Raw genomic sequence first — 115,343 nt, 5'->3', positions numbered from 1 at the left:
GTGGGTAAGCGTGCGTGCTAAAGTGAATCAACAACGTTAAAAATTTTTCTCCATGACCGATAACGAACAGGTCGGCGATGCATCAGAACCATCTGGTTCATCCCGACGATTTTTTTTAAAGCAGTCGTCCGCCCTGGCGGCCTGGGCCATGACGCCCCCGGCCGCCCTAGCAGCGGTTGATCAGGGCCTCCACGAGAAAGTGGCCGTTGCCGTCGAACAAATGCCGTTGCGGGTGACTATCAACGGGCAGAGCCAACAACTCAGCATCGAACCCCGCGTTACACTCCTCGATTTGCTGCGCGAACAACTCCACCTGACCGGCACCAAGAAAGGCTGCGACCACGGCCAATGTGGTGCCTGCACGGTCCATATCGATGGGCAGCGGGTCAACTCGTGCCTAACGCTGGCGATGACAACCGAAGGCAGTCAGGTAACAACGATTGAAGGCTTGAGCAACGGCGCAACGGGTCAACTGCACCCCATGCAGGAAGCCTTTATTAAACACGACGGTTTCCAGTGCGGTTACTGCACGCCGGGGCAGATCATGTCGGCGGTGGCCTGCATTCGTGAGGGCCACGCCGACACACCGGAGCAGATTCGGGAGTACATGAGCGGCAACATCTGCCGTTGTGGTGCTTATGCCAACATTGTCGATGCGATCGTAGACGTTAAAAAAGGAGGAAAGAAGGTATGAATCCGTTTCAATACACGCGGGTGACAACCCCCAAAGCGGCTATAACCGCCCTTTCCAGCGAAAGCGGAACCTACTTTCTGGCCGGTGGCACCAACCTGATCGATCTGGTTAAGCGGGAAGTCATCCTGCCCGAAAAGCTGATCGACGTCAACAAGCTCCCGCTGGCTACCCTTGAAAAAACAGCCTCCGGCCTGCGAATCGGGGCTATGGCTAAAAATTCGGCGGTGGCTGACCATGAGTTGGTGAAAAAGCATTTCCCGCTGTTGTCGCAGGCCCTCAACGCAGGAGCATCGGCCCAGCTTCGCAACATGGCAACCGTTGGTGGCAACATGATGCAACGTACCCGGTGCAGCTACTTCTACGATACGTCGATGCCCTGCAACAAGCGCAGCCCCGTGCAGGCTGGTCCCGACAAAGGCAGCCCGAACGGACCGACGGGTTGTGGAGCCATTGGCGGCTTTAACCGGATGCACGCCATTTTTGGTGGTTCCAGCAAGTGTATTGCCGTGCATCCCAGCGATATGTGCATTGCCCTTGCAGCCCTGGATGCACGGGTGAACGTGTCGGGCCCGAGGGGGGATCGCAGCATTCCCTTTGCCGAGTTCCACCGATTACCCGGCGACACGCCCCAGAAAGACAATACGCTGCAACCCGGCGAACTGATTATGTCGGTTGATCTGCCAACGAATCAATTTGCCGACAACTCCTACTACCTCAAGGTGCGGGACCGGGCCTCGTATGCCTTCGCACTGGTGTCGGTGGGTGTTGGTCTCGACCTGAAACGCAGCCGTGCGACGGACCGCACCATTCAGGACGTTCGGCTGGCGATGGGTGGCGTGGCCCACAAACCCTGGCGACTGATTGAGGCCGAACAATTCCTGAAAGGTAAAGAAGCCACCGAAGCCAATTTCAAACAGGCGGCAGCCCTGGCCATGCAGGGAGCGAAAGGCTACGGCGAGAATGATTTTAAACTGACACTGGCCCCCAACTCGATTGTCGACGCGCTGAAAACCGCCGCTAAACTCGCCTGATCATGATGAAAGACACAAAAAATCCGCCTATCGACCGGGTCGATGGACGGCTCAAAGTGACCGGCGGGGCAAATTACTTCGCTGATTTTGAGCTACCCAACATGGCCTATTGCGTCCTCGTCGGCAGCGAAATTGCCAAGGGTACCCTCACCAGCCTGGACACGAAACGCGCAAAGGCAGCACCCGGTGTGCTGGGTGTGTTCACGCATCAGAACATGCCACCCATTCCGGGATGGGATGCCCCCGTTGGCGGTGAAGCTGATGGGCCTGCCCCCAAACCCAAGACAGAAGAAACCTACCGCATCCTGAGCAGCCCTAAAATTCTGTTCGATGGGCAGCCAATTGCCATCGTAGTGGCCGACACCTTCGAGCGAGCGACCTACGCGGCTTCGCTGGTGAAAGCCACGTATAGCAAACAGGTCGCTCAAACCGATTTGGCCAAACACATTGCAGCGGGTATTGCCCCCAAAGGCGAAGAAGGCGGAAATTATTCGCGGGGAAAAGCCGACGCTTACCAAACGGCACCCGTTACGCTCGAAGCCAACTACACCATTCCCATTGAGGTGCATAACCCAATGGAGCTGCATGGTATTCTGGCCCACTGGACGGGCGATAAGCAGTTGATGATCTACGCCAAAACGCAGGGCGTCAACGCGACGCAGCAGGCCATGGCACAGGCGTTCAAAATAGACCCGAAGAACGTTCATGTACACACCGAGTTTATGGGGGGCGGTTTTGGCATGGGGCTACGTACCTGGCCGCAGGAGACGGCCGTTGTCGCGATTGCGCGCCAGCTTGGCCGACCCTTGAAGCTGGTGGTGCACCGCAGTCAGATGTTTACGCTGGTTGGTCACCGGCCTTATACCGTGCAGACCATCAACATGGGTGCCGATACGGATGGTAAACTGATCGGCATTGCCCACGCAGCCACGGCAGAAACGGCCAGTTACGAAGACTTCACCGAAGCCACCGTCAACATGACCAAGTTCATGTATGCCTGCCCCAACGTGAGCACGCGCTACCGCCTTGTCCGGCTCGACCGGAGTGTACCCATCTGGATGCGCGGACCGGGTGAAGCAACGGGCGCCTTTGCGCTCGAATCGGCTATGGATGAAATGGCCCACAAGCTCAATCTCGACCCGATCGAGTTTCGGTTGCGCAACTACACCGAGACCGACCCCGAACACAACCGCCCCTATTCGAGCAAGCACCTGAAAGAAGCCTATGAGAAAGGGGCCGAAGCTATTGGCTGGCGCAACCGCAAATCGCAGCCAGGGAGCCAGCGCGACGGGGAATGGCTGGTTGGTTATGGCATGAGCACCGGTGTCTTTAGTGCTTTCCGGTGGGAAGCCACAGCCCGCGCGTTGCTCAAAGCCGACGGCTCACTGACGATTCAGAGCGCTGTAACCGACATTGGCCCAGGAACGGGAACAGCCCTGACCATGATTGCGCACAACGTGCTGGGTGTACCGATTGATCGGATCAAGGTTGAGTACGGCGACACATCGCTCCCCAAAGCACCCACGCAGGGCGGCTCGGCCATTGTCTCGGCCGTAGGCTCAGCGGTATTCGATGCCTGTACGGCCATTAAGGAGACGCTGACCGACCTGGCCAGTAAAAACGGAAGCCCCCTGGCTGGCCGCGGGGCCGACGAGCTGACACTGGCCGATGGTGTGCTTTCGGTAGATAAAGAGCCGGGCAAAAAAGTAGCCGTTGCCGACCTGATGCGGGCGAATAACCTGCCCGTGATCGACAAAACGAAAGACTCGAAAGGCGGGCCGGAACAGGCGAAGTACTCGATGTATTCGTTCTCGGTGCATTTCGTGCAGGTACGTGTCAATCCCTTAACGGGCGTGGTACGTGTAGCCAAAGCGGTGAGCGTAGCTGATTCAGGCCGGATCGTCAGCCCCAAAACGGCGGCCAGCCAGATGATCGGTGGGGTGACGGGCGGTATCGGCATGGCCCTGACGGAGGAAGCCGTGATCGACCATCGCTTCGGCCGGTTCGTCAACAATAACCTGGGTGATTACCATGTGGCTGTCCACGCCGACGTACCGGCGATTGAAACGATTTTCATTGATAAGCCCGATCCTGTTATCAACCCGATGGGGGCCAAAGGCATGGGCGAAATTGCCTTGATCGGCTTTGCCGGGGCCGTTGCCAATGCGGTGTTCAACGCCACCGGCCAGCGCGTCCGCGACCTGCCCATCACCCCGGATAAAGTCATGCAAAAACGCGTCTAACAGGGCCAGACAACAAGAACAACCGAACGTATGGAAATTACTAGAAACGGAACCCAGCCATCGGCGAAAGGGCCCGAAGCCTGGTTCACAGGCGCTGTGCGAATAGACCCCTTATTCGCCAAGAAAGACGTTACGAAAGGGGCTGGCGCGCTCGTCACCTTCGAGCCCGGTGCCCGAACCGCATGGCATACGCACCCTGCGGGCCAAACCTTGATCGTTGTTTCTGGCCTAGGCTGGGTGCAGCGCGAAGGTGGCCCTGTTGACGAAATCCACCCTGGTGATGTCGTTTGGTTTGCCCCGGGCGAAAAGCACTGGCATGGCGCTTCGCCAACCAAAGCCATGAGCCACATCGCCATTCAGGAAGACGTAAACGGCGAGGTGGTAACCTGGCTGGAAAAGGTAAGCGACAGCGACTATTCGGACTAGAGCCAACCGGTATTAACGAAGTAATGAACGGACTGCGAACGGTTGATGCTGTCGCCGGCCGATAGCGAATAAGCTCATGTCGACCAGATGCAGTATCGAACGTCCGCAGTCCTGACCAGTAACGAACAATGAGTGAGACCGATAACAGACCGGATATTTTTGATCGCTTGCGGGCAGGCGGGCTTTTACGAAAGGATGATCCAGACTACTACAAATTCGCAGACGTGGTTGCCCGTACCATCCGGCTATGCGTGGAGATGAACGCCACCGCCACCAGTGTTGATCAGGTACGTAAGCAGCTGAGCACTATCATTGGGACCGAGATCGACGAATCGACGGCGATCTTCCCACCCTTTCACACCAATTTCGGCCGATTTACGAAGCTGGGCAAAAACGTGTTTATCAACCACGCCTGCTCCTTCCTGGACATTGGGGGTATTGCCATCGAAGACGACGTGCAGATGGGGCCACGCGTCAACCTCACCTCCGAAAATCACCCGTTAGATCCGACTGACCGTCAGACGCTGATTCCCCGGCCGATTGTCGTCAAACGCAACGCCTGGATAGGGGCTGGAGCCACCATTCTGCCCGGCGTCACGATTGGGGAGAATGCGGTTGTAGCCGCTGGTGCGGTCGTGAGTCGGGACGTACCGCCCAACACGGTCGTGGCCGGTATTCCCGCCAAAGTGGTTAAAACGTTATAACCAGTTCGAAGAAGCGAAAGCTACCTATAAACTATTCACTACTGATACCCACGCGCCTGTAGGGCGAATAACTCCGCGTATCGGCCGTTTTGCGCCAGCAATTGTTCGTGCGAGCCTATCTCGAGCAGCTTCCCGCCTTCCAGCACCAGAATCCGGTCGGCCATACGCACGGTACTGAACCGGTGCGAAATGATGACCGATGCTTTTCCGCGCGTCAGTTCGGCAAAGCGTTGAAAGACATCATATTCGGCACGGGCGTCGAGGGCGGCGGTGGGTTCGTCGAGAATGATCAGCTGGGCATCGCGCATGTAGGCCCGACCCAGCGCCACTTTCTGCCACTCCCCACCCGACAGCTCGACGCCTTTGTTGAAGCTCTTGCCCAACTGCTGCTGATACCCGCCCGACAACTTGGCAATGACCGTATCGGCCAGGCTCCGTTGCGCCGACGTTTCAATGCGCGGCTGATTGGTTCGCTCGTCAATGTCGCCCACGGCAATGTTCGTTCCCGCCGACATCTTGAAGCGGATATAGTCCTGAAAAATGACCCCGATGTTGCGCCGCAGGTCCGTCAGATCGTAGTCGCGGAGGTCGTGCCCATCGAGCAGGATGCGGCCTTCGGCGGGGTCATACAGGCGGGCCAGCAGTTTGACCAGCGTGGTTTTTCCGGCCCCGTTTTCACCAACCAGCGCCAGTTTTTCGCCCATAGTCAGCGTAAACGATAAGCCCCGTAAGGCCCAGCGGTCTGAATTGGTATACTTGAAGCCAACGTTCTCGAAGGTAAATCCGCGGCGTATCGGGTTCGGAAACGGCAGCGGTGTTCGGGGCGAATGAATGGCCGGCTCAATGGCAAAATAATCGAACAGATCCTGGAGGTAGATGGCCTCCTGCGTCAGGCTGCTGAACTGCAACAGAATACCTTCGAGCGACCCACGTACCTGCCGGAATGAACCCGCCAGAAAGGTCAGGTCACCGAGCGAAATTTGGCCCGTAACGGCCCGCTGCACAATCCAGACGTAGGCGCCGTAATACCCCGCCGTGCCCAGCGCCGTCAGCAACGTACCCCAGCCCGCCCGACTGATGGCAATGGCCTGGTTCTTTTTCAGGTATTCGTTCGACAGCGTTCGGAACCGATCGACCAGGAAGCCCGACAGGTTGAAAATCTTAACTTCCTTGGCCGTTTCGTCGCTCGCACCAACGTACCTGAGGTAATCCAGCTCGCGGCGTTCGGGCGTCCAGCTTCGGGATAATGAATAGCTCTTCCGGTTAAAATAATTATCGCCGATGAACGAAGGCGTCACGGCCACGGCGATCAGCAGCAACAGCCACGGGTTGTACACGGCCAGCCCGACCGCCAGAAAGCCGATGGAAATCACCTGCTGCACCTGTCCGAAAACGCCCGATAGCAGCACCGTGCGGCCGGTAGTCTGGCGGCGGGCGCGTTCGAGTTTATCATAAAAGGTGGCGTCTTCAAACTGCTCCAGATCCAGTTCGGCGGCGTGTTCCATAATCCGGACCGAGGTAGCATTGGCGAACTGATCACCCAGCAATCCGTCCATGAGCGACACCGCCCGACCAATGGCCGTTGAGATCACCGCCAACCCAAACTCCGCTGCTACCAGTTCCCACAGGTACGTTGTGTCGCCGCTGCTCCCCGCTTTGGTCAGCCCCACCACCTGATCGATAATCAGCTTGCCGACGTAAAGCGACAAGGCCGGGATCGACGCCTGGATGAGCCGCAGAAAGGCGTTGCCCACAAAGAGCGCGGGCGACGTTGCCCAGACCAGCCTGAAAAAGGCAGGTAGGTTACCCAGCGCAGCAAACCGTTCGCGCCACGAAATATCTTCTTTTTTCTCCGTTGGCACCACGCCCGCAGGCGGGCCAGAGGGAGGTGTATTTGTTGGTATCATTCCTAAAAAAGACAAGGCCTGTTCGCGATTGGTTCATCATGCGCTGCCGTGTCAACTGGCGAGTTGGTGGAGGACCTGCCAGGCCCCTTCAATCCATCGCGAACCAGTGATTATGGAGCTGATGGTCTGTTGATTCACCGCTCGACCAGGTATGAAACTAGCAAAGGCCTGCTGGCCGACGCTGACAAAGCAATAGACGCTGGACCATTGTGAAAGAAGCCGACCGCATCTTTCAGGCGGAACTCGACCAGGCGAAAACAGAGGCCGACCTCGATTGGCTGGTTAGCCTGCGACGACGCAGTAACAATCTTGTTTCTGACGGGAAAATCACCGCTGATAACGAGGCTTATCTGATCAGTCAACTGCGCATGAAGTGCTACGAGCGCACCAGAAACCAGGCCGGTTACCGTCCGTTGGCTTTGGCTGCTGGCAACCGGCGAAAACACCGCCGAGTACGAGAAGACGTTGGCACGCCTAAGCCAGTAGTTATAGGTACCGCTTAAAAAAATCGCCGATCAACTACATCATTAGTTAATCCATAACCGTTACATTGCCAACAGCTTATTCACGTCTAACCCTGTTGCCTCTATGAAACCTCTGCTCCGCCCCTTCGCCATCAGGCTGTCTTTACTGCTGGCTTTTGCCTTCGCTACCGGCCTAACCCGCGCCGACGTTCCCGGCAACGATGATCCAGTAGGCATCAACTTCTTCACCGGCTCCTGGAAAGACGTGCTGGCCGAAGCCAAAAAGCGGAACAAGCCTGTTTTCGTCGACATTTACACGACCTGGTGCGGCCCCTGCAAGCTCATGGCCAGGCAGGCGTTTCCCGACGCGAAAGTGGGCGAGAAGTTCAACACCAACTTCATCAGTTACCAGATCGACGCGGAGAAAGGCGAAGGCATCGACGTGGCCAGGAAATATGCGGTTACGGCCTACCCAACGTCGCTCTACGTGTCGGCCAGCGGCGATCTGATTCACCGGGCAATTGGCTACGGAGGCATCAAAGGCTTTCTGGATGAAGCCGATAAAGCCATCAGTGCGGCCAGCGACCCCAACCCGCTGTCGGTGATGGAAAAGCAGTACGAAGGCGGCCAGCGTGAGGCCGAGTTCCTGCGAACGTACCTGGCCAAACGAGCTAAAATTGGCATGCCCAACGCCGAAGCACTCGATGCTTTCCTGAAGGCGGCTCCGCAAAGCGAGTGGTTCTCGAACGATAACCTCGAGGCTATAACCGGTAACCTGACCACGGCCAAGTCACCGGCTTTTGAGCCGTTGCTGAACGAGATCAAAAGCATGCGCCTCAATCCGTCGCGGATGAAAGGTATGCAGAGCGCCATGCAGGCGGTGAGTCAGGCTGTTGGGCGCGACGAACGGCAGGCCAAAACAGAAGCTGAACTGGATCAGGCTATTGCCAATTCGCTAAAGATGCGTACCGCCTTGTCGATGAAAGCCGTGCCGGAAGCCGATCAGAAGACGGCCGCCAATGAGAGCCGGATGGCTTTTTACCGACGGACCAAGAACCTGACTAAATACGGGGAATACGCTACAGAATCGGCGTCGAGATTAATGGCCATCACCCCTGAAGAATTGGCTACAAAGGATAATGCGACCTACCAGAGCTTCCTGACAATGACTAGGTCTATGCCCGATTCGATTAAAGCAAGGCCACAATTCAAGCGCGATGAGCAACTGTTTAAAACGATGGAAACCCAACAGATAGGCACGAAACTGAACAGTCTTGCCTGGGCCTATTTCGAAACCATGACCAGTTCGGCCGACTTAAATAAGGCCCTATCCTGGTCGGCCCGGTCGCTCGAACTACAGCGCAACCCGGCTTATCTGGATACCTACGCACAGCTGCTGGGCAAGCTGGGCCGAAAGGCCGAGGCGGTAGCCGTTGAGCAGGAAGCCTTGGAAAAAGCGAAAGAAACAGGCGAAGACACCGCCGACTACGAGAAAACGCTGGCGACCCTGAAAAAGTAGCCTTGTCGTTGGCCGCGCCAACCCCGCCAACTGCCGCTTACACAATCTGTGCAACAGCAATGAACCGTTTAGCGTAGTGAATAGTTAACCGAGTTGACTATTCACTACGCTAAATGATTTCAATTCTACGGCACACTGCTTACTGGCTTGTCGTATCCACGCTGACAGCAGCGCCCATACGCGCTCAATCCCCCTCCGATAACGCTACCTCTTCCGAACAGGTCGACGCCTACGATCTGGCCAAGAAATGGGTTGGCCTATCAATCGCTCCGCGATCTGATTCAGGCCTGGGCACCAAACCACAATGGGCCATATTGCCTTCGTTGAATTACCAGCCTGCCACGGGCATTGCTGCCGGGGCCATTCTTACTTCCTCGTTTTATCCGAAACATACACCCCGTACCCGCCTGTCGACCGTACATCTGTATGCGGGTTATTCACAGTTCAATCAGGTACTGGCAACTGCCCTTAGTAACTTCTGGACGCCGGGGCACCGGTTCAACATTCAGGTCGACTGGCGATTCTATAATTTCCCGACAACGACTTATGGCCTGGGGGCTTACTCGCAACTAGCCAACGCCAGCGACGTCGACTATAACCATTTCCGGTTTCACCAGACGGTTTATAAAGCCCTTACCAACGATTACATGGTTGGAATCGGCTACATGATCGACCGCCATTTCGACATTATCAACGTAGCCCCCACTGGCCAAACTACGGATTTCGTCCGTTACGGGCTGAACCGGCAGTCGACCTCATCGGGTGTGGTGGTTGGTCTGTTGCGCGACCGGCGGGGCAATCCGAATAATCCGGAAGGCGGCTCGTATTTGCTGGCGCAGTACCGGGTTTATCTCAATGAGCTGGGAAGCACCACCAACTACCAGGCACTTTATTTCGACTATCGAAAATACATCCCACTCGGCGGGCGGCTGGAGAAACAGTTGGCCCTCTGGAGTTTCAACTGGGTCACCTTCGGCGGAACGGCCCCCTATCTTGACCTCCCTGCCACGGGTTGGGATACCTATAATAACACGGGCCGGGGCTATGCCATGGGGCGGTTACGCGGTCCGTCGCTTTATTATACCGAAGTGGAATACCGTACGCAACTCACCGCCAATGGCCTATTGGGTGGTGTTCTCTTTGCCAATGCGCAGACCATTGGCCTCTGGCATGGCAGCAACGTCCCTGCCGGATTCGAGACAGCGTCTCAGCCGCATACATTGCACGTCTGGCCCGGTTTCGGCGGTGGCCTTCGGGTAAAGGTCAATAAAAGCGCCCGCACCAATCTAGCCATTGACTACGGCTTCGGTGCGGGCGGGTCAAAAGGCCTTTATTTTAACCTGAACGAAGTTTTCTAGCAATTATTTACTGCGAACACGTGCCTGGGCTTCGTCTTTTTCACCCTGTGAATAGCCGTTGCCGGGAATAAAGCCGGTAGCAGGTTCGGCCACATCGAAGACCTGTGCCTTTAAGTCACCATCGGCCGAAGGGCGCCAGAACAGCTGAAGCGTGGCCGAGCCACCCGCTGGAATTGAGCTCAGAAACCCGTCGATTGTTTGCGTGTCTACCACCTGCCAGCCCGGCGTAACCTGAGCCGCCCCGTTTGGCAATTGTACCCGCACCACAACACCCGTTGCCGTGATGGCGCTCCGGTTACGAACCGTTAACGTAGCTGTAACGACCTCCTGCTGCGCTACTGATACCAGCAATTTGTTCAGGTTCATTTGCAGACTTAACTCAACCGACGACGAACTGGCTGCGGGCTGGTTACTGATCACCCGTGGCAATACGGCCGGATTCGGATTGGCCGACGTCATGATTGGCCCCTCCTCAGTGGTGCGTAAATCTACCTGCGCTTCATCATCCTGCCCGGCTCCAATGCCTGAATTTGGCTGGCTATCCGGGTCAGGGGTCTGTGAGCCAATGATTTGAGCATTGGTTAACATGACGCCGGGAATGGAAATAATTGTCTGGAACACAAACGTTGTAGGTATGCCGACAGGCAACGCACCTACCGCCACGTTCACAACCCCACTCCCACTCGTAATGGCTGGCGACTCGCTGCTGAGGAACGAAACACCCTGCGGTAACATACTCTGCACCTGCACCCCATTGGCTACTTCCGGACCAGCATTAGTCAGGATCAGCGAGTAGCTAACCATCTGACCCACCCGCGGCGTGCGTGAACTGACAATCATATCGAGCGATACATCGGCACTGCCCGATCCAACCGTAACCACGGCACTTCCTGACGACGTACCTGTGGCACAGGCATTTGCCACCTTGCCAATGGTGTAGGTAGTGGTTGCGCCGGGTGCTACCGGCATCAGGTATGGGTTCTGCGTAACGCCCGTGGCCGACTGCCCGTTGCTGAGCGTAACTGACCAGGGCGCAGGCCCGCTAAAGACAATAGGCAGGTACGTTGTTTGCCCCGCGCCAATCACCGCATCGCCTGCAATCGTAGCCGCCGTAGGTTCACCAATTTTCACATCCACGGGGTCGGATTCAGGCGATGTACAGTTTGAGTTAGTATATGAAAACGTGTATCGACCTGTCTGTGTAGCACTATATTCGTTGCGACTCGTAGTGGAAACAACTATCCCGTCGCGCTTCCAAATAGTTGTACCATACGAACCGGAACTAGCTGTCAGCTTAACGGCATTGTTGATGCATTTTTGCGAAGGCGCGTAATCGATAACAGGTTTAGGAGGTGATGGATGACTGTAGTACTCAGTTTTAGACACTCCACTACAGGTTCCTTTTGTCATGCGGAGCCTGTACAGTCCGGTAGAATTAGCATAGGTAGATGATAGCGTTTGGCCAGCTATATCCACACCATCCCGTTGCCATTGGTACGAAAAGCCTACTGGTTCGTTGCTATAGTCATTAGCTCGCTCGTACGTACTTATGTATAGGTTACCACACGATGTAACAGAGGTCCTGTCAGCTACGATTTTAGGCACAATTGTATTACCAAACGAGAACAAGCGACTATCCGACGAGCCAGAACAAGCATTCCCTCCAGCTGACACTCGCACGGTGTAGACGCCGCCCGCGCTCACGCTGTAAACAGACGATGTCTCACCAGCAATATCAACTCCATCTTTTTGCCATTGATAACTGACGTTCGACATTGCCTGCGTTCGCAGATAACGTGAGTCACCAATACACAAGCTTGTTGCCCCATTATAAGTGATCGTGACTGGAAGTTGCGAAGTTGCTTTTCGGATGAGTGTGTTCGTTGTTGTCTGGCAATTCCCCTGCCGGGCAACAACATGGTATGTACCCGGTTCCGAAGCATAGTAATAGCCGTTCGTTGCCCCTGAAATGAGCGTACCATTTTTATACCATTGCAAGGCACTGAACTTGCTATTGTTCTCGATGTACATGTAAGCCGACGAGTAATAGTTGGCATAATTAGCGCAAATCAATGTATCGGCTGCCCGGTCAAACCGAATTGTAGCACCGATAGCGGTACCAAATTCATAGGTAACACTACTTGTACTTGCTGAACAGTTAGCATCCTTTACCTGTACCGAATACCGACCAGATTGAGTAGCTGGAAAGGTTGAGCCGGTAACGCCATCTATAAGTACATCATTCTTATACCATTGATACGTTGCATTATCACCTGGGTAAGAGGCCGTCAGTGTAATCGTTTGACCTGTACATTGTGGTGTTTCAGCGCTGGGGTAACTTAATTGAGGGAATATAGAGTTGCTAACATTGAAAAAATGCGTCGTAGCTGCCTGCTTACAGCCTGCTTGAACAAGACTTCCTGAATATACTCCAGATTGAGTGACCACATATGATTGGCTGGTCGCACCGCTTATGGGCACACCATCTCTGGTCCATTGGTACCGGTCGATTGCGGTAGTGAAGCCAGAATTAGTTGACCCCTGAAACGACAATGTCGCACTGCCCCCGACACAGACTTGAGTATTACCAGTATATCCCAGCCGATTAAGGGTGTACGCATTGCTTAAATTACCAATGGCCAATGGCTCACTTACCGCACTTTCAACCTCCGGGGATAAAGCGACCACCTTCACTAAATAATTGGTGCCATATGGTAACACATCGATGCTGCTAGGCAAGGTTACAGCTATCGGATTACTCGTGCCAGTCCCAATTCGTCGTTGGCTGGAAAAGCTGCCTGAGGCGTCGGATATCCAGACCTCAAACCGATTCGAGAGATCGAACGTACCTGATGTGCTAAACGAAACAGTCATAGTGCTTCCAGCGCACAGTGTTTTATTGTCAATACCCGTCAGCGTCACGGTTGGCAGGGTATACGGTATGGCAAAGGCGTCAGTTGTCCAGATACCGCGTCCTACGGTGGTCGCAGCGACCTTTCCATCAGCAGCCCGGTAGCGCAGTTGATTGACGCGCAACAGCGGCAGCCCGCCATCCGATACTGTCCAGCCGGGGTTTGGAGCTGTGATGTTCGACGTAGTCCAGAGGCCCAGATCGGTACCTAACAATACCTGTTGCCGGTTTTGCGGATTGAACATACCCGTCCAGACAGGTATGTCGGGAAGGCCATAGTTTAACTGGTCTTTTGCCATCCACAACGCGCCCCCATCGGCTGTGTACCACACCGACTGTGAACCGTAATTGGAAAAGGTAACGAGCAACTCATTATCGGTAGCCCCCACGTCAATGCTGGAAAAGGCTACCTGACCAAACGCTCCGTTATCTATCCGGGTGAAGGTTGGCGTAGGCTGATTCAAGCCGGTAATCTTGTAAAGTTTACCATTATATCCACCCGCGAACAGCGTAGCCTGGTCGGCACTCAGCTTCAGGTACGTTAGTTGATCGCCAATAGCCGTGAGTGAGATCACCGTTGTTGTCAACGTACCTGAACCAATACCAGCGGTGCGGCGAATGACAGGTGCAGTAGTACTATACTCATAGATATACAGCGTATTCGACTGGCTATCGTAATCGCTTGGTATTGGCGCCACATAATTAGTGGAATAGATCGTTTGGTAGCTAGCTCCATCAAAGACATTCACTGCCGTGGCGCCCATAAACACTTGAATGTTTGATTCGTTGGTATCAATGTGGACATTATTTGTCGACGAGGTTCCCCATATGGATGAGTTGATCTTGCCAATACCGGGTGAGTTCATAGTAACGACGCCAGTGGGCTGCACATTTGCCAGAAAATAGTTGCTGCCAGGGCTGTTTTTCATCGCTATGGAGTAGACTGCCCCTGTTCGCAGGCCGTTGGTACGGGCCACTGCCGTTGGGCTAGCAACAGCATCACTAGCGGCATCGGCCAGCCAGTAGATTCCCTGTAGAGCCGCATTGACCATTCCGTCTGTACCCGGCACAACCTGTAGGGCTATCTGATAAGTCAATGGATTAGCGGTCGACGCCTCGGTGATGGCTGTCCAGGTAGCCCCACCATTCACGCTTCGGAACAGGCCAAGCCCACCCGCGAAGATGATGTTTGCATTGGTTGGGTGCGCAGTCAAGCTCATGTACCGATACCCATTACCACGCGTAAAGTGATCGCTGCCTATTAACGGAATAACTACGTCGGTCCAGGTTATCCCGGCGTCGGTACTCTTCTTAAACCACTTTATATCCTGGCTATAGACTGTATTATTATAAAACCTGGACACCGCATACAGAACCTGCCCGCTGCCACTAGTCGACTGCGCTACGGCAATTTCAGTACGATCACCCGTTACGCCTACCGGTGTAATTTCAGCCCACGACGTAGCCGCTGCGTTTGTTGATTTAAACACGCGACCAGGCGCAAAACTGACGAATACAACTCCGTCTGATGCAACCTCCAGATCATATACAGCGTCGTTACCGTAATTACCAGTCGACGTACCAAAACCAATTCCCTGATTGGGTGCCAGCACATTCTGCCAGCTTACTCCGCCATCTGCGGACTTTAGTACACCATATCGAGAGGCGACAAATACCTGCCCACTGCCGTTCACTACAATCCGCTGAATGTACTCAAATCCCCGCCCTATGGATGGATAACTACCACTGGGGATGGTACTACTTAGCCGCGTCCAGGTTGTCCCACCATTGGTCGTCTTCCAGATACCACGTCCAGTGGTATAACTTAACTCACCCGTTCCGGCATACATGATCTGGGCATTCGACGGGTCAGCAGCAAGCGCCGTAACTAATTGGCTTTCCCAGTTTTCACTGACTGGCGACCAGACAGGCGTCGAGTTGGTGATGTCGTTTGTGTACCACACACCGCCCGAAGCAGTGCCTACCCACACTTTCTTTTTAGCCGCGTCATTTGGGTCAACCAGTACTGATCGTACGTCAGCAAAATTGTTGGGGCCCCTCTCCTGCCAGGTAATACCCGGTATCCCACTTTGGGTAGCACTTGCGTTCTGCTGACTCTTTCCGTTGAGTATTTGCTGCCGTGCCTGGTCTAGCCGCTCATAGGGGATAACACCTGTTTGTGGATCAACCAGTCGGCGGCGTTCTTCGTCTACTTGTTGCCGGAGTGTATCGTGGGGATCAATGAATGTGCCGGGATCGGGTACATGCTGGGCTAAAGCAGATAACGAGATAAAACAAACCAGCAGGCTTATAAGGAGCCGGAAAGAGTCAGGAAAACGCATTAAAACAAGGGAAGGAGTGACAGTAATAATTTGCGGCGACAAAATAGTGTCATTATCCCAAAAAACAACTATGTATATATAAGCAAAGCTACCTAATATTTATACGCGAATACATATAAATACAGGTGGCTTCGACAGACCCTATGCAGCAGACTCATCCCTAGGCCATCACGTTCCAGAGGCGGGCGGGCTCCTGCTTGTTCTTGAGCTTGTACTCACCTACGCTCTCGCACTGAAACGACTCTTTCACTTTTTCGTAACATACCTCCGAGATCAAAATCTGACCAGCCTGGGCGGTTGATTGCAGGCGCGAGGCGGTATTGACCACATCGCCAATAACGGTGTAATCGAGGCGGCGCAGGGCTACGGAGCCAATGTTTCCCGATACCACTTCGCCGCTATTGATGCCGATTGAGACTTCGGGCTGGTAGGGCTTACCCGATAATTCTTCCTGGATGTTCTGGATCTGGTTCCGGATAGCCAGGCTGGTCTCAATGGCCCTGTCCAGGTGGTATTCGCCCTGAAAGACGGCCATCACGGCATCGCCCATGAATTTATCGACGTACCCCCCCTGCCCCAGAATTTCTTTTACCATTACATCGAAATACTTGTTGATCAGCGCAACTACAGTGGCCGGCGTTTCCCGTTCAGCGATTGCCGTGAAACTAACAATATCTACGAAAAGGATGGTAGCTGTTGTCGTTTCAGAAGCAGTCAGCGACTGCTCGAAGCCCGATTTGGTCATGAACTTCAGCACGCTCTCGTCGACGTACATGCGGAGAATATTGTTCTCTTTCACCGCCTGCACCGTCTGCCGCAGATCATGTACGTGCTGAATCGTCTTGAGCATCGTTAGCTCGAGGTCCTCAAAATTGACGGGTTTGCAAACGAAATCGTAGGCACCCCGGTTCATGGCCATCCGAATGTTCTCCATATCGCCATAAGCCGATACCATCACCGCTTTTAGGATCGGATTGAATTCGGCCATTTTGACCAGCAGCGTCAGCCCATCCATTTCGGGCATGTTAATATCGGCCAGCACCACGTCGATATCGGGTTCGCGCTGCAACACGGCAAGGGCTTCAACACCGTTATGGGCGAACGAAAACTCGTATTTCTGTTCGCGGATCTGCTTCCGAAATTTCTGCTTAATCAGCAACTCAAGATCCGGCTCATCATCAACGACAAGGATTTTTGCTTTCATGCAACGGGTGTATTCGTTTCGTTGATAAAGATAACGAGAAAAGGAGGAAAGGGAGAACGGAGAAAAGGAGAAAAGGGGGGTAAGAAGGAGGAAAGGGAGGAAAGGAGGAAGGGGAGAAGGGAGGAAAGGAAGAACGGGAGCATCCGCCAGTATATTCATGCGGCACCTTCCCTTCCCCCTTTCCTCCCTTCTCCCCTTTCTCCTTTCCTCCCCTTTCTCCTTTCCTCCCCTTCTTCTCTACAATCCTGCTACAGTGCGTTTCACGAAGGCAGTCAGGCTCGGGCCAGTCAGGCGGTTCTGCGCCAGCAGGGCCAGATCATACAGTTGCTTCGCCAAATTCTGCTGCGCTTCACCCTCCAGGCTCAACACTTTCTGCGCCAGGGCGTGGTTCGCGTTAACCACCACGTTGTATCCACCCGGCAGGTTACCAAACATATTGGCTTCGCCCGACAGTGCCGACATATCTTTCATCCGGCGCATGAACTCGGGCATCGTGATCGACACGGGCAACTCATCTGTTGGCAATGATTCCACGCTAACGGCCAATGTTTTATCGGCCAGTACCTGCTCGAACGTCTCTTTAAGCCTGGTCTTTTCGTCGTCAGACAACACGCTTTCACTGGCGACCCCGGTGTCGATCAGTTTATCGAGCGTATCGGCATCAACCCGCTTGAAGGTCGTTTTCTCGAGCTTCGACTCCAGGGTATTAATGAAGTGCGCGTCGATGATCGTGTCCATCAGCAGCACATCGTATCCCCGGCGTTTAGCCGATTCAACGTAGGCGTCCTGCTGGTTGCGGTCGGTCGTGTACAGCATCACTACCTGATCGCCCTTGTCGGTCTGGTTCGCCTGGACGTGCTCGCGATATTCGTTCAGTGTGAAATACTTGCCTTCGGTATTCTTCACCAGCGCAAAGTCTTTCGCCTTTTCGTAAAACTTCTCGTCGCTCAGGATACCGTATTTGACGAAAAGGCCAATATCGTCGAATTTGGCTTCAAAACCGGCCCGGTCTGCCTGGAACAGCTCGTTCAGCTTGTCGGCTACTTTCCGGGTAATATATCCGTTAATTTTCTTCACGTTGCCATCGGCCTGCAGGAAGCTCCGCGACACGTTCAACGGAATATCCGGCGAGTCGATTACACCGTGAAGCATCATCAGAAAGTCGGGCACCACGTCTTTCACCTCGTCGGTAATGAACACCTGCCGGCTATACAGCTGAATTTTCTCCCGCTTCATCTGGAACTTGTCGTTGTCCAGCTTGGGGAAATACAACACGCCCGTCAGGTTGAACGGATAGTCGACGTTGAGATGAATCCAGAACAGCGGTTCGGCCGACATCGGGTACAGCTCCCGGTAGAACGTTTTATAGTCCTCTTCGGTAAGGTCATTCGGCGATTTTGTCCAGATCGGCGTGGCGCTGTTGACCACACTGCCATCAAACTCTACCGGAATTGGCAGGAACCGGCCATATTTTTCCAGAATACCCCGCAGGCGGTACTTATCGAGAAACTCTTCTGAGTCGGCTGCGATATGCAGGATGATATCGGTACCCCGATCTTCTTTTTCGGCTTCGGTCAGTTCATAGTCGGTCGAGCCATCACAAAGCCAGCGAACGGCCTGAGCACCTTCCCGATACGATTTGGTGATGATCTCAACATTTTCGGCCACCATAAAGGCCGAGTAGAAGCCCAAGCCAAAATGACCGATAATGTTGGTTTCTTCGCCTGCTTTGTCTTTGTACTTCTCAATGAATTCAGTAGCGCCCGAGAAGGCAATCTGATTAATGTATTTCTTCACTTCATCGGCGGTCATACCAATACCCCGATCGCTGATGGTGATGGTTTTGGCGTCTGGATCAACCGAAACAGTGATTTTTAAGTCACCGATCTCCTGTCCGAATTCACCATAAGCAGCCAGCTTTTGAAGCTTCTGGCTGGCATCGACGGCATTGCTGACCAGTTCCCGCAGGAAAATCTCGTGATCGGAATACAGGAATTTTTTAATGATCGGAAAGATATTCTCGGTGTGAATCGAGATCTGCCCTTTTTCGTTTTGTACGGCTTCCATAAGCGAACAAGTGAAAGAGATAAAGAGTGATTAGTTGCTGGGTACGTTGTCTCCAAATGCCGTTCCAGTCAGACCGGGACTGTCAGATTGACAGACCCGGTCTGACTGTTAAAACGCCAAAAGCCGCAGCCAGTTTTCCTTGACGGGGCTGGCTGCGGCTTCTATAAAAAATAAGCTACCGACGGCTACTCTTTCGATGAGAGCGGAATGATCAGCTTCTCGCCACGGGTGGCAATGTCTTTGGTTTTGTGGTTAGCTTTCATCAGGGCTTCTTTGCTGACACCATACTTCTCGGCTACCACACGCAGCACATCACCAGCCCCAACGGTATGAATGGCTTTGACTTTGACCTTCAACTTAGTAACCCCTGATTTCACGCTGTTCTCGTCAACGCCAGGGTTCAAGGCTTTCAGGGTGCTCACCTTCATATTCAACCGGTTGGCCACCCCGTAAAACGTTTCACCGTTGCCCACGGTGTAGGTCGAACTCGCTCCGTTTACTTTAGGTACGTCCGGCTTTTTTTCCGGCTTCTCCGCCGGCTTTTCTTCTTCTTTTACCGGCTTGTCTGTCTCTTCGGCCACCTCACTCCTATCACTCGGTTTGGCGGCCGACTCATCCACTACATCTTCGTCGGGTGGGGCCGGTGCCTGCGACAAATCGACCGGGGCGGGCGTACTGCTGGAATCGGGCAGCAGGTTTTCGGGATCGTCGGTCTGCCCGGCCAATGCCTGATCGGTGGTATCGAGTGGTACGCTGGTCAGCTCACGGGCATTACCGGTATCATCGGCCAGACTATCGTAGCCGATATACAGCAGCGCTGCAATGAGGCCTACCAGCACCAGCAATGTAATCATCGGCAGCGAGGCATTCACCTTCTGGCGTTCATTATTGGTCGTTTCGGGCATAGTCGTATAATCAGATCATTTCAACTGCTCACTCATCTGAGCCACTTTCTCTTTCAATTCTTCTTTGTACTCGGCCAAACGCCGGGCCACCGCTTCGTCGGCCGTGGCAATGATTTGGGCCGCCAGGATGCCCGCATTTTTGGCTCCATTGAGGGCTACTGTTGCCACAGGTACGCCACCTGGCATCTGTAGGATAGACAACACAGAATCCCATCCGTCAATAGAGTTGCTCGATTTAACCGGAACGCCGATAACCGGTAGCACGGTGAGCGAGGCCACCATGCCAGGCAGGTGGGCAGCCCCACCAGCACCTGCCACAATCACGCGTAAACCCCGCTCGCGGGCCGATTTGGCGTAGTCGAGCATTTTTTCCGGTGTGCGGTGGGCCGAGACAATGTCCATCTCCCAGGCAACGCCTAATTCCGTCAGTGCATCGGCGGCTTCCTGCATTACCGGACGGTCGGAAATGCTACCCATGATAATTCCTACTTTCATTTACTGCGAAATAACGGACTTTACAGGCATGTAGGGTGTTGGTGCCTAAGTTTTTACTCAACGATCGGCGATCGATGACGAATTACCAGCAGACAGTGAACTGATAATTGCTCATCGTAAAAACCGCAAGGCTAAAACTGTGGTTTAGTTTGGCATGACAACAACTGAGTGGGGCTGGCTGCTCTATGGACTGCTGATCACAGTTCTTTCCTTTATTCATCTGCTACGAATCGAATACTGGTGGGTACGTATCTGGGATTTCCCGCACACACAACTGGCGGCGCTGGCGGCCATCGGCCTGGTTGGCTGGGCCGTTTTTGTGCAGGCATACAGTTGGCCCCACTGGCTGGCTCCAGCCGGACTAACGGCCGCACTTCTATACCAGAGCTGGCTTTTCTGGCCATACACCTACCTGCATCCGAGGCAGGTCATTCGCCAACGCTACCCGAAAGGCAGGAAAGGGCAGAAACAGGCCGACCCAAACACGATAACCTTACTGACCGCCAACGTGCTGATGACCAACACGCAATGCCCGAAGGTGCTTAGCCTGGTCCAGAAACATCAGCCCGACCTGATTATGGTGCTTGAGGCAAATGCTCGCTGGAAACAGCAACTGGCCGCCCTCGAGACCGAGTATCCACACCGGATCCTGTATCCGCAGGAGAACACATACGGTATGTTGTTTTACTCAAGGCTGCCATTCAAGCACCAGGAACTGCGTTTTCTGGTCGAAGACGATATCCCATCAATTTATGTTCAACTGGTCATGCAATCGGGCAAAACGCTCCATTTTTATGGTGTCCATCCGCAACCACCCAGCCCAACAGAACACTACCGCTCCACTGAACGCGACGCCGAGCTGGTGCTGATTGGCCGGGAAGCCCGCCAGCAAACAGGGCCAGTGATGGTAGCCGGTGACCTGAACGATGTGGCCTGGTCGCACACCACACGTTTATTCCAGCGAATCAGTGGTTTATTCGACCCCCGCATTGGCCGGGGCTTATACAGCACATTCCATGCGGGCTATTTCTTTCTTCGCTGGCCACTCGACCATGTCTTTGTCTCGCACCATTTCCGGCTTCGTACCTTACGCCGACTGCCCGCCTGCGGCTCCGATCATTTCCCGATCCTGGTATCGTTGACCTATAATCCCGACCCCAAGCGCATTGAGCATACCCCCCAGCCAGAGGGAGATGACTTGGAAGAAGCCCGGGAAATTGTAGCGAAAAGCCGGGAAGGGCAGGGATAAAAAATGGTTGTCGCGTTGAATTGCCTTAGGCAACGTACCTGACCAGTCTGGCTAATCCAATCGGCTATTGGCTATTTTTTAGCTCATTCAGGGCAGCGCGGGCTTTATTGTCGACACTGTTTTTGTATTCATGGTGCCTGTAGCTGATGGCCTTCTCGAACGCCTGCGTAGCCTTGGGTACGTTGTGCTGTTGCTGATACAGATAACCAAGCTGTAGCGCCGATGTAGCCCCAAACGACAGTTGCGCTGGATCGCTTAGTAGAACGGCTCGCTCAAACGCTCGAATAGCCGCAGGTACGTTGGCCTGCTTCTGACAGATCCGTCCCAGCCGATACTGGTATTCGGCCCGCTCAGGGATGGTCGGGAACGTATTTTCTGCATACGGCTTCAGTATGGCCAGTGCTTCATCCAGAAAACCACCGTCAGATGCCAGCCGTGCCTGCATCAGTACCCGCTGCCGTTGAGAGGGAAACGCGTTCAGGTACGTGCTGGCCGCTTTCTGGGCGGCTTTGTCGGCCTCTACGGTGGTGCGCCCCGTGCGAAGCACTTGGGGCAACTCGGCGCGGGCGTGCGCGTCATCATCGGCCAGCCAATAACACAGAAAGCGTTTATAGTGGGTATCTTTTACCAGGTTCTGACCACGGTAAGTCTTTAGAAACTGTTCATAATGGGCCAGCGCGGTTGTGTAGGCGCCTTTCTGAATATAGATGTCGCCCAGTAGGTTTTCGATCACCGGTAGCGAGACGTAGGCTGGCCCGTTGGGGCGTGTTATCAGCCAGGTTAGCGCCTGTTCCGAATGCGCGTTTTTCATGGCCGTTGTAGCAGCAAAGAAGCGAACCAGCAGGTTATCAGGCGAATCGGCCACAAACTGATTCAGATTGCGCTCGTCGATTGTGGTAAAACGCAGCACGTAGGCACGAATCAGTAAGTCGGCCAGGCGGGCTTCTGTGCCGAAAATCGGATCATGGCCAGCCCGTTGCAAATCTGACAGGCCTTCGCGAATGTTGCCGCGTAGCCCCAGCAATCGAGGCACCCAGGCGTAGCTGTCGGGCACTGACCCGATCATGACCCGCAGCACGCCCAGCGACTTATAGGTTGGCAAAAAATCGGGAAAGCGCCGTTGATTCTCGGCCAGCAGTTTATAGGCTTTGATAACATCCCAGCTGGCAGCCGCTTCTTTTCCGAACTTGAGTTTCACAAAGGCCCAATGCAGCCGCACTTCAGCCAGAAGCAACCGTTGATACGGCGATGTATCGTCGAGGTCATCCAGCTGGTCTAACCGTTCTGACTCACGGTCGGCTAACTGACCCAGCAGGCGGTCATCGTCTGAACTAAGCAGAGCCAGCATATCGGCATAGTCGGCCACGTAGATATGCAGCCCGTTCATGCCGGCAGGCTCAGCCGCCAGCAACTGCCGGGCCGTTTGAAGGCGGCCTTTGGTCAGGTCGGCGTAGGCGCGTTGCAGGCCTGATGTCCAGGTAAATCCCTGGGTATGGCCAGCCGTAGCCTGTGTCAGTAATAGTACAACCAGCAGATAGCGCATCATCGCACAAAGCTACACGCTTATCCGGCCCGGCGCGACGGAGCACTCCGCCATCGAAAAGCCTGGAAGGCGCATTGATGTGGAAAGTATGGTCATTGAACGAATCAATCTGTTTATTTAACATAACCGTAACCTGCAATCAATGTCGGCGTTTGACTGGGCTCTATATTCGTGCCCTGAATACACCGTAACCGTATCAGTTAGTCACTTATGAGTTTTTACCTGCTCTTCTACGGGTCTTTACTTTTTTTTTACGATTTCCTCGCGTTCATCGACTACTCGTCACTGGTTGGGCTTGACCAATTTAAGCGTATTCAGCAGCAGATAGGCGCCCGAAAAGCGCATTGGGCGCTTCGGGTTGTTGCTTTCTCGTTAGTCATTGCTGGTCTCAGCGTCCGGTAGATAGCGCGATCCGCCGGGGTTTATTTTCGCTCGTAGGTCATCCCCAGCGTCACCCGGAGATCGTTATTGACCCGGCCGGGTACCACAATACTTTCATACGAATTGGCCAGCGTACTTCTGAAACTCAGGTACGTGCTGAACTTATACTGCACACTGACACTACCGTTCCAGCGAACATTGCGCGGCTGCCCCCCCTGCCGACCAAGCGCAGGCTGATAATAAACGGTGTGCGAGATACTCCACCGATCATCGCCGAAGGTATATTCCCCAAACAGGCGCGCTGAATTACGCCAGAGGTTCACATCACTCAATTCAACGTAATCAGTGTATTCGCGAATCAGCACGTCGGTGATCGACATGTAGGCGCGTTTATGGGTCAATAGTTTAAACCCCAGGCCCGCCGCCGCCGTGTACCGGTTCAGAATCTGTCGCAGGTTGCTTCGCTCATACGAACCAAACGCCAGGTAATACAATCTATTTTCATAGAACATGGTCAGTCGTGCATCCCCGAAATATTCGCGTTCGGCCAGTAGTCCGCTCTGCCGGCCAAACACAAACGAGGGTGTTGTAGATAGCTTGGCGACCCTGCTCACCTCCACATCGACTGCGCTGACAAGCTGCAACAACGACCGGTTGACGTTACCGCTGGTGAACGTGCCGTCGGCCGTTAGCCGGCATCGATAGGCTGGCTTGAAAACCAGCCTGGCCGACTTCTTACCCTGTAATGAGTCCGTAACAGTTTTGACTGAATCAGCGGCGATCTGCGAACTGTCGCGCACCGATGGGCGTAGCGGGTCAGGTTGCTCTGTATTCTGTGCGTCGGTAGAGAAAGCGATCAGCAGGCACCCGAAAAGAAGGAGAAAGCGCATAACGTTGTATTTACTTAAGCGATAAATAACTTTCGCAAAAGTCGCTTCATTGCGCTAAAAATAGAATTATGTCAACCAAAACCCGTTGGGCCATTCTGGGCCTGGGCCGTATCGCCCACAAATTTGCGACCGATCTGATGACGCTGCCCGACGCTGATCTTGTAGCCGTTGCCTCGACCGACCAGGCACGCGCCGAGGCGTTTGCAGCGCATTACCCCCGCCCCGATGGTTCGTTGCCCCGTGCGTTGGGTACGTATGAAGCCCTGCTCCCACTGGCCGACGACATTGATGTGGTTTACATCGCCACCCGCCACGTATACCACCGCGCCAACACACTGCTTTGCCTGAATGGCGGGTTGGCCGTTCTTTGCGAGAAACCATTTGGTATGGACATTGGCGATGTCAACCAGATGCTCGATGTAGCCGAAGCCCGGCAGACATTCCTGATGGAAGCCTTATGGAGCCGGTTTATGCCGACAATCATCCAGGCCAAAAAATGGATCGATGAAGGGGCTATCGGGAAGGTGTTGACCATTAAAGCTGATTTTGGCTTCAAGGCTGACTATGACCCCGACAAACGACTATTTAACAAGGAGTTAGGCGGCGGTTCACTGCTCGACATCGGCATTTATCCACTCTTCATCAGCTACCTGATCAACGGGATGCCCGCAACCATCATCGCATCGGCAACGCTGGCCCCTACGGGTGCCGACGAGCAATGCGGTATGGTGTTGACCTATTCCAGTGGGGCCATGGCGGTTTTGAACAGCACGTTTATGGCCAATACCGAGAATCTGGCCCTCATTTATGGCACTGAAGGTACCATTCGTATTCAGGGTCGTTTCCACGAATCGACCGTAGTCACGCTCGAAAAACCCGATGCAGGACCTGTAACGAACACCTACGACCGAAGCACGCACGGCTACGACTATGAAGCCCAGCACGTGATGAATTGCCTCAACGAAGGGTTCACCGAAAGTCCGCTCTGGCGCCATGTCGATAGTCGCAACCTGATGACGCTGCTCGATGATGTGCGTAAGGCCGCTGGCATCAGTTACGAATAACCAGTCTTCTGTTTGCTGTTTGCTGTTGCTCCGCTAATCAGCAACTTGTGTTATTAGCGGAGCAACAGCAAGTAAACTGAGGATTGAGGATTGAGCGGGAAAGACATCGTAGTCAATGACAAACAGATTGGTCAACGACAGCCCTAATCGTATCCTGCGCGTAAGCTCAGGTACGTTAACAGGCGCCTGCCGTAACGACAGACCGTAGCTTCCCTTATCTTTGCGGGCATGACTGACCGCTATGCCCAACGGGGCGTTTCTGCCGACAAAGAAGACGTTCATAACGCCATTGCCCGCCTCGACAAAGGCCTGTTTCCCAAGGCTTTCTGCAAAATTGTACCTGATTCGCTAGCCGGTGATCCTGCTTACTGCACCATTATGCACGCCGACGGCGCGGGTACTAAATCGTCGCTGGCGTATCTGTATTGGCGCGAAACCGGCGACATGAGCGTCTGGAAAGGCATTGCGCAGGATGCCGTTGTCATGAATACCGACGATTTGTTGTGTGTGGGCGCCACTGGCCCCATGCTGCTCTCATCGACGATTGGGCGGAACAAAAACCTGATTCCTGGTGAGGTCATTGCTGCCCTGATCAACGGCACCGAAGAGGTACTTCAGCTGCTGCGCGACCACGGTATTGACATTCACAGTACCGGTGGCGAAACGGCCGACGTAGGCGACCTGGTGCGCACACTGATCGTGGATAGTACCGTGATTGCCCGCATGCCCCGCGCCGATGTCATCAGCAATGATCAGATCCGCCCCGGCGATGTAGTGGTTGGGCTGGCTTCTTACGGGCAGGCCAGCTACGAAACGGAGTACAACGGCGGCATGGGTAGTAACGGCCTCACCTCGGCGCGTCATGATGTGCTGGCCCACGGGCTGGCCGACCGTTACCCCGAGAGCTTCGACCCCGCCGTTGACCGCCGCCTGATTTATAGTGGAAGCCTGGATCTGCAATCACCAGTTGAGGTAGGGCCAGGGCAAACCGTTCCAACAGGCAAGCTGATCTTGTCGCCGACACGTACCTACGCCCCCGTAGTAAAAACATTGCTCGATCAACTACGCGGCCAGATTCACGGTATGGTTCACTGCTCGGGCGGCGCCCAGACCAAAGTGCTGCATTTTATTGATAACCTGCACATAATCAAAGATAACCTGTTGCCCATACCGCCACTCTTCACCCTGATTCAGCAGGAAAGCGGCACGTCGTGGCAGGAGATGTTCAAGGTATTCAATATGGGTCACCGGCTGGAAGTATACCTCGCGCCTGAACACGCACAAACTGTAATCGATGTTTCGCGCTCATTTGGTATTGATGCTCAAATTATTGGCCATGTAGAGGCTTTTTCTGGCAAGCGAGTCACGATTCAGCACAATTCGGAGACTTTTACCTACTGATCTATTTGTCAGTCTTCTGAAATTCAGTAGCTTGGCCACGAATTACCCCGCCGTGTGCCATGAAACTTACTATGCTTTTGTCTGTGCTTCTATCGAGTTCGTACGGCTTGTATGCACAAACTACCCTTTTTCAACAGAACTTTTCGGCAGGTGGAACACCAGCGAATTATGTAAGCAGCACGCCGGGCACAGGGCAATTCAACGCTATAAGCGGGGCAACAATCACGAACAACACCATTCAGTTCGACCGGTCGTCGGGCACGGGATCAGGGCATTTTTCACGCAGCACCGACCTGTCGCCCGTTCCTGGTTCGCTGTATATCCAGATGGATTTTGAAGTGGTGTCTGCCACCGCCGCCGCCGGCAACAATGTGGTCGATTTCTACGTAGGCAGTGGGTTCGACAATACCGTTCAGAACCCGGTCAATGCCGACGTATATGCACGATTCGGGTTCAATTTTACGAATACCGGCTACCAGTTCTCGGTACGCCATGTGCCGGCGGGCGGGGCAGGCGCTATCGATTCCCCCGTTTTCACCGGAAAGCAGACCCTTACGTTCGTCCTGAACAACACGGGCCGAACAGTCACGTACCTGCAACCCGGTGGCGGTCTTCAAACGCTTACCGATGACACCTACGATCTTTGGGTGGGCACTACCGAAGTATTCAATGGCTTGCCGGTGCTTACCGCAACCCAGACCATGACTGATTTCAAACTCAGGCTCACCAGCAACGTTTATGCGGCTGTTTTCCAGTTCGACAACTTTCTCATCCGCGACATAAACGGTTCCCTCCCCCTGTCGGCACTCGAGCTCAATGCTATCGTCAATAAACACGTTATCGAGCTGAAGTGGCAATCGTTTCAACAAACAGCATCACTTTTCACCATCGAGCGAAGCCCTGATGCTCAGGAGTTTGCATCAATTGGTTCCTTACCACCAATGCCCGGGCCGATGGAGCAACGTACCTACCAATTCTCAGACCAATCACCACGAAACGGGACAAACTATTACCGAATTCGCCAAACGAACGGTGACGGGTCAGTCATGACAAGCAAAATCGTACCGGCAACCTGGACCAATAACGTACCGGCCTTCACTCTGCTCGACAACCCAACTACAGGCAGGTCGATTAAGCTGCGTCCCGACAATTTACCCGATGCAACGTACCTGATCACTACCCTTACGGGGCAGCCTATCCACTGCCAGCAACGCGAAACGCCCGAAGGCGAAGTAACGCTGCTTCTACAACATCCTCTTCCTTCGGGCGTTTACCTGCTCACTGCCAGTACCGGAACCTTCCGGTTAACCCGCCGCGTGTTAGTTGATTGATTTCACATTGAACTTGGGCGTAATGAACATGTTCATACCACCTGCTTTCCGAGTCAGAGAGGTACCGACCACTGTTGTGTTGGCTGTGGTGCCTACACGCCCGCCCGATGTGAGCCCTTTCATGTGGTTGATTGCCGTTCCCAGCAAGGGGTCCCGCAGGTCGCCAAAAGGCACGAGCTGGTAGGATAACTCATTCACGGCAATCGTCGGCGTAAAGCCATTCCAGTAGTCCGACTCGTTGTTTTTGTTGTACGAGCGGAAAATAATGGGCTGCATGCCCCACAGGTTTTTCTGATTATCGGTATCGGTAATCGTAAACGAGCCTACATTCTTTCCATACGTAGTCTCGCCAATCGTATTGACGGTCATGAATGGGCGCAGGCCATTGATAATCAACTCACTGGCAGAGGCGGTACTTTCCGTTGTCAGCACATAAAGCCGGGTAAGCTGATTACCGATGTTATTGGGCCGTACTGTGAAGTAGTTATAAAACGCGTCTGTTCCTCCCTTCGGATCAGCCAGAATGTCTTTGGTTAGCTGCGCATTGTATTCTGTTCGCAGGTAAGGCACTTTTGTTTGCCCGTTTAGTCCTTTCACGATCAGGCTGGCCAGTTGTGTCGAAGACGCCACCGAACCGCCGCCATTATAGCGTAGATCAAGCACCAGTTCGTTTACGCCCTGTTGCTTGAACTTGCCGAAAACAGCGTTGACCTGATCGTCGTATTGCGCTGAATTTGAACTATTCGGACCAGGCACAAACTGGTTATACATCAGATAGCCAATTTTACGAGTTCCATCTGTGTAAACAGAATCTTTAAAAACCGGATTCTCCTGAAACACGACCGGTGTCACGGTTTTCGTCGTGGTTGAGTTCACCAGGGCTCCGTTTTGCACAGTGGCATAGCCGTAGGTCTGGGTAGCAGCCCCGTTGTTCAACGCCGTATTGTAGTTGCTGGTAGTCAGACTAACCCCGTTGACCGAGTAAAAATAATCACCGCGTTTCATGCCCGCTTTGTCGGCTGGCGATCCGGGCAACACATACAGCACCACGCCGATCACGTCTGTTGACCCCTGCGTCCGGAGCAACAGGTTGAAATCGAAGCCTGCGGTTGTCGTTTGCCCGTTCAGCAGGGCCGTTAACTCCGCCGAGCTCTCCTGAATCCAGGAAAAACGGTCGCCCTGCGGGTTCGTAGTGGCGTTGTACTTGTACAGAATTGAGTTAAAGAAATCGCCTGGTGCCAGCGTTGTGTCAGGTTTAGCGGGAATTTTATCGGCCCAGTAATACGCATACCGCATGTTGGCTAAAATCCAATTGTCGACGTACCCATTGCTGGCCGTTGTCGTACCGGTTGGATTAATCTCGACAGGATCTTTTTTACAACCCGTCAGCAGGAACGTACCCAGGGCGAAAAGCGCCAGACCAGTACGTAAATGTTGTGTTGATATGTTCATTGATTACGTTGTTGACTCTGTTTTCTATAACGCAAAAAACCCGGCGACTGTGGCGTTACCGGGCTTAAAAATTTATGAAAACCAGCGTATATGATCTTATTAATCAGCTCTTTTTTTAAAGTGCCAGATCAGGCCCAGATACGAGTAAAAAACGCCCGACTTGAAGTTAGATCGGGCCGAGGGCGATAACTCAAAGGCCACCCGCAGGTTGGGCAGACTGGCTACCGGGGCGGCCCGCACGCCAACGTGCAGGGAATACCCTTCCAGTACTTTATCGCCATTTACCGCATTCAACGCATTGATCTGTATCCCCGGCCCTACGTAATAGTTTACCCGTTCGGTACGCCTGACATTCACCATCGGGCAAAACGTGGTGCTCAGCTGCTCAAACAGCGAGTTGGTCTGCAACCGGCCATCCAGCCAAACCAGCTTCTCGGGGTTCGTACTGACGGTAAACAGCCCGAAGCTATTAAACGGATAATACCCCACCGACGCCTGGCAAAGAGCCGTTGCAGGTAAAGCGAGAAAAAGAAGAAAGGCGAGGTGCTTCATGTGGTGAAAGAGTGAATAGCGAGAGCGTGAATGCGTGAAAGGCGACAGAGCGAAAGGTTGCTTACGCAAGAACGGGATTCCGCGTAAGCAACCTTTCGCTCTGTCGCCTTTCACGCTTTATTTCATCATCTTCGCCAGCTTGCCCGACGATTGCATGTTATTCATTTTCTTCATCATCTTCCGCATCTCGTCGAATTGCTTCAACAGGTTGGTCACCTGCTGAACATCGGTGCCTGACCCGGCGGCGATGCGCTTTTTACGGCTCATGTCGATGAGTTCGGGACGAGCCCGTTCTTTCGGCGTCATGGAGCTGATGATCGCTTCGATTGGCGCAAACGACTTGTTATCCAGATCGAGATCTTTCACCATTTTTCCCATGCCCGGAATCATGCCAATCAGATCTTTGATGTTTCCCATCTTCTTGATCTGCTGCAACTGGCTCAGGAAGTCGTCGAAGTCGAACTGGTTCTTCCGCATCTTGGCATTGATGCGCCGTGCTTCGTCGTCGTCGAATGCCTGCTGAGCCCGTTCAACGAGCGAAATCACGTCGCCCATACCCAAAATCCGGCTGGCCATCCGGTCGGGATAGAATACGTCGAGCGCATCCATCTTCTCGCCGGTACTCATGAACTTGATCGGCTTGTTCACCACCGCCCGGATAGACAAAGCCGCTCCGCCCCGCGAGTCACCGTCGAGTTTGGTCAGCACTACCCCGTCGAAATTGAGGCGATCGTTGAAGGTTTTGGCGGTGTTCACCGCATCCTGACCAGTCATTGAGTCAACCACGAACAGGGTTTCGGCTGGATTGAGGGCGGCTTTCACCTGCTCAATCTCCTGCATCATCACCTCGTCGACGGCCAAGCGACCAGCCGTATCCACAATCATTACCTTCTTGCCTGTCTTCTTCGCGTGGGCAAGGGCATGCTGCACAATAGAAACGGCGTCTTTATTCTCGGGTTCAGCAAATACCTCAACACCAACCTGTTCGCCCAGCACTTTTAGCTGGTCAATGGCGGCAGGACGGTAAATGTCGGCGGCAACCAGCAACACACCTTTGCCCTGTTTTTTGATGTAGGAAGCCAGCTTGCCTGAAAACGTGGTTTTCCCGGATCCCTGCAAACCCGCAATCAGGATAACGGCAGGATCCCCTTTGAGGTTGATTGGCTTGGCCTCGGTGCCCATCAGGTCGGTCAGTTCTTCCTGCACGATCTTAACGAACAGTTGCCCCGGTTCAACGGCAATCAGCACTTTCCGGTCAAGGGCTTTCTCCTTTACCCGGTCGGTTACGTCTTTAGCTACTTTATAGTTAACGTCGGCATCTGTCAGCGCGCGTCGTACTTCTTTAATCGTAGCGGCAACATTGATTTCGGTAATACGGCCCTGACCCTTCAGGGTTTTGAAGGCCTTATCAAGTTTACTCTGTAGGTTCTCGAACATGATATTGTAATCGTAGTATCAGCAAAGATAACGGTTTCGTTCGCAGCCGCCTATAACTGGCTTAAAGGCATTTCATGATGAGCACCAGGTAGCCCAATCGAATAACTACTAACCCTATGGAACAAAATAAATATAAAAATAGTGACAATTTTAAGTCAATTAATTCGTCTAAAAGTCATAGATTGCTTTACCGTACCTGCAATTACTTAACCAACAAAGTCTTTAACAGCCGACTTATGAACAGAAATACACTCCTGGCGTGTTTCTTTTGCTTCCTGCTGACAGGCCCGTCCGTTTCATCTGTCGCTGTAGCCAATAGTGTCCAACAACCCGTTGATCGAACCGTTTCTGAGCCTGCGAAAGCCAACGCGCAAAAGTCCCGGGCCGTCACAAAACCCGTTTCTGGCAAGGTAGCATCGTCTAAATCGACCGCTACGGCGAAAGCCACAGACAAGCCTGGCAAACGCTTTTGGGGTCGAATTATGGGCGTTTTTCGTGACGTGCATTCGGCCGAAAAGAGGCCAAACAAATAATACACGAGTCGGCTGTATCACCGTACAAGTAGGCCAACCCTGCAATTTCACACAAAGGAGCCCATCGACATGTCGATGGGCTTCTTTGTGTGAAATTGCTTTAATCCGGGTACGTTCACCTATTTATCAAACGTATATTCTGTTGTTTGCGAATACGTTTGGCCCGGTTTCAGGATCGTGGTCGGGTAGGTCGGCTTATTGGGCGAATCGGGGTAGTGCTGTGCTTCCAGCGCAAAACCGCCACGATACTGGGTCACCTTACCATATTTACCCTTGTCGGTGCCCTTAAAGAAGTTACCTCCATAAAACTGCATAGCCGGTTCGGTGGTCAGCACGCTCATCTTGATTCCCGATTTGTCGCCAGTTATTTCAACCACTTTATCGAGCGAGCCCATTTTGTGGTTCAGCACCCAGTTGTGGTCATACCCGCCACCGAACGTAAGCTGCTCATCTTTTTCATCCACCCGGGCCCCAACAGCCGTTGGCTTCCGAAAATCGAATGGAGTGCCTTCTACCGAAGCGGGCTCGCCCTGCGGAATCAGCCCTTTATCAACCTTCGAATACTTGTCGGCCTTAATCATCAGCACGTGATTGTTGACCGTTCCGCTGCCATCCCCGTTGAGGTTAAAGAAGCCATGACTGGTTGGATTATACGGCGTAGCTTTGTCTGTCGTGGCTTTGTAATCAATCTTCAGGCCGTTATCACCATCGATCGAATACGTTACCGTCGTGGTCACGTTACCAGGAAAACCACCTTCGCCGTCCTTCGACAGGTACGTTAGCTGCAGCGTTTTATCATCGATCTGTTTGGCATCCCACACTTGCCGGTGAAAACCCGTTGGCCCACCGTGCAATGTGTTTCCATTATTGTTCTGAGCGGTCTTATATGTCTTGCCATCCAGCGTAAACTGTGCTTTACCTATGCGGTTGCCAAACCGACCGACAACTGGCCCGAAGAACTCTGCACCATCGCTTTCATACTCTTTAATGCTACCGAAGCCCATGGCGACGTCGATCAGTTTACCCGTTTTATCGGGAACCAGTACGCTGACAATGCGGGCACCGTAGTTGGTAATAGCCGCCTGAATAGTGGCTCCTTTGAGTATATAAAGGGCTGTTTTCTTGCCGTTGATGGTACTCTCAAACGCTTTTGGGTCGGGTAACTTGTAATCGACAGATGTTGTATCAGACATAGATGTTGACTCAGTGGCCGCGGCTGCCGTGCTGTCGGACTCACCTGATTTAGTTGACGTTTGGCAACCGGCACCCGACAAAAGGGTCAACAGTGCGGCAGGAATAAGTAGGTTTTTCATGCAAAAATGGTGATAGGGGCCGTTTGAACAGACGTAACGTAAAGAAAAACGGTCGCTCGACTTACTACAAAAAAATACGTCGACCATGGGGCCGACGTATTTTCTCATTACTAACCTATGATGAAACAAGTTCATACTCCAGTAAAGGATATGAACAGGTATATCTCACCATTTTAACGATAACAGATAAATGGTAGCGGAAACGGCTCAGGCTGTACGCCAACCAGTATCGCTTACCAGAGAGTCATCTAGAGCGTTTTCAGCACTTCGTTCATGTTCCGAACGGCCTCGGCCGATTTGTTGAACGTAGCCTGTTCTTCTTCCGTCAGTTTGTAATCGATAATCTGCTCCCAGCCCGTCTTACCAATGACAACCGGTACGCCCAGGCAAATGTCTGACTGGCCATATTCGCCGTCGAGGGCTACGCAGCAAGGGAAGATGTGTTTCTGATCACGAACGATGCTTTCTACCAGTTCGGCCACCGCTGCCCCTGGTGCATACCAGGCCGACGTACCAATCAGCTTCGTCAGGGTAGCTCCGCCCACCATGGTATCGGCCGCCACTTTCTGTAGTGTTTCGGCATCAAGGAACTGGCTTACAGGCACACCATTACGCGTAGCCAGGCGAGTCAGCGGAATCATGGTTGTGTCGCCGTGACCGCCGATCACCGTTCCGTGAATGTCGTTGGGCGGGCAGTCCAGCGCCAGTGACAGGTACGTCTTGAAGCGGGCTGAATCGAGAATACCGCCCATACCGATGATCCGGTTTTTGGGGAGGCCTGATGCCTGTAGCGCCAGTTGGGTCATGGTATCCATCGGGTTCGACACGATGATGATGATGGCCTCTGGCGAGTGTTTCAGGATATTTTCGGTGACGCCTTTAACAATATTGGCATTGGTACCGATCAGTTCTTCGCGGGTCATGCCTGGCTTACGCGGAATGCCCGACGTGATCACCACCACGCCCGAACCAGCCGTTTTGGCGTAATCGTTGGTGCTACCCGTGATTTTGGTATCAAACCCACACAGGGTGGCTGTCTGGAACATATCCAGGGCTTTACCTTCGCTAAGCCCTTCTTTGATGTCTAGCAATACAACCTCTTCGGCCAGTTCGCGGCGGATAATGTTATCGGCACAGGTAGCCCCCACGGCTCCGGCTCCTACTACAGTAATTTTCATGCGATAATCAGAGTTAAAACGGGTCATTCGACAGGCGTAAAGTTCAGGTACGCCAATCAGCAAAACAAGGTATTAATGAGGCTGATCTGACTAGAAAGTCCAGAAGCGGCACGGAATAATCATTTAGGCCGTTTTTTTGTCAACTAATTCAGGCAGACATGAAAAGCACCTGTCCTATTCCCTTCGTCAATTATGCGTTTACTCCCCTTCGATTTTGCTCAGGACCCGTTTGTAGGGCTCGATTTTACCGCCAGCAACCCCGATCTGGCTATGCTCGACCTGACCGACACGGAAACGTTTGCCAGGTACGTAGCGGGCAAATTACGCGCAGCCGGAGCGGTAGTGGGCGTGGGTGGTTACAACGAAAACCGGGTCATTTACCGGGATAGTGGCCATTTTACACCCACCGATGAGGAGCCCCGCACCATTCACCTGGGCGTTGATTTCTGGGCTGAGGCCGGTACGCCGGTGTTTGTGCCGGTCGATGGCGAGGTGCACAGCTTCGCCGATAACGCCCGTTACGCCGACTACGGCCCCACCATTATTCTGGAACATCAGACCGAGGGGTTTCCGCGCTACAGCCTGTATGGGCATCTGTCACGGGCCTCGCTGGATGGTCTATATGAAGGAAAAAAAGTAAAAGCGGGCGAAAAGCTGGCCGAGCTTGGCCCCTACCCCGAAAATGGCGACTGGCCACCGCATCTGCATTTTCAATTGATGAACGATATGCTGGGCCTGCGCGGCGATTTCCCCGGTGTATGTCGTCTTTCCGAACGTACCTACTGGCTGGGTTTGTGCCCCGATCCAAACAACTATATCATATGAAAATCAATAAGTATTTACCGTTAAGTAAATCTAACAGTATTTAATTATATTAATCATTGTGTTTTCATGTTCAGCACCTGACAATATTTTAAACGAAAGCAATGTGCAGGATAAGTCTTACAACGCTTCAAAAGCATTATATTATTCAATTAAATTGGGCAGTACAACATCCATCTCTAGCTTGGCAGCTATTTACAAAGACGAAGTCCAGAGAAACTATGCCGATGATAACGAGGCAATATCTATTCTGAAACGTGACGATATAAGCCGATTATTAGGACAGTCTAATAGGAGGAATAGTAGGGGCGAAATAGAGACAGCGAAAGACGTTCTAAAGGATATGTATTCAAAGCTCGACCAGTCTAAAATATCAGGTAATTTTAAAAAATCTTTTTCGGATATGGTTCAAGGTATTAATAAAATTAAATCAAAAGACACCGTTGATGGATCCGAAGATTTAAAAAAAGCACTTGCCATCTATGAAGAGTCGATTCACAAAGACATATCATTGAGCAATTCAGAAAAAGACATTCTATACAAAACTACTATTAGCCTGAGCACTAATGCAGACAACGTTGAGGCTCTTGCTAACCAGTTTCAGAAAAGTGGTCGGTGTTGGTTCTGTTCTATTGTAAATGCTATTGTTACAATTGCAGTCTTTGCCGTTGCAGTCGTTGTTATCGCGGCTTTAGCTGTTACATTGGTAGCTGGTGCAGCGGCTTTTACAGTTGGTATGGCTTTATGGTTTGGTGGAGCAGGTGCAGTTGGCGGTGTAATATCTGTAGCAAATGATGACTGTTGGCAGGTTTGGAATTATGGTCAGTCACCACCATATCAGACTATTTTTGGGTTTTTTGATATTGGATCTTGTTAAGGAAAATAAGTTGAAAGTTTGATCGTTCCTACTTTTTGAAATCAAGCTTTCAACTTAAAATTAAATTTTCAGCTTAAAACATGATGAAGAAAATAATATTGCTAACACTATCAATATTTACGTTTGAATTGGCTTGGTCTAAAAATGAAAAAACTTTTGATACACTAAACGTTTCATCGAGAGTGGTGATTAAAGGTTCTTTCTGGCCCATCTTATTTGAAACATATGTTAGGGGGCGAATGAACTTTACTGAATCAAGTATGGAATATACTTCATTCCCTTGTCATCCTGATCAATTCCATATATTAGTACCTTGTAATAATAATCTTATACCACATATCACTTTAAATTTTTCAGACATCAAGAAAGTTAGTAGGAGAAATTATCTTTTCATTATACCAGATAGATTGTATGTAATTATGAAAAATAATGATCGATACCTGTTTACTGTTGCTCGCAGAAAAAAAGCTTTCAAGTATTTAAAAAAACATCTTCCGTCAATATCTATACCTGAATAGTCATTGACGGAAGATGCACTTTTACTGCAAGGCTGCTACGCCGGGCAGCACTTTGCCTTCCATGTATTCGAGCAGGGCACCGCCGCCGGTTGACACGTAGCTGACCCGATCGCCGTAGCCCGCGTTGTTAATGGCTGAAGCGGAGTCTCCGCCGCCAATAAGCGAGAACGCGCCGTTTTCTTCTGTGGCTTTCACTACCGCTTCGGCAATGGCGTTGGTGCCCGTTGCGAAGTTGGGAAATTCAAACACACCCATCGGTCCGTTCCAGAGGATAGTTTTTGAGTTGGCTACGATCTCTTTGAACAGTTCAACCGATTCAGGACCGATGTCGAGCCCTTCCCAGCCGTCGGGAATCTGGCCCGTAGCGACGATCTGACGGTTAGCCTCATTCGAGAATGCATCAGCACAAACGTTGTCAACGGGCATCACGATCTTCACGCCTTTGGCTTCTGCTTTTTTCAGGATCTCCAGCGCCAGTTCCTGCTTGTCGGCTTCGAGCAGCGATTTACCGATCTGGCCACCCTGGGCTTTCGTGAAGGTATACGTCATGCCACCACCAATGATGAGCGTGTCGACGGTATCGAGCAGGCGTTCGATGATCAGGATCTTGTCGGAGATCTTGGCTCCGCCCATGATCGCTGTGAACGGATGCTCAGCGTTGTTCAGTAGTTTATCAGCATTCTCGATTTCGGCCAGCATCACGTACCCACATACCCGATCCTGAAAGAACTGGCCAATAACGGCGGTAGAGGCGTGGGCACGGTGAGCCGTTCCGAAGGCGTCGTTCACCCAGACATCACCCAGCTTCGACAGTTTTTCGGCAAAAGCCACGTCGCCTTTTTCTTCCTCTTTGTAGAAACGCAGGTTTTCGAGCAGCAGCAGTTCGCCGGGTTTCAGGCTGGCCGCCAGCTCGGTTGCCTGTTCGCCAATGCAGTCGTCGGCAAATTTCACCTCGCGGCCAAACGTTTCCGACAGCGTGGGAATCAGGTGTTTTAGCGAATATTTCTCCGTAGGACCATCTTTCGGGCGACCCAGGTGCGACATCAGGATGGCAGAGCCACCATCGGCCAGAATTTTGGTGATCGTAGGAATCGTCGCTTTGATCCGGGTGTCGTCGGTAATGGTATATTCTTTGTCGAGCGGTACGTTGAAGTCTACCCGAACAAGGGCTTTTTTACCGGCAAAATTGTAGGAGTCTACGGTCTGCATGGAGCGTCAGAAGGTTATTTCTGGTTTGTATTTCGGCCCAAAAGTACGCGAATCCAAACGTGGGGTGGTTAATTGTGTGATAGTTTGCTTAAAATTCCCCTATTTCGGTATCAAATTACCAAACTGAAGTTTCACCTGCATGACTGGTATTGAAGAAGCGAACGTACAGACAGTCGTCGCTTATGTTGACGCGTACAACCGCAAAGATATTGATGGCATGATGGCCTGCCTGGCCGATGACGTCATTTTTGAACACCTGACCAATGGGCATCCAGTGATGACCCTGACCGGAAAAACTGCCTTCCGGGAGCAAGCGGAGAAAGCGGCTCAGTTGTTCAGTCAGCGGGAGCAGACCCTCCGCGACCGGACCGTGGCCGACGACGTAATTAGTGTAAAGATCGACTACACGGCTACGCTCGCCGTTGATTACAACGACCTGGCGGCTGGCGAAACCATCAATATGGAAAGCCACTCCGTTTTTGTGCTGCAAGACCGCCTGATCAGAAAACTGATTGATATTCAATAGGATGAGTCACGAATTTCGTGATCTTCTCTTTCTGGCAGCCATTGCCGGAGGTTGTGGTTGCCTTGCCTTTTTTCTGCCAGATGAGCTAACCGCCATTCAGGTATTCGATACGTACCTGGCCATCGGCAAATGGCGACTGTGGGTCCTGCTAAGCGTGTCGGTAGGCTTTCTTTTCTTTGCCAGCAAGCAGGCAGTAACCGGTTTCAGCAGTGCAATGGGCAATAGGCTCACGATTGCGCTGGGGTTTTCACTGGTTCCATTTCTCACTATCGTATCGCGGGAAGCGGCTACCCTGTGGGAATCTGAAAAAACGACGTTCGCTACCTACACCTTATTACAGCAACGTACCTGGCAAATCCAGTTTGCCATAGTGGCCTACCTTGTATACGTGGCTTATCAATGGGGAAGTAGGGAACGATAACCGCTGCTCTCCCAAAGTATAGCCACCCGGTTTCAGCTCGCCAGACGGGCGATGCCCAGCCTTTTAGGAAAGAAATAAGTTGTCAGCTTCTTCGTCATTGGCTTCTCTACAAATTGATACACGAAAAGGCTACCGACTGTACAGAACACCACAAGGAATAAAATATAGCTATCTGCGCTTAAATTTAATTTCAGAAATGTTGTACGTCCAAAACTAATCAGCAGTCCGTGAAGTAAGTAATTGGCGTACGATGCGTCGCCAATCCGGACTAGACTAGACGGTATGGAAAAGGAATAAGTACGCTCTGCTAAAGTTGAGCCTAAAAGGAACAGGGCACAAGGTATTCCCCAGATTATACCTCTCAGGTAAGCGAGATAATTGCTTTGCGTAACGGAACCAGCCTCTGACAGATCACCGTACTGCCAGAAGACAGAAGAGACCATACCCAGCAGGCCTACCATAAATAGCAATCCGCTCCATCTGCATAACGTACTGGTTACAGGGAGTTTATCATAAATCAATCCGCAGCCAATGCCCAACGCGAATTCAAACAAGAGCGGACTGGTAAGAAAACGAATGAGCACAACGGGCGAGTCAGAGAGTACACCAACCAGTGATAGGAGTATAAGTAAAAAGAATACAGATAACTCTATTTTTTTTACGTTAATCAATAAAAGAATTGTGATAAGTGAATAAAAATAGATCTCATAACTTAATGACCAGCCAACGCCTATTATTGGAAATTCGAATGTTGACTCAACGATTGGAAAGAACACTACTGTTTTAAGGATTGTGGCAAACCTGATGGGGTACGTCCTCATGATCAACAGACCCGCTATCAACGAGATTCCCCAATAAAGCGGCACAATGCGGAGAGCACGTTTCCCCGCAAACAGTCTCCAGCCATCATTGTGTTGATACGATTTAATTATTCTGGTCATTATAAAGCCACTGATCACAAAAAATAAGTCGAGACCAATGGCCCCCCAGTTGGCCAGATAATAGAATGAAGCCTGCCTGGAGGTACCGAAAATATCAGCTGAATAATCAATAGAATGGGTATAGACGACCAGGATAACAGCAATGGCTCTCAAGGCTTGAATTGAATCAATTTTATGGGTTAATAGCGCCATAGAAAATTAGTACACACCCGGTTATTTCATGAATAAGGGCGTTGATAAAGACTAGGTAGAATACTATACATGATTAGCGATCGTATATCGTTTTCTAAAATATGTTTGCTCATACTGTGAAAAAATAACCAATAAACTACTCCTTTTATTTAGTCAACAGGGCAATGCTGCTATCGACTACGGCTCATTAATTAATTAGTGATGAGCAACGAATGGGCAGTATATTTTAATGAGCTGATCAAGTATAGGGTCAATTCCAGCTCATTTGGGGTGGTGTAACTTATGTGCCATGCGTAACATGACACTGGCTAGTTACTCGAGAACCCTGACTGCATCAGCTAATTAGTATCGTTATGACCCAGGCTATGAAAGAGCATCGGAAAGAATACACAAATATTACCTATTAATTCTATAGGATTTGTATTAATTAGAGGCAACGGGCTAGCTTAGCGGTCATTTACCGCTATCAGGCAATACAAAAGCCAAACTATCCTATTTGACGCTACCGGCTAGAGTGGTCCATCAATAGCCGTCTCCGGCCCCACCCCCACTGAAATCGCCACCGCCGAAGCGCGGTCCCGTTGGTTGATTTTGTGCGTTGGCTGTTCCCTGCAAAGTGGTTAACAAACCCACGTGTTTGAGCAATTCAAGTGGCGGCTCTTCGTCGATGGCATCGGTAAAACCACGTTTCGGTGTATTCAGGTAACGAATCAGCAGCATCGCCAGCCCTATTACTACGCTGCCGTGTAAGGCCAGCGTAACCGATAGCGGCCACGTACCCACATAGTGATACACTGTTGCCATAGCCCCTGCAACACCCAGCGCCGCCACGATCAGTAGCATACGATTGCGCTGCCGAAAACCGACGATTCCGTAAACAGCTGGTATCATGAACGTAGTGGTCCAGAACAAACCCGGCAGGCCTATTTCAGGTGAGTTGATGTAGCGGGTAGGGAGCAACAAAGCATTCAGTTCGCGCACAACGTAATAGTTTCCAGCGGCCATACCAATCAGCAGCGACACCCATTGTACCAACGTGAACACATCGCTGTAATAAACCGAATTGACTGCTGATCTGCCCAGCCAGGTTACAAGCCCGAACAAGGCCGCCGATGCGCCCATCAGCACAAAGGGTAGCGCCGACTGTCCCCACTTAATGTCGAGGAGGCCATCAAAAATGAGCCCGTACAAGGCCGTGAGGGCAAAATAGGTCAGGATGGTATCGCCGGTGTAAATGATATAGGCCAGTAGGATGGGGAAGGCAATAAGACATACTTCCCAAAAAGGGGGGAAAGCCTCGTTTCGCTGAAAAAAAAGCAACACAAGCCCCCAAACCGCCGACAGTGCCGATACCAGCCACAAGGCATTGTCTATACCGTTACGGTAAAACTGGTTCGCCCGGATAGCAAATACCGCCGTGGCAAAGGTGCCGCCAGCCATAATCAGCGAGACAAGCCCCGATCCTTTCGAGTTGGTGTCGAACGTGATACTGACCAGCCCGTAGAGTGCCAGGGCTGCCAGCAGTGTGAAGACGAAAGAGCCGATTTCGAGCGCGGTGCCGGTTTGCTTGAACCGGACCGGGTATGTCCTCCTGATCGTCTCGATTTGCGGATCGGTCAGTACGCGCTGGATGTGCCAGCGATCGGCCTGCTGCCGAATATCGCGCTCTTCGAGCCAGGTCAAATTGTAGGCTTTCATAGATTTTTTCTGACAGGATCTATGGCAGACGCCATGAACGCCGTCAAGACAGATTTAGGTACGTTTGCGAGCGCTATTGATCAGATAAAAGACAGCAGCAGTACCCGTGACGATGAAATAGATCAGGTATACTTCCGCCGGGTAATTCATGCCGTCGAGCAACCGGAAGAGAAGATACGTTGCCCCGATATACGTATAGACCACGCCCATCAGTCGATAGAGAAATACCTGTTCGCGGCGCGATAGCCAGTCGAAGGCAGCACAAACGGCAAACAAGGGTATGCCATAGAACCAGCGTCGCCCATCGAAATTGAATACACCCGCCAGCAGAGCCAGCAGCAACAGGTTACCGGCGAAGGTTACGATAGTGTACGTAAAATGAGCTTTTACACGGCGCTGTTCCAGCAAAAGCGCCCCCCCGATCAACAACGTACCTAGCCCAATAGCCGCCAACACGGTAGTTTCGTCGAAAAAATTGGTCCGTAGCCGGAGCTCCAGCGGCCGAACAGTTACACCCACCCACGACGCCAGCGCGGTAAGCCCCATGCCCAGCACGCCCCGGTGATCGAACCGGTAGGCTATGCCTAGAAACAGCACCGCCGGCAGGAACGTGACCAGCCCGTAGCGCGCCCCAAACAGGTTGAACCGGTACTGCGCGTAGCCTTCCAGCGAGAGGAACAGTAAACACGACAGCAGCAGGGCATAATCACCGAAAACAGACCGGTTTCGCGCGGCTTCGGACGAAAATGGCGGGCGGTTTTTCCAGGCATAGACAAAGGCGATGAGGCACAAAGCGGCCATGCCACCAACAATGGCTACATCGCCAATCTCGTCGTAATGTTCATAGATCAGCAGCCCCAACCCTCCCGTTAACAAGAGTATACCCACGTAGAGCGCAGCCCTCAATTCATGGTGCAGCGAAACGGGGCGCTGCCGTTCAAAGTCAGCCAGCGCGTCGGCCTGTTTATCAGTGACCAGATCCCGTTGTTTCAGGGCCGCCAACACGTCGAATGGGGACATAAAGGGGACGAATTTTGTTAAAGAAATACAGTTTACTGTTTACTGTCTTCTGTTTTCAGTTGCTTCGCCAAGGCGTGTTGCTTAAATCGGCGAAGCAACTGAAAACAGAAGACAGTAAACGGTAAACTCTTTCAAGAGATGCAAAAAGTCATTCTTCAACCCCGCTACTACTGGCACAATTTCCGGTACGTACTCGACTTTGTGCGGCGGCTCTATGGCGGGCTGCTCAGCGAAGCCGAAACCGATTTTCTGGACCGATTTGATGCCCTAAGCGTCGATGCACAATGTCTATATGTGCGGGTGAGTAATCGCAAAGGTGTATTCTTTCGGGCCAATAAACTCAATTACCGCGAAATAAACGACCTACCGGCCGCCCTGGGTGAGCTGCTCACTACTGGCTTCATTGACCGGCTACAAGCCCGCCACGAAGGAATGGGCCATGAAGCCCTCGACGTTTTTACGAAGCCCGACCTGATGGACCTGCTCCCGCTGGAACCCGATGAAATTCGTGCGCTGAAACAGCTGAAAAAAGAAGACATCGTTCGGTACGCCCTCAATGAACTGGATTTTGGTGAGATCGTGACCAGCCTCACCACGCGCGAAACGGTTGTCAAGGTAAATTTCGAGGCGGAGGTAATGATGGTCAAATTCCTGTTTTTCGGCAATCGCGGGTCTGACATGACCGAGTTCGTGATGCGCGATATGGGTATGATGAACTTCGAGCAACACGACGAAAGCAAGATGACGGCCCGGTTTCGTACGCGTAAGGAGGTGGAAGATAAGCTGCTTATCTCGCTCACCAACGAAGCATTTTACGAACAGAAAGAAGCTGAAACGCCACCCGAAGCCATTTACAACTGGTTTCTAAACTGGAACGAAACACGCCCCGAATTAACAGAGATCGCTTTTCCGGGCTACCAGAAGCTGGTGTGTCGCGTTGGTGCGTACCTGGAGCGGCAAAAACTGCCTGACCAGGCGCTGGCGGTATACGAGTTGTCTGACCACGTACCTGCCCGCGAACGTCGGGTACGTCTGCTAGTCAAAAACGGGCTGGTCGATGAAGCCCTGGCGCTGATCGATGAGATTGCCGTCACGCCACAGAACGCTGAAGAACGGTATTTCGCCAACGATTTTCGGGAGAAAATTCTGGGTACAGCGGCCAAAAAACGTACCCGGAAAGCCACCACGCGGTTTTTGTCCGATGCCGAAAGCGTCGACATTCCGGCGGCCTACCGGCACCACGTTGAGGCCGGCGTCATGAATTATTATCTGGAGGAAGGGTACGACGCTGCTTTTACCGAAAATTATCCCTGGCGCGGGCTGTTTGGACTGGTATTCTGGGATGTGATCTACGACGCCAATGTAGCCGCTATCCACCACCCCTTGCAACGCGCTCCGTCCGACTTTTACCTACCCGATTTCTACGTCCGTCGCGAAGAATTATTAAAAAAACGGTTAACCGAGCTGTCCAGCAAAGACGAGTGGCGGCGGCATGTGGGACGTACCTACAATGCCAAATACGGTATCACCAATGTGCTGGTCGACTGGAATGACGAGCTACTGGGCCTCGTCAATCAGATTATTGACCTGCTGGATATGGAACAGTTACGACTGATTTTGCTTGAAATGGCCCGTAACGTCCGCGAGCACACACGCGGTTTCCCCGATCTGCTGATCTGGAACGAAGCCGGAGAGTATAGCTTCGTAGAAGTGAAATCCCCTACTGACCATCTGGGTCCGCAGCAGCTCCACTGGCTCGAATATTTCCAGACCATTGGCGTACAGGGGAAAGTGGTGCGGGTGATCTGGTCCATGTGATCAGTTGGTTACCATGTTCTTAAGCTGAGCAGGCTTGATGGCCATGGGTGCAGTGGCGCTATCAGACACACCCACTCCATTAAAAATTGTACCGCTCGTTGTAAATTGGCTTGAAATTGCTCTTTATGGACATCCCGGAAGGCTTCGAGCCTATTTTTCGTACTAGCCCGTTCCTGGAAACGGCAGGCCCTTTATACAGTCAACACGTCGGTGATGAACTGATTATCGGCATGATGGTGCTCGATAAGCACGTGAACGGACGCGGCTTTGCCCACACAGGCGTCTACACCACTCTGGTCGACGTGGCGATGGGCTACGCCGCTGCTTTCTCGCAAAAACCACCCGTACCGCTTGTGACCGTCAGCCTGTCGACCGACTTTGTAGGCAACTCCAAAGTGGGCGACTGGCTGGAGGTACATACCGATATTCAGCTGATTGGCGAGGCCGTAGCGTTCGTGAACGCCTTCATTATGAAAGACGACGAACGCATTGTTCGCGCCAGCGCCGTGTTCAACGTGCAGCGGAAAAAAGCTTAGGGCAAGGGGCTTGAGCCCACTTGTCCTAAGCACGACGCCCTAGCCGTAGAAAGATCGGGAAACGCACTTCGCGGTGGATAGGCCCCCACAACCGGCGAAAGTCGCTGTCGAACTGGTCGATGGGATCATAACCGTGCAATTTGCGAAAACCCTGCACCGCCGACCAGGTACGTAGGTAGTTCATGTACCATTCAACCAGCCACTCGCGGCGGGCTGTAATCCGCGTCTGCTTCACGTCGGCAAAATCGAACGGTAGGTTGGCGTATTCATTCTCGATGTGTCGGCGTTGAGGGTCCCAGAATGGCCCAACTACTTCGCGATAGATGAACCGGACCAGCGCATCGATCGGCGCATTGACTTCGTTGAGGCCATACCCCCATTCGGCAATGATGCCCTTCGGTTTCAGCACACGATGGGCCTCGGCATGAAACGCAGGTACGTCGAACCAGTGCAGCGCCTGCCCTACCGTGACCAGATCAAAGCTCTCGTCGGCAAAGGGGGCCGCTTCGGCGGTGGCTACCTGATAGGTGATATTCGGACGTTTCAGGGCATTCTCAAGCTGGCGCTCGCTTAGATCCGTTGCGTCAATCTGCTCAAAATAATTGGCCAAGGCTACGGCTGCCTGCCCATTCCCTGTAGCACAATCCCAGGCAGCCTGTCGACTGGGCACATAGTTGAGTATGTAATCATAGAGTTCGCCGGGATAGTCGATCCGGTAGCGGGCATAATCGGCAGCATGGCCAGAAAAACGGTCGAGGGGGACAGACATAGCTTCGGGTCGGTATGCGTATCGTGGTAGGTTAGTTAGTAGTCAAGCTTCGTTTCGTCGTAAATTTCGGGTCTGTTTGCATCGGTATTCACTTCCAGGGTAGCGTGTTCAATACCCAGATGCTCCAGCTTATGACGCACTTCCTTCTTCACCATCACAACCTGGTTATTCGTTAGATCAGGCCTTACGGTCAGGTGGGCCGTCAGGGCGTTTTCGGTGGTACTCATGGCCCAGATGTGTACATGATCTACGGCCAGCACACCGGGCACCGCTCCCACCATTCGTTGCACGTCGGCCAAATCGATCCCGACCGGAACGCCATCCAGCGTCAGGCGAAGGCTGTCGGACAAAAGACTCCATGTTCCTGACAGAATCACTATGGCCACCACAATGCCCATGGCCGGGTCGAGCCAGAACCAGCCGGTATACCCAATAACCAACCCCGACACCACCACGCCAACTGATACCAGCGCATCGGCCAGCAGGTGCAGGTAAGCACCTTTCATGTTGAGGTCGTGTTCTTTGTTCCTGAAAAAAAGCAGAGCCGACGCCGCGTTGACAACGATGCCAACCCCCGCTACCCAGGCCACAATTCCGCCCGCTACCGGTTCGGGATGGCGGAACCGCTGAACACTTTCCAGCAAAATACCGCCAACGGCCAGCAACAACAGCACTGCATTGACCAGCGACGCCAAAACCGTACTTTTCCGAAGTCCGTACGTAAATCGCTGGTTCGATTTCACCTTTGCCAGCCGAAAAGCCAGCAAGGACAGCAGCAGCCCCGCCACGTCGGACAGGTTATGCCCCGCGTCGGCCACCAGGGCCAGCGATTTGGTTTGCAGCCCCATCACAAATTCGACCACCACATATACGATGTTCAGCACGGCCCCGATAATCAGGGTGCGGGTTATGGCCGTAACCGTAGGCGAATGGGCGTGCGAATGTTCGTGTTCGTGGGTATGCATTGTTGTATCTTTAGTCGGTAAGTCTACAAAGCAACGCAGTATTTTCAGAGGGCATGAAAAAATCAAGCAAAACCTATGTTACACCCGATGGCCGCGTAGTAAGCTGGCGATGGTTCCGCGTGCCGGCGGTTCTTTGGCTGATTGTGGCAGGCTCAACCTTAACGGCGTTGGCCCTGCTTGGCCGGATCGGTTATTTGCTGGCTCGGCAAGGTCCCGTTCTCCCCGGCGATGATTTTAACCTGACCGTTTTCACGCTTTTGCTCAGTGGCACAGGGGCATTGGTATTTAGCCTGGTCATATACCTGCTGGCCCGGCCCGAACAGCCGGATGTCCAGCTCTGACAAAGGCACCGGCCGTCTTAACCATAAGCCCAGCCGGGGGTGATGGTTTTACTACCACCATCACCCCCGGCTGGGCTTATAGATGCACCAACTTAGGCTGGCTTACTTTGTAAACGTGGCTTTCAACTGCTGGGTTGCCAGATCCTGCGCCTGCCCAGCCTTGCCTACGATAGCTTCCATCCCGAAAAATTCATGCGTGGTACCCGTGTATAACTGGTAGGTAACGGGCACACCGGCAGCCTGAAGTTTATCGGCCAGCGACTTACCCTCTGTTTGCAGCGGATCAATCTCGGCGGCAATGATCGTTGCTGGTGGCAGGCCCGACAGATTAGCCACATCGACCAGCGAAATCAGGCGATTGTCACCATCGGCCATCGACGTGAAATAGTTGGTCGTGAAATAGACAATGTTGGCCCTGTTGAGCGGCTGGGCATTGGCGTACTGATTATACGATGCTGTGTTCAGGTTATTGTCGGCGACCGGATATACCAGCAGCTGGTGCACAGGCAAGGCCACGCCACGCTCTTTAGCCAGCAACGACACACCAACGGCCATATTACCGCCTGCACTTTCGCCTGCTACAGCAATTTTCGCTGAGTTACCGCCGATAGCCGCCGTGTTGTTACGTACCCAGACGTAGGCCGAGTACGCATCTTCATGGGCTGCCGGAAACTTGGCCTCGGGCGAGAGCCGATAATCAACTGAAACAACAATGGCCCCTGCTTTCTCGGCCAAGGCTTTACACGACGGTTCGTATTGGTCGAGGCTACCGATTACCCAGCCACCACCATGATAATACACGATGACCGGAAAGCCACCCGCCACGCTGGCGCTGGTTGGCGTGTAAATGCGAAGCAACGTACCATCGGGCGCCGAACTTGGAATAACCCGCTGGCTAACAGTAACCTTACGTTCAGACACCTGAATTTTATTTTTCATGAGCAGCGTCTTCACCGCATCGGTTGGCGAAGGTGTCATCCGCGCCTGCCGGGGTGTCAGTGTTGGCAATGGAGGTGTGCCAAAGGCGATCAGTTGTTCAATGACCGCCTGGTTTTGCGGATCAATAGTTGGTCCCCAGTCGGGTTTGGTGCCGGTTGGCTGAATGCCGGTTCCATCGGCCGGTGAAGCGTCTTTGTCTTTACAAGCCGTGAAAGTGAGGCCCGTTAGTAGCAGAAAGCCGTAAGCAACCGCTGAGATACGTGATTTTTGATTCATAACGTTGTTGGAGTAAATCTGCCGAATAACCTATCAGGTTTCCCTATTGTTTAAGTAGACAATGGTTTGCCAGTACCTTCTTTGCGGGACGGTTTTGGCTGACAATTCGATTTTATTCGCTCCCATTTGTACAACCGACGCGTATGTGCTTATACCTTTGCGGTTAGTTTTTCAGTCACACGATGGGTCGCCAACTGCTGACATACACGATTATTACCTCACTGGTGCTGCAATTATTCAGCCGTGAGGTGATTGTAATGTCCTTTGAGTTGAACCGTGACTTCATTGCCAAAAACCTCTGCGAGAACCGCAACCGGCCTCAGCTGAACTGCGACGGAAAGTGTTATCTGGCCAAAAAATTGAAGGCGCGGCAGGATCGCGAAGATCAGGACACTACCGAACGGATCCAGAACCTGCCCGTACTCTCACTGTTTTGCGCCGATTTGTTTTCATTCGATTTCGCTAACGGCAGCCCCCACGCAACTTCCAGCCTTCCGGCGCCGTACTATCAGCGATCGCCTTATGCCGCGCCCCTGCACGGTATCTTCCAGCCTCCCCGCATTGGGTAAGTCATTCGTTTAGTGGCAGTTGGCGATCCAGTACGCCTTTTTCTGCCTATGCGTCTGCTGAAGACGGCATAGGCTCACTGCTGAACTCAACCTTTTCTTATCCTCATTCCGGGCAATTCGGGCTCGAACGAATCTTCATGCATAGAATCTATTTTATGCTCCTGTGGCTGCTTGCCAGCGCAGGGGCTGTGGCTCAGTCTGTTATAACGGGTCAGGTATACGACGCGCAGACCAAAGAACCGCTACCCGGCGTCACGCTCTCCTGGGCGGATGGCAAATCGGGGGTTACGACCGATGCAACTGGCCACTTTCCTGTTACCAGTACGACCACAACAATCACCGTATCGGCCGTTGGGTATCGCACCCGGGAAATCACGATAACACCGGGGCAGGTCGTTCGGGTATCGCTCGAGCCGGCCATTGAAGACCTTCAGACGGTAGTGGTGACGGGCAACCGCGAGGCGGCGCTACGTACCCAGACACCCATCGCCATTTCTAAACTCTCTCCCCGGCTGATCGAGGAGACCAAACCGACGAGCATTTACGAGGTCATCAATAAAACGCCGGGGGTGCTCATGGTGAACCTCAACAACGAGCAACATATGATGGCAATTCGGCAGCCAATGACCACCAATGCCTATTTCCTGTATTTGGAAGATGGCGTTCCCATTCGACCGATGGGCGTGTTTAACCATAATGCCCTGCTCGAGTTAAATCAGTTTACGGTTAGCTCCATTGAAGTGGTGAAAGGGCCGGTATCTTCCATTTACGGCCCGGAGGCGGTGGGTGGTGCGGTCAATTTCATTACCCAGCGTCCAACGGCAGTACCCACGGCCCGCGTTGGTATTCAGGCCGACCAGTGGGGTTATCAACGCCTCCAGTTCGGGGCAGGGGCGCGACAAGGCAAGTTCGGTATCTATGTGGGGGGCCTTGTCTCTCGTCAGAAAAACGCGTGGCTAGCCAGCTCCGACTATACCAAATCCTCTTATTTCGCCCGGCTCGACTATGCGTTTACGGCTAAAACCCGACTCACAGGTACGTTGTCATACAACGATTATGATTCGCAGACGAGTGGTAGCGTAGACAGCACCGCCTTTTTCGCCCGGCAGTACGTCAGCACTACCGATTTCACCTACCGCAAAACGTTCTCGCTGCGCAGTCGTCTTACCCTTGAACACGACTGGAAAAACGGCTCTCAGTCGTTCGTCACGGCTTTCGTCAGAAACAATAGTGTTGGTCAGAATCCGGCGTATTCCATCCGATGGGTCAGCGGAGCGGCCACCGCAACGGGACAAATCAATAGCAACGATTTCAAGAGCTACGGCGCCATTGCCCAGCACACACAGCGGCTGGCTTTCCTGAACAGCAAACTCACCATTGGCGCTACCGTCGATCTGTCGCCTAATTCCTATTACGCTTACCAGACTGATTTGACCACTGAACTACGGGCCGATAAAAGGTCGGTCATAAAATACACGCAAGTAAAAGAACGCCCAGACGTTCAGCTAGCTAACTATCAGGCCGATATTCACAATATAGCCGCTTACGCTCAGTATGATTTTGAACCCGTGTCGAAACTGCGCCTATCGGCCGGGCTTCGCTACGACCGCATGGCCTTCGATTATACCAATGCGCTGGATAACGCGTCGGGAGGGAAAGACTACAGCCAGGTGACGCCCAAAATTGGCGCAACCTACGACCTGGGCGGCGGCAAAGGCCTGTACGCCAACTACGCCAAAGGCTTTTCTCCCCCGGCGCTTACGTCCATTTTCCTGAAACGCACTACCCCAACCGCTTCAGGCGATCTGTTTTATTACAACCTGCAACCCGCCAAATTCGATAATATGGAGCTAGGTGGCTGGGCTTCGCTATTGGCCAATAAAGTGTATGTCGACGCGGCGCTGTACCAGATGAATGGCACCAACGAACTGCTTACTATTCGCCAGCCCGATAACTCGACAGACTACCAGTCAGCGGGGAAAACGCTGCATCGGGGCGTAGAAATTGGGCTGACTTACCGGCCGTCGAAACAGCTATTCTTCCGGTTTGGTGGCACACACGCCGTTCATCGGTTTGTTGAATTCACCCTCAGCCAACGTACCTCCGACGCGATTCAGAATGTAAACGGAAAAGACATGCCGTCGGCCCCGCGCACGCTTTGGAACACAGAGATCAGCTATTATCCGTCGTGGCTGACCAACTTCCGCACGTCGGTCGAATGGCAGCATGTAGCAAGCTGGTACCAGAACCAGATCAATACAGTTGGCTATGGTGGCTATAATTTTGCCAATGTTCGGTTCGGCTACCAATGGCACGGTATTGAACTCTACACCAATGTGTTGAATGTCACCAACGCACTGTTTGCCACCAACGCCACACGCGGCAATAACGCGACTGATCGCACCACCTATACACCCGCCGCACCCCGCACGTTTGTTATCGGACTACAATACAGTTTTACAGGAAAATAACCTGTAACGCCGAAGCTCCAGCTTCGGTAGTGTGAATCATACCGTTCTGACTACCGAAGCTGGAGCTTCGGCATTGCTACATATGAAAACGATACTATCCCTTCTGCTCCTTGGCATCGCTTTTCTGGATCAGCCTATTCGCGAAACAGGCATATCGAACCCGCAGCATGTGGGTACCACTGCACGCTTCACTACCGACCAGCGGGGCAACCCGGTGCTGACCTGGGCCGAAAAAACTGGCGAAAAAGCCGCTACGTTTTTTTACGCCGTCTCGACAGATGGCGGCGAAACGTTCGGTCCGAAAATGCACGTACCCGTACCGACCGATATATCGACACATGCTGAAGGGATGCCCAAGCTGGCCATAAAAGGCAACGGTACCTTGGTTGTGCTGTTTGAAGTGGCCCGTCCAACCGCCGAATCACCCTTCGCCGGCAATCTGTATACCATGACGTCGATGAATAACGGACAATCCTGGACAGACCCAAAGCCTGTTCATAGCGATGTTACGCCCGGCAAGAGCCACTCGTTTGGCGACCTGACCCGCCTACCAAACGGCGAAGTTGGCTTGGTCTGGATCGATGAGAAGCTGGCCGGGCTGGAAGGCCGAACCATCAAATTTGTGCAGACCCGGCCCCAGGGCGGTTTCAGCCCCGAAGTGCTTGTCGATAGTAGTGCCTGCCAGTGCTGCCGCACCAACGTATTTGTCGACGCAAAAAATCGGATACACCTGACCTACCGCGATCTGATCCCAACGGGCAACGGCACGCCCGCCGCCCGCGACATGAGCCACGTGGTATCGGCCGATGGGGGTAAAACATTCAGCAAGCCACAACGGGTCTATGCCGACGACTGGCGGGTGGCGGCCTGTCCGCACGCTGGGTCGAGCGTGGCACAGGTGGGCAACGCCCTGTATACAAGCTGGTTTTCGGGTAAAGAAGGCGCGGCCGGCCTGCGGCTGGCCAGGGATGGCCAAACCGATCTGGAAGCCACCATCCCATCGAGTCGCGCCAAACACCCACAGTTGGTGGCCTATCAGCATCAGCTCGCCTGGCTCTGGGATGAGTCGGTGAGACTACCCAACCAACCCGCCGATGAGCCCATGCCGAAGTTCACGCAGCGCATTGCCCTCCGCTATGGACCAACCGCCGAAACAACGTACCTGACGGCCGAAACGGTGAATGCAACGTACCCGGCTGCTATCTCGACCGCGAAAGGCCTCCTGGTTGCTTTTGAGCAAAAAGCAGGCAATGGCAATACGCAGATTGTGACCCAGCTTATTGCTCGTCCACAGTAAGGATTTGTTTCCTCAGCGCGTGTCATCGAACGCCATGATCTGCTCGCCGAAAAATACGTTCAGCACCCAATAAACCTCTGGTTTGCCGATAGATAAAGAAATTTGTAACGCGTCACCCTTTCCTGCGTCACAATTTGAACGACCTGATCCCATTTTCAGCCATATAGTTCACTGGTATAACCTGCTTATGAAACAGCTATTTCTGCTCTTTTTCCTTCTGCCTGTAGCGGCAGTCGCGCAGTATTCGTATGGTGAAAAAATCAGCATTCGTTCGGGCGGCGTGCTGAACGAGAATGCCAATGGCAGCAGTTATAATGTGGCGGCGGCGGGCGTACTGGTCTACGTTGGCTCAGAAGAATATTTTGGCGCTCGCGGAGACATTGTACCCACCACAGCCCGGATCAACTACCGGATACGCGAAAGCAGCAATCCGGGCAGTGGTACAGATACGCAGTTGCCCGTTTCTACCCTGACAACGTCTGGCGATGTCTGGTTTTATCGGGGTGCAGCAGGTAATGGCTGCAACTGCCCGATCAATATCGATCTGTACGATGCAGCCCCCGGCAACGGCACGTTCACCCTGGAGGCTTATATCAGTGTGCAACGGACAGATGGCAGCACGTTCAGCGGCGGCACACCTTCGATCGTCTTTACCGTAACGGGTAAAGCCCCCCAACCGGTGTCGCTGGTGTCTTTCACCGTGCAGAAAGAAAACGCCATCGTGGCGCTTAGCTGGACCACCGCTACCGAACAGAACAATAGCTATTTCGAGGTAGAACGCAGCCGGGATTTACTGACCTGGCAACGCGTTACAACTACGGAAGGCAGTGGTACCACGTCAACCGCACGCACTTACACGGCGCAGGATCTGAGCCCATTGCGCGGCACAAGCTATTACCGGCTCAAGCAGGTAGATAGCGACGGCAAGGCAACTTTTTTTCGGCCGCAGAGCGTAACAATAGATGTAAATCCATCCATCACGTTGTTGCCAACTATCACCGATCGCGATCTCACCATCAGCGGGATCGATGGCGATGTTCAGCTTAGCATTTATGATCTGAAAGGCGCGCTGCAACAGCGTCACTCCTTACAAACGACCACTATCCTCGACGTTTCCGCCCTGCGGAGTGGTCTGTACATCGTCCGCACCACCGACGCAACGTCCACCCGCTCGCAACGTATTCTGATTCAGCATTAACAGAACTACCCTTCGCGGCGCAGCACTAAGTTGTTGTGCTGCGCCGCGAAGGGTAGTTCTGTTACCGCAGATTTGGCGAAGGCAGTACGGGGATGCTTTCGTTGCCGTCGTCAGAAACGGCCTGGACGGCGTAGAAATAATTGTCTTTCGAGTAGGGCAGCGTCATGCCGAGTTTGGTTGTGAAGAACTTCTTCTGCCAGTAGGGCATGTGGGTTTCGCGCATGAGCACATAATAGCCCTTCGTTTTGCGGCTTGCGTCGGTTTTAGGTGCCTGCCAATACAGCGCCGTTGAGTTGGTCAGGTTACGTACCTCAATGGTCACCTGCTGCGGCGGCGCGGGTGCTTTGGCCAGGTTAGCCAGCGTTGCAAGGTTTACGGCCGTGTTCTTCTTCAGGTAAGCAAAATCCATGAACTTGGCATAATCACCAAACTCGACGGCTTTTGCGCCTGTACTTTCTGTACGCAGATCCTGGTGCTGATGGTCGTAGTTTTCGTTCATCTCCGTCAGGCGCACAGCGGCAAAACCACGTTGCACATAAGGCGTGTGGTCACCACCGCGCAGGTATCGGTCATTGCGGTACACGGTGATAATCTCCAGGTTATCGACATAGCGTTCGCCGAGTTCTTTAACGTACCTGGCCAGGGTACGCGCTTTGCCGTCATTTTCCGAACCAAACTGCCGAATGTTAGCGGCCCGGTCGCTCAACTGATAGGCGGGCAGCCCTTCGCTGAAGACCCGTAGCCGCGTGTTGTCGATGATATTCGTTTCGTTGGAATGGTTGCTGCCCATAATGTCGTTGTTCAGCACAGCCTCTACGTTCCATTTTTCCTGCACGGCGCGCTCGCTGAGGTGTTCGGCCCCCAGCAGCCCCTGCTCTTCGCCCGTCAGTGTCACGAAGATGATTGTGGCCGGAAAGGGCGTTTTGCTCATCACGCGGCACAGCTCAATTACGGCCGCCGTACCCGATCCATCATCGTTAGCGCCGGGCGCGTCGCTCTCGCGGTTCATCACGTTGGTGACGCGGCTATCCATATGTCCCTGCACAATGAACACCCGGTCATCGTTGGGGTCGGTCCCTTTCAGGGTAGCCATTACGTTCGCTATTTCCGACGCTTTGTCGATCCGTCGCCCATCAGCGGCGAGCGTCCAGGAGTCTATTCCTGTCGTCATTCGGCCGCCCGACTGTTTGGCGTACTGTTGAAACTTACCCAGAATCCAGTTACGGGCTGCTCCAGTACCTTTTTTAGGGTCGGTTGTCGTAGACAGGGTATGCCGGGTACCGAACCGGACCAGTCCGTCGACGTGAGCCCGCAGGCTATCGGCCGACACCTGGCTGATCAGATCGGCAATGACCGGGTCGCGCTGCATAATGGTCTGGGCCGACGAATTCAGGTACGTTAGCGACGCCGCAAGGCAGGTAGCTAGTCCGGCCAGCCGGGCCGGACGCAGGTATTGGTGTAACATATTGGTCTGTTGATTGAGCAAACGAAACTACAATAAAGCAGTTATTATGCACACTCTGTCCTGTTTCCTCCACCGTCTTTGTAATTAACTGTGTATTCTTGTTTTATGAAACTCCTTTCCTTCATTCTCGTAGTGGCGACCATATGGGCCTGCCAGCCTGCTAAAAAAAAGCAGGCCGAAACCACTGGTCAAGCGGTAGTCAATACACCAATTCCCTATGATCTGGCTAGCCCTGTGGCACAGCACAAACTCCCCAACGACCTGCGCGAACTGTCGGGGCTCAGCTATTATAAACCCAACCGCCTGGCCTGCGTACAGGATGAACTGGGCGTCGTGTTTATCTATGACCTAAATCGGAAAGAGATCGTTGACGAGCACGTGTTTGGTAAAAATGACGATTATGAAGGTGTAGAGTACGTGGGCAAGAAATTGTACATCCTCCGCAGCGATGGCGAGCTCTACGAAATGGAACCGACCGATGGGGTCAAGATTATAGGCGGCAGCCCGGCAACGCGACATATCAAGATTGGTCTCCCCGGACGCGGGACCGCCGGCAAAAACGGCAGCGGCCGACCGGACATGGAAGGGCTGGGATATGACCCGCAACTCGACGCGCTCCTGCTCCTGACCAAGGATGGCAAGGGCTCCGATAAGATCATCTATTACTACAGTCTGAAAAACAAGACGCTTTTCCAGGGCCTCGTTCTGAAACAAGCCGATTTACAAGTGCTAGATGGAGCTATGAAAGCCTTCAAACCATCGGGTATCGCTGTGCATCCCAAAACGCGTGACTACTATGTGCTGTCGAGCGCGGCACATCGCCTGGCGGTGCTGACTCCGAATGGCAAGGTGAAATCGCTGGTACCCCTCGACGAAAAAGCGCTTCCACAACCAGAAGGGATTTGCTTCGCCCCCAATGGAACGCTCTATATCGGCAGTGAAGGCAATGGCAAAAAAGGAATTATCCTGGAATTTAGAGCAAAGTAAAGAGTTTCAGGTTTCAGGCGCTCCGCTGGCTTACCATTTGGTAACTAGCGAAGCCCCTGAAACCTGAAACCCTACTTAATTACATACGCACCACCGACGCCGACCACCGACGTACCCATCGGGGTAGGTGTATATACAGCCCCGACGCGGATAAAGCCTGTTGGTACCTGACGGAGCATGGTGTTATAGCGGGCTACCGCCTTGCTCACCTGTGTGTTGGCGATAATAATTGTCCCAAAAGCGAGGGCTACGCTGCCTCCATACACTGTCCAGTACTGGCCGTTTCTGTTACTACTCGTTCCGGTAGTTATAAAATAAGCCAGCGACGCTACTCCTGTAAGGCGGCTGATAGTGGTCCAGGTGCGGAAACTCCGAAAGTGCTGATTAACCTGCGGATCGTTGAGTTCAATGAAAGGGACTTCCAGGGAAAAAGGTGAGTTCAGCTTTTTGCCGCCGTAGAAATAAACGCTTCCCAACGCCGAGGAGCCAATGGCCCGTTCAATCGGACGGAGATGCGAAGGCACGGGAATCTGCCGGTAAAACGACGTGTCGCGCTGAGCGTAACCAGCCAATGCAGACAAGAGCAGGAGCAGGCCGAGGGTAAAACGTACGATCAAGGTGATGGGTGAACTAGTGGTGTAACTGTTTCTCAACGTACTAACGGGTACGTTTGTTATCCGGTACTTTTTTGGTGTTCCCCTTGTTATAGCGTCAGGTGCTTCTGCTATTTCTTCATGCTGCATAAAACCCGGGGCATTTCCCTCAGCTACATCCGCTACCGCGAATCGTCGATTATTGCCCGCGTGTATACCGAAGATTTTGGGCTGCAAAGCTATATTATCAACGGGGTACGTTCGGCTAAAAGTAAGACCAACAGGATTGCGCTCTTTCAGCCACTCACGCTGCTCGACATGGTGGTGTATTACCGCGACGACCGTGACCTGCACCGAATTTCGGAGGTAAAAACGCCTTACCCGTTCCAGCATATCCCTTTCGAGGTGGCCAAATCGAGCATGGCGCTGTTTATGACCGAGATGTTGAGTAAAACGTTGAAAGAAGAAGCGGGCAACCTGCATCTTTTCCGGTTCCTGCTCACATCGATCGTTTATCTGGAAGAAGCCACCGAACATTACGAAAACCTGCATCTGGCCTTTTTACTGCAACTGGCAACGTACCTGGGTTTTGGCCCCGAGAATGCGCAGGAGTTTGAAAACCAGCTCCGTGAGCGGTCGGTACCCTACCTGGCCGACGACGCCATGAACGACGCGCTCAATACGCTAATGAGCCAACCCATCGACACACCCGTTCGGCTGACACGTACCCAGCGCGCCGACCTGCTTGATGCACTCGTTTCCTATTACCGCATTCATTTCGATAATCTCGGTGAGGTGAAATCACTTGCTGTTCTCCGGGAAGTACTCGGTTAGTTCTTCTTAGCCCTATTTAATATCTAAATTAATAGCGATTAGCAACGATCGGCCATCCTGCCCGCGTATATAGCAACAAGAGCAATTGCCTGCTCAATAAACCATTCGCTATTATGCGCCTATTCATCTTATTAGTCTCGTTGTTAACCGCAACACTTACTTACGCCCAGGACAACATCATTCTCCGTAGTGGGGATGAGATTTCAGCGAAGGTGCTGGAAGTAAATCAGACCGACCTGAAATACCGAAAGGCTGCCAATCCCGATGGCCCCATCTACACGTCACCGCTGCGCGATGTGCTGCTGATCAAATACGCCAACGGTACCAAAGACACCTTCGGTAATGACCGGAGCATTATGCGCAACAGACCAGCCCGCCCCATACCCACCGAACCGGGAATGCCTGCCGAAGCCGCCAGGTCTGTACCCACTCAGGGGCTTGATGGCTTACGGTATCACCGAGGTTTATTTAACCGCTATTATGTTGGAAACAATGGGCAGCAAATTGGCTTGAAAGTGGCGAACTCGCTGTTCTACAGTCAGCCCGATGCCATAGCGGCCCTCGAACGGGGACGGTCACTACGTACCTGGTCGGTCGTTACAGCCCTATCGGCTGGTGCGCTGATTGGTACAGGCGTAGGCCTCGCTATTGGCCGGGATGGCCGAGGGGGACGTGGTAACGGACCAATGAGCTTAAATAGTACCGGATTTGACGGTCACCGCAATGGACACCAGATTGGCGCGGCGCTGGTAGGTGGAGGTGTGCTACTGGGCGTAGCCTCGCTCTGGCTCGATCACCGCGCCAGCATCCAGTTTCGCCGGGCAGCCGATCGCTACAACAACCGTCAGCCAGCTACCCTCCGCTTCGCTCCCGGTCAAAGCGGCGTTGGTGCCGTGTTGACGTTTTAAATAAACCATAGGTGCTGGGTCTGTTGGGTTCACTAACGTACCCAGCACTTACACAAATTTCCGCTTCAGCTCGAAATTCTGGCCAAGGTAGAGGCGACGTACCTGCTCGTCGCTGGCGAGTTCTTCGGCGGTGCCCTGTTTCAGGATTTTACCTTCAAACAGCAGATAGGCCCGGTCGGTGATCGACAGGGTTTCGTTTACGTTGTGGTCGGTGATCAGAATACCGATGTTGCGGTGTTTCAGCGTGGCCACAATACTTTGAATGTCTTCAACGGCAATGGGGTCAACCCCCGCGAAGGGCTCATCGAGCAGAATAAATTTCGGGTCAACGGCCAGGGCACGGGCAATCTCGGTACGCCGACGTTCACCACCCGACAATACCTTCCCTGGATTCTTCCGAACGTGGCCAAGGTTAAACTCCTCAATCAGATCTTCGACCCGCTGCTTTTGTTCGGCTTTGGGTTTATTGGTCATTTCGAGCACCGCCAGAATATTTTCTTCTACCGTCAGGTCCCGAAAAATAGAGGCTTCCTGGGCCAGATAGCCCAGCCCCAGTCGGGCACGCCTATACATGGGCAGGTCGGTAATATCGGTGTCATCGATATAGACCTTCCCGCTGTTAGGCTTTACCAGCCCCACGGCCATGTAAAATGACGTCGTTTTACCCGCGCCGTTCGGCCCCAACAGCCCCACAATTTCGCCCTGCGCCACTTGATACGACACGTCGCTGTTAACGAATCGGCTGCCGTATTTTTTTACTAAATGTTCGGTTCTAAGAATCATGCGTTCGTGTTACCAGGCAGTTGAGCCTGTACCATGTGTACAAAATCAGTTGTCACACCAAGCGCATTCGCAATCTGATCAACGGTTAAAACACCTAAGCGCAGTAAGCCCCTAACATCTTCCTGCTTAGCCTCCTGGCGACCTTCCTGGCGACCTTCCTGGCGACCTTCCTGGCGACCTTCCTGGCGACCTTCTTGGCGACCTTCCTGGCGACCTTCCTGAAGCCCCTTCATCATTCCGCTGATCAACGCTTCTTCGGCACCTTTTTGCTTACCCTGCAGATAGCGGATATCTGTTTCCAGGTCATAAATGATTGGCATACGTTCTATCTGATTAATTACCTCTTCCTGTGCGTCACGCAATTTTGCCAGCACCTCTAATTGCCGAAAAAACCGGCCCAGCGCGAGGCTATCGTCAGTTAAAGCCCTCAACGTTTGTAAAATACGCCTTACAACCACGTCGAGTGGATTACCTGATAAGTTACCTAAAATAGCCAAAACGGCCTCCTCCGGTTTATCTGTATCTAAAAATAGGGTATAGTCAACGTCGATCACGTTACGTACCTGAAACCGAAACGTTAAATCATCCTGTATCAATTCCCGGCGCATTCGGGCAGGGCGCCCGCCAACGAAAAAAACGTATTGCCTGACCGGTAATTTGTATTTACCGTATAACTGGGCAGCGTAAAACAACATTCTCGACAACATGTCTGGCTCATCACGAGTTTGAAATTCGAGTTGAAGTATATGCTGCCCAACACCAGAGGCATTCGTTACCAGTTTTAAAAAGTCCGGTTTACGTTCAATCGTATATTGAACATCATCGGGTATCTCAATCAAGCCCTCGGGCTCTGGTATACCGAGTACCTTTCGAGCCAGCGGAAGGATAATCGATTCAATATTCTCCTTGATGATCTTATCGTAATCCTGTCCCATCTATTCTGCTAAGCGAATGTCTTTCAACATAAGCTGAATGGTTGACTGGTCGCGGAAATGGTTTATTTCTATGGAATAGCAGATCGAGAAAGGCTCATTCTGGTGCAGGTGATCGGCCCAGACCGACATGCCGAAACCAATTGCCGTGAACGTACGGCCAGTTCCCACTTGTTTGCAGGTGAACTTCAGGTGCTTTTCTTTCATAATAATCGGTTCACCAACCAGGACCACGTCTTCTGTACAAAAAACCGGGGCCAGGTTTTGCGGACCAAACGGCGACATTTGCTTCATGATCCGGTAGAATTTGGCATCGATCTCACTAAAGTCGAGCGGAATATCAATCTCCACCATTGGCGTCAGGTACTCTTCCTGAATCGTAGCTGAAACAACCTGCTCGAATTTTTCCTGAAACGCCTTGATGTTCTCAACCGGCAGGGTTAACCCGGCGGCGAAGGTGTGCCCACCAAACTGTTCCAGCAGTTCAGAACAAGCCTCAATAGCTTCGTACACATCAAACCCCGGCACCGATCTTGCCGACCCCGCCGCTTTATCGTTCGACTGGGTCAGAATGATTGTTGGCCGATAGAACCGCTCAATGCAGCGCGACGCCACTATACCCACAACGCCTTTATTCCAGGAAGCGTCATAGAGAACAGTCGATTTAGCGTTTTTTAACCATTCGTCGGCCTCAATCATGGCCAGTGCCTGCTCGGTCATGTTCTTGTCGAAATCCTGTCGGTCGCGGTTGTGCTGGTTTAGCCCGTAGGCAAACCCTTCCGCTTCGTCGTGGTGCTTGGCCAGTAATAGATCTACCGCAGCACGGGCATGCTTGATACGTCCGGCGGCGTTGATTCGTGGCCCCAGGCCAAATACAACGTTGGTCACATCGAGGTGTTTGGCAGGTGGCGGACAGCTTTCATCGGGCGCCACAAAACCGGCAATGCGGAGTAATGCACACAGACCAGTTCGCGGCGCTGAGTTCAGTTGTTTCAGGCCATAATAAGCCAGCACCCGATTTTCGCCCGTAACGGGCACAATATCGCAGGAGATACTGACAGCCACCAGGTCCAGGTAGGGCCAGAGCGTGTCGGCGGGTATTCCCTGCGTCATGCATAGCGCCTGAAGTAGTTTAAAGCCCACACCGCAGCCCGTCAATTCATCGTATGGGTACGTGCAATCAGCACGTTTAGGGTCCAGCACGGCCACGGCATCGGGAATTTCGTCGCCCGGCCGGTGGTGATCGCAGATGATAAAGTCGACCCCCAGCGCTTTTGCATCGGTTACCCGGTCAATGGATTTAATGCCGCAGTCGAGGGCGATGATCAGCGAGAAGCCATTTTCGGCGGCGTAGGCAACGCCCGCCTTCGAAATGCCGTATCCTTCTTTATAGCGATCAGGAATGTAGTGTTCGAGTTTGTCGTAAATGGTGCTCAGGAAGCCATACAGGAGAGCGACCGAGGTAGTACCATCAACGTCGTAATCACCGTAGACCAATATTTTTTCACCATTGGCCATCGCCCGTGTTAATCGATCAACAGCCCGGTCCATATCCTTCATCAGAAAGGGATGGTGGAGATGACCAAGTTCAGGGCGAAAAAAAGTGCGGGCCTCCTCGAAGGTGGTTACCTTGCGTTGTACGAGCAAACTAGCCAGAAATGGACTGAGGTTCAGCGTCTGTACCAGCAATTCGATCGCCTCTTTTTGGAGAGGTGCATCGGGAAATGGCTTGTATAGCCAGCGTTTGGCAACAGGGGAAGAACGAACAATCATACGGTCGGTTAGCAAAGCATCAGTACGCAAGTTAATTTCGTTTCAAAGAAAACAGTTTCGCTTATGCTCATTTTCCTGCCGTTACTGCACCTGTTAGCAACCTGCGCGCTACCTCCTGCCCGCAAAACTCAGGTTACGGTAGAGGTACAAAACGTACAGGCCGCCACAGGCAGCGTTGAGATAGGTTTTTTCAGACCCTGCGATGGTTTCCCCAACAAGTGTAGACCTGCCGAATCCAAACAGGTAAAAGCTACGAAAGGTAGCATTCATGCCATTTTCGAGGTTGATCCCGGCGATTATGCGCTGGCTGTTTTTCATGACCTGAACAACAACGGCAAGATCGATACCCGCTTTCTGATTCCACGTGAACCCTACGGATTCAGCAATAATATTCGCCCCCGTTTTTCAGCGCCCAACTTCAACGAGTGTCGAGTACAGGTTGGCCACGACCCCAGAACATTCATTGTACGAATTGAATAAGGTAGCGCCGGAGCTCCAGCTTCGGTAGTGAACAACTCAATGACTTCCGAAGCTGGAGCCGTGCGGCGGACCGTTTCGACGTTACAAGTTTATGAAACACATCTTCTTTTTGTTGATAAACGGGCTGCTGCTGACAGCCACCTATGCCCAAACCGATCAGTTGGGAGCCGACGTTTGTGCCGAGGGTAAGGTGCGCTATTTCGGTAAGCTTTTCCAGACAGGGCAGGCGTCGGGTCGGCAACTGGCGCCTACGGTACAGGCCATCGGCGATTCCACGATCGACGTCACTTATTATGGGCTTGATCTGCGCGTAACCACCTCACCCAATTACCTGCGCGGCGTTAACAACGTGACCTTAAAAGCCAATAGCGCCACGCTCTCGCAGTTTTACCTCGACTTCAATACGTCAATGAAAGTGGACTCGGTGAAGTCGGGCCTGCAGAAACTGACGTATACGCACCAGAGCAACCGGCTGACCATTACGTTGCCGCAGACGATTACCAAAGGCCAAACTGGCCGCGTCACGGTGTATTACCAGGGGTTGCCCGTTACGCCCAACGCCAGCCTGACCGACCAGGCGTTTGTGTTCAGTACCCACGAAACCACAAGCGACCCCCTGATTTATACGCTTAGCGAACCCTATGGGGCGTCTGACTGGTTTCCCTGCAAAGACACCCCCGCCGATAAAGTAGACTCGTCGGCGGTGAACATCACCATGGCACCGTTCTTTGTGTCGGTGTCTAACGGCCTGTTGCAGGGTGTAACAACCAATAGCGATGGCACCAAGACATACCGCTGGAAAAACAGCTACCCCATTGCGCAGTACCTCATCTCGATTGCCTGCTCGAACTACACGCTGTACGACAATCCGCTGACGTACCAGGGCGTGACCATGCCCGTGTCGCACTACGTTTTTCCGGAAGATCTGGCCAGCGTGAAAACAGCCCTGACCGAAACCAACAACATGATTACGGTCTTCTCTGACCTGTTCGGAACGTACCCGTTCATCCGCGAGAAATACGGGCACGCCCAGTTCCGTTGGGGTGGTGGTATGGAGCACCAGACCGCCACATCGATCATTAAGAGCGCCATGACCCGCACGACCATTTCGCACGAACTGATGCACCAATGGTTTGGCGACAAAATCACCTGCCGTAATTGGCAGAACATCTGGCTCAATGAAGGGTTCGCGTCGTATGGAGAAGCCATTTATCAGGAAGCGTTGGGCGGTTCGGCCAGCTATAGAAGCTACATGGGCAGCTTTATTTCGCGGGCGCGGGCAGCATCAGGTACGTTGTATGTGCAAAATGTAGCCGATATCAACCAGATTTTCGACAGTAACCGCACCTACTCGAAAGGAGCCGTGGTGTTGCATATGTTACGGGGCGTTTTGGGCGATACCGACTTTTTCAAGGGCATGAAAGCCTACGCCAGTTCGCCATCGGCCTACAGCACAGCCGTCACCGAAGACTTTCAGAAAGTGATGGAAACCGCGTCGGGCAAGAACCTGGGCTATTTCTTCCGCGAGTGGTTCTATGGCGAGGGCTACCCAATCTACAGCTATTCGGTGGCCCCGGTTGCTGGTACAAACCGGGCTGTGGTACGGCTTAGCCAAACGGCAACCAGCTCCAACCCGGCTTCATTTACCATGCCGGTGCAAATCACGGTGCAATCATCGGCTGGCGACAGCACGATTACGGTCTTTAACGATCAGTCGGTGCAGTCGTTTACCGTTACGGGAAAAGGCACGGTGACCAACGTGGTCATTGACCCGAACACCTGGATTCTGCGCGGGACTACGGTTACGCAAACCACGGCCCCCGTTGAACCGGTCGTGCTGGCTACCGAAGAGGCAATTCAGTTGCGTGTTTTTCCAAACCCCGGTAACGAACTGCTCACTGCCGAGTTCACCACACAAACAGCAGGACCGCTGACGGTCTCGCTCGTTAACCTGCTAGGGCAACCTGTATCCACACAGGCCGATAGCAACGTACCTGCAGGCAAACAGGTACGTACCCTTTCGCTCAAGTCACTTCCGGCAGGCAGGTACGTCCTCCGCCTCCAAACCGCCGACGGACCCAAAAGCACAGCCGTATTGGTGAAGTAGAACGGAACACCGAGGCTCCAGCTTCGGTAGTAGTGAACAGCTCAATGACTACCGAAGCTGGAGCCTCGGCGTTACAGAACCTACCCTTATGCGAGTCCCTTTCGACCAACTGAAAGCTGAGTTAAAACGGGTGTTAGTAGATCTTTCTTTCGAGGAATCGAAAGCGGAACTGTGTGCCCGGATTTTTGCCGAAAACAGCCGCGACGGCGTCGAAACGCACGGCCTCAACCGATTTCCGGTTTTCGTGAAATTCGTACAGGAGGGACTGATCAAACCCGATGCGGAGCCTATCATTGTGTCGGCTACGGGCGCCATTGAACGATGGGACGGCCATCTGGCTCCGGGCATGTACAACGCCACCCTGTGCATGGATCGCGCCATAAAACTTGCCAACGAAAACGGGATCGGCTGCGTGGCCATCAAGAATACGAACCATTGGATGCGTGGTGGCACCTACGGCTGGCAGGCAGCCGAGGCGGGCTACATTGGCATCTGTTTCACCAATACCATCGCCAACATTCCGCCGTGGGGCGGCACCCAGCCCAGACTTGGCAATAACCCCTTTGTGATTGCCGTGCCCAAACAGGGCGGACATATTGTACTCGATATGGCCGTGTCGCAGTATTCATACGGGAAAATTGGTCAGTATGCTGCTGACAAGAAGCAGTTGCCGCTTCCGGGTGGGTACGATATGGACGGCAACTTAACAACAGACCCGGAAGCGATTCGTCAGACGCAACGAGCTCTGCCAGTTGGGTTCTGGAAGGGCTCGGGCCTTTCCATGCTGCTCGATGTGTTGCTGACCGCCCTGAGCGGTGGACAATCGGTTGCCGCCATCACCAACAGCGGCAACGAATCTGGCGTTTCGCAGTGCTTTATCTGCATCAAAAACCCGGAGATGCATACTTCCCTGATTGATGAAATCATTGCGTACACCAGATCAAGTGCGTTGGTAAAGCCCGGCGACTCGATTTCGTATCCCGGCGAGAACACGTTGGCCCGCCGCACAGAGAGCCTGGAAAAAGGTGTTCACGTCAATGAACGCTTCTGGCAGGAATTGCTGGCGATGTAGACGCGATCAGTAGTTGATCAACAACTCGCTCCGGTTGGCTGGCTGTGCTTTCGCCTGCTTCAGCTCGTTTTTCAGCCAACTGGCTTCACGGAAAGCATTATTGGTTCAGGGTAAGCTTCTTTTCGCTACGCCAGCTTTTTTCGCAACCACGCTCTTACCGGTTCATCATACACCGTTAAACTGGCATAAGCCAGCACGATAGCGCCGGAGAAGGTGAGTAGCGCACGGGGCCAGGCCTGCCCTACTGTAATGCCGCTGTGATTGCTTACCCATGCCACGTAGAAATAGACAAGCACGTAATGCGTCATGTATAAGGGATACGACAGGTTGCCAAGAAACTGACAAATTCTCTCTTCCGTTTGATTCTGCACCACCCCGCTGGCACCGATGTAGACAATGAGCGGAAAGACAATGATGATGCAAAAAGCTTCGTACAAACCATTCAGCCAAAGATGCGTTGCACCCCCTATTCTGGGCATAAACAAAACAGCCGCCACCAGCAGGCTACACCATAAGAACGCATTTTTGATATAGGCAGGCCGCGATACCCGTGATAAGAGCAAACCGGCAAAAAAGGGAAATAAGGTGCGCGTTATCCCGATGCGCATGTGTTCAGCATTTAGTGTCCAGCCACCGGTAACGTCTCCATTTGGGCTAGTAACCGCAACTTGCAAAAGCAAGGCGCCTGCCAGTACGACGAAACAAGCCAGCGCTTTATTCGGCAATTTTCGTAAGCCCAGCGCGTAGAGGATATTCACGATATACTCGAAAAATAAGGACCAGCCAACACTATTGAGCGGGTGCATTTCTTGCCAGCCGCGTATGTCCATAGAAATAGGTATGGGTATAAGCGTGTAGCCGATCAGCATAACGACGATCAGCTTCCATACAGGCACTGTGTGAATAAGCGGCCATATGGTTGAGTCGGTCAAGTAAAAGCCCACGGCGCCGAGCGTCATGCCCAGGACAACAAGTGGTTGCAACCGCTCGAGGCGCCGCCGAAGAAAACCGCCGACGGTTAATTTGTCCCAGCGGTCGTCGTAGGCATACCCAATAACGAAGCCGGATAAAAGAAAGAAAAAATCAACGGCCAGGTAACCATGGTTGACAACATTGTCGAGGTGGGTTTTGGCCAGCGGCTCGGCAAGGTGAAAGCATACTACGATGATAGCGGCTACCCCCCGAAGGCCATCCAGTATTTGATAATGCGGCTTTGTGCCCAGTTCATTATGGTTCATTAACAGCAGGAAATTTAGTATTACACGATGGCTCAGCCAGGGAATGCATGGATTGTAGTGTTTGGCTCTTCCCCGCCCTGCCTCCGACCTGGAACATTACGTTTTCTCGAGTGCCGTCTAATATATCTGGTTTTCTGTTTACCGTTCGTTTCATTGTCAGCGATAAGAAGTGTTGACAAGCGCAAAAGTGGGGTAAAGCGCTGTGAGTGAAGTCCTGATGGCCGGTAAACGCCTTCGTTGATTTAGTTGATTCGCTTCACGGTCAAGAGTCGACTTTATGAGCCCGGGTTTGTAGTACACGCGTTATGGCTGTTTACTCTGTTTCCAGTAGGAAAGCAGGGCCCGGCAGTTTATTAGTTGATATAGTTTTAGAACATAGCAATACCACTTCGAATGAAATCATCCATGCGTTTTTTGCTTCCTCTTCTGTTGCTGGCTCAGTTTGCTGTGGCGCAGGATAAACTGGGTATCGTTGGCCACAATCACCTGGCTTTACACGTAAAAGACATGGCAGTCAGCACCGCGTTCTTCCGCGATGTGATGGGCCTTAAACCGATTCCTGTACCCGAAAACCTGAAGGCTATCCGGTCGTGGTTTGACCTGGGCAATGGGCAGCAGATTCACCTTATGGCCGGGCGTACCGAAGAGATCATCCACGACAAAAATGCCAGTCATATTGCCTTGTTCGTCGATAATATCGACAAATCGGAAGCGTACCTGAAAGCCCATAACCTGACGTTCCATAAACAAACCCGTTTTGATGGGGTCGTTCAGATCTATTTCTCTGATCCTGACGGGTATCTGTGGGAATTAAACCAGGGGAAGGTACTTACGAAGGCCTACTAAGTCACCATTCGTAACCAATTAGCGAGGACCATTGCCTAAGTATCTCTCGGGCGGGTTAACATTGTCTGTATCTCCCGGTTTTTGTTGTACACGCCGCCGTCAGGCCGTTTGTCAATCAATACGTTTTCAGGTGTCATTACTAACTCTACGAGAAATTGACTCGCTATGGTTAGGCGTGTGCCCTGCTCAAACGGGTTTGGCCTTTTGTTAACCGTTTTCGTCGCCTTCTCATGAAACTTAGTGATTACTCATCGTCTCCATCAGACGTATCAACAAACGAACATCTGTCGAAAAACACATCAGTGAACAATTTGCTGACGACGACAGACCTGAATAAAACCAGCAATCCAGGGCGCGTAGCTGATGCAACTGGAGACCAGGCGGCACTGCCCGAGCATCTGATTTGTTTCTCCCATCTACGGTGGAATTTCGTTTATCAACGCCCCCAGCATCTGTTGAGCCGGGCCAGTGAGCAAATGACCGTCTGGTTCCTGGAAGAACCAATCTGGGGTCATGAGTTGCGGGTCGAGGTACGTTCAGAAGGTGACCGGCTTAAAGTGATCGTACCACACATTCCGCACGGAACCCCGCATCAGGATGTGCTGGCCTATCAGCGCCGGATGGTCGATCAGCTCATTGAATCAGAACGTATAACCAGCTACGTTGCCTGGTACTATACGCCGATGGCCCTGTTATTCAGCGACCACCTGACACCCGACCGTATTGTCTATGACTGCATGGATGAGCTATCGGCGTTTTTGGGTGCTCCCCGTGAGCTGATCAACCTGGAGACCATGCTGATGAGTCGTGCCGACCAGGTATTTACCGGCGGGTATAGCCTGTACGAAGCCAAACGCACACGCCATCCGCATGCGCATGCCTTTCCGAGCAGTATTGATTTTGTGCATTTCTCAAAAGCCCGCCGCCGCCAGGCCGACCCGGCCGATCAGGCTCAGATTCCGCAGCCACGCATTGGTTTTTCAGGTGTGATTGACGAGCGTTTCGACGTTGATTTGCTTCGCGATCTGGCTCAGCGCCGCCCCGACTGGCAATTCGTCATTCTGGGGCCGATCGTAAAAATCAACCCGGCTACGCTGCCTCATTCGTCTAACGTGCACTATCTGGGCATGAAGTCGTATAAAGAGTTGCCCGCTTATTTCAGTGGGTGGGATGTAGCCATGCTTCCTTTTGCGCTGAATGAGTCGACGAAGTTTATCAGCCCGACTAAAACACCTGAATACCTGGCTGCCGGCCTACCGACCGTGTCGACGCCTATCCGGGATGTGGTACGTACCTACGGTGCGAAGGGATTCACCCAGATCGCTTCTACCGCCGCTGAGTTTGAAGCCGCCATTGATAAAGCCCTGAAACAGGAACACCCCAAAAGCTGGGAAGCCATTGACCAGTTCCTGAACGCAAACTCATGGGACAAGACATGGCAGGACATGAGTAAGTGTATCGCGAAAGAGCGATAGAGTGATAGAGTGAAAGGTTGCTTACGCCAGTAGGTGATTCCGCGTAAGCAACCTTTCACCCTTTCGCCATTCACTCTTTCACTCTCTCTCGCTCTTTCGCCATTCATTCTCCCCTCGGGACAACCAATACTACGTCTTCTTTTTCAACCACGACCTGGCCCTCAGCCAGGCCTTTTGGTTTACGGACGAACTTTTTGGGGGTTACAATAACCGGGCACAGGCTATCCGTTCGCCGTTTCGAGTACCAGGCTGCCAGCTCTGCCGCGCGTTCGATGACCGTTTTTGGAAAGGGCTTCCCCGCCCGGTACTTCACCACCACGTGCGAGCCGGTTACGTCGCGGGCGTGGAGCCAGAGATCATCTTTGTATGTATAGCGCTGGGTTAACAGATCGTTGTTTTTGGCATTGCGCCCAATCCGAATTACGAAGCCTTCAAACAGCACTTCCTTGAACAGCTCGGCCGGGTCGGTGCTGGCGGGGGCGTCTCCCAGCAAGCCGTGCTGTTTCACATACCTGCGCAACTCTTTCAACGACACCATTGGCTCGATCGTGGCCCGGTGCGCCTGCAACTCGTCGATCTCCTTCTCGCGGTACTCGATCTGCTGCGTCAGGTGCTCACTTTCTATTCGCTCGTTTTTCGCTTTTCGGTAATACCCTTCCGCATTACGCTGTGGCGACAAATCAACCTTAAGCCGGATCGTGACCGGACGATTATCCCGGTAAAAATCCTCGACGGTAATTGTTTCGGGCGATCGGCCGCCGGGCAGCGCAGGTACGTTGTGCAGATTGGCCATCAGCAGGTTGCCCAGTTCTTCATGGCTCGGTCCGTCGTCGCGGCTGATGAGGCGTTGTAGGTTGGCATCGAGTAGGGAGCGGGCGCGTTTCAGTCGCTTATCGATCAGGCGAAGTACCTCGGCTCGTTCGCGCTCAACAACGTTCTGGCCATTATAGGCAATGAAAAAACCGTTGGTCGCGTCGATCGGGTCCGCCCAGGTACGTATCGGCTCGGCCAGGGGCACCAGCGATAATGCCGGGTGATGCTCAAACCGGATCAGGGAGTAGGTGGGCTGGTCGAGTTTGCGCAGCACATCCTGCAAAATGGCCCAGGTGAAACTGGTGCCAGCTTCCTGCGCTCGTTTTTCTACATATGCCCGAACCAACTTGCCAAACGTAGGAAATAGCTTTCGGTAATCACCTCCAGCGGCATTGAATGCAGCTTCCGTCTGGTCGATCGGCCGATCAATGCTGTCGAGCGTCAGGTTCTTATCGGCAACGAGTTTGCTGTTGAACAGATCCTCAACCGCGTTTCCATTGAATATCAACAGGTTTGGTCGGTTGCCGAAAAACTTGAACAGCAGGGTATAATCGTCGGCAAGCTGAATGGCGAGGCAGCGTTCGTTCAGAAAGGAACGTACCCCCAGCACGGCTTTGCCGGGTGTTTCCATACCGGGCCGGTCGGGATCATCGCCCCCTTCGTTGCCCGTCAGGTTATTGAACAGGTCAACACTGTTGGTTCGCGCCCGCCGCACGTCGTCGGAGACGAGTATGCCTGAAAAATCGGGGCGAAGGGTAACCTTGATGAAAACCGGCTTGTAGTAGTTGGCTTTCCCCCGCGCCTGCGCAAACGCCAGCACCACTTCGTCGCGGTCCTGGCTGAAGCATTCCATGAAATAAAGCCCCTGCAAGCGGGCCTCAAGCACAGGAGCCAGTTGACGAAGAAAATAATAGTTGGTGTGCATAAAGAGAGACGGACCGATGAATCGCTAAAGGTAAACAACAGGCCGGGGATAGGGGTTTTAACGGAGTAGCAGTTGGCGGGTGCAGCAGGCAGGCCTCGCGGTATAGAACGTACCTGAGTGAGGTCTGCCTGCTGCACCCGCCAACTGCTACCCCATTAACCAACAAACGTTATGAGCAAGCAAACAACCCAGCCGACTGTCCGCGATACCGCCGACAACACCAAGAAGCACGAACTGAACACGAACCTGCCCGGACGCGGGACCGCTGACGAAGACCAGGGTAAAACGTCGCGGGGCGTTCACAAAAGCAAACAAAGTACCGAAGATGACCACGCACCAGCGGGCCGTCAGCAAACGCCAGGCGGCAAAACCAAAACAGAATTAGCCGATGAGCGTGGCCCCAAGGGGCATGGGCACAAGGATCATAGTGATAACGAGTAAAAGGGTTAAATACAGAGGCACTGAGAACACAGAATTTATAGTATTTTTCTCTGTGTCCTCAGTGCCTCTGTGTTAACCTTTTTTTTATTTCACTTGCCCGTTCGTATTCCCTACGAAGCGTTCGAAGAATTCGTAGATGCGGAGCAAGCGGTCGATGCGCTGGCGAACGTTGCCCGAGCGGCTAAGCTCATGGGTAGCGCCCGGCATACGGACATACTCGACGGGGCGGCCCAGTATTTTCAAACTCTTGTACATCATCTCCGACTGAATAATGCCCGTTCGCAGATCATTTTCGCCGTGCTTAATCAGCAACGGCGTCTTGATATTCTGAACGAACGAGTACGGCGAATTGGCGTCCAGAATGGCTTTCGCACCCGCTTCCCACGGTAAACCGAAGTAGTTTGGCACCAGTGCCCAGGCATTACCCTCGCCCATGAAGGTGGTCAGATCATACACGCCCCGTTGCGCGAAGGCGGCTTTAAACCGGTTGTCGTGCCCAACGATCCAGGCCGTCAGGTAACCCGCGTAAGAGCCGCCAGTAATGACTTGCCGGCTGGTATCAACCCAGGGCTCGCGGGCAGCGGCGGTGGCAGCCGCCAGCACATCCTCGGCCGGACCGGTGCCCCAGTCGCGGTAGTTGGCCCGTTGGAAGGCCTGCCCGTAGCCGCCCGACCCACGCGGATTGGCGTACACAACCCCGTATCCCTGCGCACATAAGTATTGCAGTTCATGCCACATCGACTGCTCGCCGGGCCCCCACATGGCCGTTGGTCCGCCGTGCATATTCAGCACCAGCGGGTACGTCTTCCCCTCGACAAAGCGGGCCGGTTTCATGATCCAGTACTCCACAGACTGACCGGCCGAATTCCTGTACACCCCTTTTTTAGGATAACTAAGCACTTTGCCAGCTAGCCAATCGGCGTTGGGTGCCAGCAGTTTTTTGGGCGCCGTGGCGTCCAGCGAAGCTACATATAGGGCCGACGGGTCGGCCACTTCCGTTTTAGCAAAGATGATCTCGCTGCCATTTACATCGAAATTGGTCACGCCCGATTCCGGCGTTGTCAGGCGGTCGATGGTGTTGGTACGGGTGTTGAGGCGATACAGCGGAATACCACCATCGGCGTTGGCCGTGAAGTAGAGCACCCACTCAGCCGATGTCGTCTGCTTGCTGCTCCGGCTGGCGCGTGAGCCGACCGGCGCTCCGGCCGGTACGTTAGCCCAAACCAGATTGCCGGCGGCCCGGTCGAAGTCAATAGTTTTGGCATTGCTGACGATTGTGCCGTTCAAGTCGGCCAGGGCCAGACCAGGGAAACCGACACCCCGCGAGTTGCCAGCCATGTAGGCCAGTTTCAGCCCGTTGGGCGATGGAGTGGGCGCACCAAACGATTTGCCCGCTTCGCTCAACAGGTACGTTACCGTACCCGGCGTAGTAGCATCGGCCGGAATAGCCACAATGGCGTTGTCGACTTCACGGTCAGGATGCTGAGCCGGGTCTCGATCGGTCACCGCCAGTACCGACTGGCCGTTGGGTAACCAGGTAGCCGCCTGGTACGACGCAAAGCCGCGTGTGATGGGTTTAGGGGTAGCCCCTTCGCGCACATCAATCACGTAGAGGTGCTGGAAACTCATCATTGGCTCGGTGGTCGATTCACCCTGGAAATTCAGCCGGTTAATCACCTTTGCCTTCTTATCATCAACGTCTTTGGCCAGATAGGCCCTGATTTCGGCGAGTGATCCATCCGGATTAGGCTTCGGGCCATCTTTCTTCGGCAGTACCTCAGCCGCCGAAATCCCCGGTTTTTCGACTGACCACAGCGGTCCTTTCCGGCCTGGATTCAATAGCGTGTCGGCCAGTAAGTCAGCAAACGTGGCTGAGCTGCTAAACAGGACTCGTTTACCATCGGGCGAAAAAACGGGGTTCCCAGCGCCATAGGCCAGGGTTGTCAGTTGATAGGCTTCGCCCCCATCGAGCGGCATGACAAATACCTGCGATTTGCCTTTCACGGTTCGGGCAAACGCAATCTGTTTTCCATCGGGCGACCAAACAGCCTGCCGGGCGCTTTCGGCACCTCGCGTCAGGGCCTTTACCTCGCCCGATTGGCGGTTTAGCAGGTAGATGTGCGTCCGATACTCGTACTCGAGTGGCTGGTCGGGCTGAGGCTCAATCGTTGTCAGCGTGTAGAGCGCCTGTTGCCCGTTTGGAGCGGCCTGAATACCGCCTACCTGCTTAATGCGGGTCAGGTCGGTAACCAGTACGTTGGTTGACGATTGGGCCACGGCAAAGGCAGCCCAGAACAAAAAAAGCGGAATCAGGAGGTGTTGACGGTGTTGCATCCTGCAAGATAGACGCAAACAGCCTGCTGATTAACCGGATTCAAGCTGATACATGCAGATTTTACCCGCCAGCGAACCTCAGCAACGTACCTACCGCAATGGTTGCAGATCAGGATTGCTGATAAACGAGTAGTCGGTCAGGGTAAGCAGAAACGTGATGATATCGTTCTGCTCCTGCTGCGTCATCGGGATACCCAGCTGACCACTCTGTTTCAGCAGCGGATCGAGTTGGGGACTATCCTGCACGCCCGTGGCGTAATGTTTCAACACCTGTTGCAAGGTGCTAAACCGGCCGTCGTGCATGTAAGGCGGCGTGAACTCGATATTCCGCAGGCTGGGTACCCGGAATTTGTAGTTATCTACGGCATTACCTGTGATAGCGCCCCGGCCCAGATCGTCGAATTTGGCGGTGGTTAGTTTGGGCAGGCCGTTATTCCGAAAGCTTTGGTCGGTAAAAAACGGCTCTTTATGACAACCCGCGCATTTAGCCTGGAACAGCGTCAGTCCACGTTGGGCAGCGTCGGGTAGCGCTGCGTCAGACTCCTTCCGAACGTACTTGTCATACCCCGAATTGGCCGAGACCATGGTGAGCATGAACTGCGACAATGACTTCAGAAAACGCTCCGACGTGATCGAATCCGTACCGTAGGCCGCTTTGAAGAGGGGACGATACCGGCCACTGGCGCGCACTTTTTTCAGGACATTCCCCAGCGAATCGCCCATTTCGACAGGATTTTGAATAGGCGCGATGGGCAGCAGATCAAGATCGAAAATGCCGCCGTCCCAGAAGAACGTTTCCCGCCAGGCCAGGTTGAAAATGCCAGGTACGTTGCGCGTGCCTATCTGGTCTTTGATACCGTGGCTGAGTGGATGATCGGTATGCGAAAAAGCGGTGAACGGCGAGTGACAAAATGCACAGGTGATGGTGCCGTCTTTCGACAGGGTGGCATCATAAAACAGCGTTCGACCCAGCGCCACGCCTTCTTTGGTTAGCGGGTTATTCTCGAAATCATAGACCGGCTCGGGGAAGTTAGCGGGCGTTTTCCAGGCATAAGGCGTACCGACGGCCGTGGGCGGCTTGGGATCTACACCATCCGTGTTTGTTTTTGGTCCGCACGATGCCACCCAGCCCCAAAGGGCTGCGCTGCACAGCAAGACCAACCAGCGGATAGACTTCACGAATAAGTAGGACTTAAGTGCATCTACCTCGACACGAACGAAGACGCTTTCAGTGAAAACATAGTGGCGTAATTGGTGGCAATGGTGGCCGAAATAGGTGACACCATCACATCCGGGTACGTGGCAATGCTGATCGGCGTAGGGCCATCGAACAGTTTACCTGCATCCACATTAACCGTAACCAACGCAGCGACAGAAAAGTCATTACCAATTTGAACGCCTTTTCCAATGCCACTTAACGGTACGCGAACAGTGCGCAGGTTGTTGAGCGTTGGGGTCTGGTAGCCGCCAAACAGGCCGATATGATACCGAAAATTCCGGCTACCCGTGGCATCGAGCGGAGCCTGGGGCGACGTTCCTTCCAGTTTCAGGTGAATGTAGCCCGTATTCCAATCCCAGTACATACCGCTGGTGTGGCTACCGGCCGGATCAAGAACCCCTGTTCGTTTGCCCACATCGGCCGTATTACGCAGACTGTCGACACCCACCATGAACTCGAGCTGCGTGTATTCGCCCGCAGGTACGTTGTTGAGGGTGACGGTCTGGGATGCTGGGTCTGCTTCACGAATCAGAAAATAGCTATCATCCTGTGGAACGGTGTAGGCAGACCCGTCGGCGCGAAGCAGTCGGATATTGCTGATAAAGTAATCGAACCGGGTAACAGTGAACGTTTCGCCCGACTTATTCTGATACGTACCTGTGCCCAACGCCAGATCGCTATTTCCCACCCGGTTATCCAAGGCAAGTTGCAAGGCTCCAGCCGACGTATCGACGGTCTTTTTCTGGCAGGCCGTCAATGCCAACAACGCAATGACAAGTACGAGTATAGATCGCATACTAGGGGGCAGCTATTCGTCGATAAGGATGCTTTATTAACGGTAAGGACGTCCGGTATGTTGTCAGACGATTGATTGTTAAGTGCACTTTAATTGGCCTCATTACTTATTAATACTCAGCCATCTATTTAGTAAACGGCTTATAAGTTACCCCATCCGGGGTATTGACTATCAACTGGTTTTGCTTGAACTTGCAGCACTTCTTTTATCTATCCACATTTACTATTTTTCACATCATGACTGCGAACAGATTCTCATCTGTCTGCTCGGGCATTACACCCGAGGCACTCACCCGTTTATTCGACCTGTCGGACCTTACGCTGCCTTTCTGGGGGTACCGGAAATCGATGCCCATGCATCAGATTGTCCGGCTGGAAGGAGAAGGCAATTACACCATGTTTCACTTCAGTGATGGCTCCCGGCTCATGGTATCGCTGACACTGAAAAAAATGGCTACCCGGCTGGCACCCGGTGTATTTGCGCGCCCCCACAAAAAGAATATCGTTAATTTGCTGTATCTGGATGAGGCGCATCCCAGCCGCCATCAGCTTTCTGTTCAGCTAACCAATGGCGACCGCATTGATGTCTCCCGCCGGAAAGCCAGCCTGTTTTTTCAGCAATTCGAGGGTTTTCAGCAAAAAGTACAGACACTGGTAAATTAGCATCAAGCCAGCCGACAGTCGGTCTTTATTACTGCCTTTACTCTTTCAGACACAGCCCTGCGCAGGGCTGTGTCTGTTTTTTTAGGGCGTACCCAGTCAAGGCGTTTGGGTACAGCTTAGCTTTGTAGCCAATGACACCTGCTCACCTAAGACCCGATTATCAATGAAATTCATTCTTCTATCAGCCATGTTGATCGTTGGCCAGTTTGTCTGGGCTCAACCGGTGGCGGTCGATACGTTTGCCAGCCTGCTCAATCAACGTAAACAGGCACAGCTTATCGACGTACGGACACCCGCTGAGTATGCCGACGGTCATTTGCCCAACGCGGTCAACATCAATTCGCAGCGAGATGATTTCCGGCAGGCGCTGGCTGAACTCGACAAAAGCAAACCAGTATTCGTGTACTGTCTGTCGGGAGGCCGCAGCAAAGGGGCCGCAGAGAAGCTGCGCGAACTGGGCTACCCGACGGTGTATGAACTGCAGGGCGGCTACCTGAAATGGTCGTCAAAGATGATGCCTGTAGCTGGTGTGACGCGCTCAGAGGAATCGGCGCAGTGGCCCGTTGCCCGCTTTGATAGTCTGCTTCGGGTTCAGCCGGTGGTACTGGTGGATGTGTATGCAACCTGGTGTGCTCCCTGCAAAAAAATGGCGCCCGTTATCGACAAGCTTACGACCGAACTGGCCGGACAGGTGACTATTATCAAGGCGAATGCAGATATCGAAAAAGCGTTGCTGGCCATGTATCAGGTCAATGAGTTACCCACGCTCCTTCTTTTCCGTAAGGGCAAGCTAGCAAACCGCCAACTTGGCTATTGCGATGAAGCGACCTTGCGGGGGTTGCTGAAATAGCCGTGTAGCACCGAGCCGCAACGGACACCGCGTCCCTATTGATGGCGACGCGGTGTTCTTGCGGCTCGGTGCTACACGGCTATTTCCCTGTTGTTTTACTTCTGCTTTGCCATTTCCTCATCGCGGAGGGGCCGGCGAAGAATCTTCCCTACGTTCGATTTAGGTAGTTCCGTGCGGAACTCGATCTGTTTCGGCACTTTGTAGCCCGTCAGGTTCTCTTTGCAGAATGCCCGGATTTGCTCTTCGGTCAGCGCAGGATCTTTTTTCACGACGAACACCTTCACAATCTCGGTCGATTTAGCGTCGGGCACACCAATACAAGCGGCCTCCAGCACGCCCGGACACTGCGACACGACATCTTCGATCTCGTTGGGGTACACGTTGAAACCAGATACCAGGATCATGTCTTTCTTACGGTCCACGATTTTAAAGAAACCGTCTTCGTTCTCCACGCCGATGTCGCCGGTTTTAAACCACTCACCGGCCATCACGTTGGCTGTTTCTTCCGGCCGGTTATAATACCCCTGAAATACCTGCGGCCCTTTCGCCCATATTTCGCCGGGTTGCCCCAACGGGGCTTCAGTGCCATCTTCCTGCATGCATTTCATGTCGGTACTGGGCCAGGGCACCCCGATCGTACCCACCCGCGACGTGCCATCGACCGGGTTTGAACACAGCACCGGCGAGGTTTCCGACAGGCCATACCCTTCGGCAGGTACGTTGCCTGTTAGTTTCTGCCACCGATCAGCTACCGACGTTTGCAAGGCCATACCCCCCGCCGACGTCACTTTCAGATGACTCCAGTCGACCTCGTTGATGCGGGGATGGTTCAGCAGTCCGTTATAGAGCGTATTCACCCCCGTAAACGCGGTGATCTTGTACTTCTTCAGGTCATCGATAAACGCGTTAAGGTCGCGGGGATTGGTGATCAGCAGGTTCATGTCGCCCGTCTTCAGCGCGGCCATGGCATTGGTTGTCAACGCATATACGTGGTAGAGTGGTAGCGCGGCCACAATAACGCCCTGCCCCACCGGAATACCGGCCGGTGCCATCCAGACCGCCTGTCCTTCTACGTTCGACAGGATATTCCGGTGTGATAGCACCGCGCCTTTCGACACGCCAGTTGTACCACCCGTATACTGAATAAAGGCCCGGTCGGTGCCTTTGATCGCCACGGGGGTCATTGGTTGGCGGCTACCCCGGCTCAGTGCTTCATTGAAGGAAATGGCCTTGGGCAGGCTGTAGGCGGGCACCATCTTCTTCACGTATTTCACCACGGCATTGACGATCTGCTTCTTGGGAAAACCCAAGCGGTCGCCAATCTCCGTTACGATCACGTGCTGAATATCGGTCTGGTCGATGATCTTCTCCAGGTTAGTAGCGAAGTTGGCCAGGATCACGATGGCTTTGGCCCCCGAATCCTTGAACTGATGCTGCATTTCGCGCGGTGTATACAGCGGGTTTGTGTTCACGACCGTCATGCCAGCCCGCAGGATACCAAACATGGCAATGGGGTATTGCAGTAGATTGGGCATCTGAATCACCACCTGATCACCGGGTTTCAGGCCAAGCTCATGCTGAAGAAATGACGCGAATTGCTTCGACTGCTCATCGATCTCCCGATAGGTTAGCAGCTTGCCCATACAGGCGTAGGCGGGCCGGTCGGCGAAGCGGCTACAGCCATCCTCGATGAGAGCAGCCAGCGAGGTATACGCATCAGGGTTGATGTCGGCAGGTACACCTTTAGGATAAAACTTAGTCCAGGGATGGGTGTTTGTCGTTGATTCCATGTTGGTTAGGCGGTAGCAAATCGCGTAGCAATCTGTCTTACGATTCGTGAGATTGTAAGTAATATAGCAAAAATACGATTTAAGCCAGAATGGTTTTCGCAAAAGAAAGAAAAGAGTGTGGTTAATCAGTGGAAGTTATAGGCCATAAGCATTCTGCTCCGCTCAACCGCAACCCAGCGATACGCCATGTACGGCTCCCGGATCATCGACTATCGATCGCTGGCAGTATATTCGTCTTGTATTATACGAAACCACGATGGAGCAGACACATCGGAAAATCATACACGTGGACATGGACGCTTTTTACGCGTCGGTGGAGCAGCGCGATAACCCTGATTGGCGGGGCAAACCCATTGCCGTGGGTGGTTCGCGCGAGCGGGGTGTGGTGGCCGCCGCCAGCTACGAAGCCCGTGTGTTTGGGGTACGTTCGGCGATGCCCTCCAGCACAGCCCGCCGCAAATGCCCGGAGCTGATCTTTGTGAAACCTCGTTTTGAGGTATACAAAGCCGTTTCGCAGCAGATCAGGGCCGTTTTTGCCGAATACACCCCGCTGATCGAACCACTCTCCCTCGACGAAGCCTACCTGGACGTAACCGAAAACCTGAAGCAGATGGCGTCGGCTACCCAGATTGCGCAGCAGATCAAAACGTCGATCAAAGAGGCCACCGGCCTGACGGCGTCGGCGGGGGTATCGTACAACAAGTTCCTCGCCAAACTGGCCTCCGATTATCGGAAACCCGACGGACTATTTGTGATCAAACCTAATCAGGGACTGTCCTTTGTGGAGACACTGACGGTTGGGCAGTTTCACGGCATTGGGCCAGCCACGGCGGCCAAGATGAATCAACTGGGCATTGCCACCGGTCTTGATCTGCGTCGGCAGACGGAGGCCTTTCTGGTGCGTCATTTTGGCAAAGCGGGTCATTTCTACCACGCCATTGCCAACGCTATTGATGATCGGCCCGTCAGACCCGACCGTGAGCGAAAATCAATTGGATCAGAAACGACATTCAGTACCGATCTCAGCGAATGGCCCGACCTGGTGGAGGGGCTTCAAGGCCCAATCGGCGATCTTTGGCAGGACTGCCAGCGATTGAAAACCATTGGTCGCACGCTGACCCTCAAAGTAAAATATGCCGATTTCCAGCAGATCACCCGCAGTCGGTCTTTCGGCTCGCCCATTGCCGATGAAGCGCGGCTAACGTACCTGGCGCATGAACTGATGCGGGCGTTGCTGCCCTTACCCAAAGGCGTTCGACTGCTGGGCGTTTCCCTGTCAAACCTGGAATCGACCGACGGATCGGTAGACCGGAACGAGATCGGCAAACAGCTGGAGATTGGCTTTTGAAGGGAGCGCCCGAGTTCGTTACTGCCCAAGAAAAGGAGCATCGATCGTACCCTCTGCCGTTGGTAACTGATAGGGCGCTAAACGGCTCATTCGCTGCCGAACGGTCTGGAAAAAAAACCGATACGATGGCGGTGCCGGGTTACTGGCCCAGGCCTGACAAACAGCCAGCGTGAGGGGTCCAAATGCCTGCCCGCTGGCATCCGTATATTCAAAACTCGGCTGCCCATCTGCCGTTGCGGCCAGTAAAACGTATTGCCCCAGCCGACTGGGCACTGCTGCTGTCGTTTTTTCGTCAAACCAACCCGACGTACCTGCTACGACACGCTTATTCAGGGCGACTGCCGGCGAGGCGATTCCCCGGCTCAAGCGGCCGTCGGACTGGTTCTGACGCAGAATACTACCCGAATGGCACGAATCGAAGAGGAAAAGCAGATGCCCGTAGGGGCCAATCCGTTTGCGGAGGCGGGCCAGCCACTGTGCCAGAAGGTCGTCGCGGATCATCGTGGTGGGTCGCTTCAACTGTCCGTCGACAGGGAAAATAGCCTCATCAAGTCCGTCTGTCTCGTCATGGTTATCGTCGGGTAGCTGTAAACCGTGCCCGGAAAAGTGTACCACGACCCGGCTGCCTGTGGGAAGCGCGCGCGCCAATGAATCGAAAACCTGCGCAATCGCTTGTCGGGTAGCCTGCTGGTCGGCCAGCATTCGGATGTGGCTGGCCGGGAAACCTTGTTTTCGGAGTGTTTCCGACAATAACAGCAGATCATTACGGGCATGAAGCGACTCAGCCCCACTTCCCGATGGGTATTGCCCGATACCTATCAGGAGTGCATACCGGTTGCCCAACGATGGGTGATCCATTCCGGTAAAGCTGGCTATACCTGCCAGGAAGGCCATCATCAGGAATCGCACCATTGGTTTCATGCCTGGCAGTCAGCTATTCCACAAGCACAAAAGCGGCCCAGACCGCAGGCGGGTACTGCTGCCGAAAGTCCCGTTGCGTGCTGGCAAAAGCTGTGTGGAGGTCTTTGTATTTCGTCCAGTTCCGGTAGAACAGGGTCATAAAATCGCTGGTTGGCAAATCAGCTACGGGCCAGATACTCGTTATGACGGCCCCGGCGCCAGCCAGTTGAAACGCCCGTCGTAGCCCGATCACCCCTTCACTCCCCAATGTGCTGCCAAGGCCGGTTTCGCAGGCCGACAAGACTACCAGCTTCGTGCGCCGAAGATTCATGACCGACACTTCGTAGGCGGTTAGCAGCCCATCGTCAGCCGAAGTGGCGTAGTCATGCTGGTTGGCCCCAGCCATCACCAGGCCCGACTGTAACAGCAATGAGCCAGCGTGTCGATGGAGCTCGGTTGGGCTTTGCCGCACAAAGCCATGGGTGGCGATGTGCAGGATATCCGGCGCTCGATCTGATAAACTTTTCAGTTGTTTTTCGGTAGCCTGGTTGCCGGTGACCAGGGTTGTATTGCTACCTAACTGCGGCCGAATGGCCCGTATTTCCCGCTCTGTTCCCGGCAGAAAAGCCCAGCTGGCACCGGGCGTGGCTACACTGCGAAAGCGTTGTCTGGCGGCTGGCGAATCAGCAGGTCGGGCAGCCGACTGGTCATTGTACTGAATACCGCCATATAATACTGCCGACCAATTTGTCTGGTACGTACTGGCGGCGCGCTTCCGAACAGTGGCTATCTGTTGAGTGCTTCCAACGTACCTGAGCTCATACCGATTGGCCAGATACGGGTATCGGGCCGCAGCCGTACCCGGCGGTTGCAGGGCCGAAAAGGCCACCTGGTGCAGCAGCCCATCGGGCGAGAGCCAGATCGTGTGGCTGTTGGTCAGCAACGAATCGAGCGGTTGCCAGATGAGGCTATACAGCGAGTCGGCATCGGGCAATGCCTTGTTTCGTTGCTGGTACCGACTCGCTCGCAGCGACAGTCCCTCGGGGCTGTTCAGCCCAGGCCGGGTAAGCAGCCGTCGCAAAGGCGTTTCGTGGGTTAGGTAGACCAGGTGAGGGCGGGTATCCCGATGGCGCAATACCAGCGCCACATACAGGAGGCTGTCGGTCTGTTGGCGACCCGTATGATACGGGAAGCGAACAAACTCAACGGCTGCCTCACCGGGCTTCAACGCATCCCGAACGGCCGTCCATCCGGTCTGTTGTACAAGAATCGTAGCCTCTCGAAATGCCGCCGACTGCCGGGCCAGTGTTTTGGCCAATGCCTCGGCCTGATGGATCAGGGTATCGAGGCCACCTTGCTGCTGCTGCTCAATGGGTTTACCCGCCAGCGCGGCAACGCGTTGCCGCAGGCTGGTAAGCTGGCCCAGCGCCTGCCTCACAACCGGGTCCGGGTGTTGGCTGGCCGTTGTGAGCAGGTCACGTATTTCGGTCAGCAGCCGCTGATTGGCATACGTTCGCACGGAGTAGGCCAGCGCAGCAGCTGTAGAGTCGGTCTGCGCCTGGCGCAACGCGTAGCTATAGTGCAGGGGCAGCAGTTCACTCTGTTCAGCAAAAAAACCTTCCTGCTGTTCGGCCGAGAGATACATCAGGTTACGCTCGACGGTTTGCCGCATCAAGTCAAACGTTTGCCAGAGTAGCTGACGCGCCTCGGCCCATCGATCACTCAGAAACAAGGCCCGCACAAGTTTATACTGTGCCACCTGTGTAGCAGGGTGATGAGTGCCATACAAGGTTGTGCGCAGGTGTAGCAGCTGCCGGGCCAGCGAATCGGCAAGCCGACTGTTTCCGCCCCTCAGGTGCCTGTTTGTCCATACGTTCAAGGTGTTACTGACTTCGCGGCTTTGTGCGCCAACCAAGGCAATCTGGCTGGTCATAGCCGTCTGAAAAAGCGAATCAACCCCCGTGAACTGCTTCCGTTTCACCAGAAAATCAGCCCAGTTCCCTACCATTGATGCGTAGGCCAGATGCGTTGTTCCGGTGGTGTTGCGCACTACGCTGATCCCTTGCCGATAAGCCCTGTCGGCCTGCTCGAGGCTATCGAGTTGCTCGTAGTTGATCGCCAGCTCGCCCAGTAGCCGACCCAGCAGTGAGGTTTGTCCATTCTGGCTGGATTCGATAGCCAGGGCCTGCTTCAGTCTCACCACGGCCTGTTCCGACAGCCCCATTGTCCGGTACAGCGACGCCATATTCAATAGATTTTGTACCAGGTCGACATGGTTAGCGCCATACCAGCTGATTTTTCTTGCCAGCAGCTCTTCCTGTAACGCTTCGGCACGGGCATATTGACCAGTGGTCCGGTATAAGCTGGCCAGGTAGCTGACAAAGAGAGAGTACTGGGTATTGGTGCGGTCCATTGGCTGACGGCGAGCCAATTCTATCGACCGCTGAAAGTATACGCCGGCACTATCATATTGCCCCATCGACTCGAAACAATCGCCGATATCGAATACCCGGCGGGCATACTGCTTACTGGCTGGCCCGTAGCTTTTTTCTGACGCCAGCAACGCACGGCGATACAGCGGCATAGCCAGATCGAACTGGTAGCGGGTCATGTAAACACCAGCCAGGTTGCTCAGGTACGTGTCGTAGTTATCGGGCACCTCGTCAGGGGCATTGGCTTCGCAGAGCTGAACGGCCCTGCTGTAATCGGCAATGGCGCTGGCATACCGGTTCATGGCTTCGTGCAAGACGCCAACCTGATTATACTGGCGGGCCAGGTCAAGGCTTTTGGGTCCCCAGGCCTGTTCAAGAACGGGCAGACTTTTCCTGAATAGTGAGTCAGCTTCCTGGTAATGGCCCCGTACGCGGCACAAATTGGCCAGATCGCTCTGGTAGTCAGCCCGCTCGGCGGGGTCCGGGCTCACTTGCCAGTCGACGCTTACGATGGCGTACCGATACAGGCTATCGGCTTTTATGAAGTCGCGCAGTTGTTCATAGCTATTCGCCAGTTTACTGATATGGTAAGCGTAATTGGGGCTGCTTTTTCCGGGCGCCAGTGCCTGCTGCGTCAGGCCTTTCTCATACCAGTAGATGGCCTGCTGGAGTTGCCTGTTGAACCGGAGATACACCGCCCGATTGATCAGGTACGTTCCGTAGCTGTCGAGGCTGGTGTAGCTGGGTACGTTGGTCACTTTTTGTAAAAGGAGGGCAAAACAGGAATCGGCACGGGCATATTTCCGCTGATTCCCATAGGTAATGGCCAGCGAATTATAGGCGTCGCAGTAATCGATGGTCAGCGTATCGCCCAGGCTTTCCTGACGGGCGATAGCTTCGGTGAGCAGGGTTATGCGTTCCGGGTAGGCCTTTGCACCCTTCAATGAGGTGGCTAATGACCGTAGCGCACCCGCATAGTCGGGGTGATTTTTGCCCGGCACGCTGGCCAGTTGTGCCACGGCTTCCCGGTACCAGTAAACGGCCCTCTCCGGTTGGGTGCCTTCGGCCAGGAAAGTGGCCCGATTGATCAGGTACGCTCCATAATCACTGTGCTGGTTATACCGGGGAACCCACTTGACAGCCCGCATAAGCGCATCGTAACAGGAATCGGCACGGGCATATTGCGCCTGCCCGCCATAGGCGAGCCCCAGCAGATTAAGGCCATTCGTGTAGTGAATCGTAGTTGTATCGCCCGTACGCCTAAAGCCGTCGATGGCGGTCTTCAACGTCGATACGGCCTCGGCGTAGCTGCCTAGATCGTATTGGCACTGGCCCAGAATGACCTGTGTCTGAACAGTCTGCTTGTGGTTGACCCCGACCAGTGCCACCTGCTGTGGAATGGTCTGCTGCGCCCAGTCGACGGTTTTATGAAACCAGGCGTTGGCCAGATCACGCTTACCCATCGACCGATACAACACCGCCTGTATGCGCTGGTATACCCCATATTCGGGGAGGCGGGAGTAACCTGCCAGGCGCCGAACCACGCGCAACGCCACTTGCAGACAAGAATCGGCCCGGGTAAATTGACGGCGACTTTTATACAGCCAAACCAGGTGCTCGATTAGCTGAGTGTAGTCGGTAGTAGTGGTATCGCCGCTGCGTATTCGTGCTGTAAGCAACTGGCGCACAAGCGGCTCTGCCTCCGTATACTGTTCAGCAACCAGTAGCGAATCCATCCGGTTTTCGGCCAGCTGCTGCGCCTGCACGGAAAGGCTCATCAGCCAGCCAGCCAGGAACCAGATTACCTGCCTGCATGAGCCCGTAGTCCTTTTTCTTGTCATAGGTGTGGTAGCGGATCAAAACACCGTTAGTGGTCTAGTTGGTCTAGTGCTTTTCTGGCCACATTGCCAAAGGGATGAGTGGCGCTCTGCTGACTGATCAGCCGGAGTTGCCTGCGCCCGGCCTCCTGCGCCCCGTTATGCAGGTAGGCCAGGGCCAGATACCAGTCGGCCCGCTGCTGCAACGGGCCGCGGCTCATTTGCCGGGCGGTTTCAAGCGCTTCCACAGCCCTTGCCGGTCGATGTAACGCCAGCAGGCACAGGCCCTGATAGTATAGCGTACAGGGGTCGTTAGCGGGCCTTGTCTGACTTAACGTGAGGGCACGCCCATATTCCTCCGCCCGGTAAGCGCCAATAACAGGGGTAAAGTCGGCGAGGCAATCGGTTTGCCCGCGAATGGCCGGTTCGGGCCGGTAGAAAGCCGCAAACACGGCCTGACTTCGGGCATCGGCGCTCTTTTTGGTGTATACCCCCCACCCGGCCCAGAAGCACAGGAGCAGGAGTACCGATGCGGCGGCCACCCATCGCCACAGCCCCGGTCGGCTTTGCGGGGCGGCAAAAGGGTTCGCCGGCGCTTGCATCAGCGTGCCACTGTCTTCCAGCCGGTGGTGCAGGTCGTTGAGTTGCTGTTTCAGCTTCACGGCTTCCAGACTATGCCGAAACAAGCGGTAGTCGAGCAGCGCATTGTTCAGCGCCGGATCGCTTCGTAGCTGTTGCTCAAACTGGTGGCGTTGCGCCCTGGTCAGCCGGTTTTCCTCGTAGGCTTCAATCGTGTCAAAATAATCGTCGGCTGGTATCATAGCAGCATGGCCAGTTTAGCTCGTAACGAAGAAAGGCAGCGGCTTTTCTCTTTGCGCGCCACCGCCTCATTGGCCCAGCCCAGCCTCCGCGCAATTTCCTGCATAGACAGGCGCTGCCAATAGTAGAGCTGAATGGCCTGCCGGCATTTCTCGCCCAGCTGCGTCAGGCCCTTCTCCATGGCCACCCGCCGGTTTTCAAACGAAGGATCTTCTTCGTCCGGCAACGTATCGGCGAGTGAACTGGCTGGCAGGTTACTCATCTGTAGCTGTTTTTTTCGTTGCTGGTAGCGCCAGATATTGTGCGCAATCGCGGTTATGTAGGTAGTCAGTTCCGCTTCATCGCGCCATTGATACTGCTTGTTTCTCAGCCGGAACAAGAAGGCAATAATCGTTTCGTGGACCAGCTCGCGCGCCTGTTCAGTTGTGCCGCTGTTCTGCCAGACGTACCCGGCCAGCCGCCCGTACATCAGCTGGTACAAATACGTAAACGCTGCTTCATCACTCCGCAGTAACGCTTCATAGAGTAATCGCTGGGTGGTAAAGACAAACATGGCTGGTGGAAACGTCGACGGCGAAAAATAGTAAGCTATCGGCTGCCAACCAAGCTTTATAGCCAGAGGCACAATTGATCATCAATACTTTATCGGCCGGCAGGGCTCTCCTTCGTTGGTCCTGCCAGGGGTTTTGTCAAGCCAGAGACGCCGTTGCCTGGCATTCCATTCACGATTCATCTGATCAGCTACATATTTCTCAAAAAAAAGCGCCGTGGTGGGTGGTAACGTTTCAGGGAATCTGTCATTAACCCCTGTTTTTCATCAACTCCGCTTATGTCCACATCATTTTCTGAGGCTGTGTTGCTAGATCAGTGTGTATTCATTCCCGTGCGCGTGCAGCAGTATGAGCGTGTGCTGAAAGAGCAGATCCAGTTCTTTCAGGCCGAAGGCAGCTGGGTTGACCTGTTCACTACGCTACGTACCTACCGACTGTCGACCAACATCGGTCAGGTTGCCCTGCAAGTAGACCCTACCCAGTTTGTGCGCGTGTCGCGGCGGCATATCGTCAACATACAGCGTGTCAGGGCCCTGAGCGGCAATGAACTCTTCGTAGATGACACACCCCTCCTGGTTGGCAAACAGTACCGCGCCGGGCTGATCGAACGGCTCCCCATCATTCGTATGAAAGCGACCTCCTCAATGGCCGCTCCCTGATTCACCACATAGCCAACCAACAATGCTGTCCATGTTTCTCATCAAGTCCCCACGATTTATGACTTACCCCAACGTACTGGCTGTTGCGCTGCTTTTTCTGATCACCTCACCCGGCTGGGCGCAACTGGGAGGCTCTGCCCCTAAATATGACGAGCGAGTCAGGAAGGTGCTTGACGCTATTCCGTTAAAATATGAGATTACCGCAAAGGGAAATTTCAAAGTATTGCTGCGTCTCAAAAGCAATCGCACACAACTCATCCTGATCAGTAGTACTACCTCAACCTTTGGCAGTCTCGACGTTCGAAAAGTGTATTCATACGGAGCTACGTCAACCGATGGCTTCTCAGCATCCGTCCAGAAAAAACTACTTGAATACAACGATACCATCAAGTTTGGCGGCTGGTACACCACTGAAGAGGAAGGTAAAAGCTATGCCATTTTCAAGGTGTTGATCGGTGCCGACGCTGATGGCATCACCCTGAATAATGTGGTTGAGCTGGTGGCGCTGGCGGCCGATGAGATTGAACTGGACTTAACCAGCAAAGACGACTATTGATCCGCCAAACCATGCTGACGATGAACACCATGTCGATGGCGCAGGGGCGCCGGGCCACCGTTTTCCTCTTGCTCTCTGCCCTGCTGACGCTGACCGGGTGCACGGCCTACCGGCCAGTTGCCTACAACATACGGCAGACCCACTCGGGGGCGGCTCTGGTAACGCCCGGCTGGAACGGACGCATCACGTTTTGGGGAAAGGCCTGGCCCTTTTTTATTGGGCCTGCCCTGGCCGGCGGTGCCAGTGCCATTTACTACCAGCGTGACCCCAATTCGTTCATAAACAGCCAGACTGGTCAACGCCAGTCTATGGGAGGTTCCATTTTTATTGGGTCGGCACTGGGAGCGTTTGCGCCCGGCTATATCCCGTTTTCTTTCCTGCGCAAGAAACGGGTAAAACCACGCGACTACACAGCCGCGCAGGCGCACCAGTGGGCCAGCCAGTACCCCGGTCGCTGGGAAGTGTATGAAACGATGGGCACCGACCTGCTGATTGGCCCCCGGGGTGGTCGGAACCGCTATATTGCCGAACAGAAGGCGATTCTTGACCGGGCCGAGAAAGCCCGGCTTGATGCGGAAGAACGCGCCCGGCAGGCCGAAATTGCCCGCGAACTGGCCGCTTATGACGCTTTCCGAACGAACGAAAGCTGGAGCGCCTACCTGGATACGTTTCCAACGGGTACGCACATTGCCGAAGTACGTCGGGAGGGTGAGCGCCTGGCATTCCAGGCCATACGGAAAGGCGAACGGCGCGCATCTGCAACGTACCTGAGGTATTTTCCCAATGGCGAGCACAGCGCCATTGTCAGACAGGTGGATAACGACTACCGGCTGCTCGATGGCCTTTGGGATACCTACTACCCCACCGACACCTACGATGGCTATAAACAGCTCATCGAACGCTGCGAACAACAGCGCGAAACGTTCCTTAAAATTCGCGCCGAGATTGCTGATGAGAAGCGGGAGTTACGGCCGATTTACGGGGCACTGATCGAAGCTACCGAAACGATCAAACGCCGGTCGGAGGGCTATTTCCAGCAAAAAGTCAGCCTACGCGCCACGCGTCAGGAGCGCATGGCCACGTGGGTAGTGGGCGACAATCTGTGCTGGAAGCCAGCGAGCTATTCCAGTGACGCCGATGGGAAGCGGATTCCCGGCACTGAGAGCGAAACGGCTATCCGGGTTACCATAGAAGAGATCAATGCCGACAGAACCCGCTTCAAAATCAGGGTCAAAGAGCTTTATAACGTCAAAAAAGGCCGCAACTCCGATTCATTCCGAATGGCTGACGCAAACCGCATCTGGGAACTGGAAGAACTGGACTGGATTGATCCGCTAAGTGAAGACATGGATTTCAGAAAATGCCTGTAACCGATCCATCTCCGTTGACCGACGTGCCCTTTTGCCGGCTGGCTCCTTCTTATATCTATGCACACCATTATCAATCACCCTATGCATTCTCCGCTCTATTCCCGACCAGTACAGGCGCTGCTTGTTACTTTTCTGGTGATTCTAAGTAGCCTGACTGGCTGCAAAAAAGCCAGTGAAGACCCCGACCCTGCTCCAGCCGTCACCAAAGAAACACTCACGGGCAACTGGCAACTGAAGACGGCCAAAGTCTACATCAAGGCCACCAGAAGCGGCAAGGTGGAAACAACTGACCAAACCCGTACTGGCACCGCCAGTGATTTTGTTAATTTCCTGGCACCGCCATCGAAGCTGATGCTCGACCCAGCTGATTTGTTTGGCACCAGCACCTACAGTTGGTATACATCGGTTTCGGGGAGTGAATTGACCTTACGAAAAGGCTCTTCAACCGCCCGCAACGTAGGCTACTTTACGGTTCGGCTCAGCGGAAACACCATGACCTGGACCATGAACAAAGAACAGGCCACCCGCAGCTCGGCCGATTCAGACGGATTTTCGTCGGTGTTAAACGGCAGTACCGACACTTTCGATACGCTTCAGGAGCTAAACCTAACCATTACGTTCACCAGATAACCGCACTACCCAAACAACCGGGCTACGCCAAAGGCAGCGGTGGCAGCGAGCGCACCGATCAGCATCACTTTTATGGCTCCGCTAAACGGGGGCTGCCCCGTTACTTTGCTTTTAAAGTAGCCAAACACGAACAGACAGATCAGGGTGACGCCACAGGAATACAGCAAGGCCTGATGGGGCGCATTGATCAGGAAATAAGGCAGTAATGGAACCAGCCCGCCGGCCGCATACGATGCCCCGATGGTCAATGCGCTTTTTGTGGCCCGGTTTGGATCGGGTTCATCAAGACCCAGTTCATACTTCATCATGAAGTCGACCCACTTGGTTTTGTCTTTCGCCAGTTCATCGGCAATAACGTTCTGCACATCGACGCTCAGCCCCATTTCGGCAAATACATCACGTACCTCCTGCTTTTCGCGCTCGGGTACCCGTTCTACCTCCTCTACCTCGCGCCGTCGTTCCGATTCGTAGTGGTCGGCTTCGGTGCGGCCGGCCAGGTACCCACCCAGCCCCATTGCAATAGACCCGGCCACGATCTCGGCAATACCCGCCGTAACAACCAGCGACGAACTGGCCACGGCCCCACTTAAACCCGCTGCCAGCGCAAAAGGTACGGTGAGCCCATCGGCCATGCCGATGACGATGTCGGAAATGAAAGCGGAGCTCTGTAGATGCTCTTCGTGGTGTAGCTGACCGGTATCTGTCATGGGGACTGGGGGAGTTAGCCGCCTGGATTGGCGAAACGGCTGGGGATACGGCTACGCGTTACGTACTACACCGCCGCTGATTCGCAGACGTAAGTGGGAATGATGCCCGTGGCTTTGATGCGCAGGTCTACATCTTCGGCGGGCGTATTACCGGTCAATACGAGGGCCGTGTCGAAGCCGAATTTATTGCCGCCAAGGATATCGCTTTTCAGCGTATCGCCCACCATCAGGATCTCGTTCTTGCCAATCGTCATCTTTTCGCGCAGGAGGTCATAGGCAAACATGAACAACTGGGCATCAGGCTTCCCGAAGCGGATAAACTGTTTCCCCACAATGCGCTCCAGCATATCGGCCACGGCACCGATGGCCACGGCTACCCGGTTTCCCGACACAGGGTACGTGGCGTCGGTATTGGCTACGATCACCGGAATATTCCGCAGCCGTAACAGGTTCACGGTTTTATTCAGATCGGTATTCCAATCGAAGCCTTCATCATCGAGTAATACCAGGGCCGTGATATCAGCAGCATCGTTCAGGTCTACGTCACGGATCGGCAGAGCATGCAAATCGGCATTTTCGATATAGTGAGCCGAGGTGTCGGTACCCAGATAGGCCACCGTGCCGTGACTCACCTTCAGTTGCAGATACTCTCGCGCCAGCATCCCCGACGATACGATCCGGTCGGCAGTGACCAGCGGCAAACCTAGCCGGGTATAAGAGTCGGCCAGTTGCTCCGGACTACGCGACGCATCGTTGGTCAGTACGTAAAATGGCTTCTCTGTCTGAATCAGCGCGTTAATGGTTCTGTCAACACCGGGAATCAGCCCATGTGCGTTTTTCAACACGCCATACGCATCGAAGAAAACGGCTTTATACTGGTCAATCAGGTCGGCGAATGGAGTCATAGTATGCGTTTCTAAAATGCAATCACGATTACAAATAAAATTTTTCTATTTTTTCATACTTAAAGAGATTTGGTGAGCTATTTTTATAGCTCACCAAATCTCTTTAAGTATGAAAAAGATATCCGTATTGGAAAAAAGGGTACTATTACTTCTTTTATTCGTAGTAGGTTCAGCACAAGCTGACACAACGGGATCTAGCACTCCAGACGATTTTGAGTTATTCGTGAAGTTCTGGGGATCGGAATGTACTACTATCATCCAAGGAAGTATCGTGAACGAAGGACAGTGTGCAAGTTACACGACTTGCACGAAGTACCGTCTCTGGATTCCTGTGGGTACTACAAACACATGGGAAGTTGATAAACCTTGTGGTCCTGGTAAAGCTTTCTAATTACTAACAAATCTGTGTGGACAAGCATTAGATTACTTATCTGCACAGATTTTACTAAAAAATGAAACTAATTTATTCCATCATTATTATTCTCAGCGTTAGTTATAACTGTTTATGTCAACGTATAACAACTGGCATTATAATCGACAAGTATGCCAAGCCTATTAGGTTTGCTACAATAACGGACGTCCAAAGAAAACATGGAGTAAATTCTGATACAAACGGGTATTTTTCTTTCAAAAGTACTGACGGATTAGATACACTGATTGTATCAGCAATAGGTTATAAGAAAAAGAGATTTATTGGCAATCAGGCTAATATCAGAATTTCTTTAGACGAAGACACCTTACAGCTTAATCCAATTCAAGTAAAAAGAGGTAGGCCCGATATAACCGTTTATGGCAATATTAACAAAAGGTCAACTGGATCGTTCAAGAACTGTATGGAAACTAATTTAGAATTAAGCTATCAACTTCCTGAATGTGATCGACCAAATAGTTATATTCAAAAGGTTCTGGTTTACATTACAAATGAGGTAAAATATGATTCACCTTTTAGAATAAGAGTTTATACAGATAAAAACGATTTACCCTACCAAGTTTTATCAAACAATAATATAATATTTAAGGCTTACAAAGCAAATAGTTGGACACTGATAGACCTAACATCTTACCAAATAAAAATACCAGATAATCAAAAATATCATGTTTCTATAGAATGGTTATATTCAGATGATCCTACCGAGCAATTATCCTATTCTGATGGTAGATGTTATGGAATAGCTTTAGGAATGAGTAAATCCGGCCGAGAAGTAATGTCTTCTATGAGAACAAATACAGGAGAGTGGTCAAAATGCAATTTTTATAAACTACCCAACGGAAACATTCACAACCCTATGATTCAAGTAGTGTTGGAATCATTTAACTAACTTCCCCATATGTCTTTTAAAGTCCCAGCCGCGTCAGAATCGGCGTTACGTCGAAGGTGTCGATGGAGGGAAAATAGATATCGTAGGCTTCGCGTTGCAGTTTAGTGGCGTAGGTGCGGTGGAAGAAGTATCGACCGTACTTGATCACGTAGTTCAGAATGAAGAACCGGTATGCTTCGGGCAGAAAGCGGATTTCACGCTCGGTCAGGGGATACACCTTGTGGTATTCTTCCAGAAACCAGCCAAAGCGTTCTTCGGCCAACGGGCCAATGTAGTACGAAAATACCGTTCGATCGCCCGCATCAGAGCAAACGCGGCTAAAAAAGTAGAAATCCATGACCCGGTAACTGATCCTGAACCAGTCATAATCCCAGCGGGAAAACAGTTTCTGCTCGTCTGTCACCGAGAAATTCCCGATGTTCCAGTCAACGAAAACGGGCATGGTTTCAACGGTCTTGTCAACCAGCTTCTTTCTGTTTTCCAGGAACAACTGGCACTGTTTCCGCAGGGTATCTTCGTGCATGCGGTGCTCAAACTTACCGGCGTCGGTATCCAGCAGATCGAGTAATCCCTGCACATCAGACCGAAGCGTTTTTGAATACTTCGGCAGTACCGACGACGCCCGCGCACAAGCCAGATGAAAGCGGGCAATCTCGGTGCCCAGCTTACGAATGTGCGTTTCGTCGAGGCGGCGGGGCATTCGCTCCTGGGTACGTATCGGGTTGTAGAAAACCACCCACGCGTCGACCGCTTCGCTCTGATGACGGTACACGAAGACCTGTCCGTTCTTCATCAGTGACTTGGCCAGCACATTCTCGAAAGGGTATAACAGGTTGTTGGCCAGCGCATGAATGATGCGATGATCTTCTTTAAAATGCTCGAATTTGCCGAAGTAGGATAATTTGGCAATCACGCGGTCGCCCGAATCGAGCGTTATTCGGAAGACGTGATTCGTAGACACTTTGGCACTGATGTCTTCCACGGTCTGCACCGTCTGACTGGGGTCAAACGCCGCCCAGGCCTGGCGAATTATAGAAGGATAATCAATGAGGCGCATAAGGTCAGTTTACTGTTTACAGGTTGCTGCTTACTGTTGCTCCGCTCACCTACAGCGCAACAGTAAACAGCAACCTGTAAACAGTAAACTCTTTTCAAATGAGTTCAAAATAGCGTTTCAATTCCCAGTCGCTTACCTGACGGGCATACTGCCGGTATTCCCAGTCGCGGGTTTGGCAGAAATGTGTAACAAAGCCCTCTCCGAAAAGTTCAGCGGCAATGGCCGAGTCGCGCATCAGGTACGTTGCCTCGCGAAGGTTTGGTGCCAGGCGGCCGTTGGTTTCGTTCTCGTAGCCGTTACCCGTGGTAGCCGGCACATCGAGCGAAAGGCCATGCCGAATACCGTATAAACCCGACGCCAGGGCCGCCCCCATAGCCAGGTACGGATTGGTGTCGGAACCTGGCACACGCATTTCCACACGGGTATAGTTTTCGGCATGGTTCAGCACCCGCATGGCCACCGTCCGGTTATCGAATCCCCAGGTTAGTGTAGTGGGGGCCCAGGCCCCTTCGACCAGCCGTTTGTAGCTATTGATCGTGGGCGCATACATGGGCAAAATGTGCGGCAGGCAGTGCAATTGACCAGCTATGTATTGGCGGGCCAGCGTGCTCAGCTTATCAGGTGCGGCGGCATCGAAAAACAGGTTCTGCGCCTCATCCGGCGACCAGAGGCTCTGGTGAATATGGCCGCTGCATCCGGGCAGTTCGGCGTTCCATTTAGCCATAAATGTAGCCAGTATGCCATGCCGATAGCCAATTTCTTTCACCGCTGTTTTAAACAAAACAGCCTTATCGGCGGCTTGCAGGGCCGAATCGTGGTGAATAGCGGCTTCGTAGACGCCCGGCCCGGTTTCGGTATGTAGTCCTTCAAGGGGAATGCCGAATTGGCCCAGTTGAGTGAACAGATCATTGACGAAGCTGCTTTCCATAGACGGACGCAGGATGGAATACCCAAACATGCCCGGCGTCAGTGGCGTCAGGTTTCGGAAGCCTTTCTGCTCAACGGTCTGGGGGGTTTCGCGAAAATTGAACCACTCAAACTCCTGCGCCATTTCGGCCCGGTACCCCATCGCCGTTGCCTGTGCAGCTACCCGCTTCATCAGTGAACGCGGGCAGGCGGGTACGTCCTGGCGGCCGGTATCACCCCCACTGAAATCGGCCAGGAAAAACGGCAGGTCACCCTCCCACGGTAGCTGCCGGAACGTACCCAGGTCAATGCGTACCGGTCGGTCGGGGTAGCCCGTATGCCAACCCGTTATGGTGCCGTTGTCATAAGCTACGTCGTGGCTGTCCCAGCCAAAAACAACGTCGCAGAAGCCGTATCCATCACGTAAACCAGCCCGGAATTTCTCCCGGCTGATGATTTTTCCGCGCAGGATACCGTCGATATCGGCAAAGGCGAATTTGATTTTCGGGATGTCGTGTTCGTCGAGGTAGGCGAGAAGTTGCGTAGCGTCCATGCGCGTTGAGCAAGGTTGGTCGGAGCGCTAAAGTAAGTTAATTCGCCAGACAAATATGGCCTTTTATGCACATGGGCTTCCTTTTCAGCCTTCATAAAGAAAGACAACGTATGGGTAGCGCCCTTGCCAAAAAGCGGTAAACAGTGAAGTTCATCACTGCCGTAGTCAGGGCTCTCTCACCTTGCTCTTTACTGCTCTGCCGCGCTAGGCATCGTATTTTTAGGGTCAGCCCTAGCCCAACTGCCTTGCCCAAAGCGGATGGAGCCATCCTTGATCCGCCTTTTACGAAGGGGACAGCGGTATCCTGCGTCGAGCAGGATGAGCACGTTATCCCAAAAGTCACTCAGGAGTGCCACCAACACAGCCGGTCGCTTTTGCTGGTAGCTGTTCGGATCTCCACCGCTTTCGAGCAGGATTTTGAGGTGTTTGTTTTGATCGCTGACGCCAGCAGCCAGCGCCACAGGCTGCGTGTTTTCTGAATCCTTCAGATTAGGATCGGCCCCCAACCGAAGCAACAACCGAAACGCGGCCGCCTGTTTTTGCATCATGGCCCAAATCAGCAGGGTCATATCCTGCTCGTAAAACTGATTGAGTTTCACAGAAGGGGCCAGGGTAGTGATCTGATCCAGATCGTTAGCCCGAATAGCCCGGGCCAGCTGCAGGGCGCTGCCTTCAAAGAAAAGTTCAGGTTCCAGTTTATTCTGACTGAGGCGTAGACACTAAGCAGTATGCCCACATCAATGACTGATAATAGCAGCCAGCAACTTGAACGGTTCATCCATTAGGATCGATAAACTGGGGCTTGGTCTGGCCTGGCTCGGCGATACGGTTCGTTTTCATCCACGCTTTAAAGGCAGCCCAGGCCTTCCGGTCTAACTCTACCCATTTTGCGCCAAAGCCCGTAGGATCAAGGCCTAATTCGGTTAATTGCTTATTCCACTGTTGTCCTTCCGGCGTTTGATGCCAACGTGCCAATAAAGCCGTGTAGGGTTTGTATGACGGATGGAAAATGGGAAAGTGAACACCCCGGCTTATGAGCAGTTGGCGGAGTTGAGCCTGTTCCTGGTAAGTTTTTGAGCCAATTTTAGGCGTCGCCTGTTGCACTTCAAGGGCAATACCCCCTCCTTCCGAAGAGGCATTTATATCTGCCCCCCGCTGAATCAGGGCAGCGGCGCGAGCGAACTTTTCCTGATAACCTGCTTTGATCAGAATGGTATCATCATGCTCATCACGGATATTGATGTCTGCTTTCGCATTAAGTAACAACTCAACGTTCGTGTAGTATTCACTATCGAAGGCAATGTGCAAAGCTGGTTCTCCACGACTTTTGCTATTGGGATCTCCCCCGTGCCTAAGCAACACTTTCAGATTGGGGTTATCTTCTTTGGCTCCTGCCGCCAGTGCGACCGGCTGAATACCATCATCGCTTGTCAGGTTAGGGTTTGCTCCTGCCCTTAATAGTAGATCCAGTGCCTCCTGACGATCGGCCAGTATGGCCCAAATCAGCAGGGTCATGTTTTCGCGATAAAACTGATTCAGCTCCGCTTGCCCGGCTAGGCGTTCGACCTCATCGAGCCGGTTTTGCTGGATGGCCTGAGCCAGTTGCAGGGCTATACCTTCGAAATAACGCTCGGGGTCCATTTTGTTTCTGCTCTGTTGAGCACATGATGCAAGCAACGTAAATAAACTGGCCAATAGCCAGACAACAACTATTTTAAAAAGTCTATTGACAACCCATATAGCTGGCAAGTGTCTCGAGATCATCCTTTTTCTGTTTCTCCATAGAGTCAACCAGGTACGGCATTCCGTGGTAAGCGAAACGGCGCCATTGTCTAATTATGGGGTTACCAATCGTTTTTCCATTGATATCTTGTGCTGGTACAACGTGTCTGACGCCTGCAGCTGGTGGAGCCGTACTGTTTAGAAGCAAGCCAGCTCCAGCTGCTTTCGCCCAGGGATTTGGGGTTCCCAGCAGTGCGCCCTCCAAAGCAGGCATGGCTACATCCTGAAGATTACTTAAAAAGTCGTGAGGAAAATGGAAGGCGTCAACTACAGGCCGACCATCAGGCCGAATCACTGTAGCATCTGCCAGCACCCGGCCGTCTTCCGCACGGCTGAGCGTACGTGGATGCACTCCGGCTGCGTTGAATGTGTAGGCTTTGGAACCACTCAGGACTGCGGCTGCCGCTGCCTGCCCACCGGCTTTTGAGTGGCCTGCAATGTCGATTCCGCCTTTTCCCTCATATTTTTTGGCAAGCCTTTTGGCAACGTTAATAGATCCGTTATACTGTTTTGTTTCCATTCCACCACCCTGTGCAAAATCGGTTCCCCAGTCGCCCCAAAAATTAGCTACGTTGTCAGTACCACGGAATACCAGTACAGGTTTAGCGTCCCGTTCAAAAGTGGACTGGTAAACAGCATATACAGGCTCTACGCCTTCTTTCGAATGCTCAAGCATTCCCCATCCTTCAGGCAGACCGTTTTCGTCAGCAGGCCAGGTCTGCTCATCGAGCATCTCCTGAAATTTCTCAGGCTGCGGAGGCACTTTACTTTCGAACAGTTTCTTTTTCCCTAGCAGGTAGATGGCATTCGACAGCTTAGCCCGTTCGATGGCACGATTGTTCAGTTCAAACCGTTTGTTGGCTGCTGCGGCTTCGACGTACATTGCATCGGCTGACTGCCCATTGCCAGGTCGCGCCGACGTAGCTACCCCTGTTGCGTCGGTAGGCATAACCAGCGACGAAGGGCTGAGGTTTGTTTTTTTCAACTTGGCCGACGACGCATCAATAACCGACAATCGCGCCGCATACCGCTCCTGTTTTGACTTCTTCATATCTGTAGAAGCCGCAATATCGTCGCAGATGGGTGGTTTGCGGGGCTTGGGCGGGGTCGTTACGGCTCCGTTACGCTGGTAGTTGGCCAGTTGGAAGGTCTCACCCGCGCCGTGTGAGGCCATTGGCCAGTTGTTATCGAGAACAATAGCCCCTACCGCTACACGTTGCGGTGAAATACGGATCGTATTCACAAAACTTCCTGCGCCATTGGCCCCGGGCTGGTATCGGATGGTCAATCCAATGCAGTAGGCATTGAAAAAGGAGATGGTCTTCAGCGTAGCCTCCGGCGATTCCTGCATCAGAACGAGCTTACCACTGGCCTGCATGGTGGGCGAAAACATCCATTGGTGCAGGAAGCCGTCATTGGGCGAATCGAGCGTGCAGGTGATAAGTCCGCCTTGCGTAGGCGATGCAGGCCGCCCCAGCGAGTCCGTTTCCTGACGAATTGCCAGATCGTATGAGTACAGTCGGTACGTGTTCGAGCCAACACTGAGGTATGCTGCAAACGAAGCCATCGGCAGAATAAATCGAGCTTAGATCCTACTAGTTAACACCATTTACCCTATATAACTATACACAGCTTATCCTACGAACCAAAAAGGCCCATACAATGTGTATGGGCCTTTTTCTATGGATGGGAACCGCACTTAACGGATGTCCATCTCGAAGGGTAACCGTGCCTGAACGCCTTGCAGGCTTTGCAGTTTCTTCATCTGCTTTACCACCGGGGCCAGCGGCCCCAGTGCTGTCTGCACACGGGCATTATCGCTATCATCGTTGCCGAAGAACTTCATCACCTTCTGGATGGCATCTTCTTTGGCCGGATAATAGCGTAGGCGGTAATCGTCATCTTTGAGCTTCGCTTCGGTAGCCGCTACTTTCACGGCCTCATCCAGTCCACCCAGCTGATCAACCAGCCCGATTGATTTGCCCTGAATACCGGTCCATACGCGGCCACCGGCAATGGCTTTCACGCTGTCGATGGGCAGCTTACGGCCATCGGCCACTTTCTTGGTGAAACTGGCGTAGATGCGGTTCACGCTGGTCTGCAACACCTGCCGGTCAAAATCAGACAGGGGTTTGGTGGCGCTGGGGAAATCGGCGTGGGGATTGGTCAGTACGCGGTCGAAGGTAACGCCGAGCTTGTCTTTAAACAGGTTCTCGGTGTTGAACAGCAGGGCAAACACGCCGATCGAACCGGTGATGGTATTGGGCTGTGCCACGATCTTGTTGCAACCCATGGCCATGAAGTAGCCGCCTGAAGCCGCATAATCGGAGAACGAAGCGATGATGGGCTTCACCTTGCGGGTCAGTTGCACTTCGCGCCACATCACATCGGAAGCCAGGGCACTACCGCCACCCGAATTGATCCGCAGCACCACCGCTTTGATGCTCTCGTTCAGGCGAGCCTTCCGAATTTCAGCGGCAATCTTGTCTGACCCGATGCTATTCTCGTCGCCATCGCCCGTGTTGATATCGCCATTGGCAATAATGACGGCAATCCGGTTGCTGCTCGTCACTTTTTCGGCATCGTCGTCTTTTTCACTATCAGAAGAACTGTCTTTGTATTTGCCAAGACCCACGAATTCGATCTTTTTCTTTTCGTCGACTTTCATGGCCCGCTTCATCTCGCTTTCTACTTCGTCGAAATAGCCGGTATTGGTTACCAGTTTATAGCGCAGGGCATCAGCCGGTGTTTGAATACGGAGGCTATCGGCATACCCACGCAGCATACTGGTTGGGATACCCCGGCTTTTGGATACGCCCACCAGGAAATGGTCATTGATCGAATTCAGGAACGAAGCCGTTTGCAGCCGGTTGGGATCGCTCATCTTATCGAGCAGGAAAGGCTCAACGGCGCTCTTGAACGTACCTACACGAAAGATCTCAGGCTTCAGACCCAGTTTATCGAGCGTGCCTTTGAAGAACGTCAGTTCGGCGGCAATCCCGTTCCATTCCATATCACCAGCCGGGTTCAGGTACACTTTATCGGCCACCGACGCCACGTAGTAGGCTTTCTCGGTCATGGCTTCGGCGTAGGAATACACGAATTTCTTCGACTTCTTGAAATCGATCAGTGCATTCCGCACTTCTTCAAGGGTAGCCCAGCCTGCCTGCGGGTTTTGCGCATCGATGTAGACACCCAGGATGTTATCGTCGTCTTTTGCTTTTTTCAGCGCTTCCTTGATCTCGATCAGCCCCAGCACATTCGCGTCACCACCGCCACCGAAGGCAGCAAACGGATTCTCGCTGCTGCGCTCGCGGATAGGCTCGTTCAGGTCTAGCTTTAGCACCGAGTTTTTGGTAACGGTCGTCTCTTTTTTCGACGAAGCCGCGCCGATTATACCTGCAAAAATAATGATGCCCAGAAAGGTGAAGATGAATAGCCCCAGCAAGGTAGCCAGGAGGTATTTCAAAAATTGGCGCATAGGTTCGTTTACATGTTATTGTATATACACCAAAAATAAAGGCTCACTGTTTAAGAGTGAGCCACTTTTTGTTGAATGCGCAATACGTAGGATGGAAGGGTAAATGCCTGTAGAGACGCCATCAGGCTTGTAATGTTCCATGGCGATACGGCTGACGCATGCTAAGACGCAATTAGGCGTCTCTACAACGTCTTGTAATCTTCCATGGCGGTACGAATGACCTCATAGGCCTCTTCTCGGCCGTAGATACTGGCCAGTTCCATCACGGTAGGCTGGTCGGGCAGGTTTTTGTAGGTCAGGAAATAATGTTGAAGGCGATCAACCACGCTTTCGGGCAGTTCAGACAGGTCGTTGAAGGCATCGTACATGGCATCACCTTTCAACACGGCAATGATCTTATCGTCAGCTTCTCCCTTGTCGATCAGCCGGAAACCACCGATGGGGCGGGCCTGCAACAGGATGTCGCCGTGTGTGATCGTCGACTCGGTCAGCACGCAGATATCGAGGGGGTCGCCGTCGCCTTCAGGAATAGTACGGCCTGTTTTTTCAGACGCCAGGTTAGCAATCCCTTCACCACAATAGGTCTGCGGAATGAAGCCATACAGCGACGGGATGATGTTCGAATATTTCTGCGGACGGTCGATTTTCAGGTAGCCCGTCTGCTTGTCGATTTCGTACTTGACCGTGTCTGACGGAACAATCTCGATGAAGGCAGTCAGCATTTCGGGGGCAGCGTCGCCGGGGGTAATGCCATGCCAGGGGTGAGCTTTCGACTGCGCCTTGACAACGGTGTCAATTTCTTTGGTTGAGAATTCAGCTTCCATAATTGGTAATTGAAAAATTTGTATTATTCCGCGAAACGGAATTGATATAAATGACACATCCCGGTATTCGGCATCCTATTCCAGCCATAAGCTGAACGGATACCAGATACCGGGACGACTCTAGGCAGCACACCAAATATGGCCCTGCCGAAGTGATAACACAAAGATAAGACGGTAGTTAGGCTAAACCGTCACTGTCTCCGAAAAACCTATCTTTCGGGCAATTTGGTACTCCGTGGTCTTCCCCGACGACTGCCGGATATACAGTTCGGCCAGGAAGCCGGCCAGGAACAGTTGAACCCCTAAGATAATGGCAATCAGGCCGAAATAGAACAGCGGATTATCCGTCGCATTCCGGTAAGGCAACCCTTGCAGGATATTGTACTTTTTCTGACCGACGATCACCAGCGCCATCACCATGCCAAAGAAGAACGACAACGTACCCAGCCCACCGAAGAAGTGCATTGGCCGCTTGCTGAACTTGTTAACGAAGGCAATGACCAGGATGTCGAGGAAGCCGTTCACGAATCGTTCGAGGCCAAACTTGGTGGTACCATACTTGCGGGCCCGGTGCTGCACCACCTTCTCGCCAATGCGGCTGTACCCGTTCCAGTTGGCGATGATCGGGATGTTGCGATGCATGTCGCCATAGAGGTTCAGCGACTTTACCACCTCCTGCCGGTACGCTTTCAGGCCGCAGTTGAAATCATGCAGCTTAACGCCCGACACCCAGCGGGCCACGCCATTGAACAGCTTGGTAGGCAGGGTTTTAGTAATGGGGTCATACCGTTTTTCTTTCCAGCCCGACACCAGATCGTACCCCTCTTCGGTGATCATCCGGTAGAGTTCAGGAATCTCATCGGGACTATCCTGCAAATCGGCGTCCATCGTGATAACGACCCGGCCACGCGCAGCCTGAAAGCCCGTTTGCAGCGCGGCTGTTTTTCCCGAGTTACGCGCAAACCGGATGGCCCGCACATGGGGATTCCGCGCAGCCAGCCCTTCGATCACGTCCCAGGAATGATCGGTGCTGCCATCATCCATGAAGAGCAATTCATACGAATAAGTGTGTTCCGTCACGACCCGAACAATCCAGTCGTGCAGTTCGGGCAGCGACTCGTCTTCATTATAGAGCGGAATCAATATAGTCAGTTGCATGGGGTACTATGCTTGACGTTCAATAGTTACTGGTTATCAGTCAATAGTATCTGCCTAAAAAACAGCCCGTTGGCCATTCATCTTCGACAGCAAGATTGCCTGTTACACGTTGAACGTTTTCAAAGGTCGTAAGATTTCAGAATATCAGGTAGTAAGGCTGCAATAAGGCACGGAATTCGGGGGTATAGGTACGTCCATCGAGTTCGTGGATAGCCAGTTGCTCAGGCACGAAGTCAATGGGTGAATCAGCAAAACGAAAAGCCGTTACATGCCGGAACACGGGCTTTTCTGCATGATGACGCAACTGCAGTTGTCGGCATGGCTGCAACGTACCTGACACCACTGCTTGGTTCGCCAGGTTGATCAACGCATCTGATTCTGGCGGGGGCAGCAATACCCACCACGTACCTGTCGGCCGGAGCAATCGCCGGACCGCTGTGAGTAACTCGGCAAACGGCAGATCATCCGTATGCAAGGCACGATTCACGGCCTTGTCGGGCGAGCGTAGTGAATTGGTATAGAAGGGTGGATTGGTCAGCATGCAATCATACACCGGCTCAGGTACGTTGTTCGCTTCGCCAGTTAGGTACGTTTGAATCGGCGTATGCCAGACACGTACCTGCTTGGCAAACGGGCTGGCAGCCACATTCTCCGCCGCCTGCCCAGCCGCCACCTCATCGAGTTCAACGGCATCGATCCGCGCATCGGGGTTTCGCTGGGCGGCCATCAGGGCCAACAGGCCGGTGCCGGTGCCGATATCGAGCAATCGCTCGCCAGCTACATCGGCCCAGGCACCCAGCACACAGGCGTCGGTACAGACCTTCATGGCCGTTCGGTCTTGCTGGATGGTAAATTGTTTGAAACGAAACATAAGGGCGTTCGAGCAACGGAAGTACGCGGAGTTTTCTGCTAAAAAAACGAATAATCTCTGTGCAACTTCGTGTTCCCTCCGTGAATCGCTTCGACCCATTCAATAAATGAACATTCTTGGCCTATCCGGTAGCCTGCGTTCCGGCTCAACTAACGCACAGGTGTTACTGGCTGTGGGGCGCTTGCTGCCCCCTTCAGTCCAACTCACGATTTATGAGGGGCTGGACGCGTTACCGCACTTCAGCCCGGAGCGCGACAACGAGACCATACCCATGAGCGTTCGGGCGCTGCGCCAGGCCATCGGGCAGGCGCAGGCAGTTATTATCTGTACGCCTGAGTATGCGTTTGGTATTCCCGGTGTGCTGAAAAATGCCCTCGACTGGTGCGTATCTACCGTTCTGTTCGATCAAAAACCAGTGGCTGCTATCAGCGCCTCGCCCGGCTACGCCGGTGGCGAACGCGCCATGGCCTCGCTTTTACCCACGCTTACCGCCCTTAACACGCACATTCCCGGCGGTTGTTCACTAGTGCTTTCCTCCATCCGAACCAAGATGAACGCGAGCGGTGAAATCATCGATCCAGCTACCGAGCAGGCTTTGCAGCGGTTGGCAGATGAGTTGGTTGCTGATGCTAACTAAATTGCGTTTGCTAGTGTGAAGCAACACACCTACATGTTCCGTCGGTATTGCCCGCCCACGGCGTAGAGGGCTTGTGAGAGTTGACCCAGTGAGCAGACTTTAGCAGCGTCCATCAGGCTGGCGAATAGGTTGCCACCGGTTAAGGCCGTTTTCTGAAGTTGTTGCAACGCTACCTCGGCGGCACCGGCATTGCGCTCCCGGAACTGGCGGACATTATCTACCTGGGCGCGTTTCTCCTCGTCGGTGCTGCGAATCACTTCGGTCGGCGTGATGGTGGGCGAGCCATTCGGGTCAAGGAACGTGTTGACACCAACGATGGGCAACTGACCGTTGTGTTTCAGTGTCTCGTAATACATCGATTCTTCCTGAATTTTGCTTCGCTGGTACATCCGTTCCATGGCTCCCAACACACCTCCCCGCTCGTTGATGGCCAGGAATTCTTGATACACCGCTTCTTCCACCAGGTCGGTCAGTTCTTCCACCACGAATGATCCCTGCAACGGATTTTCATTTTTGGTCAGGCCAAATTCGCGGTTGATCACCAGTTGAATGGCCATAGCCCGCCGCACCGATTCCTCCGTTGGCGTGGTGATCGCTTCGTCGTAGGCGTTGGTGTGCAGTGAATTGGTATTATCGTAAATGGCCAGCAACGCCTGCAACGTGGTACGGATATCGTTGAAGGCAATTTCCTGCGCGTGCAAGCTCCGTCCCGACGTCTGAATATGGTATTTTAGCTTCTGGCTCCGGTCATTGCCGTTGTATTTGTGCTTGATCGCCTTGGCCCATATGCGCCGCGCCACCCGGCCCAACACCGTGTATTCGGGGTCCATGCCGTTCGAGAAGAAGAACGACAGGTTGGGGGCGAAGTCGTCGATAGGCAGGCCACGGCTCAGGTAATATTCTACGAACGTGAAGCCATTCGAGAGCGTAAACGCCAGCTGACTGATCGGATTGGCCCCTGCTTCGGCAATGTGGTAGCCCGAAATAGACACCGAATAGAAGTTCTGAACGCGGTGCTGCGTGAAATATTCCTGAATGTCGCCCATCATGCGCAGGGCAAATTCGGTAGAGAAAATGCAGGTATTCTGCGCCTGATCTTCCTTCAGAATATCGGCCTGCACGGTGCCACGTACTTTGCGCAGCGTATCGGCTTTGATCTGCTCATACACCTCGGCCGGCATAATCTTATCGCCGGTAGTCCCTAGCAGCGCCAGCCCCAGGCCGTTATTACCGTCGGGTAGCGAACCCTGGTAGGGGGAGGAAGGGAAGAACGGCAGAACGGAGGAAGGAGTCCTGGACAGCTCCCCTTCTCCTTTTCCTCCGTTCTCCCTTTCCTCCTTCCCTTCCAACCACTTCTCCACCTGCTGATCAATGGCCGCGTTCAGAAAGAAGGCCAGCAGCATGGGCGCGGGGCCGTTGATGGTCATCGACACGCTGGTGGCAGGGTCGCAGAGGTCGAAGCCGGAATAGAGTTTTTTGGCGTCATCGAGCGTAGCGATGCTAACGCCCGAGTTGCCCACTTTACCGAAAATATCGGGGCGCAGGGCGGGGTCTTCGCCGTAGAGGGTCACCGAATCGAAGGCAGTAGACAGTCGTTTGGCAGGCATGCCTTTCGAGACGTAGTGGAACCGGCGATTGGTTCGTTCGGGCCCGCCTTCACCGGCAAACATCCGCGTCGGGTCTTCGCCTTCACGCTTCAGGGGAAATACACCGGCCGTGTAGGGAAACTCGCCGGGTACGTTCTCACGCATGAGCCAGCGTAGCACATCGCCCCAGTCGGAATATTTCGGCAACGCTACTTTCGGAATTCGGAGGTGCGATAACGTTTCGGTGTACAGCGGCTGGCGAATTACCTTGTCGCGGACTTTAAACTCGTACTGATCGGCCGTGTAGCGTTGCTGCATGTCGGGCCACTGCTGCAACAAGGCGCGGGCTTCCGGGTGCAGTTGCGCCGCGAACTGACCGTAGAGGGCCTGGACCTCACCCCCCAGCCCCCTCTCCTCGTTCTGAGGAGAGGGGGGGGTATTCCTGCCTTCCGGTATATTTTCAGAATTTGGTTCAAGAGAACTGTTGTCTACGCGATCATTCTCCTGAACACTGGAACGTAGAAGTGCCCCCCCCTCTCCTCGTTTTGAGGAGAGGGGGCTGGGGGGTGAGGTCATCGCCAAGACACCATCCAGTTGGTACAACTTCGTCGCCAGCGTAGCCTGTTCCGTCACGAACCGGTCGTAACGGCGGCTTTCCTCCACAATCTCGGCCAGGTAACGTACCCGGTCGGGCGGGATTATTGAGGAGGAACGGAGGAACGGAAGAGAAGAGGAAGGGGGGCTGTCAGAAACTCCTTCCTCCTTTCCTCCGTTCCCCCTTTCCTCCAGCAATGCCATCGCTCGGCTAAACAACTCGTTCATACCGGCGTCGTTGAACTGGGCGGCCATGGTGCCCAGGATGGGCAGTTGCTCGTCGGGGGTGTCCCAGTCGTTATGGTTGCGGCGATACTGCTTGCGTACGTCGCGCAGGGCATCGAGCGAACCGCGCTTGTCGAATTTGTTGATGGCGATGAGGTCGGCGAAATCGAGCATATCGATCTTTTCCAGCTGCGTGGCTGCGCCATACTCGGCCGTCATCACATAAAGCGTTTTGTCGGCATGTTCAGTGATTTCGGTATCTGACTGGCCAATGCCCGACGTTTCCACGATGACCAGATCGAAACCTGCGCTTTTGCAAATGTCGATCGCATCCTGCACGTGCCGACTGAGCGCCAGATTAGCCTGCCGCGTGGCCAGCGACCGCATGTATACCCGTCCCTGACTGACGGCCGGATTCAGCGTATTCATCCTGATCCGGTCACCCAGCAAAGCGCCGCCCGTTTTCCGTTTTGACGGATCGACCGAGATGATCGCCATGGTCTTGTCTGGGTACGTTCGCAGGAAGCGCAGAATCAGTTCATCGACCAGCGACGATTTGCCCGCGCCACCCGTACCGGTAATACCGAGAACGGGTGGAGAACTGAGCAAGGGGCGAGCGGCGTAGGGCTGGCCATTTTCGGCCAGGGTAATAAGCCGGGCAATAGTCGAAAAGTCAGTAAGATCAGGCTGAATCGTGGATCCGGCTCCGGGCCCCCGGCCCCCCGGCCCCTGCTCCCGGCATCGCGCCAGCAGGTCATCGATCATGCCCTGCAGGCCGAGCGTACGACCATCATCGGGGCTGTAGAGGCGGGCAATGCCGTAGGCGTGTAATTCCTCTATTTCGCGGGGAAGAATAGTGCCGCCGCCACCGCCGAATAGTTTGATATGCCCTGCGCCGCGTTCCTGAAGCAGGTCGTACATGTATTTAAAAAACTCAAGATGCCCGCCCTGGTAGCTGGTGATGGCAATGCCCTGCACGTCTTCCTGAATGGCGCAATCAACGATCTCGGCCACCGACCGGTTATGACCCAGGTGAATCACCTCCGCTCCCGACGATTGCAACAGTCGCCGCATGAGGTTAATGGCGGCATCATGTCCGTCGAAGAGTGACGCGGCAGTCACCAGCCGAAGCCGGGTCGGAGTGACAATGGCGGCCGACGTTTGGGGTTGTTCGGATGAAGTAATCATAGGTCAAAGATACCGGTTTCGTCCCATCCTTTCTGCCGTTTATCCCAAAGTCTGAGCCAGTGAAACGTGCAAGTGGCTGGCGAGATTACCTTTGTGTACCGACAGACGGCAGTCAATAAACCCAGTCTATATGAAAGCTTACCTAGCGCTTGCCACGGCCTTCGTTGCGCTGGCTACCAACGCGTTTTGCCAGACAGACAATTCGCTGCTCTATGAAGTGACGGGCAAAAGCCTCACCGCTCCCTCCTATCTCTACGGCACATTCCACCTCGTTTGCCCCACCGATCTGGTCATCACCGACGCCATGAAAAAAGCCGTTTCTGATACGAAACAGCTGTATCTGGAAATCGACATGGACGACCCGACCCTGCAGGCGACCATGATGCAGGGGCTGATGTTTACCAACGGCAAAACGCTTAAAGACTACCTGTCGGCCGATGACTATACGATGCTGGATACGTACCTGAAAAAAAACTCGGGCATGAGCATGGCAGCACTATCGGCCATTAAACCCATCGGCATGTACTCGTTTCTGGCCATGAGCGCACTGGGTTGTCAGCCCGCCTCCTACGACCTGACGCTGATGCAACTGGCCAGCAAAGACAAAAAAGAGATACTTGGTCTGGAAACGATTGGCGATCAGATGGCTGTGTTCGACAAAATCCCGATGGATAAGCAGGTAGCCATGCTGGTCGATATGGCACGGAAGCCCGACGAGGCTAAACAGGAGCTTACCAAGCTGCTGGACGCCTACAAATCGCAGGATATTACGGCGATGATGCAGCAGATGAAAGACAGCAAGTACGACGGACTAGACGATTTTGAGGCCGATCTGCTGGAAAAACGTAACCAGAACTGGATTCCGGTCATCGAAAAAGCGGCCGCCAGCAAGCCTACCTTCTTCGCCTTTGGAGCCGGTCACCTCGGCGGTGAGAAAGGCGTGATCGCGCTATTACGGAAACAAGGATATAGCGTGAAAGAAGTTAAGAATTGAACATTTCCTAGCGCAATGGCCCAGGCTAAAAAATTAGCGGTCAGTATAGTTACCCGATTATCAAGTCACCAATTGAAAATCAAATAAAATGGAAACGAAATCGACAAACAGAAAGACCTTTCAGCTAACTGAAAACAGCCAGCAGTTAGGTGAACTGATTTACGAGCACTTATTTTCCTTTAAAGCGAAAATCAAGCTACAGAATTCAGAATTCATTAGCATACAACCAGTTGGCTTTTTCAAAACAGGCGTTTCAGTCACAAAGAATGGAGCTGAATTAGCCAACTTAACTATGAATTGGCGTGGACACATTTCGATTAGTTTTCGGGATGGGCAAGAATATATGCTGAAACCAACAGGCATGTTTTACAATAAATTCGTAATTGAAAATAAGGCTGGAGAAAGGTTGATTCAACTAGACCCAAAATTTAGCTGGAGTAAATTCGACTATAATTACGATATCCAATCTGACAAAAAATCGCAGGATATTTTATTGATTTTGCTCGGTGTTTATGCGTCGAACTATTTTATCTCTTTTATGTCGGGCATGGCATAACTATTAGCCTGGCTACCGGTTGCGGATAACAAGCTCATGATTCAGCAGCAGGGGTATACGGTAACTTCTTAACTCATTTCTTAAACACCAGCGCTTTCACGGGGTCGATGCGGTTGACGATGAGGGTGGGAATCCAGAGTGCTACGGCGATGAGCACGATGATGACCAGGTTAATGAGGCCGATAACGGGCCAGTCCCAGACGATGGGTACGTAGGTCATGTAGTAGTTTTTGGCGTCGAGCGGAATGAGTTTGTACTGGTACTGAAGCCAGCACAGGCCTAGCCCGACCGCGTTTCCGATGAACAGGCCCCAGCCAACGATGTTCAGGCCCACGACCACAAACATGCGCCGGAGCAGGGCGTTGGGGCTTCCGAGGGCTTTTAAGAGGCCAATCATCGGGGTACGTTCCATCATGAGCACCAGCAGCACGGAGCCCATGTTGAAGCAGGCCACGAACATGATCAGGATAATGAACACGGCGGTGTTTCGGTCGAGCAGCACCATCCAGTCGAACAGCATACCATATTGATCGGTAACCTTGACAACCCGCATCTCAGGGGGAATCTGGTTCAGCACACGTGCAAACGTTTGGTTGAGCTGAGAAAAATCTCGGACGAACACTTCGTAGCTTCCTACCGAATCGGCTCCCCAGTTATTCAGGCGCTGCACCAGTCGGCGGTCGCCGATTACGAACGTTTTGTCGCCTTCTTCCAGGCCCGTTTCGTAGATACCAACAATGGTCATTTTGCGCGGCCGAAGCCCCGTTGCCCCCTCGCCCAGCCCCGTGAAGTTCAAGATCGCCGATTGGCCCACCGCCAGCCGAAGCTGATTGGCAATGGTTTGGCTGATGAGCAGTTGAGTGGAATAGCCATTTGTAGCCGCCGAATCGAAATTCGGCAGTTTACCCGCCACCAGCGATTCGCCAAAGAGTTGCCAGTCATAATCGGGGCCAACGCCTTTCATCACTACGCCCGACAGGTCGTCGCTGGTTTGTAGAATCCCCGCTTTAGTGGCCACTCCCTGAATATGTCGTACATCGGGCAGTGCCTTGATACGGGCAAAAGCGGGATCTGAGCTGGAAATAGGGGGCGCATCGTAGGAGACATTGCCCGAAAATTTGACCACCTGCAAATGAGCACCGAAGGCAAAAATTTTCTGCTGAATAGTCCGTTTGAAGCCAAACAGAATACTAAAGGCCACGATCAATACGGCCAGACCAATGGCTACACTGGCAATGCCCACGCGCGTAACCGTGGCCGAGAAGCTACCCAGTGGCGCATTACGCACCCGGCTGGCAAGAAAAACAGGGAGGTTCAAGAATGACGATCGTTTAACCACACAAAGCTACAAGGCCAGGCGGCGTTCTGATAGAGTAACGCAAATTAGAACCCAGCGTCAGCAATACACCACCTACCAATCACATTAACGGCCCCTCAACTCGATCAAAATAACGCAAAAACCCCGCCTCGATCGAGGCGGGGTTTCAAACTTATTGCTTCAGTAGTTAGCCGCGTATCTGCGGGAACTGCTCCACGATGCGTTCAACCTGCTTGGCCAGGTTCTGGCTAATCTTGGTCGGGTCACTCACGGCATTCTGTACAGCACCACGCCAGATCAACCGTTTCGTGCGGGCATCGACCATATCGACAACCACAGTACCGGCATCATACTTTTCCTGCGTGTATTGCGTACCGCCAAAGCCATTCCAGCCGGGTCCCCAGCCAGCATAGCCCCAACGACCCCAGCCCGTGTATGGACCATAAAAGCCGTAAGGGCTTGTATTGTTGGCTACGGTACGGGTTTTTTCTTCAACAAAGAAGTGATAGCCTAGCAGCAGATCGGGACGGCGGGGAACTTCTTTCAGGCCTTTTTTGGCCAACTCGGCGGCTACCGTATTCTCCACCTGTTCGGTAGCCAGCTGGTTATAGTATACCGGATTCTGTGAGCCTTTCACATCGGAGTTCATCCAGGCGAACGTGCGGTATTTCGAGAAATCGACGTTGGCCTTGTCAACCGCCACACGCGGGGCACAGGCGCTAAAGCCCACCACAAAGGCAAGCAACAAAAGGGCATTTTTCATCAGTATGTTGAGTCTTGTTGTTTTATAGACTAACAAGAATTTGATCGAAAAAGTTAGTCGTTTGTAAGGCAGGGGGCGTTATACGGGGCGCTTAGACCGGTCTATTCCCGACCCAACCAGGGCTTGCTCCCAGCAACCACGCAGGTACGTTGCCTCGACTTGCGGTTTTTTCGCGTACTTCGCTTTATGCAATTTCGCCTCCTTGCCGCTGCCCTTTTGGCAACCTTGACCGCTACGGCCCAAACGCTGCCGATTCTGAGCCAGAACCCCACCTCGCTCCGCTGGTACCGGATCGAAACGCCGCATTTCAAGGTGCTGTACCCCGAAGGATTTGACCAACCGGCGAAACGAACGGCCCAGCGTCTCGAACAGGTCTACGAACCGGTCAGCGCCGGGCTGGACCGGCGACCCCGCCCGGTATCGGTCATTTTGCAAAATCAGACCAGTGTCAGCAATGCGTTTGCTACGCTGTATCCACGTCGGGCCGAATTTTTTACGTCGCCGCCGCAAGACCCGGCCCTGCTGGGTACGTTGACCTGGACCGACCTGCTGGCCGTGCATGAATACCGCCATATTGTGCAGTACGAAAAAGCGTTGCAAGGCTACGGGCGAATCCTGTACACGCTGCTGGGTGCCCAGGGGCTGGGGTTTCCGTCGCAGGTGGTGACGCCGGGCTGGTTTCTGGAGGGCGATGCGGTGGGCACCGAAACCATTCTGACCCGCAGTGGCCGGGGACGGATCCCGGCTTTTGAACTGGCCACCCGAACCAACCTCCTGACCCGCCCGCCGTTTAGCTACGCCAAAGCCGTTGGCGGCTCGTTCCGCGATAACGTACCTAACCACTATGAGTTAGGCTACTTCCTCACCACCAAACTGAAACGTACCTACGGCCCCGATGCCTGGAGCAAAGCCCTGAACCGGATCTACACCCAGTTTCCTTTTTACCCGTTTTCGTTCTCGAACGGGCTGAAGCAGGTCACAAAATCAGGCGAAAACCCGACAGGAACCCGCGTTGACGATCTGTACAATGAATCGGTGGCAGACCTGATCGAAACATGGAAAAAGAGACAGGCTTCGCTGACCATTACGCCCGCAACACTATACCCGGTTTCGGCCGAAAAAGCGCACACATCCCGGCCCGTTTTCACCAATTATCGCAACCCGCAGTATCTGAGCGACAGCACCATTCTATGCCTGAAAAGCGGCCTTGGCGACATTCCGAAGCTGGTGATGCTAACCCGCAATGGCGTTGAAAAACGGGTGTACACGCAGGGGCTCATTCTGGAAAATCCCGATCACTTTTCGGCAACCTCACAAAAAGCCTGCTGGATCGAAAACCGGTACGACCCGCGCTGGGGCCAGCAACTTTTCGCCGAAATCCGGGTGCTCGATCTGGCTTCCGGCAAGCTCACCCGCCTGACGCGACGCAGCCGTTACAAAGCCGTGGCCCTCTCGCCCGACAACAGCAAGCTCATTGCCGTTCGCAACGACACCGATAACCAGAATCGCCTGGTGGTGCTCGACACCAAAACTGGCCGCGAACTGACCGTGTTGCCTAATCCCACCAATGATCTGTACATTCATCCACGCTGGTTCAACCTCGACGCCATTGTGACGGTGACGCTGTCGAAGGCCGGAAAAACCATTGAACTGATCGATACGCGGAACGGGCAGAAACGGGCTTTACTGCCTGTGTCAACCGAAAACCTGAGCCACCCGCAACCGTACACCAACGCCTTTGTTCTCTTCAATTCGCCCCGCTCAGGCATCGACAATATCTACGGGGTCGATGTGGCGTCGGGGCAGGTGGTACAGGTAACGTCGCGGCCATTCGGGGCTTATCATGCGGCTATGTCAGCCGGCAGTGCACGCGGTCAGTGGATTGCATTTCAGGACTACGACACGCATGGATTCCGCATCGCCGAAATGCCGCTCGACCCCGCTGCCTGGACACCCGTTGAACCGTCGGACCGTACCAAGCCCGGCACCGTTACCGACCAGGCTACTCGTTATTTTGGGCCACTGCTCAACGCTGGAGCGCAAACGATCGCACCCATTGCCAATGACTCGGTTGCTCCTTCACCAGTTTCGGCACCTGAACGTTATCGTCGGCTGGCGCATCCGCTGACTATTTATAGCTGGGGCCCCGTGTTTTCGTCGAACGGGCAGGCGCTGAATGTGGGTATCCAGTCACAGGATTTGCTGGCTACTACGCAGATCACGGCGGCCTATACGTATAATCAGAGTGAGCAGGTGGGTGGCTTTGCGGCCAATCTGAGCTATCAGGGCCTGTATCCGGTGCTCGACCTGGGTTTCCAGACCGGCAACCGGCGGACCTCCTATTACCTCGATCGCTACAACCCGCTCGACAGCCTCCGTACCGACACGTGGCGGTACAATCAGGTAACGGCGGGTATTCGGCTGCCTTTTCAGTTAACCCAATCGCGGTTCAACCAAAGCGCTAATCTGTCGGCTTACTACGGATTTTTGCAGGTCAGCGGCTACGATTTGCCGGGCCGTTTGTTCACTGAAACGGGTAATGGCTCCCTGCACACAATGACCTACGGGGCCAATTACGCGCTGACATTACGCCAGAATCGCCGCGACGTGGGGCCACGGCTGGGGGTCGCGGTAAGCACGCAGGTACGCAGCACACCGTTCGCGAAGGCAGGCAGCCTGACAGGTTTACAGTGGGGTACGTCGATGAACGTGTTCTTGCCGGGCATTGGCAAGCATCATTACATCACGTTGCGGGGTGCCTATCAATACCAGTGGGGCACACCCGACGCCAACAAGTTGTACCGGTTCCAGGCCAGCGTACTCTATCCACGCGGTGCCGCCTATATTCCGTTCGACAATCTGGCGGTATTCGGTGGTGACTACCGCCTCCCCCTCGCCGACATGCATCTGTCGCTTACCCGGCTCCTTTACATTCAGCGCCTTAAAGGCGGGGTTTTCTCCGATTACGCCCGGGGTACCAGCAGGTTAGTACAGTATGACAGCCGGGGTGTTCCGCGCGCTATCGTTCCATCCAGTTCCTACGATTGGACAGTCGGGGCTGATCTCTCGGTCGTCTTCAATCCGCTCCGGCTCCGTACCCCGCTGGAACTAGGCCTCCGCACCACCTACAGCATCCGCACGGGCCAATACCTCCTGCAACCGCTGGTGCTGGATATTGGTTTTTGAAAAGCTCTGTTTACTGTTGCTCCGCGTATCCGCGACCTATTTCATTAGAAGTTGTTTGAGTTAATTTTCCGTCGCGTAGCCGCACCGGCGGACCGGACCTAACAATCTAGCGTTTTGTTGGGTCCGGTCCGCCGGTGCGGCTACGCGACGATTTTGCTAACTCAAACAGCTTCTTAGCAGCGCAACAGAAGACAGTAAACAGAAGACACAGGGCAGGCTTTCACTTCACCATCAGCGCCACAACGGGTTCGATGAGTTTTCGGGAAGCAGTGGCATCCAGATGAAGGCCGTCGGCGGTCATGGTTTCGATGTCGAGACCAGGCGTTCGGAA

At 53.3% G+C, this 115,343-nt stretch carries 96 protein-coding genes (1 of these 96 running past the window's edge); 46 read left to right on the top strand and 50 right to left on the bottom strand.

Features of this window, described 5'->3' with window-relative positions:
* The first annotated feature begins 52 nt into the window (after positions 1 to 52).
* From ACAW75_RS15000 to ACAW75_RS14980, 5 genes are all read left to right on the top strand, one after another.
* Positions 53 to 694 carry a (2Fe-2S)-binding protein gene (locus ACAW75_RS15000; protein ID WP_370729544.1) on the top strand — a complete coding sequence of 214 codons (642 nt, stop codon included), beginning with the start codon at positions 53 to 55 and terminating at the stop codon, positions 692 to 694.
* On the top strand, positions 691 to 1,725 hold the full coding sequence (locus tag ACAW75_RS14995) for an FAD binding domain-containing protein (RefSeq protein ID WP_370729543.1): 1,035 nt from the start codon (positions 691 to 693) through the stop codon (positions 1,723 to 1,725). Before ACAW75_RS15000 ends, ACAW75_RS14995 begins: the two co-directional genes overlap by 4 nt.
* Positions 1,726 to 1,727: 2 nt before the next feature.
* Positions 1,728 to 3,968 (top strand): xanthine dehydrogenase family protein molybdopterin-binding subunit, encoded by a 2,241-nt coding sequence (locus ACAW75_RS14990; protein WP_370729542.1) that lies wholly within the window; start codon positions 1,728 to 1,730, stop codon positions 3,966 to 3,968.
* A gap of 30 nt (positions 3,969 to 3,998) precedes the next feature.
* On the top strand, positions 3,999 to 4,394 hold the full coding sequence (locus ACAW75_RS14985) for a (R)-mandelonitrile lyase (RefSeq protein WP_370729541.1): 396 nt from the start codon (positions 3,999 to 4,001) through the stop codon (positions 4,392 to 4,394).
* Between the two features lie 128 nt (positions 4,395 to 4,522).
* Positions 4,523 to 5,098 (top strand): DapH/DapD/GlmU-related protein, encoded by a 576-nt coding sequence (locus ACAW75_RS14980; RefSeq protein WP_370729540.1) that lies wholly within the window; start codon positions 4,523 to 4,525, stop codon positions 5,096 to 5,098.
* Between the two features lie 38 nt (positions 5,099 to 5,136).
* Here the strand turns inward: ACAW75_RS14980 and ACAW75_RS14975 are convergent, their stop codons facing one another.
* Positions 5,137 to 7,005, bottom strand: a complete 1,869-nt coding sequence (locus ACAW75_RS14975) for an ABC transporter ATP-binding protein (RefSeq protein ID WP_370729539.1) — start codon at positions 7,003 to 7,005, stop codon at positions 5,137 to 5,139.
* 209 nt (positions 7,006 to 7,214) lie between these two features.
* On the opposite strand from ACAW75_RS14975, the gene ACAW75_RS14970 reads away from it, so the two are divergent.
* The 3 genes from ACAW75_RS14970 to ACAW75_RS14960 all read left to right on the top strand — a co-directional run bounded on the left by ACAW75_RS14970 (position 7,215) and on the right by ACAW75_RS14960 (position 10,346).
* Entirely contained in the window at positions 7,215 to 7,508 is a 294-nt protein-coding gene (locus ACAW75_RS14970) for a hypothetical protein (protein WP_370729538.1), read from the top strand.
* A gap of 85 nt (positions 7,509 to 7,593) precedes the next feature.
* Positions 7,594 to 8,988, top strand: coding sequence for a thioredoxin family protein (locus ACAW75_RS14965; protein WP_370729537.1), 1,395 nt, complete (start codon positions 7,594 to 7,596; stop codon positions 8,986 to 8,988).
* 113 nt (positions 8,989 to 9,101) lie between these two features.
* Positions 9,102 to 10,346, top strand: a complete 1,245-nt coding sequence (locus tag ACAW75_RS14960; protein ID WP_370729536.1) for a BamA/TamA family outer membrane protein — start codon at positions 9,102 to 9,104, stop codon at positions 10,344 to 10,346.
* 3 nt (positions 10,347 to 10,349) lie between these two features.
* Here the strand turns inward: ACAW75_RS14960 and ACAW75_RS14955 are convergent, their stop codons facing one another.
* The 5 genes from ACAW75_RS14955 to purE all read right to left on the bottom strand — a co-directional run bounded on the left by ACAW75_RS14955 (position 10,350) and on the right by purE (position 20,270).
* A complete protein-coding gene (locus ACAW75_RS14955; protein WP_370729535.1) occupies positions 10,350 to 15,599 on the bottom strand; it encodes a hypothetical protein in 5,250 nt (1,749 codons plus the stop codon).
* A 160-nt stretch (positions 15,600 to 15,759) separates the two neighbouring features.
* Positions 15,760 to 16,803, bottom strand: a complete 1,044-nt coding sequence (locus ACAW75_RS14950) for an adenylate/guanylate cyclase domain-containing protein (RefSeq protein WP_370729534.1) — start codon at positions 16,801 to 16,803, stop codon at positions 15,760 to 15,762.
* A gap of 237 nt (positions 16,804 to 17,040) precedes the next feature.
* Positions 17,041 to 18,870: a molecular chaperone HtpG gene (gene htpG / locus ACAW75_RS14945; RefSeq protein WP_370729533.1), complete on the bottom strand. Its 1,830-nt coding sequence runs from the start codon at positions 18,868 to 18,870 to the stop codon at positions 17,041 to 17,043.
* Between the two features lie 185 nt (positions 18,871 to 19,055).
* On the bottom strand, positions 19,056 to 19,775 hold the full coding sequence (locus tag ACAW75_RS14940; RefSeq protein WP_370729532.1) for a LysM peptidoglycan-binding domain-containing protein: 720 nt from the start codon (positions 19,773 to 19,775) through the stop codon (positions 19,056 to 19,058).
* Between the two features lie 15 nt (positions 19,776 to 19,790).
* Positions 19,791 to 20,270, bottom strand: a complete 480-nt coding sequence (gene purE, locus ACAW75_RS14935; protein ID WP_370729531.1) for a 5-(carboxyamino)imidazole ribonucleotide mutase — start codon at positions 20,268 to 20,270, stop codon at positions 19,791 to 19,793.
* A 154-nt stretch (positions 20,271 to 20,424) separates the two neighbouring features.
* Here purE and ACAW75_RS14930 point away from each other — a divergent pair, with 154 nt between their 5' ends.
* Complete coding sequence (locus tag ACAW75_RS14930) at positions 20,425 to 21,519, top strand: endonuclease/exonuclease/phosphatase family protein (RefSeq protein ID WP_370729530.1); 1,095 nt, start codon at positions 20,425 to 20,427, stop codon at positions 21,517 to 21,519.
* Between the two features lie 64 nt (positions 21,520 to 21,583).
* Here the strand turns inward: ACAW75_RS14930 and ACAW75_RS14925 are convergent, their stop codons facing one another.
* The gene (locus ACAW75_RS14925; protein ID WP_370729529.1) at positions 21,584 to 23,065 is read right to left on the bottom strand and encodes a tetratricopeptide repeat protein; all 1,482 of its coding nucleotides are present in this window, start codon (positions 23,063 to 23,065) and stop codon (positions 21,584 to 21,586) included.
* 207 nt (positions 23,066 to 23,272) lie between these two features.
* On the opposite strand from ACAW75_RS14925, the gene ACAW75_RS14920 reads away from it, so the two are divergent.
* Positions 23,273 to 23,464: a hypothetical protein gene (locus tag ACAW75_RS14920; RefSeq protein ID WP_370729528.1), complete on the top strand. Its 192-nt coding sequence runs from the start codon at positions 23,273 to 23,275 to the stop codon at positions 23,462 to 23,464.
* A 20-nt stretch (positions 23,465 to 23,484) separates the two neighbouring features.
* On the opposite strand, the gene ACAW75_RS14915 is transcribed toward ACAW75_RS14920, so the two are convergent.
* Positions 23,485 to 24,333 (bottom strand): DUF481 domain-containing protein, encoded by an 849-nt coding sequence (locus ACAW75_RS14915; protein WP_370729527.1) that lies wholly within the window; start codon positions 24,331 to 24,333, stop codon positions 23,485 to 23,487.
* Positions 24,334 to 24,401: 68 nt separating this feature from the next.
* Here ACAW75_RS14915 and ACAW75_RS14910 point away from each other — a divergent pair, with 68 nt between their 5' ends.
* The 3 genes from ACAW75_RS14910 (at position 24,402) to ACAW75_RS14900 (ending at position 28,129) form a co-directional block, all read left to right on the top strand.
* The gene (locus tag ACAW75_RS14910; RefSeq protein ID WP_370729526.1) at positions 24,402 to 25,397 is read left to right on the top strand and encodes a Gfo/Idh/MocA family protein; all 996 of its coding nucleotides are present in this window, start codon (positions 24,402 to 24,404) and stop codon (positions 25,395 to 25,397) included.
* Positions 25,398 to 25,625: 228 nt separating this feature from the next.
* Positions 25,626 to 26,798, top strand: a complete 1,173-nt coding sequence (locus tag ACAW75_RS14905; protein WP_370729525.1) for an AIR synthase related protein — start codon at positions 25,626 to 25,628, stop codon at positions 26,796 to 26,798.
* Between the two features lie 59 nt (positions 26,799 to 26,857).
* Positions 26,858 to 28,129, top strand: a complete 1,272-nt coding sequence (locus tag ACAW75_RS14900) for a T9SS type A sorting domain-containing protein (protein ID WP_370729524.1) — start codon at positions 26,858 to 26,860, stop codon at positions 28,127 to 28,129.
* Here ACAW75_RS14900 and ACAW75_RS14895 read toward each other — a convergent pair.
* The 3 genes from ACAW75_RS14895 to ffh all read right to left on the bottom strand — a co-directional run bounded on the left by ACAW75_RS14895 (position 28,118) and on the right by ffh (position 31,570).
* On the bottom strand, positions 28,118 to 29,581 hold the full coding sequence (locus tag ACAW75_RS14895) for a S41 family peptidase (RefSeq protein ID WP_370729523.1): 1,464 nt from the start codon (positions 29,579 to 29,581) through the stop codon (positions 28,118 to 28,120). The two genes, ACAW75_RS14900 and ACAW75_RS14895, sit on opposite strands and share 12 nt — an antisense overlap.
* 99 nt (positions 29,582 to 29,680) lie before the next feature.
* A complete protein-coding gene (locus ACAW75_RS14890; RefSeq protein ID WP_370729522.1) occupies positions 29,681 to 30,133 on the bottom strand; it encodes a hypothetical protein in 453 nt (150 codons plus the stop codon).
* Between the two features lie 117 nt (positions 30,134 to 30,250).
* Entirely contained in the window at positions 30,251 to 31,570 is a 1,320-nt protein-coding gene (ffh, locus tag ACAW75_RS14885; RefSeq protein WP_370729521.1) for a signal recognition particle protein, read from the bottom strand.
* A gap of 116 nt (positions 31,571 to 31,686) precedes the next feature.
* Here ffh and ACAW75_RS14880 point away from each other — a divergent pair, with 116 nt between their 5' ends.
* Positions 31,687 to 32,103: a hypothetical protein gene (locus tag ACAW75_RS14880; protein ID WP_370729520.1), complete on the top strand. Its 417-nt coding sequence runs from the start codon at positions 31,687 to 31,689 to the stop codon at positions 32,101 to 32,103.
* Between the two features lie 119 nt (positions 32,104 to 32,222).
* Here ACAW75_RS14880 and ACAW75_RS14875 read toward each other — a convergent pair whose 3' ends face one another.
* Together ACAW75_RS14875 and mdh are read right to left on the bottom strand one after the other, a co-directional pair.
* Positions 32,223 to 33,416: an aldose epimerase family protein gene (locus ACAW75_RS14875; protein WP_370729519.1), complete on the bottom strand. Its 1,194-nt coding sequence runs from the start codon at positions 33,414 to 33,416 to the stop codon at positions 32,223 to 32,225.
* Between the two features lie 248 nt (positions 33,417 to 33,664).
* Complete coding sequence (mdh, locus tag ACAW75_RS14870) at positions 33,665 to 34,594, bottom strand: malate dehydrogenase (protein WP_370729518.1); 930 nt, start codon at positions 34,592 to 34,594, stop codon at positions 33,665 to 33,667.
* Positions 34,595 to 34,786: 192 nt separating this feature from the next.
* On the opposite strand from mdh, the gene ACAW75_RS14865 reads away from it, so the two are divergent.
* On the top strand, positions 34,787 to 35,419 hold the full coding sequence (locus ACAW75_RS14865; protein ID WP_370729517.1) for a peptidoglycan DD-metalloendopeptidase family protein: 633 nt from the start codon (positions 34,787 to 34,789) through the stop codon (positions 35,417 to 35,419).
* Positions 35,420 to 35,600: 181 nt separating this feature from the next.
* Positions 35,601 to 36,293 carry a hypothetical protein gene (locus ACAW75_RS14860; RefSeq protein ID WP_370729516.1) on the top strand — a complete coding sequence of 231 codons (693 nt, stop codon included), beginning with the start codon at positions 35,601 to 35,603 and terminating at the stop codon, positions 36,291 to 36,293.
* A 539-nt stretch (positions 36,294 to 36,832) separates the two neighbouring features.
* Here the strand turns inward: ACAW75_RS14860 and ACAW75_RS14855 are convergent.
* Positions 36,833 to 38,020: a phosphoglycerate kinase gene (locus ACAW75_RS14855; protein WP_370729515.1), complete on the bottom strand. Its 1,188-nt coding sequence runs from the start codon at positions 38,018 to 38,020 to the stop codon at positions 36,833 to 36,835.
* 139 nt (positions 38,021 to 38,159) lie between these two features.
* On the opposite strand from ACAW75_RS14855, the gene ACAW75_RS14850 reads away from it, so the two are divergent.
* On the top strand, positions 38,160 to 38,546 hold the full coding sequence (locus ACAW75_RS14850) for a nuclear transport factor 2 family protein (RefSeq protein ID WP_370729514.1): 387 nt from the start codon (positions 38,160 to 38,162) through the stop codon (positions 38,544 to 38,546).
* A gap of 1 nt (position 38,547) precedes the next feature.
* Positions 38,548 to 38,967: a hypothetical protein gene (locus ACAW75_RS14845; protein ID WP_370729513.1), complete on the top strand. Its 420-nt coding sequence runs from the start codon at positions 38,548 to 38,550 to the stop codon at positions 38,965 to 38,967.
* A gap of 32 nt (positions 38,968 to 38,999) precedes the next feature.
* On the opposite strand, the gene ACAW75_RS14840 is transcribed toward ACAW75_RS14845, so the two are convergent.
* From ACAW75_RS14840 to ACAW75_RS14830, 3 genes are all read right to left on the bottom strand, one after another.
* The gene (locus tag ACAW75_RS14840) at positions 39,000 to 40,100 is read right to left on the bottom strand and encodes an acyltransferase family protein (protein ID WP_370729512.1); all 1,101 of its coding nucleotides are present in this window, start codon (positions 40,098 to 40,100) and stop codon (positions 39,000 to 39,002) included.
* Between the two features lie 522 nt (positions 40,101 to 40,622).
* The gene (locus ACAW75_RS14835; RefSeq protein ID WP_370729511.1) at positions 40,623 to 41,798 is read right to left on the bottom strand and encodes a hypothetical protein; all 1,176 of its coding nucleotides are present in this window, start codon (positions 41,796 to 41,798) and stop codon (positions 40,623 to 40,625) included.
* 54 nt (positions 41,799 to 41,852) lie between these two features.
* On the bottom strand, positions 41,853 to 42,818 hold the full coding sequence (locus ACAW75_RS14830; protein WP_370729510.1) for a DUF2157 domain-containing protein: 966 nt from the start codon (positions 42,816 to 42,818) through the stop codon (positions 41,853 to 41,855).
* 138 nt (positions 42,819 to 42,956) lie between these two features.
* Between ACAW75_RS14830 and ACAW75_RS14825 the strand changes: the two genes are divergently transcribed.
* Complete coding sequence (locus tag ACAW75_RS14825; protein ID WP_370729509.1) at positions 42,957 to 44,636, top strand: VRR-NUC domain-containing protein; 1,680 nt, start codon at positions 42,957 to 42,959, stop codon at positions 44,634 to 44,636.
* 125 nt (positions 44,637 to 44,761) lie between these two features.
* Positions 44,762 to 45,172, top strand: coding sequence for a PaaI family thioesterase (locus ACAW75_RS14820; protein ID WP_370729508.1), 411 nt, complete (start codon positions 44,762 to 44,764; stop codon positions 45,170 to 45,172).
* 25 nt (positions 45,173 to 45,197) lie between these two features.
* Here ACAW75_RS14820 and ACAW75_RS14815 read toward each other — a convergent pair whose 3' ends face one another.
* Together ACAW75_RS14815 and ACAW75_RS14810 are read right to left on the bottom strand one after the other, a co-directional pair.
* A complete protein-coding gene (locus tag ACAW75_RS14815) occupies positions 45,198 to 45,941 on the bottom strand; it encodes a class I SAM-dependent methyltransferase (RefSeq protein ID WP_370729507.1) in 744 nt (247 codons plus the stop codon).
* 35 nt (positions 45,942 to 45,976) lie between these two features.
* Positions 45,977 to 46,906, bottom strand: coding sequence for a cation diffusion facilitator family transporter (locus ACAW75_RS14810; RefSeq protein ID WP_370729506.1), 930 nt, complete (start codon positions 46,904 to 46,906; stop codon positions 45,977 to 45,979).
* Positions 46,907 to 46,959: 53 nt separating this feature from the next.
* Between ACAW75_RS14810 and ACAW75_RS14805 the strand changes: the two genes are divergently transcribed.
* Positions 46,960 to 47,247 (top strand): hypothetical protein, encoded by a 288-nt coding sequence (locus ACAW75_RS14805; protein WP_370729505.1) that lies wholly within the window; start codon positions 46,960 to 46,962, stop codon positions 47,245 to 47,247.
* Positions 47,248 to 47,349: 102 nt separating this feature from the next.
* On the opposite strand, the gene ACAW75_RS14800 is transcribed toward ACAW75_RS14805, so the two are convergent.
* A complete protein-coding gene (locus tag ACAW75_RS14800; protein ID WP_370729504.1) occupies positions 47,350 to 48,462 on the bottom strand; it encodes an alpha/beta hydrolase in 1,113 nt (370 codons plus the stop codon).
* 182 nt (positions 48,463 to 48,644) lie between these two features.
* On the opposite strand from ACAW75_RS14800, the gene ACAW75_RS14795 reads away from it, so the two are divergent.
* The 4 genes from ACAW75_RS14795 (at position 48,645) to ACAW75_RS14780 (ending at position 53,997) form a co-directional block, all read left to right on the top strand.
* Positions 48,645 to 49,031, top strand: coding sequence for a hypothetical protein (locus ACAW75_RS14795; protein ID WP_370729503.1), 387 nt, complete (start codon positions 48,645 to 48,647; stop codon positions 49,029 to 49,031).
* Positions 49,032 to 49,186: 155 nt separating this feature from the next.
* The gene (locus ACAW75_RS14790; protein WP_370729564.1) at positions 49,187 to 51,502 is read left to right on the top strand and encodes a TonB-dependent receptor; all 2,316 of its coding nucleotides are present in this window, start codon (positions 49,187 to 49,189) and stop codon (positions 51,500 to 51,502) included.
* A gap of 82 nt (positions 51,503 to 51,584) precedes the next feature.
* Positions 51,585 to 52,799, top strand: coding sequence for a sialidase family protein (locus ACAW75_RS14785; protein ID WP_370729502.1), 1,215 nt, complete (start codon positions 51,585 to 51,587; stop codon positions 52,797 to 52,799).
* 187 nt (positions 52,800 to 52,986) lie between these two features.
* Entirely contained in the window at positions 52,987 to 53,997 is a 1,011-nt protein-coding gene (locus ACAW75_RS14780) for a T9SS type A sorting domain-containing protein (protein WP_370729501.1), read from the top strand.
* Between the two features lie 61 nt (positions 53,998 to 54,058).
* Here ACAW75_RS14780 and ACAW75_RS14775 read toward each other — a convergent pair whose 3' ends face one another.
* On the bottom strand, positions 54,059 to 55,366 hold the full coding sequence (locus tag ACAW75_RS14775) for a M20/M25/M40 family metallo-hydrolase (protein ID WP_370729563.1): 1,308 nt from the start codon (positions 55,364 to 55,366) through the stop codon (positions 54,059 to 54,061).
* 201 nt (positions 55,367 to 55,567) lie between these two features.
* On the opposite strand from ACAW75_RS14775, the gene ACAW75_RS14770 reads away from it, so the two are divergent.
* Positions 55,568 to 56,449 (top strand): SdiA-regulated domain-containing protein, encoded by an 882-nt coding sequence (locus ACAW75_RS14770; protein ID WP_370729500.1) that lies wholly within the window; start codon positions 55,568 to 55,570, stop codon positions 56,447 to 56,449.
* A gap of 71 nt (positions 56,450 to 56,520) precedes the next feature.
* Here the strand turns inward: ACAW75_RS14770 and ACAW75_RS14765 are convergent, their stop codons facing one another.
* A complete protein-coding gene (locus tag ACAW75_RS14765; protein ID WP_370729499.1) occupies positions 56,521 to 57,066 on the bottom strand; it encodes a hypothetical protein in 546 nt (181 codons plus the stop codon).
* 117 nt (positions 57,067 to 57,183) lie between these two features.
* On the opposite strand from ACAW75_RS14765, the gene recO reads away from it, so the two are divergent.
* Both recO and ACAW75_RS14755 read left to right on the top strand, forming a co-directional pair.
* Positions 57,184 to 57,876 carry a DNA repair protein RecO gene (recO, locus tag ACAW75_RS14760; protein ID WP_370729498.1) on the top strand — a complete coding sequence of 231 codons (693 nt, stop codon included), beginning with the start codon at positions 57,184 to 57,186 and terminating at the stop codon, positions 57,874 to 57,876.
* Between the two features lie 113 nt (positions 57,877 to 57,989).
* Positions 57,990 to 58,784 carry a hypothetical protein gene (locus tag ACAW75_RS14755; RefSeq protein WP_370729497.1) on the top strand — a complete coding sequence of 265 codons (795 nt, stop codon included), beginning with the start codon at positions 57,990 to 57,992 and terminating at the stop codon, positions 58,782 to 58,784.
* 48 nt (positions 58,785 to 58,832) lie between these two features.
* Here the strand turns inward: ACAW75_RS14755 and lptB are convergent, their stop codons facing one another.
* From lptB to recJ, 3 genes are read right to left on the bottom strand one after another with little or no spacing between them, the layout of a single operon-like run.
* Positions 58,833 to 59,567, bottom strand: a complete 735-nt coding sequence (gene lptB, locus ACAW75_RS14750) for an LPS export ABC transporter ATP-binding protein (RefSeq protein WP_370729496.1) — start codon at positions 59,565 to 59,567, stop codon at positions 58,833 to 58,835.
* Positions 59,564 to 60,502: an RpnC/YadD family protein gene (locus ACAW75_RS14745; RefSeq protein WP_370729495.1), complete on the bottom strand. Its 939-nt coding sequence runs from the start codon at positions 60,500 to 60,502 to the stop codon at positions 59,564 to 59,566. The genes lptB and ACAW75_RS14745 overlap by 4 nt, the downstream gene beginning before the upstream one ends.
* Positions 60,503 to 62,272, bottom strand: a complete 1,770-nt coding sequence (gene recJ / locus ACAW75_RS14740) for a single-stranded-DNA-specific exonuclease RecJ (RefSeq protein WP_370729494.1) — start codon at positions 62,270 to 62,272, stop codon at positions 60,503 to 60,505. It lies immediately after the preceding gene.
* Positions 62,273 to 62,335: 63 nt separating this feature from the next.
* Here recJ and ACAW75_RS14735 point away from each other — a divergent pair, with 63 nt between their 5' ends.
* From ACAW75_RS14735 to yiaK, 3 genes are all read left to right on the top strand, one after another.
* On the top strand, positions 62,336 to 62,752 hold the full coding sequence (locus ACAW75_RS14735; RefSeq protein ID WP_370729493.1) for a DUF2141 domain-containing protein: 417 nt from the start codon (positions 62,336 to 62,338) through the stop codon (positions 62,750 to 62,752).
* A gap of 91 nt (positions 62,753 to 62,843) precedes the next feature.
* Complete coding sequence (locus tag ACAW75_RS14730; RefSeq protein WP_370729492.1) at positions 62,844 to 64,859, top strand: M1 family aminopeptidase; 2,016 nt, start codon at positions 62,844 to 62,846, stop codon at positions 64,857 to 64,859.
* Between the two features lie 88 nt (positions 64,860 to 64,947).
* On the top strand, positions 64,948 to 65,931 hold the full coding sequence (yiaK, locus tag ACAW75_RS14725) for a 3-dehydro-L-gulonate 2-dehydrogenase (RefSeq protein ID WP_370729491.1): 984 nt from the start codon (positions 64,948 to 64,950) through the stop codon (positions 65,929 to 65,931).
* 125 nt (positions 65,932 to 66,056) lie between these two features.
* Here the strand turns inward: yiaK and ACAW75_RS14720 are convergent, their stop codons facing one another.
* Entirely contained in the window at positions 66,057 to 67,169 is a 1,113-nt protein-coding gene (locus ACAW75_RS14720) for an acyltransferase family protein (RefSeq protein WP_370729490.1), read from the bottom strand.
* A gap of 393 nt (positions 67,170 to 67,562) precedes the next feature.
* On the opposite strand from ACAW75_RS14720, the gene ACAW75_RS14715 reads away from it, so the two are divergent.
* Together ACAW75_RS14715 and ACAW75_RS14710 are read left to right on the top strand one after the other, a co-directional pair.
* Positions 67,563 to 68,015 (top strand): VOC family protein, encoded by a 453-nt coding sequence (locus tag ACAW75_RS14715; protein ID WP_370729489.1) that lies wholly within the window; start codon positions 67,563 to 67,565, stop codon positions 68,013 to 68,015.
* A 230-nt stretch (positions 68,016 to 68,245) separates the two neighbouring features.
* Entirely contained in the window at positions 68,246 to 69,490 is a 1,245-nt protein-coding gene (locus tag ACAW75_RS14710; protein WP_370729488.1) for a glycosyltransferase family 1 protein, read from the top strand.
* A gap of 103 nt (positions 69,491 to 69,593) precedes the next feature.
* Here ACAW75_RS14710 and ACAW75_RS14705 read toward each other — a convergent pair whose 3' ends face one another.
* Complete coding sequence (locus ACAW75_RS14705) at positions 69,594 to 71,228, bottom strand: NFACT RNA binding domain-containing protein (RefSeq protein WP_370729487.1); 1,635 nt, start codon at positions 71,226 to 71,228, stop codon at positions 69,594 to 69,596.
* Between the two features lie 171 nt (positions 71,229 to 71,399).
* Here ACAW75_RS14705 and ACAW75_RS14700 point away from each other — a divergent pair, with 171 nt between their 5' ends.
* Positions 71,400 to 71,669 carry a hypothetical protein gene (locus tag ACAW75_RS14700; RefSeq protein WP_370729486.1) on the top strand — a complete coding sequence of 90 codons (270 nt, stop codon included), beginning with the start codon at positions 71,400 to 71,402 and terminating at the stop codon, positions 71,667 to 71,669.
* Between the two features lie 84 nt (positions 71,670 to 71,753).
* Here ACAW75_RS14700 and ACAW75_RS14695 read toward each other — a convergent pair whose 3' ends face one another.
* The 3 genes from ACAW75_RS14695 to ACAW75_RS14685 form a co-directional block, all read right to left on the bottom strand.
* The gene (locus tag ACAW75_RS14695) at positions 71,754 to 74,003 is read right to left on the bottom strand and encodes a S9 family peptidase (protein ID WP_370729485.1); all 2,250 of its coding nucleotides are present in this window, start codon (positions 74,001 to 74,003) and stop codon (positions 71,754 to 71,756) included.
* A gap of 90 nt (positions 74,004 to 74,093) precedes the next feature.
* Positions 74,094 to 75,182 carry a cytochrome-c peroxidase gene (locus tag ACAW75_RS14690; protein ID WP_370729484.1) on the bottom strand — a complete coding sequence of 363 codons (1,089 nt, stop codon included), beginning with the start codon at positions 75,180 to 75,182 and terminating at the stop codon, positions 74,094 to 74,096.
* Between the two features lie 23 nt (positions 75,183 to 75,205).
* Positions 75,206 to 76,018: an MbnP family protein gene (locus tag ACAW75_RS14685; protein WP_370729483.1), complete on the bottom strand. Its 813-nt coding sequence runs from the start codon at positions 76,016 to 76,018 to the stop codon at positions 75,206 to 75,208.
* 236 nt (positions 76,019 to 76,254) lie between these two features.
* Here ACAW75_RS14685 and ACAW75_RS14680 point away from each other — a divergent pair, with 236 nt between their 5' ends.
* Together ACAW75_RS14680 and ACAW75_RS14675 are read left to right on the top strand one after the other, a co-directional pair.
* The gene (locus ACAW75_RS14680; protein ID WP_370729482.1) at positions 76,255 to 76,680 is read left to right on the top strand and encodes a LytR/AlgR family response regulator transcription factor; all 426 of its coding nucleotides are present in this window, start codon (positions 76,255 to 76,257) and stop codon (positions 76,678 to 76,680) included.
* 163 nt (positions 76,681 to 76,843) lie between these two features.
* The gene (locus ACAW75_RS14675; protein WP_370729481.1) at positions 76,844 to 77,530 is read left to right on the top strand and encodes a rhodanese-like domain-containing protein; all 687 of its coding nucleotides are present in this window, start codon (positions 76,844 to 76,846) and stop codon (positions 77,528 to 77,530) included.
* Positions 77,531 to 77,625: 95 nt separating this feature from the next.
* Here ACAW75_RS14675 and ACAW75_RS14670 read toward each other — a convergent pair whose 3' ends face one another.
* A complete protein-coding gene (locus ACAW75_RS14670) occupies positions 77,626 to 79,320 on the bottom strand; it encodes an AMP-binding protein (protein ID WP_370729480.1) in 1,695 nt (564 codons plus the stop codon).
* Between the two features lie 256 nt (positions 79,321 to 79,576).
* On the opposite strand from ACAW75_RS14670, the gene dinB reads away from it, so the two are divergent.
* Complete coding sequence (gene dinB / locus ACAW75_RS14665; protein WP_370729479.1) at positions 79,577 to 80,668, top strand: DNA polymerase IV; 1,092 nt, start codon at positions 79,577 to 79,579, stop codon at positions 80,666 to 80,668.
* Between the two features lie 18 nt (positions 80,669 to 80,686).
* On the opposite strand, the gene ACAW75_RS14660 is transcribed toward dinB, so the two are convergent.
* Genes ACAW75_RS14660 through ACAW75_RS14645 form a run of 4 tightly spaced genes read right to left on the bottom strand, consistent with a single transcriptional unit; the run spans position 80,687 to position 87,189 of the window.
* Positions 80,687 to 81,589 (bottom strand): caspase family protein, encoded by a 903-nt coding sequence (locus ACAW75_RS14660; protein WP_370729478.1) that lies wholly within the window; start codon positions 81,587 to 81,589, stop codon positions 80,687 to 80,689.
* A gap of 13 nt (positions 81,590 to 81,602) precedes the next feature.
* Complete coding sequence (locus ACAW75_RS14655; RefSeq protein ID WP_370729477.1) at positions 81,603 to 85,841, bottom strand: CHAT domain-containing tetratricopeptide repeat protein; 4,239 nt, start codon at positions 85,839 to 85,841, stop codon at positions 81,603 to 81,605.
* Positions 85,842 to 85,867: 26 nt separating this feature from the next.
* Positions 85,868 to 86,638, bottom strand: a complete 771-nt coding sequence (locus tag ACAW75_RS14650) for a hypothetical protein (protein WP_370729476.1) — start codon at positions 86,636 to 86,638, stop codon at positions 85,868 to 85,870.
* Positions 86,635 to 87,189 carry an RNA polymerase sigma factor gene (locus tag ACAW75_RS14645; RefSeq protein ID WP_370729475.1) on the bottom strand — a complete coding sequence of 185 codons (555 nt, stop codon included), beginning with the start codon at positions 87,187 to 87,189 and terminating at the stop codon, positions 86,635 to 86,637. Before ACAW75_RS14645 ends, ACAW75_RS14650 begins: the two co-directional genes overlap by 4 nt.
* Positions 87,190 to 87,465: 276 nt before the next feature.
* On the opposite strand from ACAW75_RS14645, the gene ACAW75_RS14640 reads away from it, so the two are divergent.
* The 4 genes from ACAW75_RS14640 (at position 87,466) to ACAW75_RS14625 (ending at position 90,402) form a co-directional block, all read left to right on the top strand.
* On the top strand, positions 87,466 to 87,846 hold the full coding sequence (locus ACAW75_RS14640; protein WP_370729474.1) for a LytTR family transcriptional regulator DNA-binding domain-containing protein: 381 nt from the start codon (positions 87,466 to 87,468) through the stop codon (positions 87,844 to 87,846).
* Between the two features lie 58 nt (positions 87,847 to 87,904).
* Complete coding sequence (locus ACAW75_RS14635) at positions 87,905 to 88,402, top strand: hypothetical protein (RefSeq protein WP_370729473.1); 498 nt, start codon at positions 87,905 to 87,907, stop codon at positions 88,400 to 88,402.
* An 11-nt stretch (positions 88,403 to 88,413) separates the two neighbouring features.
* Positions 88,414 to 89,772 (top strand): GAT domain-containing protein, encoded by a 1,359-nt coding sequence (locus tag ACAW75_RS14630; RefSeq protein ID WP_370729472.1) that lies wholly within the window; start codon positions 88,414 to 88,416, stop codon positions 89,770 to 89,772.
* 81 nt (positions 89,773 to 89,853) lie between these two features.
* Positions 89,854 to 90,402, top strand: coding sequence for a hypothetical protein (locus ACAW75_RS14625; protein WP_370729471.1), 549 nt, complete (start codon positions 89,854 to 89,856; stop codon positions 90,400 to 90,402).
* Between the two features lie 5 nt (positions 90,403 to 90,407).
* Here the strand turns inward: ACAW75_RS14625 and ACAW75_RS14620 are convergent, their stop codons facing one another.
* The gene (locus ACAW75_RS14620) at positions 90,408 to 91,109 is read right to left on the bottom strand and encodes a VIT1/CCC1 transporter family protein (protein ID WP_370729470.1); all 702 of its coding nucleotides are present in this window, start codon (positions 91,107 to 91,109) and stop codon (positions 90,408 to 90,410) included.
* Positions 91,110 to 91,174: 65 nt separating this feature from the next.
* The gene (locus tag ACAW75_RS14615; RefSeq protein ID WP_370729469.1) at positions 91,175 to 92,014 is read right to left on the bottom strand and encodes a TIGR01459 family HAD-type hydrolase; all 840 of its coding nucleotides are present in this window, start codon (positions 92,012 to 92,014) and stop codon (positions 91,175 to 91,177) included.
* A 452-nt stretch (positions 92,015 to 92,466) separates the two neighbouring features.
* Between ACAW75_RS14615 and ACAW75_RS14610 the strand changes: the two genes are divergently transcribed.
* On the top strand, positions 92,467 to 93,333 hold the full coding sequence (locus ACAW75_RS14610; RefSeq protein WP_370729468.1) for a carboxypeptidase-like regulatory domain-containing protein: 867 nt from the start codon (positions 92,467 to 92,469) through the stop codon (positions 93,331 to 93,333).
* Positions 93,334 to 93,349: 16 nt separating this feature from the next.
* Here ACAW75_RS14610 and ACAW75_RS14605 read toward each other — a convergent pair whose 3' ends face one another.
* The 9 genes from ACAW75_RS14605 to ACAW75_RS14565 all read right to left on the bottom strand — a co-directional run bounded on the left by ACAW75_RS14605 (position 93,350) and on the right by ACAW75_RS14565 (position 104,064).
* Positions 93,350 to 94,390, bottom strand: coding sequence for an aminoglycoside phosphotransferase/kinase family protein (locus tag ACAW75_RS14605; RefSeq protein WP_370729467.1), 1,041 nt, complete (start codon positions 94,388 to 94,390; stop codon positions 93,350 to 93,352).
* 94 nt (positions 94,391 to 94,484) lie between these two features.
* Complete coding sequence (locus tag ACAW75_RS14600; protein WP_370729466.1) at positions 94,485 to 95,849, bottom strand: glutamine synthetase family protein; 1,365 nt, start codon at positions 95,847 to 95,849, stop codon at positions 94,485 to 94,487.
* Positions 95,850 to 96,037: 188 nt separating this feature from the next.
* Entirely contained in the window at positions 96,038 to 96,448 is a 411-nt protein-coding gene (locus ACAW75_RS14595; RefSeq protein WP_502918601.1) for a hypothetical protein, read from the bottom strand.
* Positions 96,449 to 96,623: 175 nt separating this feature from the next.
* Positions 96,624 to 97,490, bottom strand: a complete 867-nt coding sequence (locus ACAW75_RS14590; RefSeq protein ID WP_370729465.1) for an ankyrin repeat domain-containing protein — start codon at positions 97,488 to 97,490, stop codon at positions 96,624 to 96,626.
* A gap of 82 nt (positions 97,491 to 97,572) precedes the next feature.
* Positions 97,573 to 99,198: a type VI secretion system tube protein TssD gene (tssD, locus tag ACAW75_RS14585; protein ID WP_370729464.1), complete on the bottom strand. Its 1,626-nt coding sequence runs from the start codon at positions 99,196 to 99,198 to the stop codon at positions 97,573 to 97,575.
* Positions 99,199 to 99,330: 132 nt separating this feature from the next.
* Positions 99,331 to 101,112: a signal peptide peptidase SppA gene (sppA, locus tag ACAW75_RS14580; protein ID WP_370729463.1), complete on the bottom strand. Its 1,782-nt coding sequence runs from the start codon at positions 101,110 to 101,112 to the stop codon at positions 99,331 to 99,333.
* Positions 101,113 to 101,294: 182 nt separating this feature from the next.
* Complete coding sequence (locus ACAW75_RS14575; protein ID WP_370729462.1) at positions 101,295 to 101,936, bottom strand: inorganic pyrophosphatase; 642 nt, start codon at positions 101,934 to 101,936, stop codon at positions 101,295 to 101,297.
* Positions 101,937 to 102,119: 183 nt separating this feature from the next.
* The gene (locus tag ACAW75_RS14570; protein WP_370729461.1) at positions 102,120 to 103,094 is read right to left on the bottom strand and encodes a glycosyltransferase family 2 protein; all 975 of its coding nucleotides are present in this window, start codon (positions 103,092 to 103,094) and stop codon (positions 102,120 to 102,122) included.
* A gap of 136 nt (positions 103,095 to 103,230) precedes the next feature.
* Entirely contained in the window at positions 103,231 to 104,064 is an 834-nt protein-coding gene (locus tag ACAW75_RS14565; protein WP_370729460.1) for a tRNA1(Val) (adenine(37)-N6)-methyltransferase, read from the bottom strand.
* A gap of 7 nt (positions 104,065 to 104,071) precedes the next feature.
* Here ACAW75_RS14565 and ACAW75_RS14560 point away from each other — a divergent pair, with 7 nt between their 5' ends.
* Positions 104,072 to 104,602, top strand: coding sequence for an NADPH-dependent FMN reductase (locus ACAW75_RS14560; RefSeq protein ID WP_370729459.1), 531 nt, complete (start codon positions 104,072 to 104,074; stop codon positions 104,600 to 104,602).
* A 29-nt stretch (positions 104,603 to 104,631) separates the two neighbouring features.
* On the opposite strand, the gene ACAW75_RS14555 is transcribed toward ACAW75_RS14560, so the two are convergent.
* Complete coding sequence (locus ACAW75_RS14555) at positions 104,632 to 108,195, bottom strand: methylmalonyl-CoA mutase family protein (RefSeq protein ID WP_370729458.1); 3,564 nt, start codon at positions 108,193 to 108,195, stop codon at positions 104,632 to 104,634.
* A gap of 130 nt (positions 108,196 to 108,325) precedes the next feature.
* Here ACAW75_RS14555 and ACAW75_RS14550 point away from each other — a divergent pair, with 130 nt between their 5' ends.
* Together ACAW75_RS14550 and ACAW75_RS14545 are read left to right on the top strand one after the other, a co-directional pair.
* Entirely contained in the window at positions 108,326 to 109,189 is an 864-nt protein-coding gene (locus ACAW75_RS14550; protein ID WP_370729457.1) for a TraB/GumN family protein, read from the top strand.
* Positions 109,190 to 109,277: 88 nt separating this feature from the next.
* A complete protein-coding gene (locus ACAW75_RS14545; protein WP_370729456.1) occupies positions 109,278 to 109,745 on the top strand; it encodes a hypothetical protein in 468 nt (155 codons plus the stop codon).
* A gap of 73 nt (positions 109,746 to 109,818) precedes the next feature.
* On the opposite strand, the gene ACAW75_RS14540 is transcribed toward ACAW75_RS14545, so the two are convergent.
* The gene (locus tag ACAW75_RS14540; RefSeq protein WP_370729455.1) at positions 109,819 to 111,063 is read right to left on the bottom strand and encodes an ABC transporter permease; all 1,245 of its coding nucleotides are present in this window, start codon (positions 111,061 to 111,063) and stop codon (positions 109,819 to 109,821) included.
* A gap of 187 nt (positions 111,064 to 111,250) precedes the next feature.
* Positions 111,251 to 111,826, bottom strand: a complete 576-nt coding sequence (locus ACAW75_RS14535) for a DUF4136 domain-containing protein (protein ID WP_370729454.1) — start codon at positions 111,824 to 111,826, stop codon at positions 111,251 to 111,253.
* 186 nt (positions 111,827 to 112,012) lie between these two features.
* Here ACAW75_RS14535 and ACAW75_RS14530 point away from each other — a divergent pair, with 186 nt between their 5' ends.
* Positions 112,013 to 115,012: a hypothetical protein gene (locus ACAW75_RS14530; protein ID WP_370729453.1), complete on the top strand. Its 3,000-nt coding sequence runs from the start codon at positions 112,013 to 112,015 to the stop codon at positions 115,010 to 115,012.
* Between the two features lie 220 nt (positions 115,013 to 115,232).
* Here the strand turns inward: ACAW75_RS14530 and ACAW75_RS14525 are convergent, their stop codons facing one another.
* A protein-coding gene (locus ACAW75_RS14525; RefSeq protein ID WP_370729452.1) for a GDSL-type esterase/lipase family protein crosses the window boundary here: on the bottom strand, positions 115,233 to 115,343 show its final stretch. The gene runs 588 nt beyond the window's last position; only the last 111 of its 699 coding nucleotides appear in the window; its start codon lies beyond the right edge, outside the window; it ends in the stop codon at positions 115,233 to 115,235.

It is taken from the genome of Fibrella arboris, assembly GCF_041321095.1.
Classification (GTDB): domain Bacteria; phylum Bacteroidota; class Bacteroidia; order Cytophagales; family Spirosomataceae; genus Fibrella; species Fibrella arboris.
The sequence above is the reverse complement of the archived record's forward strand: the minus strand, read 5'-3'. Positions and strand labels throughout refer to the sequence as shown.

Coding starts and splice junctions, on each gene's coding strand:
- recJ (WP_370729494.1), bottom strand. CDS start 62,272: ATGATTGTTCGTTCTTCCCCTGTTGCCAAACGCTGGCTATACAAGCCA.
- ACAW75_RS14685 (WP_370729483.1), bottom strand. CDS start 76,018: ATGCGATCTATACTCGTACTTGTCATTGCGTTGTTGGCATTGACGGCC.
- ACAW75_RS14635 (WP_370729473.1), top strand. CDS start 87,905: ATGACTTACCCCAACGTACTGGCTGTTGCGCTGCTTTTTCTGATCACC.
- ACAW75_RS14645 (WP_370729475.1), bottom strand. CDS start 87,189: ATGTTTGTCTTTACCACCCAGCGATTACTCTATGAAGCGTTACTGCGG.
- ACAW75_RS14695 (WP_370729485.1), bottom strand. CDS start 74,003: ATGCAACACCGTCAACACCTCCTGATTCCGCTTTTTTTGTTCTGGGCT.
- ACAW75_RS14785 (WP_370729502.1), top strand. CDS start 51,585: ATGAAAACGATACTATCCCTTCTGCTCCTTGGCATCGCTTTTCTGGAT.
- ACAW75_RS14805 (WP_370729505.1), top strand. CDS start 46,960: ATGAAAAAATCAAGCAAAACCTATGTTACACCCGATGGCCGCGTAGTA.
- ACAW75_RS14770 (WP_370729500.1), top strand. CDS start 55,568: ATGAAACTCCTTTCCTTCATTCTCGTAGTGGCGACCATATGGGCCTGC.
- ACAW75_RS14995 (WP_370729543.1), top strand. CDS start 691: ATGAATCCGTTTCAATACACGCGGGTGACAACCCCCAAAGCGGCTATA.
- ACAW75_RS14570 (WP_370729461.1), bottom strand. CDS start 103,094: ATGCAACTGACTATATTGATTCCGCTCTATAATGAAGACGAGTCGCTG.
- ACAW75_RS14650 (WP_370729476.1), bottom strand. CDS start 86,638: ATGATACCAGCCGACGATTATTTTGACACGATTGAAGCCTACGAGGAA.
- ACAW75_RS14915 (WP_370729527.1), bottom strand. CDS start 24,333: ATGCGCTTTCTCCTTCTTTTCGGGTGCCTGCTGATCGCTTTCTCTACC.
- ACAW75_RS14965 (WP_370729537.1), top strand. CDS start 7,594: ATGAAACCTCTGCTCCGCCCCTTCGCCATCAGGCTGTCTTTACTGCTG.
- ACAW75_RS14720 (WP_370729490.1), bottom strand. CDS start 67,169: ATGAACCATAATGAACTGGGCACAAAGCCGCATTATCAAATACTGGAT.
- ACAW75_RS14590 (WP_370729465.1), bottom strand. CDS start 97,490: ATGGACCCCGAGCGTTATTTCGAAGGTATAGCCCTGCAACTGGCTCAG.
- ACAW75_RS14910 (WP_370729526.1), top strand. CDS start 24,402: ATGTCAACCAAAACCCGTTGGGCCATTCTGGGCCTGGGCCGTATCGCC.
- ACAW75_RS14705 (WP_370729487.1), bottom strand. CDS start 71,228: ATGCACACCAACTATTATTTTCTTCGTCAACTGGCTCCTGTGCTTGAG.
- ACAW75_RS14920 (WP_370729528.1), top strand. CDS start 23,273: ATGAGTTTTTACCTGCTCTTCTACGGGTCTTTACTTTTTTTTTACGAT.
- ACAW75_RS14670 (WP_370729480.1), bottom strand. CDS start 79,320: ATGGAATCAACGACAAACACCCATCCCTGGACTAAGTTTTATCCTAAA.
- purE (WP_370729531.1), bottom strand. CDS start 20,270: ATGAAAGTAGGAATTATCATGGGTAGCATTTCCGACCGTCCGGTAATG.
- ACAW75_RS14880 (WP_370729520.1), top strand. CDS start 31,687: ATGGAACAAAATAAATATAAAAATAGTGACAATTTTAAGTCAATTAAT.
- ACAW75_RS14900 (WP_370729524.1), top strand. CDS start 26,858: ATGAAACTTACTATGCTTTTGTCTGTGCTTCTATCGAGTTCGTACGGC.
- ACAW75_RS14875 (WP_370729519.1), bottom strand. CDS start 33,416: ATGAAAAACCTACTTATTCCTGCCGCACTGTTGACCCTTTTGTCGGGT.
- ACAW75_RS14655 (WP_370729477.1), bottom strand. CDS start 85,841: ATGACAAGAAAAAGGACTACGGGCTCATGCAGGCAGGTAATCTGGTTC.
- dinB (WP_370729479.1), top strand. CDS start 79,577: ATGGAGCAGACACATCGGAAAATCATACACGTGGACATGGACGCTTTT.
- lptB (WP_370729496.1), bottom strand. CDS start 59,567: ATGATTCTTAGAACCGAACATTTAGTAAAAAAATACGGCAGCCGATTC.
- ACAW75_RS14895 (WP_370729523.1), bottom strand. CDS start 29,581: ATGAACATATCAACACAACATTTACGTACTGGTCTGGCGCTTTTCGCC.
- ACAW75_RS14755 (WP_370729497.1), top strand. CDS start 57,990: ATGCGCCTATTCATCTTATTAGTCTCGTTGTTAACCGCAACACTTACT.
- ACAW75_RS14975 (WP_370729539.1), bottom strand. CDS start 7,005: ATGATACCAACAAATACACCTCCCTCTGGCCCGCCTGCGGGCGTGGTG.
- ACAW75_RS14815 (WP_370729507.1), bottom strand. CDS start 45,941: ATGTCTGTCCCCCTCGACCGTTTTTCTGGCCATGCTGCCGATTATGCC.
- ACAW75_RS14960 (WP_370729536.1), top strand. CDS start 9,102: ATGATTTCAATTCTACGGCACACTGCTTACTGGCTTGTCGTATCCACG.
- ACAW75_RS14840 (WP_370729512.1), bottom strand. CDS start 40,100: ATGGCGCTATTAACCCATAAAATTGATTCAATTCAAGCCTTGAGAGCC.
- ACAW75_RS14855 (WP_370729515.1), bottom strand. CDS start 38,020: ATGCAGACCGTAGACTCCTACAATTTTGCCGGTAAAAAAGCCCTTGTT.
- tssD (WP_370729464.1), bottom strand. CDS start 99,198: ATGGCTTCGTTTGCAGCATACCTCAGTGTTGGCTCGAACACGTACCGA.
- ACAW75_RS14800 (WP_370729504.1), bottom strand. CDS start 48,462: ATGAATCAAAAATCACGTATCTCAGCGGTTGCTTACGGCTTTCTGCTA.
- ACAW75_RS14535 (WP_370729454.1), bottom strand. CDS start 111,826: ATGAAAAATGCCCTTTTGTTGCTTGCCTTTGTGGTGGGCTTTAGCGCC.
- ACAW75_RS14795 (WP_370729503.1), top strand. CDS start 48,645: ATGGGTCGCCAACTGCTGACATACACGATTATTACCTCACTGGTGCTG.
- ACAW75_RS14905 (WP_370729525.1), top strand. CDS start 25,626: ATGACTGACCGCTATGCCCAACGGGGCGTTTCTGCCGACAAAGAAGAC.
- ACAW75_RS14890 (WP_370729522.1), bottom strand. CDS start 30,133: ATGAAGCACCTCGCCTTTCTTCTTTTTCTCGCTTTACCTGCAACGGCT.
- ACAW75_RS14615 (WP_370729469.1), bottom strand. CDS start 92,014: ATGACTCCATTCGCCGACCTGATTGACCAGTATAAAGCCGTTTTCTTC.
- ACAW75_RS14825 (WP_370729509.1), top strand. CDS start 42,957: ATGCAAAAAGTCATTCTTCAACCCCGCTACTACTGGCACAATTTCCGG.
- recO (WP_370729498.1), top strand. CDS start 57,184: ATGCTGCATAAAACCCGGGGCATTTCCCTCAGCTACATCCGCTACCGC.
- ACAW75_RS14790 (WP_370729564.1), top strand. CDS start 49,187: ATGCTCCTGTGGCTGCTTGCCAGCGCAGGGGCTGTGGCTCAGTCTGTT.
- ACAW75_RS14845 (WP_370729513.1), top strand. CDS start 38,548: ATGAGTCACGAATTTCGTGATCTTCTCTTTCTGGCAGCCATTGCCGGA.
- ACAW75_RS14940 (WP_370729532.1), bottom strand. CDS start 19,775: ATGCCCGAAACGACCAATAATGAACGCCAGAAGGTGAATGCCTCGCTG.
- ACAW75_RS14700 (WP_370729486.1), top strand. CDS start 71,400: ATGAGCAAGCAAACAACCCAGCCGACTGTCCGCGATACCGCCGACAAC.
- ACAW75_RS14680 (WP_370729482.1), top strand. CDS start 76,255: ATGACTGCGAACAGATTCTCATCTGTCTGCTCGGGCATTACACCCGAG.
- ACAW75_RS14715 (WP_370729489.1), top strand. CDS start 67,563: ATGAAATCATCCATGCGTTTTTTGCTTCCTCTTCTGTTGCTGGCTCAG.
- ACAW75_RS14565 (WP_370729460.1), bottom strand. CDS start 104,064: ATGGGTCGAAGCGATTCACGGAGGGAACACGAAGTTGCACAGAGATTA.
- ACAW75_RS14550 (WP_370729457.1), top strand. CDS start 108,326: ATGAAAGCTTACCTAGCGCTTGCCACGGCCTTCGTTGCGCTGGCTACC.
- ACAW75_RS14835 (WP_370729511.1), bottom strand. CDS start 41,798: ATGAAAGCCTACAATTTGACCTGGCTCGAAGAGCGCGATATTCGGCAG.
- ACAW75_RS15000 (WP_370729544.1), top strand. CDS start 53: ATGACCGATAACGAACAGGTCGGCGATGCATCAGAACCATCTGGTTCA.
- ACAW75_RS14605 (WP_370729467.1), bottom strand. CDS start 94,390: ATGCGCCTCATTGATTATCCTTCTATAATTCGCCAGGCCTGGGCGGCG.
- ACAW75_RS14630 (WP_370729472.1), top strand. CDS start 88,414: ATGCTGACGATGAACACCATGTCGATGGCGCAGGGGCGCCGGGCCACC.
- ACAW75_RS14990 (WP_370729542.1), top strand. CDS start 1,728: ATGATGAAAGACACAAAAAATCCGCCTATCGACCGGGTCGATGGACGG.
- ACAW75_RS14730 (WP_370729492.1), top strand. CDS start 62,844: ATGAAACACATCTTCTTTTTGTTGATAAACGGGCTGCTGCTGACAGCC.
- ACAW75_RS14950 (WP_370729534.1), bottom strand. CDS start 16,803: ATGAAAGCAAAAATCCTTGTCGTTGATGATGAGCCGGATCTTGAGTTG.
- ffh (WP_370729521.1), bottom strand. CDS start 31,570: ATGTTCGAGAACCTACAGAGTAAACTTGATAAGGCCTTCAAAACCCTG.
- yiaK (WP_370729491.1), top strand. CDS start 64,948: ATGCGAGTCCCTTTCGACCAACTGAAAGCTGAGTTAAAACGGGTGTTA.
- ACAW75_RS14675 (WP_370729481.1), top strand. CDS start 76,844: ATGAAATTCATTCTTCTATCAGCCATGTTGATCGTTGGCCAGTTTGTC.
- ACAW75_RS14625 (WP_370729471.1), top strand. CDS start 89,854: ATGCATTCTCCGCTCTATTCCCGACCAGTACAGGCGCTGCTTGTTACT.
- ACAW75_RS14620 (WP_370729470.1), bottom strand. CDS start 91,109: ATGACAGATACCGGTCAGCTACACCACGAAGAGCATCTACAGAGCTCC.
- ACAW75_RS14555 (WP_370729458.1), bottom strand. CDS start 108,195: ATGATTACTTCATCCGAACAACCCCAAACGTCGGCCGCCATTGTCACT.
- ACAW75_RS14640 (WP_370729474.1), top strand. CDS start 87,466: ATGTCCACATCATTTTCTGAGGCTGTGTTGCTAGATCAGTGTGTATTC.
- ACAW75_RS14810 (WP_370729506.1), bottom strand. CDS start 46,906: ATGCATACCCACGAACACGAACATTCGCACGCCCATTCGCCTACGGTT.
- ACAW75_RS14985 (WP_370729541.1), top strand. CDS start 3,999: ATGGAAATTACTAGAAACGGAACCCAGCCATCGGCGAAAGGGCCCGAA.
- ACAW75_RS14560 (WP_370729459.1), top strand. CDS start 104,072: ATGAACATTCTTGGCCTATCCGGTAGCCTGCGTTCCGGCTCAACTAAC.
- ACAW75_RS14780 (WP_370729501.1), top strand. CDS start 52,987: ATGAAACAGCTATTTCTGCTCTTTTTCCTTCTGCCTGTAGCGGCAGTC.
- ACAW75_RS14610 (WP_370729468.1), top strand. CDS start 92,467: ATGAAACTAATTTATTCCATCATTATTATTCTCAGCGTTAGTTATAAC.
- ACAW75_RS14925 (WP_370729529.1), bottom strand. CDS start 23,065: ATGATGCGCTATCTGCTGGTTGTACTATTACTGACACAGGCTACGGCT.
- ACAW75_RS14575 (WP_370729462.1), bottom strand. CDS start 101,936: ATGGAAGCTGAATTCTCAACCAAAGAAATTGACACCGTTGTCAAGGCG.
- mdh (WP_370729518.1), bottom strand. CDS start 34,594: ATGAAAATTACTGTAGTAGGAGCCGGAGCCGTGGGGGCTACCTGTGCC.
- ACAW75_RS14830 (WP_370729510.1), bottom strand. CDS start 42,818: ATGTCCCCATTCGACGTGTTGGCGGCCCTGAAACAACGGGATCTGGTC.
- ACAW75_RS14545 (WP_370729456.1), top strand. CDS start 109,278: ATGGAAACGAAATCGACAAACAGAAAGACCTTTCAGCTAACTGAAAAC.
- ACAW75_RS14955 (WP_370729535.1), bottom strand. CDS start 15,599: ATGCGTTTTCCTGACTCTTTCCGGCTCCTTATAAGCCTGCTGGTTTGT.
- ACAW75_RS14600 (WP_370729466.1), bottom strand. CDS start 95,849: ATGGACGCTACGCAACTTCTCGCCTACCTCGACGAACACGACATCCCG.
- ACAW75_RS14850 (WP_370729514.1), top strand. CDS start 38,160: ATGACTGGTATTGAAGAAGCGAACGTACAGACAGTCGTCGCTTATGTT.
- ACAW75_RS14735 (WP_370729493.1), top strand. CDS start 62,336: ATGCTCATTTTCCTGCCGTTACTGCACCTGTTAGCAACCTGCGCGCTA.
- ACAW75_RS14820 (WP_370729508.1), top strand. CDS start 44,762: ATGGACATCCCGGAAGGCTTCGAGCCTATTTTTCGTACTAGCCCGTTC.
- ACAW75_RS14745 (WP_370729495.1), bottom strand. CDS start 60,502: ATGGGACAGGATTACGATAAGATCATCAAGGAGAATATTGAATCGATT.
- ACAW75_RS14660 (WP_370729478.1), bottom strand. CDS start 81,589: ATGAAACCAATGGTGCGATTCCTGATGATGGCCTTCCTGGCAGGTATA.
- ACAW75_RS14710 (WP_370729488.1), top strand. CDS start 68,246: ATGAAACTTAGTGATTACTCATCGTCTCCATCAGACGTATCAACAAAC.
- ACAW75_RS14865 (WP_370729517.1), top strand. CDS start 34,787: ATGCGTTTACTCCCCTTCGATTTTGCTCAGGACCCGTTTGTAGGGCTC.
- ACAW75_RS14775 (WP_370729563.1), bottom strand. CDS start 55,366: ATGCAGCGCGACCCGGTCATTGCCGATCTGATCAGCCAGGTGTCGGCC.
- ACAW75_RS14530 (WP_370729453.1), top strand. CDS start 112,013: ATGCAATTTCGCCTCCTTGCCGCTGCCCTTTTGGCAACCTTGACCGCT.
- ACAW75_RS14980 (WP_370729540.1), top strand. CDS start 4,523: ATGAGTGAGACCGATAACAGACCGGATATTTTTGATCGCTTGCGGGCA.
- htpG (WP_370729533.1), bottom strand. CDS start 18,870: ATGGAAGCCGTACAAAACGAAAAAGGGCAGATCTCGATTCACACCGAG.
- sppA (WP_370729463.1), bottom strand. CDS start 101,112: ATGCGCCAATTTTTGAAATACCTCCTGGCTACCTTGCTGGGGCTATTC.
- ACAW75_RS14930 (WP_370729530.1), top strand. CDS start 20,425: ATGACAACAACTGAGTGGGGCTGGCTGCTCTATGGACTGCTGATCACA.